General features: G+C 42.2%; 125 protein-coding genes, 1 pseudogene, 2 riboswitches and 1 other annotated feature (1 of these 129 only partly in view). Of the genes and pseudogenes, 96 read left to right on the top strand and 30 right to left on the bottom strand.

Annotation, left to right across the window (positions count from 1 at the left end):
• The 24 genes from ispD to tuf form a co-directional block, all read left to right on the top strand.
• Nucleotides 1-9 carry the 3' end of a 2-C-methyl-D-erythritol 4-phosphate cytidylyltransferase gene (gene ispD, locus ERX40_RS08785; RefSeq protein WP_341777484.1) on the top strand. The gene continues 666 nt to the left of window position 1, outside the view, so 9 of the gene's 675 nt are visible here — the last part of the coding sequence; the start codon falls outside the window, past its left edge; the stop codon is at nt 7-9.
• On the top strand, nt 9-488 hold the full coding sequence (gene ispF, locus ERX40_RS08780; RefSeq protein WP_133418128.1) for a 2-C-methyl-D-erythritol 2,4-cyclodiphosphate synthase: 480 nt from the start codon (nt 9-11) through the stop codon (nt 486-488). The genes ispD and ispF overlap by 1 nt, the downstream gene beginning before the upstream one ends.
• Before the next feature lie 14 nt (nt 489-502).
• Nucleotides 503-1,957, top strand: coding sequence for a glutamate--tRNA ligase (gene gltX, locus ERX40_RS08775; RefSeq protein WP_133418127.1), 1,455 nt, complete (start codon nt 503-505; stop codon nt 1,955-1,957).
• 222 nt (nt 1,958-2,179) lie between these two features.
• Nucleotides 2,180-2,821, top strand: coding sequence for a serine O-acetyltransferase (gene cysE, locus ERX40_RS08770; protein ID WP_133418126.1), 642 nt, complete (start codon nt 2,180-2,182; stop codon nt 2,819-2,821).
• Nucleotides 2,805-4,199: a cysteine--tRNA ligase gene (cysS, locus tag ERX40_RS08765; RefSeq protein ID WP_133418125.1), complete on the top strand. Its 1,395-nt coding sequence runs from the start codon at nt 2,805-2,807 to the stop codon at nt 4,197-4,199. The genes cysE and cysS overlap by 17 nt, the downstream gene beginning before the upstream one ends.
• Nucleotides 4,192-4,593: a Mini-ribonuclease 3 gene (locus ERX40_RS08760; RefSeq protein ID WP_133418124.1), complete on the top strand. Its 402-nt coding sequence runs from the start codon at nt 4,192-4,194 to the stop codon at nt 4,591-4,593. Before cysS ends, ERX40_RS08760 begins: the two co-directional genes overlap by 8 nt.
• Nucleotides 4,590-5,324, top strand: coding sequence for a 23S rRNA (guanosine(2251)-2'-O)-methyltransferase RlmB (gene rlmB / locus ERX40_RS08755; protein ID WP_133418123.1), 735 nt, complete (start codon nt 4,590-4,592; stop codon nt 5,322-5,324). Before ERX40_RS08760 ends, rlmB begins: the two co-directional genes overlap by 4 nt.
• Entirely contained in the window at nt 5,324-5,842 is a 519-nt protein-coding gene (locus ERX40_RS08750) for an NYN domain-containing protein (protein WP_133418122.1), read from the top strand. The genes rlmB and ERX40_RS08750 overlap by 1 nt, the downstream gene beginning before the upstream one ends.
• Before the next feature lie 78 nt (nt 5,843-5,920).
• Nucleotides 5,921-6,535, top strand: a complete 615-nt coding sequence (locus ERX40_RS08745; protein ID WP_133418121.1) for an RNA polymerase sigma factor — start codon at nt 5,921-5,923, stop codon at nt 6,533-6,535.
• A gap of 63 nt (nt 6,536-6,598) precedes the next feature.
• Complete coding sequence (gene rpmG, locus ERX40_RS08740) at nt 6,599-6,724, top strand: 50S ribosomal protein L33 (RefSeq protein WP_341777486.1); 126 nt, start codon at nt 6,599-6,601, stop codon at nt 6,722-6,724.
• 11 nt (nt 6,725-6,735) lie between these two features.
• On the top strand, nt 6,736-6,912 hold the full coding sequence (gene secE / locus ERX40_RS08735; protein ID WP_424960726.1) for a preprotein translocase subunit SecE: 177 nt from the start codon (nt 6,736-6,738) through the stop codon (nt 6,910-6,912).
• Between the two features lie 11 nt (nt 6,913-6,923).
• On the top strand, nt 6,924-7,469 hold the full coding sequence (gene nusG, locus ERX40_RS08730; protein ID WP_133418119.1) for a transcription termination/antitermination protein NusG: 546 nt from the start codon (nt 6,924-6,926) through the stop codon (nt 7,467-7,469).
• A gap of 137 nt (nt 7,470-7,606) precedes the next feature.
• Entirely contained in the window at nt 7,607-8,029 is a 423-nt protein-coding gene (gene rplK, locus ERX40_RS08725) for a 50S ribosomal protein L11 (RefSeq protein ID WP_133418118.1), read from the top strand.
• Between the two features lie 89 nt (nt 8,030-8,118).
• Nucleotides 8,119-8,814, top strand: a complete 696-nt coding sequence (gene rplA, locus ERX40_RS08720; RefSeq protein ID WP_133418117.1) for a 50S ribosomal protein L1 — start codon at nt 8,119-8,121, stop codon at nt 8,812-8,814.
• Nucleotides 8,815-8,849: 35 nt separating this feature from the next.
• Nucleotides 8,850-8,973: a sequence feature (ribosomal protein L10 leader region), on the top strand.
• A gap of 36 nt (nt 8,974-9,009) precedes the next feature.
• Nucleotides 9,010-9,567, top strand: coding sequence for a 50S ribosomal protein L10 (gene rplJ, locus ERX40_RS08715; RefSeq protein ID WP_133418116.1), 558 nt, complete (start codon nt 9,010-9,012; stop codon nt 9,565-9,567).
• Between the two features lie 32 nt (nt 9,568-9,599).
• Nucleotides 9,600-9,962 (top strand): 50S ribosomal protein L7/L12, encoded by a 363-nt coding sequence (gene rplL / locus ERX40_RS08710; RefSeq protein WP_133418115.1) that lies wholly within the window; start codon nt 9,600-9,602, stop codon nt 9,960-9,962.
• A 66-nt stretch (nt 9,963-10,028) separates the two neighbouring features.
• Nucleotides 10,029-10,628: a class I SAM-dependent methyltransferase gene (locus tag ERX40_RS08705; RefSeq protein WP_133418114.1), complete on the top strand. Its 600-nt coding sequence runs from the start codon at nt 10,029-10,031 to the stop codon at nt 10,626-10,628.
• A 186-nt stretch (nt 10,629-10,814) separates the two neighbouring features.
• Complete coding sequence (gene rpoB, locus ERX40_RS08700) at nt 10,815-14,357, top strand: DNA-directed RNA polymerase subunit beta (RefSeq protein ID WP_133418113.1); 3,543 nt, start codon at nt 10,815-10,817, stop codon at nt 14,355-14,357.
• 93 nt (nt 14,358-14,450) lie between these two features.
• Entirely contained in the window at nt 14,451-18,068 is a 3,618-nt protein-coding gene (rpoC, locus tag ERX40_RS08695; RefSeq protein ID WP_133418112.1) for a DNA-directed RNA polymerase subunit beta', read from the top strand.
• Between the two features lie 127 nt (nt 18,069-18,195).
• Nucleotides 18,196-18,450 (top strand): ribosomal L7Ae/L30e/S12e/Gadd45 family protein, encoded by a 255-nt coding sequence (locus ERX40_RS08690; RefSeq protein WP_133418111.1) that lies wholly within the window; start codon nt 18,196-18,198, stop codon nt 18,448-18,450.
• Between the two features lie 87 nt (nt 18,451-18,537).
• Entirely contained in the window at nt 18,538-18,957 is a 420-nt protein-coding gene (gene rpsL / locus ERX40_RS08685) for a 30S ribosomal protein S12 (protein WP_133418110.1), read from the top strand.
• 100 nt (nt 18,958-19,057) lie between these two features.
• The gene (gene rpsG, locus ERX40_RS08680; RefSeq protein WP_133418109.1) at nt 19,058-19,528 is read left to right on the top strand and encodes a 30S ribosomal protein S7; all 471 of its coding nucleotides are present in this window, start codon (nt 19,058-19,060) and stop codon (nt 19,526-19,528) included.
• A 97-nt stretch (nt 19,529-19,625) separates the two neighbouring features.
• Nucleotides 19,626-21,707, top strand: a complete 2,082-nt coding sequence (fusA, locus tag ERX40_RS08675) for an elongation factor G (RefSeq protein ID WP_133418108.1) — start codon at nt 19,626-19,628, stop codon at nt 21,705-21,707.
• Nucleotides 21,708-21,832: 125 nt separating this feature from the next.
• Entirely contained in the window at nt 21,833-23,020 is a 1,188-nt protein-coding gene (gene tuf / locus ERX40_RS08670; protein WP_133418107.1) for an elongation factor Tu, read from the top strand.
• Nucleotides 23,021-23,095: 75 nt separating this feature from the next.
• Here tuf and ERX40_RS08665 read toward each other — a convergent pair whose 3' ends face one another.
• Genes ERX40_RS08665 through ERX40_RS08655 form a run of 3 tightly spaced genes read right to left on the bottom strand, consistent with a single transcriptional unit; the run spans nt 23,096 to nt 26,587 of the window.
• Complete coding sequence (locus ERX40_RS08665; protein ID WP_133418106.1) at nt 23,096-24,262, bottom strand: M20 metallopeptidase family protein; 1,167 nt, start codon at nt 24,260-24,262, stop codon at nt 23,096-23,098.
• Entirely contained in the window at nt 24,262-25,434 is a 1,173-nt protein-coding gene (locus ERX40_RS08660; protein WP_133418105.1) for an amidohydrolase, read from the bottom strand. The genes ERX40_RS08665 and ERX40_RS08660 overlap by 1 nt, the downstream gene beginning before the upstream one ends.
• Complete coding sequence (locus ERX40_RS08655) at nt 25,415-26,587, bottom strand: amidohydrolase (RefSeq protein ID WP_133418104.1); 1,173 nt, start codon at nt 26,585-26,587, stop codon at nt 25,415-25,417. Before ERX40_RS08655 ends, ERX40_RS08660 begins: the two co-directional genes overlap by 20 nt.
• 85 nt (nt 26,588-26,672) lie before the next feature.
• Between ERX40_RS08655 and ERX40_RS08650 the strand changes: the two genes are divergently transcribed.
• The 11 genes and pseudogenes from ERX40_RS08650 to ERX40_RS08600 all read left to right on the top strand — a co-directional run bounded on the left by ERX40_RS08650 (nt 26,673) and on the right by ERX40_RS08600 (nt 36,344).
• Nucleotides 26,673-27,863 carry a glycine C-acetyltransferase gene (locus ERX40_RS08650; RefSeq protein ID WP_133418103.1) on the top strand — a complete coding sequence of 397 codons (1,191 nt, stop codon included), beginning with the start codon at nt 26,673-26,675 and terminating at the stop codon, nt 27,861-27,863.
• Nucleotides 27,864-27,902: 39 nt separating this feature from the next.
• On the top strand, nt 27,903-28,856 hold the full coding sequence (locus ERX40_RS08645) for an L-threonine 3-dehydrogenase (protein ID WP_133418102.1): 954 nt from the start codon (nt 27,903-27,905) through the stop codon (nt 28,854-28,856).
• A 73-nt stretch (nt 28,857-28,929) separates the two neighbouring features.
• Nucleotides 28,930-29,033, top strand: a riboswitch (SAM riboswitch).
• An 81-nt stretch (nt 29,034-29,114) separates the two neighbouring features.
• On the top strand, nt 29,115-30,308 hold the full coding sequence (gene mtnK / locus ERX40_RS08640) for an S-methyl-5-thioribose kinase (protein ID WP_165980723.1): 1,194 nt from the start codon (nt 29,115-29,117) through the stop codon (nt 30,306-30,308).
• Nucleotides 30,305-31,324 carry an S-methyl-5-thioribose-1-phosphate isomerase gene (gene mtnA / locus ERX40_RS08635; RefSeq protein ID WP_133418100.1) on the top strand — a complete coding sequence of 340 codons (1,020 nt, stop codon included), beginning with the start codon at nt 30,305-30,307 and terminating at the stop codon, nt 31,322-31,324. Before mtnK ends, mtnA begins: the two co-directional genes overlap by 4 nt.
• 40 nt (nt 31,325-31,364) lie before the next feature.
• Nucleotides 31,365-31,520, top strand: a complete 156-nt coding sequence (locus ERX40_RS11460; RefSeq protein ID WP_243713030.1) for a hypothetical protein — start codon at nt 31,365-31,367, stop codon at nt 31,518-31,520.
• A 141-nt stretch (nt 31,521-31,661) separates the two neighbouring features.
• Nucleotides 31,662-32,825 carry a 2,3-diketo-5-methylthiopentyl-1-phosphate enolase gene (locus ERX40_RS08625; RefSeq protein WP_133418099.1) on the top strand — a complete coding sequence of 388 codons (1,164 nt, stop codon included), beginning with the start codon at nt 31,662-31,664 and terminating at the stop codon, nt 32,823-32,825.
• Nucleotides 32,813-33,460, top strand: a complete 648-nt coding sequence (locus tag ERX40_RS08620; RefSeq protein ID WP_133418098.1) for an MtnX-like HAD-IB family phosphatase — start codon at nt 32,813-32,815, stop codon at nt 33,458-33,460. The genes ERX40_RS08625 and ERX40_RS08620 overlap by 13 nt, the downstream gene beginning before the upstream one ends.
• Nucleotides 33,457-34,071: a methylthioribulose 1-phosphate dehydratase gene (mtnB, locus tag ERX40_RS08615; protein ID WP_133418097.1), complete on the top strand. Its 615-nt coding sequence runs from the start codon at nt 33,457-33,459 to the stop codon at nt 34,069-34,071. The genes ERX40_RS08620 and mtnB overlap by 4 nt, the downstream gene beginning before the upstream one ends.
• Nucleotide 34,072: 1 nt before the next feature.
• Nucleotides 34,073-34,588, top strand: a complete 516-nt coding sequence (locus ERX40_RS08610; protein ID WP_133418096.1) for a cupin domain-containing protein — start codon at nt 34,073-34,075, stop codon at nt 34,586-34,588.
• A gap of 83 nt (nt 34,589-34,671) precedes the next feature.
• Nucleotides 34,672-35,648 (top strand): annotated as a pseudogene (locus tag ERX40_RS08605) (branched-chain amino acid aminotransferase).
• 3 nt (nt 35,649-35,651) lie between these two features.
• Nucleotides 35,652-36,344 carry an HAD family hydrolase gene (locus ERX40_RS08600; RefSeq protein ID WP_133418095.1) on the top strand — a complete coding sequence of 231 codons (693 nt, stop codon included), beginning with the start codon at nt 35,652-35,654 and terminating at the stop codon, nt 36,342-36,344.
• Between the two features lie 14 nt (nt 36,345-36,358).
• Here ERX40_RS08600 and ERX40_RS08595 read toward each other — a convergent pair whose 3' ends face one another.
• Nucleotides 36,359-37,015 (bottom strand): deoxynucleoside kinase, encoded by a 657-nt coding sequence (locus ERX40_RS08595; protein WP_133418094.1) that lies wholly within the window; start codon nt 37,013-37,015, stop codon nt 36,359-36,361.
• Entirely contained in the window at nt 36,996-37,601 is a 606-nt protein-coding gene (locus ERX40_RS08590) for a deoxynucleoside kinase (RefSeq protein WP_424960725.1), read from the bottom strand. Before ERX40_RS08590 ends, ERX40_RS08595 begins: the two co-directional genes overlap by 20 nt.
• A gap of 63 nt (nt 37,602-37,664) precedes the next feature.
• Between ERX40_RS08590 and tadA the strand changes: the two genes are divergently transcribed.
• Nucleotides 37,665-38,183: a tRNA adenosine(34) deaminase TadA gene (tadA, locus tag ERX40_RS08585; protein WP_133418092.1), complete on the top strand. Its 519-nt coding sequence runs from the start codon at nt 37,665-37,667 to the stop codon at nt 38,181-38,183.
• The gene (locus ERX40_RS08580; RefSeq protein WP_133418091.1) at nt 38,180-39,049 is read left to right on the top strand and encodes a Cof-type HAD-IIB family hydrolase; all 870 of its coding nucleotides are present in this window, start codon (nt 38,180-38,182) and stop codon (nt 39,047-39,049) included. Before tadA ends, ERX40_RS08580 begins: the two co-directional genes overlap by 4 nt.
• Before the next feature lie 86 nt (nt 39,050-39,135).
• Here the strand turns inward: ERX40_RS08580 and ERX40_RS08575 are convergent, their stop codons facing one another.
• The 5 genes from ERX40_RS08575 to thiD all read right to left on the bottom strand — a co-directional run bounded on the left by ERX40_RS08575 (nt 39,136) and on the right by thiD (nt 42,581).
• On the bottom strand, nt 39,136-39,699 hold the full coding sequence (locus tag ERX40_RS08575) for a sugar O-acetyltransferase (RefSeq protein ID WP_208001675.1): 564 nt from the start codon (nt 39,697-39,699) through the stop codon (nt 39,136-39,138).
• Nucleotides 39,700-39,708: 9 nt separating this feature from the next.
• Complete coding sequence (folE2, locus tag ERX40_RS08570) at nt 39,709-40,581, bottom strand: GTP cyclohydrolase FolE2 (protein WP_133418090.1); 873 nt, start codon at nt 40,579-40,581, stop codon at nt 39,709-39,711.
• A 21-nt stretch (nt 40,582-40,602) separates the two neighbouring features.
• Nucleotides 40,603-41,265: a bacillithiol biosynthesis deacetylase BshB2 gene (gene bshB2 / locus ERX40_RS08565; RefSeq protein WP_133418089.1), complete on the bottom strand. Its 663-nt coding sequence runs from the start codon at nt 41,263-41,265 to the stop codon at nt 40,603-40,605.
• 11 nt (nt 41,266-41,276) lie between these two features.
• Nucleotides 41,277-41,633, bottom strand: coding sequence for a YojF family protein (locus ERX40_RS08560; protein ID WP_133418088.1), 357 nt, complete (start codon nt 41,631-41,633; stop codon nt 41,277-41,279).
• Nucleotides 41,634-41,750: 117 nt separating this feature from the next.
• Complete coding sequence (gene thiD / locus ERX40_RS08555; RefSeq protein WP_133418087.1) at nt 41,751-42,581, bottom strand: bifunctional hydroxymethylpyrimidine kinase/phosphomethylpyrimidine kinase; 831 nt, start codon at nt 42,579-42,581, stop codon at nt 41,751-41,753.
• A 111-nt stretch (nt 42,582-42,692) separates the two neighbouring features.
• On the opposite strand from thiD, the gene ERX40_RS08550 reads away from it, so the two are divergent.
• From ERX40_RS08550 to ERX40_RS08540, 3 genes are read left to right on the top strand one after another with little or no spacing between them, the layout of a single operon-like run.
• Nucleotides 42,693-43,370, top strand: coding sequence for a uracil-DNA glycosylase (locus ERX40_RS08550; protein WP_133418086.1), 678 nt, complete (start codon nt 42,693-42,695; stop codon nt 43,368-43,370).
• Nucleotides 43,351-43,623: a DUF5327 family protein gene (locus ERX40_RS08545; protein WP_133418085.1), complete on the top strand. Its 273-nt coding sequence runs from the start codon at nt 43,351-43,353 to the stop codon at nt 43,621-43,623. Before ERX40_RS08550 ends, ERX40_RS08545 begins: the two co-directional genes overlap by 20 nt.
• A 9-nt stretch (nt 43,624-43,632) precedes the next feature.
• Complete coding sequence (locus tag ERX40_RS08540) at nt 43,633-43,995, top strand: DUF423 domain-containing protein (RefSeq protein WP_133418084.1); 363 nt, start codon at nt 43,633-43,635, stop codon at nt 43,993-43,995.
• 183 nt (nt 43,996-44,178) lie between these two features.
• Here the strand turns inward: ERX40_RS08540 and ERX40_RS08535 are convergent, their stop codons facing one another.
• Nucleotides 44,179-45,516, bottom strand: coding sequence for an APC family permease (locus ERX40_RS08535; RefSeq protein WP_133418083.1), 1,338 nt, complete (start codon nt 45,514-45,516; stop codon nt 44,179-44,181).
• A gap of 237 nt (nt 45,517-45,753) precedes the next feature.
• Here ERX40_RS08535 and ERX40_RS08530 point away from each other — a divergent pair, with 237 nt between their 5' ends.
• The 4 genes from ERX40_RS08530 (at nt 45,754) to ERX40_RS08515 (ending at nt 49,568) form a co-directional block, all read left to right on the top strand.
• Complete coding sequence (locus ERX40_RS08530; RefSeq protein ID WP_133418082.1) at nt 45,754-46,716, top strand: ABC transporter permease; 963 nt, start codon at nt 45,754-45,756, stop codon at nt 46,714-46,716.
• Nucleotides 46,700-47,653 carry an iron chelate uptake ABC transporter family permease subunit gene (locus ERX40_RS08525; protein WP_133418081.1) on the top strand — a complete coding sequence of 318 codons (954 nt, stop codon included), beginning with the start codon at nt 46,700-46,702 and terminating at the stop codon, nt 47,651-47,653. Before ERX40_RS08530 ends, ERX40_RS08525 begins: the two co-directional genes overlap by 17 nt.
• Nucleotides 47,646-48,449 carry an iron ABC transporter ATP-binding protein gene (locus ERX40_RS08520; RefSeq protein ID WP_133418080.1) on the top strand — a complete coding sequence of 268 codons (804 nt, stop codon included), beginning with the start codon at nt 47,646-47,648 and terminating at the stop codon, nt 48,447-48,449. Before ERX40_RS08525 ends, ERX40_RS08520 begins: the two co-directional genes overlap by 8 nt.
• Before the next feature lie 93 nt (nt 48,450-48,542).
• The gene (locus ERX40_RS08515) at nt 48,543-49,568 is read left to right on the top strand and encodes a ferrated catecholamine ABC transporter substrate-binding lipoprotein SstD (RefSeq protein WP_133418079.1); all 1,026 of its coding nucleotides are present in this window, start codon (nt 48,543-48,545) and stop codon (nt 49,566-49,568) included.
• Between the two features lie 320 nt (nt 49,569-49,888).
• Here ERX40_RS08515 and hemQ read toward each other — a convergent pair whose 3' ends face one another.
• Nucleotides 49,889-50,638, bottom strand: coding sequence for a hydrogen peroxide-dependent heme synthase (hemQ, locus tag ERX40_RS08510; RefSeq protein WP_133418078.1), 750 nt, complete (start codon nt 50,636-50,638; stop codon nt 49,889-49,891).
• A 153-nt stretch (nt 50,639-50,791) separates the two neighbouring features.
• Here hemQ and pta point away from each other — a divergent pair, with 153 nt between their 5' ends.
• The 13 genes from pta to ERX40_RS08445 all read left to right on the top strand — a co-directional run bounded on the left by pta (nt 50,792) and on the right by ERX40_RS08445 (nt 62,659).
• On the top strand, nt 50,792-51,778 hold the full coding sequence (pta, locus tag ERX40_RS08505; protein WP_133418077.1) for a phosphate acetyltransferase: 987 nt from the start codon (nt 50,792-50,794) through the stop codon (nt 51,776-51,778).
• On the top strand, nt 51,778-52,617 hold the full coding sequence (locus ERX40_RS08500; RefSeq protein WP_208001674.1) for a lipoate--protein ligase family protein: 840 nt from the start codon (nt 51,778-51,780) through the stop codon (nt 52,615-52,617). Before pta ends, ERX40_RS08500 begins: the two co-directional genes overlap by 1 nt.
• Nucleotides 52,607-52,933: a YuzB family protein gene (locus ERX40_RS08495; RefSeq protein WP_133418076.1), complete on the top strand. Its 327-nt coding sequence runs from the start codon at nt 52,607-52,609 to the stop codon at nt 52,931-52,933. The genes ERX40_RS08500 and ERX40_RS08495 overlap by 11 nt, the downstream gene beginning before the upstream one ends.
• A gap of 136 nt (nt 52,934-53,069) precedes the next feature.
• Nucleotides 53,070-54,182 (top strand): ATP-grasp domain-containing protein, encoded by a 1,113-nt coding sequence (locus ERX40_RS08490; RefSeq protein WP_133418075.1) that lies wholly within the window; start codon nt 53,070-53,072, stop codon nt 54,180-54,182.
• A 13-nt stretch (nt 54,183-54,195) separates the two neighbouring features.
• Entirely contained in the window at nt 54,196-55,299 is a 1,104-nt protein-coding gene (locus ERX40_RS08485) for a peptidogalycan biosysnthesis protein (protein WP_133418074.1), read from the top strand.
• A 102-nt stretch (nt 55,300-55,401) separates the two neighbouring features.
• The gene (locus ERX40_RS08480; protein ID WP_133418073.1) at nt 55,402-55,878 is read left to right on the top strand and encodes a GNAT family N-acetyltransferase; all 477 of its coding nucleotides are present in this window, start codon (nt 55,402-55,404) and stop codon (nt 55,876-55,878) included.
• A 74-nt stretch (nt 55,879-55,952) separates the two neighbouring features.
• On the top strand, nt 55,953-57,248 hold the full coding sequence (locus tag ERX40_RS08475) for an HD domain-containing protein (RefSeq protein WP_133418072.1): 1,296 nt from the start codon (nt 55,953-55,955) through the stop codon (nt 57,246-57,248).
• A 10-nt stretch (nt 57,249-57,258) separates the two neighbouring features.
• On the top strand, nt 57,259-57,768 hold the full coding sequence (locus ERX40_RS08470) for a YwhD family protein (protein ID WP_133418071.1): 510 nt from the start codon (nt 57,259-57,261) through the stop codon (nt 57,766-57,768).
• 129 nt (nt 57,769-57,897) lie between these two features.
• Nucleotides 57,898-58,302: a YwiB family protein gene (locus ERX40_RS08465; protein WP_133418070.1), complete on the top strand. Its 405-nt coding sequence runs from the start codon at nt 57,898-57,900 to the stop codon at nt 58,300-58,302.
• 2 nt (nt 58,303-58,304) lie between these two features.
• Nucleotides 58,305-59,963, top strand: coding sequence for an arginine--tRNA ligase (argS, locus tag ERX40_RS08460; RefSeq protein ID WP_133418069.1), 1,659 nt, complete (start codon nt 58,305-58,307; stop codon nt 59,961-59,963).
• A 59-nt stretch (nt 59,964-60,022) separates the two neighbouring features.
• A complete protein-coding gene (locus ERX40_RS08455; protein ID WP_165980722.1) occupies nt 60,023-60,832 on the top strand; it encodes an ABC transporter substrate-binding protein in 810 nt (269 codons plus the stop codon).
• On the top strand, nt 60,756-61,736 hold the full coding sequence (locus tag ERX40_RS08450; protein WP_133418067.1) for a FecCD family ABC transporter permease: 981 nt from the start codon (nt 60,756-60,758) through the stop codon (nt 61,734-61,736). Before ERX40_RS08455 ends, ERX40_RS08450 begins: the two co-directional genes overlap by 77 nt.
• Nucleotides 61,733-62,659 carry a magnesium transporter CorA family protein gene (locus ERX40_RS08445; RefSeq protein ID WP_133418066.1) on the top strand — a complete coding sequence of 309 codons (927 nt, stop codon included), beginning with the start codon at nt 61,733-61,735 and terminating at the stop codon, nt 62,657-62,659. Before ERX40_RS08450 ends, ERX40_RS08445 begins: the two co-directional genes overlap by 4 nt.
• Here ERX40_RS08445 and ERX40_RS08440 read toward each other — a convergent pair.
• Nucleotides 62,656-62,937, bottom strand: a complete 282-nt coding sequence (locus ERX40_RS08440) for an NUDIX hydrolase (RefSeq protein WP_133418065.1) — start codon at nt 62,935-62,937, stop codon at nt 62,656-62,658. The genes ERX40_RS08445 and ERX40_RS08440 overlap by 4 nt on opposite strands.
• A 221-nt stretch (nt 62,938-63,158) precedes the next feature.
• Here ERX40_RS08440 and ERX40_RS08435 point away from each other — a divergent pair, with 221 nt between their 5' ends.
• Complete coding sequence (locus tag ERX40_RS08435; RefSeq protein WP_133418064.1) at nt 63,159-64,016, top strand: hypothetical protein; 858 nt, start codon at nt 63,159-63,161, stop codon at nt 64,014-64,016.
• Between the two features lie 176 nt (nt 64,017-64,192).
• Here ERX40_RS08435 and ERX40_RS08430 read toward each other — a convergent pair whose 3' ends face one another.
• Nucleotides 64,193-65,005, bottom strand: coding sequence for an AAA family ATPase (locus ERX40_RS08430; protein WP_133418063.1), 813 nt, complete (start codon nt 65,003-65,005; stop codon nt 64,193-64,195).
• 80 nt (nt 65,006-65,085) lie between these two features.
• Between ERX40_RS08430 and ERX40_RS08420 the strand changes: the two genes are divergently transcribed.
• The 5 genes from ERX40_RS08420 to ERX40_RS08400 all read left to right on the top strand — a co-directional run bounded on the left by ERX40_RS08420 (nt 65,086) and on the right by ERX40_RS08400 (nt 69,589).
• A complete protein-coding gene (locus tag ERX40_RS08420) occupies nt 65,086-65,739 on the top strand; it encodes a sulfite exporter TauE/SafE family protein (RefSeq protein ID WP_133418146.1) in 654 nt (217 codons plus the stop codon).
• 109 nt (nt 65,740-65,848) lie between these two features.
• Nucleotides 65,849-66,355: a CueP family metal-binding protein gene (locus ERX40_RS08415; protein WP_111746513.1), complete on the top strand. Its 507-nt coding sequence runs from the start codon at nt 65,849-65,851 to the stop codon at nt 66,353-66,355.
• Between the two features lie 256 nt (nt 66,356-66,611).
• The gene (locus ERX40_RS08410; RefSeq protein WP_133418062.1) at nt 66,612-68,660 is read left to right on the top strand and encodes a copper-translocating P-type ATPase; all 2,049 of its coding nucleotides are present in this window, start codon (nt 66,612-66,614) and stop codon (nt 68,658-68,660) included.
• Nucleotides 68,661-68,723: 63 nt separating this feature from the next.
• On the top strand, nt 68,724-69,200 hold the full coding sequence (locus tag ERX40_RS08405) for a CopY/TcrY family copper transport repressor (protein WP_438827767.1): 477 nt from the start codon (nt 68,724-68,726) through the stop codon (nt 69,198-69,200).
• Nucleotides 69,201-69,337: 137 nt separating this feature from the next.
• On the top strand, nt 69,338-69,589 hold the full coding sequence (locus ERX40_RS08400) for a copper ion binding protein (protein WP_051239034.1): 252 nt from the start codon (nt 69,338-69,340) through the stop codon (nt 69,587-69,589).
• A gap of 179 nt (nt 69,590-69,768) precedes the next feature.
• On the opposite strand, the gene ERX40_RS08395 is transcribed toward ERX40_RS08400, so the two are convergent.
• On the bottom strand, nt 69,769-70,386 hold the full coding sequence (locus ERX40_RS08395) for a YdhK family protein (protein WP_133418061.1): 618 nt from the start codon (nt 70,384-70,386) through the stop codon (nt 69,769-69,771).
• 704 nt (nt 70,387-71,090) lie between these two features.
• Here ERX40_RS08395 and ERX40_RS08390 point away from each other — a divergent pair.
• Together ERX40_RS08390 and ERX40_RS08385 are read left to right on the top strand one after the other, a co-directional pair.
• Nucleotides 71,091-72,479: a HAMP domain-containing sensor histidine kinase gene (locus ERX40_RS08390; RefSeq protein ID WP_133418060.1), complete on the top strand. Its 1,389-nt coding sequence runs from the start codon at nt 71,091-71,093 to the stop codon at nt 72,477-72,479.
• The gene (locus tag ERX40_RS08385) at nt 72,472-73,143 is read left to right on the top strand and encodes a response regulator transcription factor (RefSeq protein WP_208001673.1); all 672 of its coding nucleotides are present in this window, start codon (nt 72,472-72,474) and stop codon (nt 73,141-73,143) included. The genes ERX40_RS08390 and ERX40_RS08385 overlap by 8 nt, the downstream gene beginning before the upstream one ends.
• 496 nt (nt 73,144-73,639) lie before the next feature.
• On the opposite strand, the gene ERX40_RS08380 is transcribed toward ERX40_RS08385, so the two are convergent.
• Nucleotides 73,640-73,966, bottom strand: a complete 327-nt coding sequence (locus tag ERX40_RS08380; protein WP_133418059.1) for a four-helix bundle copper-binding protein — start codon at nt 73,964-73,966, stop codon at nt 73,640-73,642.
• Nucleotides 73,967-74,171: 205 nt separating this feature from the next.
• Entirely contained in the window at nt 74,172-75,740 is a 1,569-nt protein-coding gene (locus ERX40_RS08375; protein WP_133418058.1) for a multicopper oxidase family protein, read from the bottom strand.
• A gap of 744 nt (nt 75,741-76,484) precedes the next feature.
• On the opposite strand from ERX40_RS08375, the gene cadC reads away from it, so the two are divergent.
• The 3 genes from cadC to ERX40_RS08360 all read left to right on the top strand — a co-directional run bounded on the left by cadC (nt 76,485) and on the right by ERX40_RS08360 (nt 79,957).
• Entirely contained in the window at nt 76,485-76,853 is a 369-nt protein-coding gene (gene cadC / locus ERX40_RS08370) for a Cd(II)/Pb(II)/Zn(II)-sensing metalloregulatory transcriptional repressor CadC (RefSeq protein WP_111747090.1), read from the top strand.
• Nucleotides 76,846-79,263, top strand: coding sequence for a heavy metal translocating P-type ATPase (locus tag ERX40_RS08365; RefSeq protein ID WP_133418057.1), 2,418 nt, complete (start codon nt 76,846-76,848; stop codon nt 79,261-79,263). The genes cadC and ERX40_RS08365 overlap by 8 nt, the downstream gene beginning before the upstream one ends.
• A gap of 79 nt (nt 79,264-79,342) precedes the next feature.
• Entirely contained in the window at nt 79,343-79,957 is a 615-nt protein-coding gene (locus ERX40_RS08360) for a CadD family cadmium resistance transporter (protein WP_133418056.1), read from the top strand.
• A gap of 899 nt (nt 79,958-80,856) precedes the next feature.
• Here the strand turns inward: ERX40_RS08360 and ERX40_RS08350 are convergent.
• The gene (locus ERX40_RS08350) at nt 80,857-81,417 is read right to left on the bottom strand and encodes a recombinase family protein (RefSeq protein ID WP_133418055.1); all 561 of its coding nucleotides are present in this window, start codon (nt 81,415-81,417) and stop codon (nt 80,857-80,859) included.
• 256 nt (nt 81,418-81,673) lie between these two features.
• Between ERX40_RS08350 and fosY the strand changes: the two genes are divergently transcribed.
• Nucleotides 81,674-82,096, top strand: a complete 423-nt coding sequence (gene fosY / locus ERX40_RS08345; protein ID WP_031783936.1) for a fosfomycin resistance bacillithiol transferase FosY — start codon at nt 81,674-81,676, stop codon at nt 82,094-82,096.
• A gap of 58 nt (nt 82,097-82,154) precedes the next feature.
• Here the strand turns inward: fosY and ERX40_RS08340 are convergent, their stop codons facing one another.
• The gene (locus tag ERX40_RS08340) at nt 82,155-82,382 is read right to left on the bottom strand and encodes an NUDIX hydrolase (RefSeq protein ID WP_133418054.1); all 228 of its coding nucleotides are present in this window, start codon (nt 82,380-82,382) and stop codon (nt 82,155-82,157) included.
• An 84-nt stretch (nt 82,383-82,466) separates the two neighbouring features.
• On the opposite strand from ERX40_RS08340, the gene ERX40_RS08335 reads away from it, so the two are divergent.
• The 7 genes from ERX40_RS08335 to ERX40_RS08305 all read left to right on the top strand — a co-directional run bounded on the left by ERX40_RS08335 (nt 82,467) and on the right by ERX40_RS08305 (nt 87,726).
• Complete coding sequence (locus ERX40_RS08335) at nt 82,467-83,159, top strand: hypothetical protein (RefSeq protein ID WP_133418053.1); 693 nt, start codon at nt 82,467-82,469, stop codon at nt 83,157-83,159.
• Nucleotides 83,160-83,168: 9 nt separating this feature from the next.
• A complete protein-coding gene (locus ERX40_RS08330; protein WP_133418052.1) occupies nt 83,169-83,960 on the top strand; it encodes an alpha/beta fold hydrolase in 792 nt (263 codons plus the stop codon).
• A gap of 91 nt (nt 83,961-84,051) precedes the next feature.
• Nucleotides 84,052-84,831, top strand: a complete 780-nt coding sequence (locus ERX40_RS08325) for an alpha/beta fold hydrolase (RefSeq protein ID WP_133418051.1) — start codon at nt 84,052-84,054, stop codon at nt 84,829-84,831.
• A gap of 61 nt (nt 84,832-84,892) precedes the next feature.
• On the top strand, nt 84,893-85,099 hold the full coding sequence (locus ERX40_RS08320) for a methyltransferase domain-containing protein (RefSeq protein WP_133418050.1): 207 nt from the start codon (nt 84,893-84,895) through the stop codon (nt 85,097-85,099).
• A gap of 371 nt (nt 85,100-85,470) precedes the next feature.
• Nucleotides 85,471-86,514 (top strand): hypothetical protein, encoded by a 1,044-nt coding sequence (locus ERX40_RS08315; RefSeq protein WP_133418049.1) that lies wholly within the window; start codon nt 85,471-85,473, stop codon nt 86,512-86,514.
• A gap of 422 nt (nt 86,515-86,936) precedes the next feature.
• Entirely contained in the window at nt 86,937-87,410 is a 474-nt protein-coding gene (locus tag ERX40_RS08310; protein ID WP_133418048.1) for a glutathione peroxidase, read from the top strand.
• A gap of 61 nt (nt 87,411-87,471) precedes the next feature.
• Nucleotides 87,472-87,726 carry a hypothetical protein gene (locus tag ERX40_RS08305; protein WP_133418047.1) on the top strand — a complete coding sequence of 85 codons (255 nt, stop codon included), beginning with the start codon at nt 87,472-87,474 and terminating at the stop codon, nt 87,724-87,726.
• 56 nt (nt 87,727-87,782) lie between these two features.
• On the opposite strand, the gene ERX40_RS11305 is transcribed toward ERX40_RS08305, so the two are convergent.
• Nucleotides 87,783-87,959, bottom strand: coding sequence for a hypothetical protein (locus tag ERX40_RS11305; protein ID WP_165980721.1), 177 nt, complete (start codon nt 87,957-87,959; stop codon nt 87,783-87,785).
• 249 nt (nt 87,960-88,208) lie between these two features.
• Here ERX40_RS11305 and ERX40_RS08300 point away from each other — a divergent pair, with 249 nt between their 5' ends.
• The 3 genes from ERX40_RS08300 (at nt 88,209) to ERX40_RS08290 (ending at nt 91,224) form a co-directional block, all read left to right on the top strand.
• On the top strand, nt 88,209-89,213 hold the full coding sequence (locus ERX40_RS08300) for an aldose epimerase family protein (protein ID WP_133418046.1): 1,005 nt from the start codon (nt 88,209-88,211) through the stop codon (nt 89,211-89,213).
• A gap of 72 nt (nt 89,214-89,285) precedes the next feature.
• Nucleotides 89,286-90,275, top strand: a complete 990-nt coding sequence (locus ERX40_RS08295) for a hypothetical protein (RefSeq protein WP_133418045.1) — start codon at nt 89,286-89,288, stop codon at nt 90,273-90,275.
• Between the two features lie 13 nt (nt 90,276-90,288).
• Nucleotides 90,289-91,224: a TcaA NTF2-like domain-containing protein gene (locus ERX40_RS08290; protein WP_133418044.1), complete on the top strand. Its 936-nt coding sequence runs from the start codon at nt 90,289-90,291 to the stop codon at nt 91,222-91,224.
• A 36-nt stretch (nt 91,225-91,260) separates the two neighbouring features.
• On the opposite strand, the gene ERX40_RS08285 is transcribed toward ERX40_RS08290, so the two are convergent.
• Genes ERX40_RS08285 through ERX40_RS08275 form a run of 3 tightly spaced genes read right to left on the bottom strand, consistent with a single transcriptional unit; the run spans nt 91,261 to nt 91,843 of the window.
• Nucleotides 91,261-91,461, bottom strand: coding sequence for a hypothetical protein (locus ERX40_RS08285; RefSeq protein ID WP_133418043.1), 201 nt, complete (start codon nt 91,459-91,461; stop codon nt 91,261-91,263).
• Nucleotides 91,461-91,655 carry a hypothetical protein gene (locus tag ERX40_RS08280; RefSeq protein ID WP_133418042.1) on the bottom strand — a complete coding sequence of 65 codons (195 nt, stop codon included), beginning with the start codon at nt 91,653-91,655 and terminating at the stop codon, nt 91,461-91,463. Before ERX40_RS08280 ends, ERX40_RS08285 begins: the two co-directional genes overlap by 1 nt.
• Nucleotides 91,655-91,843: a hypothetical protein gene (locus ERX40_RS08275; protein WP_133418041.1), complete on the bottom strand. Its 189-nt coding sequence runs from the start codon at nt 91,841-91,843 to the stop codon at nt 91,655-91,657. Before ERX40_RS08275 ends, ERX40_RS08280 begins: the two co-directional genes overlap by 1 nt.
• A 186-nt stretch (nt 91,844-92,029) precedes the next feature.
• On the opposite strand from ERX40_RS08275, the gene ERX40_RS08270 reads away from it, so the two are divergent.
• Nucleotides 92,030-93,052: a LysM peptidoglycan-binding domain-containing protein gene (locus ERX40_RS08270; protein ID WP_133418040.1), complete on the top strand. Its 1,023-nt coding sequence runs from the start codon at nt 92,030-92,032 to the stop codon at nt 93,050-93,052.
• 43 nt (nt 93,053-93,095) lie between these two features.
• Here ERX40_RS08270 and ERX40_RS08265 read toward each other — a convergent pair whose 3' ends face one another.
• The gene (locus ERX40_RS08265; protein WP_133418039.1) at nt 93,096-93,707 is read right to left on the bottom strand and encodes a thermonuclease family protein; all 612 of its coding nucleotides are present in this window, start codon (nt 93,705-93,707) and stop codon (nt 93,096-93,098) included.
• A gap of 67 nt (nt 93,708-93,774) precedes the next feature.
• Here ERX40_RS08265 and ERX40_RS08260 point away from each other — a divergent pair, with 67 nt between their 5' ends.
• The 4 genes from ERX40_RS08260 (at nt 93,775) to nhaC (ending at nt 98,450) form a co-directional block, all read left to right on the top strand.
• Nucleotides 93,775-94,719, top strand: a complete 945-nt coding sequence (locus ERX40_RS08260; RefSeq protein ID WP_133418038.1) for a YeiH family protein — start codon at nt 93,775-93,777, stop codon at nt 94,717-94,719.
• Between the two features lie 99 nt (nt 94,720-94,818).
• Nucleotides 94,819-96,201 carry an EVE domain-containing protein gene (locus tag ERX40_RS08255; protein ID WP_133418037.1) on the top strand — a complete coding sequence of 461 codons (1,383 nt, stop codon included), beginning with the start codon at nt 94,819-94,821 and terminating at the stop codon, nt 96,199-96,201.
• 338 nt (nt 96,202-96,539) lie between these two features.
• Nucleotides 96,540-96,902, top strand: a complete 363-nt coding sequence (locus tag ERX40_RS08250; RefSeq protein WP_133418036.1) for a transcriptional regulator, SarA/Rot family — start codon at nt 96,540-96,542, stop codon at nt 96,900-96,902.
• 126 nt (nt 96,903-97,028) lie between these two features.
• Nucleotides 97,029-98,450: a Na+/H+ antiporter NhaC gene (gene nhaC, locus ERX40_RS08245; RefSeq protein WP_133418035.1), complete on the top strand. Its 1,422-nt coding sequence runs from the start codon at nt 97,029-97,031 to the stop codon at nt 98,448-98,450.
• A gap of 22 nt (nt 98,451-98,472) precedes the next feature.
• Here the strand turns inward: nhaC and ERX40_RS11300 are convergent, their stop codons facing one another.
• Nucleotides 98,473-98,631, bottom strand: coding sequence for a hypothetical protein (locus ERX40_RS11300; RefSeq protein ID WP_165980720.1), 159 nt, complete (start codon nt 98,629-98,631; stop codon nt 98,473-98,475).
• 113 nt (nt 98,632-98,744) lie between these two features.
• Between ERX40_RS11300 and ERX40_RS08240 the strand changes: the two genes are divergently transcribed.
• Complete coding sequence (locus tag ERX40_RS08240; protein WP_133418034.1) at nt 98,745-99,677, top strand: LCP family glycopolymer transferase; 933 nt, start codon at nt 98,745-98,747, stop codon at nt 99,675-99,677.
• Between the two features lie 30 nt (nt 99,678-99,707).
• Here the strand turns inward: ERX40_RS08240 and ERX40_RS08235 are convergent, their stop codons facing one another.
• Complete coding sequence (locus tag ERX40_RS08235; protein WP_133418033.1) at nt 99,708-100,388, bottom strand: DUF3169 family protein; 681 nt, start codon at nt 100,386-100,388, stop codon at nt 99,708-99,710.
• Between the two features lie 79 nt (nt 100,389-100,467).
• On the opposite strand from ERX40_RS08235, the gene ERX40_RS08230 reads away from it, so the two are divergent.
• The 5 genes from ERX40_RS08230 (at nt 100,468) to ERX40_RS08210 (ending at nt 104,544) form a co-directional block, all read left to right on the top strand.
• Entirely contained in the window at nt 100,468-100,938 is a 471-nt protein-coding gene (locus tag ERX40_RS08230; protein WP_243713026.1) for a Dps family protein, read from the top strand.
• Nucleotides 100,939-101,039: 101 nt separating this feature from the next.
• Complete coding sequence (deoC, locus tag ERX40_RS08225; protein WP_133418031.1) at nt 101,040-101,702, top strand: deoxyribose-phosphate aldolase; 663 nt, start codon at nt 101,040-101,042, stop codon at nt 101,700-101,702.
• 16 nt (nt 101,703-101,718) lie between these two features.
• Entirely contained in the window at nt 101,719-103,020 is a 1,302-nt protein-coding gene (locus ERX40_RS08220) for a pyrimidine-nucleoside phosphorylase (protein WP_133418030.1), read from the top strand.
• An 11-nt stretch (nt 103,021-103,031) separates the two neighbouring features.
• Nucleotides 103,032-104,204 (top strand): phosphopentomutase, encoded by a 1,173-nt coding sequence (gene deoB / locus ERX40_RS08215; protein ID WP_133418029.1) that lies wholly within the window; start codon nt 103,032-103,034, stop codon nt 104,202-104,204.
• Complete coding sequence (locus ERX40_RS08210) at nt 104,197-104,544, top strand: DoxX family protein (protein WP_133418028.1); 348 nt, start codon at nt 104,197-104,199, stop codon at nt 104,542-104,544. The genes deoB and ERX40_RS08210 overlap by 8 nt, the downstream gene beginning before the upstream one ends.
• Nucleotides 104,545-104,645: 101 nt before the next feature.
• Here ERX40_RS08210 and ERX40_RS08205 read toward each other — a convergent pair whose 3' ends face one another.
• Nucleotides 104,646-104,849, bottom strand: coding sequence for a hypothetical protein (locus tag ERX40_RS08205; RefSeq protein ID WP_133418027.1), 204 nt, complete (start codon nt 104,847-104,849; stop codon nt 104,646-104,648).
• Nucleotides 104,850-104,975: 126 nt separating this feature from the next.
• Between ERX40_RS08205 and ERX40_RS08200 the strand changes: the two genes are divergently transcribed.
• The gene (locus tag ERX40_RS08200; protein WP_133418026.1) at nt 104,976-105,566 is read left to right on the top strand and encodes a hypothetical protein; all 591 of its coding nucleotides are present in this window, start codon (nt 104,976-104,978) and stop codon (nt 105,564-105,566) included.
• A gap of 201 nt (nt 105,567-105,767) precedes the next feature.
• Here ERX40_RS08200 and ERX40_RS08195 read toward each other — a convergent pair whose 3' ends face one another.
• Genes ERX40_RS08195 through ERX40_RS11610 form a run of 3 tightly spaced genes read right to left on the bottom strand, consistent with a single transcriptional unit; the run spans nt 105,768 to nt 108,931 of the window.
• Nucleotides 105,768-106,241, bottom strand: coding sequence for an S-ribosylhomocysteine lyase (locus ERX40_RS08195; RefSeq protein ID WP_133418025.1), 474 nt, complete (start codon nt 106,239-106,241; stop codon nt 105,768-105,770).
• 12 nt (nt 106,242-106,253) lie between these two features.
• On the bottom strand, nt 106,254-107,408 hold the full coding sequence (locus ERX40_RS08190) for a bifunctional cystathionine gamma-lyase/homocysteine desulfhydrase (protein ID WP_133418024.1): 1,155 nt from the start codon (nt 107,406-107,408) through the stop codon (nt 106,254-106,256).
• Entirely contained in the window at nt 107,408-108,931 is a 1,524-nt protein-coding gene (locus ERX40_RS11610) for a pyridoxal-phosphate dependent enzyme (protein WP_133418023.1), read from the bottom strand. The genes ERX40_RS08190 and ERX40_RS11610 overlap by 1 nt, the downstream gene beginning before the upstream one ends.
• 162 nt (nt 108,932-109,093) lie before the next feature.
• On the opposite strand from ERX40_RS11610, the gene ERX40_RS08180 reads away from it, so the two are divergent.
• From ERX40_RS08180 to ldmS, 5 genes are all read left to right on the top strand, one after another.
• Entirely contained in the window at nt 109,094-109,642 is a 549-nt protein-coding gene (locus ERX40_RS08180) for a GrpB family protein (protein WP_133418022.1), read from the top strand.
• Nucleotides 109,643-109,731: 89 nt separating this feature from the next.
• Nucleotides 109,732-110,394: a response regulator transcription factor gene (locus tag ERX40_RS08175; protein WP_133418021.1), complete on the top strand. Its 663-nt coding sequence runs from the start codon at nt 109,732-109,734 to the stop codon at nt 110,392-110,394.
• Complete coding sequence (locus ERX40_RS08170) at nt 110,391-112,043, top strand: HAMP domain-containing sensor histidine kinase (RefSeq protein WP_133418020.1); 1,653 nt, start codon at nt 110,391-110,393, stop codon at nt 112,041-112,043. The genes ERX40_RS08175 and ERX40_RS08170 overlap by 4 nt, the downstream gene beginning before the upstream one ends.
• Nucleotides 112,044-112,094: 51 nt before the next feature.
• Nucleotides 112,095-112,193: riboswitch (SAM riboswitch) on the top strand.
• A gap of 67 nt (nt 112,194-112,260) precedes the next feature.
• The gene (locus tag ERX40_RS08165; protein ID WP_133418019.1) at nt 112,261-113,439 is read left to right on the top strand and encodes a M20 family metallopeptidase; all 1,179 of its coding nucleotides are present in this window, start codon (nt 112,261-112,263) and stop codon (nt 113,437-113,439) included.
• Between the two features lie 3 nt (nt 113,440-113,442).
• On the top strand, nt 113,443-114,621 hold the full coding sequence (ldmS, locus tag ERX40_RS08160) for an L-aspartate--L-methionine ligase LdmS (protein WP_133418018.1): 1,179 nt from the start codon (nt 113,443-113,445) through the stop codon (nt 114,619-114,621).
• The last annotated feature ends 150 nt before the right edge of the window (nt 114,622-114,771 follow it).

The following is a 114,771-nucleotide window of genomic DNA, read 5'->3' as shown; positions in this document are numbered from 1 at the left end:
GGGATATGATGTTCAGAATTGGATTTGGTTATGATGTCCATCAATTAGTTGAAGGGCGAAAGCTTATTATCGGTGGCTTCGAGATTCCTCATCGCACAGGACTGCTCGGCCATAGTGATGCAGACGTACTGCTACATGCGCTGACAGATGCGATGCTCGGTGCAGCAGCGCTCGGTGATATCGGCAAATTATTTCCTGACACGGATATGGCATTTAAAGGTGCAGACTCCAAAGTTCTGCTGACTGAATCCTATCAGTCGGTCAAAGGTAAAGGCTATGTAATTGGTAATGTGGATGCCACTATCATCGCGGAGAAACCGAAATTCCGGCCGCATATTGATACGATGCGACAGATAATCGCCGACCTGCTTGAAGTAGATATTGATCAGATCAATATCAAGGCAACGACGAATGAGAAGATGGGTTACCTGGGCAGAGAAGAGGGAATTGCCGCCCAGGCTGTGGTATTATTGAATCAAACTAATTAATTGGAGTGACAAAAATGGATAAGGTAAGAGTAAGATATGCACCATCTCCAACTGGATTCCTGCATATCGGGAATGCCCGTACGGCATTATTCAACTATTTGTTTGCGAAACACTATCAGGGTGATTTCATCGTTCGTATTGAGGATACAGATACAGCGCGCAACGTTGAAGGTGGAGAGGAGTCTCAGCTGCGTTACTTAAAATGGCTTGGTCTTGAATGGGACGAATCAGTAGATAAAGACGGCGGTTACGGTCCTTACCGTCAATCTGAACGTGCTGATATCTACAATCCGATTGTTGAGCAGTTGCTCGCTGAAGATAAGGCCTACCGCTGCTATATGACATCAGAAGAACTTGAAGCAGAGCGTGAGGAACAGCAGGCGCGCGGTGAGATGCCTCGTTACGGCGGTCAGCATGCGCATTTAACGAAAGAGCAGGAAGAGGCCTTTCTGGCTGAAGGACGCGAACCAAGTATCCGTTTCCGGGTGCCAAAAGGTAAAACCTATTCATTCAATGATATGGTCAAAGGCGAAGTATCATTTGAATCTGATGGCATCGGTGACTGGGTTATCGTTAAAAAAGACGGGATTCCGACTTATAACTTTGCGGTCACGATTGATGACCACTTCATGAAAATCTCTCACGTTATCCGCGGTGATGACCATATTTCAAACACACCGAAGCAGATGATGATCTACGAAGCGCTGGGTTATGAGATTCCGACATTCGGCCATATGACATTAATCGTCAATGAAGACCGCAAGAAACTTTCAAAACGTGATGGTTCAATTATCCAGTTCATCGAGCAGTATCATGACCTGGGTTACTTACCGGAAGCACTTTTCAACTTCATCGGTCTGCTCGGCTGGTCACCCGTCGGCGAAGATGAGATCTTCTCTAAGGAACAGTTCATCGAGATGTTCGACGAAAAACGTCTGAGCAAGTCGCCTGCCTTCTTCGATAAAGTGAAACTGGCATGGATCAACAATCAGTACATGAAAGAAAAAGATTTAGATACTGTCTTTGACATGACATTGCCGCATATGAAGCAAGCGGACCTGGTTTCTGAGAACCCGTCTGATGAAGAACTGCAGTGGGCGAAGAGTCTGGTTGAACTTTACCAGCAGCAGATGAGCTATGCAGGCGAAATTGTTGAACTATCAGAACTATTCTTCAAGGATGAACTGCAGCTGAGTGAAGAAGCGACAGAAGTTGTGAACGGTGAACAGGTGCCCGAACTGATGCGTACCTTAAAAGCTAAACTGAGCGAACTTGAGACCTTTGACGCAGTTTCGATTAAAGCGGCGATCAAAGCAGTACAGAAGGAAACGGGCATCAAGGGTAAAAACTTATTCATGCCGATTCGTGTCGTTGTATCAGGACAGACACATGGACCGGAGCTTCCGAATACAATGGAACTGCTCGGAAAAGATAAAGTACTTGAACGACTTGAGCCCTACACAGTATAATAAGTGACAGGAAGAATTAGTACATTATGAATGTCTGGTAGAGAGCGTCTGGCTGGTGAAAAGACGTGGCATGATTAATCGAATGCGCCTTCTTGAGTAAGAAATGAATAATCAATGAGTGAATGGCTCTGCCATTTGATGAAGAGTGGAACCGTGTTTGAATAGGCACCTCTGACGTATAGACGTCTGAGGTGCTTTTTTATGTAGAGGGGAGGGTTAACCATGTTTAATCGTATCAAAGAGGATATCGCGATGGTGTTCGAACAGGATCCAGCTGCGAGAAGTGGTGTAGAAGTATTTTTAACGTATTCCGGCCTTCATGCTATCTGGTGGCATCTGGTGGCCCACTGGCTTTTCAGACATAACCGATTTTTCCTGGCACGCGTAATCAGTCAGATGTCACGATTTATGACAGGCATTGAGATTCATCCAGGCGCAAAAATAGGTAGACGACTGTTTATTGACCACGGCATGGGAATTGTTATCGGCGAGACATGTACAATTGGTGACAATGTCACCATTTATCAAGGTGTGACACTCGGTGGGACAGGTAAGGAATCAGGAAAGCGCCATCCGGATATCGGGGATAATGTACTGATTGCTGCCGGTGCTAAAGTCCTCGGTAATATACAGGTGGGTAACAATGTCAATATCGGGGCTAATTCAGTGGTGCTGAGAAATGTCCCGGATTACTCTACAGTGGTCGGTATTCCAGGACATATTGTCAAACAGCACGGCAGACGTGTCGGTAAGAGCTTTGATCATACGAAGCTGCCGGATCCGATTTATGAAAAACTAAAAGAGCTTGAGTGTCATATCGATAAAGCGAAGAATGGAGAGATTACAGATGATTACGTTATATAATACACTGACTAGAAAGAAGGAACCGTTCGTACCGCTTGAAGAAGGTAAAGTGAAGATGTATGTCTGCGGACCGACTGTCTATAACTATATCCATATCGGAAATGCGCGTCCTGCCATCAGTTTTGATGTCGTTCGCCGTTACTTTGAATATAAAGGGTATGATGTGAACTATGTATCAAACTTTACAGATGTCGATGATAAACTGATCAAAGCGGCCAATGAATTGGGCTCAACGGTCCCAGAAGTAGCTGACCGTTTTATCGAAGCTTATTTCGAGGACACACAGGCATTGAACTGCAAGCCGGCAACTGCCCATCCTCGTGTGATGGAACATATGGATGATATCATTGAATTCATTAAAGTGCTGATTGAGAAAGACTATGCATATGCAAGCGGTGGAGACGTCTACTTCCGTACCCGTAAATTTGATGGCTACGGCAAACTCAGCCAGCAGTCGATTGATGAGTTAAAGGTGGGAGCCCGTATTCAGCAAGGTGAACTGAAAGATGATGCACTTGATTTTGCGCTCTGGAAAGCAGCAAAACCGGGTGAAATCAAATGGGACAGTCCGTGGGGAGAAGGTCGGCCAGGCTGGCACATAGAGTGTTCCGTAATGGCCCGTAAGCTGCTAGGTGATACGATTGATATCCATGCCGGTGGCAGTGACCTTGCGTTCCCGCATCACGAGAACGAGATCGCTCAGTCAGAAGCACATAATGACCAAACATTTGCGCGCTACTGGATGCATAACGGCTTCATCAATATCGATAACGAGAAAATGAGTAAATCACTCGGTAACTTTATCCTCGTTCATGACATCATCAAGGAAGTGGACCCTGATGTCCTGCGCTTCTTTATGATCAGCGTACATTACCGCAACCCGATCAACTATAACAGGGAACTGGTGGCAAGTGCAAAAGCGGGCCTTGAACGCATCCAGAATGCTTATCACGCACTGAAGGAACGTCGGGAGATGTCGGTAGATATCGCAGATGATAAGGAAGTGATTGATGAAATCAATCAGATTCTCGGTCGTTTTGAAACGGCGATGGATGACGACTTCAACACAGCCAATGCAGTGACAAGCTGGTATGAACTGACGAAACTTGCGAATGTCTATAACCAGCGCACAACGACAAATCAGACAGTCATCAGCCGCTTTATCGAAGTGTTTGACAGCATCAGCGGTGTACTGGGTGTCAGTCTGGACAGGAAAGAGGAATTGCTGGATGAAGAAATCGAAACACTGATAGAAGAACGTCAGCAGGCACGTGAAAATAAAGACTTCACTCGTGCAGATGAAATCCGTGACATGCTGAAAGACAAAAATATCATCCTTGAAGACACTGCACAAGGTGTGAGGTTCCGCCGTGGCTGAGCAGGCGCACTTATATAACCCGCTGACGCTTGCTTATCTCGGTGACGCGCTGCTGGACCTTCATATCAGAATGCATGTCATCAGAAAACTGCAGGCGAAACCGAATGCGCTGCACCGTGCAGCAACATTCTATGTATCAGCAAAGAGTCAGGCCCAGACGTTTGATGCCTTGGTTGCAGAGTCCTATTTCACTGCAGCTGAATACGACGTTCTGATGCGTGGGCGCAATGCGAAGAGTCATACGAAAGCCAAAAATACAGATGTTCTGACGTACAAGAAAAGTACCGGCCTTGAAGCGGTCATCGGCTACCTGAAACTGTCAGGTGAAGACGAGAGACTGCAGGCGCTGCTGGTCAAAATCATTGAACTCTGCGAGGAGAGGGAATCTAAATGAACGAAGATATTATCGTAGGTCGTCACGCAGTCAGAAGTGCTGCAGAGTCGGACCGTGAAATCAACAAGGTCTATATACAGGAAGGGATCAATAAACAGCAGATCAAGCCAATTCTGGATATGCTGCGGGACCGCAAAATCGTAGTGCAGCAGGTTCCGAAAAACAAGCTGGACCAGATGAGTGATGTACCCCATCAAGGTATCGCAGCGCAGATCTCTCCCTATGAATATACGGAAGTGGAAGACTTCCTGGAAACCGTCAAAGACAAACTGTCTACTGTCATGATTCTTGACGGACTGGAAGATCCGCATAACCTGGGTTCCATCATCCGGACAGCTGATGCGATAGGCGTGGATGGTATAATCATACCGAAACGTCGGTCGGTTACCTTGAACTCCACAGTTGTAAAAGCATCAACGGGTGCGATTGAACATGTACCGGTGATGCGTGTGACGAATCTGGCACAAACCATCGACAAGCTGAAGGAAGCAGGTTTCTGGGTATGCGGAACCGATGCAAAGAAATCAGTGGATTACCGCAAGATGGATGCTGGCATGCCGCTCGCGATTGTCATCGGCTCTGAAGGAGAAGGCATGAGTCGCCTTGTCAAAGAGAAATGCGATTTCCTGATCCATCTGCCGATGATCGGTCATGTCAATAGTCTGAATGCTTCTGTTGCAGCTGGTCTGCTGATGTATGAAGTTTATAGAAAGCGCATACCGCTTGACTGATGAAGACACATTATACAATAGTGGATGGCTATAATGTCATCGGTCAGAGCGCTGAACTGAAGAGAATAGCAGAAGAATCTCTTGAGGAAGCGCGTAAGACCCTCCTCCTGACTCTGGTCAATTATAATGCCAGGCAGCAGACGGAACTGATCTGTGTATTTGACGCGTACATGACTGGGAGTAACGAGGCGCGTGAGTACTTTCATGGTATCAATGTCATCTATTCCAAAAAAGATGAGACAGCTGATGCCGTCATTGAACGTCTTGTCTATGAACTGTATGATAAACACATCACGCGCATCATGGTTATCACAAGTGACCTGTCTGAACAGCACACTATCTTCGGTGCAGGCGCCCTTCGATTATCATCCCGCGAGTTTCTGCTGGAGCTTGAAGAAGACAAAGAGCTGCTTGAACGAGATCTTGAAGAAATGAAGCATGACAAACCTAGAATGCGTATTGCGATCGATGACGAAACAAAGAACCGGCTGGAGCAGCTAAGACGAGGACATAAGTAAATAATTTATCTTAATGGCAGCAATTGTATGTGTTTCCTGGACAGGTTAAAATAGAATTAAAAACAGAAGAGGTGTGCATTGAACATTCTGCTGTCTTATATTTTTGAGCTGTCTGCCGACTATTATACGGAAAGTGACGAACTTCTTGTGTCAAAAGTCAAAACGGGGAATGATTCTGCATTTGAGTGTCTGTCAGTTAGAATGAAGCCCTTGATTTATCATTATGGCCTGCGCTATCCCTCGCTCGAAATACAAGAAATTCACCAGGATGCACTCATTCTGCTGTATCATTCTGCCCTGCAGTTCGATGAAGAGAAATGCGGCAAATTTCAGCCATATTACCTGAAGATGCTGCACTACAGGCTCGTTGACTGGGCGAGGAAAGACCGGCAGTATCGCTATACGATGAGTCTGCAGCAGCCCCTTCATCAGGAAGTATCAGATCAGTCACTGGAAGAGATTCTTAGTGACTGTAAGCCGACACCGGAGAATATCAGTATCTACAAGGAGCTGTGGCTGTCTATCAATCCGGTCACTCTTGGACTCAGTCCGTTTGAAAATCAGCTGCTGAAACATTTGATTGCGGGGGACGGACTACTGGAAGTGATGGAGAAAGAGAAGAAGACAGAACGCATGGTCAGAAATGCATATACACGCCTGAAAAATAAGATTCTCTCTCAGTTGATGCGTTGACAATTATTTCTTTAGGTTTTATATTAAATAAGATTAAGGTGAGTTATAGTGAAAAAAGTAGCGATGAGCTGTTCGAAGTGCGGAAGCCGAAATTATACAGTGTCCAAAAATGATTCGGCGAACCGGCTGGAACTGAAAAAGTACTGTAAGACATGTGATGCGCACACTATTCATAGAGAATCAATTTAGGAGGCCACATCATGCAAAAGGAAAATTTCTTCCAAGGCGTTATCTCAGAAATGAAAAAGACCTCTTGGCCGACAGGTAAAGAAGTTGGACGGGATACAGCAATCGTTGTACTCACGGTTTTATTTTTCATTTTATTCTTTTACGCAGTCGATTTAGGTATTACAGAACTGATCAAGTTAATTAATTAAGGAGGCACATCATGTCAGAAGAAAGTAAAAAGCATTGGTATGCGGTTCATACGTATTCCGGGTACGAAAATAAGGTTAAAGATAACTTGGAAAAACGTCTTGAATCCATGAACATGCAGGATCAAATCTTCCGCGTTGTGATTCCTGAAGAAGAAGAAACAACGATTAAAGATGGTAAACGTAAGACATCCCTTAAAAAGACATTCCCAGGTTATGTGCTGGTTGAACTTGTCATGACAGATGAGTCATGGTATGTCGTGCGTAATACACCGGGTGTCACTGGTTTCGTCGGCTCAGCAGGTGCAGGTTCAAAACCGAATCCGTTATTACCGGACGAAGCGCGCTTTATCCTCAAGTCGATGGGTATGGCCGAAAAAACAATTGATGTTGAGCTGGAAGTAGGCGAACAAGTTCGTATCACATCAGGGCCATTCACCAATCAGGTCGGCGAGATCAAAGAGATGGATGCTGAGAAGTACAAGCTGACTGTACTGGTTGAATTGTTCGGTCGTGAGACACCGGTTGAGGTTGAATTCGATCAAGTTGAAAAACTATAACAAAACATTTAAAAATACACTTGCAATAAGTTTTGAAAAATGATATTATTTTAGGGTCGTGCCAAGCACGATTGTTGAGTGGGAGGGTAAATATCATACCCTGTGACCACATCACGATATTATAGGAGGTGCACATCGTGGCTAAAAAAGTAATCAAAGTTGTTAAATTACAAATCCCTGCAGGGAAAGCGAATCCGGCACCACCAGTTGGTCCAGCATTAGGTCAAGCGGGTGTAAACATCATGGGATTCTGTAAAGAATTTAACGCACGTACACAAGAACAAGCAGGTTTAATCATTCCGGTTGAAATTTCTGTATTTGAAGATCGTTCATTTACATTCATCACTAAAACACCACCTGCAGCAGTATTACTGAAAAAAGCAGCTAAAGTTGAAAAAGGTTCAGGCGAACCGAATAAAAACAAAGTTGCAACAGTAACTGAAGACCAAGTACGCCAAATTGCTGAAGAAAAAATGGAAGACTTGAACGCAGCAAGCGTTGAAGCAGCAATGCGTATTATCGCAGGTACTGCTCGCAGCATGGGATTTGAAATCAAATAATAAACAGGTTTATGGCAGACGTCTGACGTCTGCTCTTGCATTAACGTGGGAGGAAATTCCGCTAAAACCACTAAAGGAGGAAATGAACAATGGCTAAAAAAGGTAAAAAATATCAAGAAGCCGTGCAAAAAGTTGATGCTCAGAACTTCTACTCAGTAGAAGAAGCAATCAAACTTGCTAAAGAAACAAGCACAGTTAACTTTGACGCTTCAGTTGAAGTTGCATTCCGTTTAGGAATCGATACTCGTAAAAATGATCAGCAGATCCGTGGTGCAGTTGTACTGCCAAACGGTACTGGTAAAACGCAACGTGTATTAGTATTCGCTAAAGGTGAAAAACTTAAAGAAGCAGAAGCAGCGGGTGCTGACTATGCGGGCGATACTGAATACATCAACAAAATCAACCAAGGCTGGTTCGATTTCGACGTCATCGTTGCAACACCTGACATGATGGGTGAAGTTGGTAAACTTGGACGTGTCTTAGGACCTAAAGGTTTAATGCCAAACCCTAAAACTGGTACAGTAACCATGGACGTAACGAAAGCGGTCAATGAAATTAAAGCCGGTAAAGTTGAATACCGCGCTGAAAAAGCAGGTATCGTTCATGCTGCAATCGGTAAAGTATCATTCGACGAAGCTAAATTAGTTGAAAACTTCAACGTTCTTAAAGACGTTTTAGCAAAAGCTAAACCAGCATCATCTAAAGGTGTTTACTTCAAATCTGTAGCGGTTTCTACAACAATGGGCCCTGGTATCAAAATCGACCCAGCGGAAATCCGTAACTAATTTATAATTGACAAATATCAGATTGCGCGTTATAGTGTAATTTGTATTTACAACCTAAGACAGCAGGGGCTGCGGCTTAATCATCCTGCCGAGGTGAAAATTGACTTGAATCTTCAAGCACTTTTTACCATGGGTGAAAAGTGCTTTTTTAATTCATAATTAGAAAAGCACGAAAATCTTAATGGAGGTGTCAGAATGTCTAAAACAGTTGAAATCAAACAACAAAAAGCTGATTTGATCACTGAACAATTTAAAAATTCAGTATCTACAATCATCGTTGACTATCGTGGTTTAACAGTTGCGCAAGTAACTGAACTACGTAAACAACTTCGCGAAGCAGGCATCGAGTTCCGAGTATACAAAAATACTTTAGTTCGTCGTGCAGCTGAAGCAGCAGGTGTTGAAGGAATTGAAGAATTCTTAACAGGCCCTAACGCAATCGCATTCTCTAATGAAGAAGTTGTAGCGCCAGCAAAAATCATTGCTGAATTCGCTAAAGACAACGATAAATTAGAAATCAAAGCCGGCATCATCGAAGGTAAAGTGACTTCTGTTGAAGAAGTTAAAGCAATCGCATCTTTACCATCAAAAGAAGGTCTTATCTCTATGGTACTTTCAGTATTACAAGCACCAATGAGAAACTTCGCTTATGCTGTTAAAGCGGTAGGCGAACAGAAAGAAACTGGTACAGAAGCAGCAGCACCAGCTGAAGCGCCTGCAGCAGAAGAAGCATCTGAAACAACAGAAGCATAAAAATAAAACCTAAAAAACGGAGGAAATATATCATGACTAAAGAACAAATCATCGATGCAATCAAAGAAATGTCAGTATTAGAATTAAACGACTTAGTTAAAGCTATTGAAGAAGAATTTGGTGTAACAGCAGCAGCTCCTGTAGCAGTAGCTGGTGCAGCTGGTGGCGCTGCTGAAGCAGAGCAAACAGAATTCACAGTAGAATTAGTATCTGCTGGATCTTCAAAAATCAAAGTTGTTAAAGCAGTTAAAGAAGCAACTGGTCTTGGCTTAAAAGAAGCTAAAGAAGTAGTTGATAACGCTCCTAAAGCAGTTAAAGAAGGCATCTCTAAAGACGAAGCTGAAGAATTAAAAGCTAAATTAGAAGAAGCTGGCGCAACTGTAGAAGTTAAATAATTACCACTTCCATTAAAAACCCGTTATGATTATAACGGGTTTTATTTTTGTGTAAAGGGGTGCTATATGAGTCATTATTACAGTGAAGAGCAGGACGTTGCTTCAAATCCTGTTGGGTTCACCTATACATATGAAGATTATCGACTTGATCTGAAGACGGACAGTGGTGTCTTCTCGAAAGGCAGCATCGACTTCGGCTCCAATGTGCTTGTCAATGCCTTTCTTAAAGAAGCCGCTTCTTACTTAGAAATTCTGGATGTTGGCTGTGGTTATGGTCCGATTGGACTCATGATCGCTAAAGTACGTGCGGCGAGTGTCGTGCATATGGTTGATGTCAATGAACGTGCGCTTAGTCTTGCTAAGGCCAATGCACAAGCCAATCATATCCCGAACGTTGAAATCTATAAAAGCGATGCGCTTGATGCGGTCAAGGCAGAGTTCAATGCGATTCTCACTAATCCGCCGATCCGCGCAGGCAAAGAAGTGGTCAATAAAATTCTGGATCAGAGTTATAATAAGCTGCTGCCGGAAGGAGCACTATTCGTTGTCATCCAGAAAAAGCAGGGGATGCCCTCTGCTAAGAAGCGCATGAAAGAACTATTCGGCAATGTGGAAGTTCTGACGAAAGATAAAGGCTATTATATTTTAAAGAGTGTAAAAGGTTGACTGGAAAGTTGCCGTCTGTTATAGTAATAGAATGTTAAATTTTAAATTCAATAAGTATGTACTTTTCTAGCTCATATTAGCAAGGTGAAGACAGTCATATATTACGAAAATGGAGTTAATATGGATTCCGTTTTCTTTTTGTCTTATGAGCAAGTGAGTCACTACAATCTTTGAGGGGTGAATCTGTTGACAGGTCAACTTATCCAGTACGGAAGACATCGTCAGCGTAGAAGTTACGCGCGTATCTCCGAAATTTTAGAATTACCGAACTTAATCGAGATTCAAACGAAATCTTATGAATGGTTCCTTGAAGAAGGCCTTCTTGAAATGTTCCGGGACATTTCTCCGATCGAAGACTTCACAGGCAATCTGTCACTCGAATTCGTGGACTATAGACTTGGCGAACCTAAGTATGACTTAGATGAAGCAAAGAACCGTGATGCGACTTATTCTGCGCCATTACGCGTTAAAGTTCGTCTCATCATTAAAGAAACAGGCGAAGTGAAAGAACAGGAAGTCTTCATGGGGGATTTCCCGTTGATGACTGATACGGGAACGTTTGTCATCAATGGTGCTGAACGTGTTATCGTCTCTCAGCTTGTCCGCTCACCATCTGTTTATTTCAATGATAAAGTAGATAAGAACGGTAAGGTAAGTTTCGGTGCAACTGTCATTCCAAACCGTGGTGCATGGCTTGAATATGAAACAGATGCGAAAGATATTGTATATGTTCGTATAGACCGCACACGTAAATTACCGATCACTGTCCTTTTACGTGCTCTAGGTTTTTCAAGTGATCAGGAAATCATTGATTTATTAGGTGATAATGAGTATTTACGTAACGCACTTGATAAAGATAATACTGATTCAGTTGAGTCCGCATTGCTCGAGATTTATGAACGCCTGCGCCCAGGCGAACCACCAACAGTAGATAATGCGAGAAGCTTACTGTATTCTCGTTTCTTCGACCCAAAACGTTATGACTTAGCGAGTGTCGGTCGTTATAAAATGAATAAAAAACTGCATCTGAAACACCGTCTTTTCAACCAGACGCTTGCAGAGCCGGTCGTCGATGTTGAGACAGGTGAAATCGTTGCAGAAGAAGGTACACTTCTTGATCGCCGTAATTTAGACCAGATCATCGATGTACTTGAAAACAATGCCAACCTTAAAACGTATGAACTTGATAATGGATTACTTGATGAGCCGGTTGAAATTCAGTCAGTTAAAGTCTACATCCCAGGTGATGAAGAAAAACGTACGACGACTATTATCGGTAACGCATTCCCTGACGATGAAGTGAAAAGCATCACACCTGCTGATATCATCTCTTCAATCAGCTACTTCTTCAATTTATTGCATGGTGTTGGCTTCACTGATGATATCGACCACTTAGGTAACCGTCGTCTTCGTTCTGTCGGTGAACTCTTACAGAACCAGTTCCGTATCGGTTTATCACGTATGGAACGTGTCGTCCGTGAACGTATGAGTATTCAAGACACTGAATCTATCACACCGCAGCAATTAATCAATATCCGGCCGGTTATCGCGTCTATCAAGGAATTCTTTGGTAGCTCACAGTTATCACAGTTCATGGACCAGGCCAACCCCTTAGCAGAGCTGACCCACAAACGTCGTTTATCTGCTTTAGGACCCGGTGGTTTAACTCGTGAACGTGCAGGTATGGAAGTACGTGACGTTCACTACTCTCACTATGGTCGTATGTGTCCGATTGAGACGCCTGAAGGACCAAATATCGGGCTGATCAACTCATTATCTTCTTACGCGCGTGTCAATGAATTTGGATTCATTGAAACACCATACCGTAAAGTTGATATTGAAGAAAACCGTGTGACGGATCAGATTGATTACCTGACAGCTGATGAAGAAGATGCGTACGTTGTTGCACAGGCAAACTCTGTATTGGATGAGCAAGGTCATTTCGTCAATGATGAAGTCGTCTGTCGTTTCCGTGGGGACAACACTAAAATGCCTAAAGAACGTATGGATTACATGGATGTATCGCCTAAACAGGTTGTGTCTGCCGCGACAGCATGTATTCCGTTCTTAGAGAACGATGACTCCAACCGTGCACTGATGGGTGCGAACATGCAGCGTCAAGCAGTGCCTCTTATGAATCCGGAAGCTCCGTTTGTCGGAACAGGTATGGAACACGTTGCAGCCCGTGACTCGGGTGCAGCAGTTGTTGCGAAATCTAAAGGACGCGTAGAACACGTTGAAGCTCGTCAGATCAAAGTCCGTCGTATCGTTGAAGAAGGCGGCAAAGAGATCGAGACTGATTTAGATACTTACAGATTATCTAAATTTGCACGTTCTAACTCAGGCACATGTTACAATCAGCGTCCGATTGTTGCTGTAGGTGACGTTGTGACAAAAGGCGAAATTTTAGCAGATGGTCCTTCTATGGAACTCGGTGAGATGGCACTCGGCCGTAACGTTGTTGTCGGTTTCATGACATGGGATGGTTATAACTACGAGGATGCGGTCATCATGAGTGAACGTCTCGTTAAAGATGACGTGTATACGTCTATTCATATTGAAGAATATGAATCAGAAGCTCGTGATACTAAACTTGGACCTGAAGAGATTACGCGTGATATTCCGAATGTATCAGATAACGCCCTGAAAAACTTAGATGACCGCGGTATTATCTACGTCGGTGCAGAAGTTAAAGACGGCGACATCTTAGTAGGTAAAGTCACACCTAAAGGGGTGACTGAACTGACTGCTGAGGAGCGTCTCCTGCATGCGATCTTCGGTGAGAAAGCACGTGAAGTCCGTGATACATCACTTCGTGTTCCTCATGGTGCCGGTGGTATTGTTCTCGACGTCAAAGTCTTCAACCGTGAAGACGGCGATGAATTATCTCCTGGTGTGAATCAATTAGTCCGTGTTTACATCGTTCAGAAACGTAAAATCCATGTCGGTGACAAAATGTGTGGTCGTCACGGTAATAAAGGGGTTATCTCCCGTATCTTACCTGAAGAAGATATGCCATTCATGCCAGACGGCACGCCGATTGATATCATGCTTAACCCGCTCGGGGTTCCTTCACGTATGAACATTGGACAGGTACTTGAGTTACATTTAGGTATGGCTGCTAAAAACTTAGGTCTCCACGTTGCATCCCCAGTATTCGATGGTGCGAACGATGAAGATGTCTGGTCAACGATTGAAGAAGCAGGTATGGCCCGTGACGGTAAAACCGTTCTTTACGATGGTCGTACAGGCGAACCGTTCGATAACCGCGTCTCTGTCGGTGTCATGTATATGCTGAAACTTGCGCATATGGTCGATGACAAACTTCATGCACGTTCTACTGGTCCTTACTCACTCGTTACGCAACAGCCGCTGGGTGGTAAAGCTCAGTTCGGTGGACAGCGTTTCGGTGAGATGGAAGTATGGGCACTTGAAGCGTACGGTGCTGCTTACACCTTACAGGAAATCCTGACTTACAAATCAGATGATACAGTCGGCCGTGTGAAAACTTACGAAGCCATCGTCAAAGGCGAGAACATTCCGAAACCAGGTGTGCCAGAATCATTCCGGGTACTGATGAAAGAGCTTCAAAGTTTAGGACTGGATGTTAAAGTGATGGATAACAAGGATGAAGAAATCGAGATGCGTGATCTTGAAGATGATGATTATAATGATAATAAAATCAACCTAAACATCCTTCAGGAAAATGCTGAAGTGACTGAAAAATAATTCTGACGATGTACTTCTGATCTGAGATATAACGAGGTTATATCTCTTTTCAGGAGTTACGCTTTTAATATAAAAACTTGAGGAGGTAGGGCTTTGATTGATGTAAATAACTTTCATTACATGAAGATAGGTCTCGCTTCACCTGAAAAAATCCGTTCATGGAGTTTTGGTGAAGTTAAAAAGCCAGAAACAATTAACTACCGTACGTTAAAACCTGAAAGAGATGGTTTATTCTGTGAGAAGATTTTCGGTCCGACAAAAGACTGGGAATGTAGCTGTGGTAAATACAAGCGTGTCCGTTATAAAGGAATGGTCTGTGACCGTTGCGGCGTTGAAGTAACGAAATCTAAAGTACGTCGCGAACGTATGGGCCATATCGAACTTGCTGCGCCTGTCTCACACATCTGGTATTTCAAAGGAATTCCGAGCCGTATGGGTCTTTTACTTGATATGTCACCTCGTTCACTTGAAGAAGTCATCTACTTTGCTTCGTATGCAGTGATTGATCCAGGTCCGACCGGTCTTGATAAGAAATCTTTATTGTCTGAACGTGAATACCGTGAATACTATGATAAATTTCCAGGTCAGTTCACAGCGAAAATGGGTGCTGAAGCAATCAAAGATCTGTTGACATCAATCGATCTTGATGGTGAGCTTAAAGCGTTACGTGAGGAACTGGAATCAGCGACAGGACAACGTTTAACTAGAGCGATTAAACGTCTTGAAGTAGTTGAGTCTTTCCGTCATTCAGGTAACGATCCATCATGGATGATTTTAGACGTACTGCCGATTATCCCACCGGAAATCCGTCCGATGGTACAGCTTGACGGCGGACGTTTCGCGACCAGTGACTTAAACGATTTATATCGTCGTGTCATCAACCGTAACAACCGTCTGAAACGTCTGCTTGACTTAGGAGCACCGGGTATCATCGTACAGAATGAAAAACGTATGCTGCAGGAAGCGGTAGATGCGTTGATTGATAATGGTCGTCGTGGCCGTCCAGTAACTGGACCGGGTAATCGTCCATTGAAATCTTTATCACATATGTTAAAAGGGAAACAAGGTCGTTTCCGTCAGAACTTATTAGGTAAACGTGTCGACTATTCTGGTCGTTCAGTTATCGTCGTAGGTCCTAACCTTAAAATGTACCAATGTGGTCTTCCTAAAGAAATGGCACTTGAATTATTTAAGCCATTCGTTATGAAAGAACTCGTTGAACGTGAAATCGCAACAAACATCAAAAATGCCAAAGGGAAAATCGAACGTATGGATGCCGAAGTCTGGGACGTTTTAGAAGACGTGATCCGTGAACATCCTGTTCTGCTGAACCGTGCACCGACGCTTCACAGATTAGGGATCCAGGCCTTCGAACCCACACTTGTTGAAGGACGTGCAATTCGTCTTCATCCGCTTGTAACAACAGCTTACAATGCAGATTTCGATGGTGACCAGATGGCCGTTCACGTACCGTTATCAAAAGAAGCACAGGCTGAAGCACGGATGCTGATGCTTGCTGCACAGAACATCCTGAACCCTAAAGACGGTAAACCCGTTGTTACCCCTTCACAGGATATGGTCTTAGGTAACTACTATCTGACACTTGAACGTAAAGGCTCACTCGGTGAAGGACGTCTCTTCAAAGATACAAACGAAGTCATCAAAGCCTATACAAACGGTTATGTTCATTTACATTCTCGCATCGCCATCAGTGCAAGCTCATTGAATAACCCGACCTTCACTGACAAACAGAACACCCAGTTACTGATCACAAGTGTCGGTAAAGTCATCTTCAATGAAATCATGCCGGAATCATTCCCGTTCATCAATGAACCGTCATTGTCCAACCTTGAAGAGAAGACGCCTGAACAGTATTTTGTTGATGCAGCGGATATTCCTGAAGAAGGATTACTGAAATATCTAGAAGAGACACCGCTTGTTAAACCATTCAACAAGAAGTTCTTAGGACAGGTTATCGCGGAGGTCTTCAATCGTTTTCATATCACGGATACATCCATGATGCTGGATAGAATGAAGGACTTAGGTTTCAGATATTCCTCACGCGCAGGTATCACTGTCGGTGTATCTGATATCGTGGTATTATCTGATAAACAGCACATCATCGGTGAAGCTGAAGAAAAGGTTGATAAAGTAACGAAACAGTTCACGCGTGGTCTGATTACTGAAAGTGAACGTTATGCGGCTGTTATCGATATCTGGACGAAAGCGAAAGACGAAATTCAGTCTCGTCTGATGAACTCACTTGACGATTTAAACCCGATCTTCATGATGAGTGACTCAGGTGCCCGTGGTAACGCATCTAACTTCACGCAGCTTGCAGGTATGCGTGGTCTGATGGCCAACCCGGCAGGTCGTATCATCGAGTTACCGATCAAATCTTCATTCCGTGAAGGTCTGACTGTACTTGAATACTTCATCTCAACGCACGGTGCTCGTAAAGGTCTTGCCGATACAGCACTTAAAACAGCCGATTCAGGTTACTTGACCCGTCGTCTTGTTGACGTTGCGCAGGATGTTATCGTCCGGGAAGCAGATTGCGGAACTGACCGCGGCTTACTTGTATCAGCCATTCGCGAAGGTTCGGAATTGATTGAACCATTCATTGAGCGTCTTGAAGGTCGTTACTCTCGTGAAACATTACGTCATCCAGAGACCCATGAAGTACTTGTAAAAGCGAATGAACTCATCACACCTGAAATCGCGAAAAATATCGTCGATGCAGGAATCGAAGAGATGCATATCCGTTCAGCATTTACTTGTAACACACGTCACGGTGTCTGTGAGAAATGTTACGGTAAAAACCTGGCAACAGGTGAAAAAGTTGAAGTCGGTGAAGCAGTCGGAACAATCGCTGCACAATCAATCGGTGAACCAGGTACACAGCTTACAATGCGTACCTTCCATACAGGTGGGGTAGCCGGAGCCGATATTACACAAGGTTTACCGCGTATTCAGGAGTTATTTGAAGCGCGTAACCCGAAAGGTCAGGCGATTATCTCTGAAATCAATGGTGAAGTCATTGAGATCAATATCGTCAAAGATCGCATGCAGGAAATCAAAGTTAAAGGTGAAAATGAAGTTCGCCCTTACTTAGCACCTGCAACAGCACGTCTTAAAGTTGAGGTCGGCACTAAAGTCAGCCGTGGTGAAGTCATGACTGAAGGTTCTATTGAGCCTAAGGAATTACTGGCTGTGGCAGGTCTTAATGCGACACAAAGCTACCTGCTTAAAGAGGTACAGAAAGTTTATCGTATGCAGGGTGTAGAAATTTCAGATAAGCACGTTGAAGTGATGGTACGTCAAATGTTACGTAAAGTCCGCATCATCGAAGCAGGCGATACAAAATTACTGCCGGGTGCACTTGTCGACATTCACGTCTTCACAGATGCAAACCGCGAAGTATTTAAAAACAGAAAACGTCCGGCAACAGCGAAACCAGTCTTACTGGGTATCACAAAAGCATCACTTGAAACAGAAAGTTTCTTATCTGCCGCATCATTCCAGGAGACAACTCGTGTGTTAACGGATGCTGCCATCAAAGGTAAACGTGATGACTTACTCGGTCTTAAAGAGAACGTTATTATCGGTAAACTGATTCCAGCTGGAACAGGTATGAGACGCTACTCAGGCGTTGAATACGAAAAAGGTGCGCCTGAATTTGAACCGGAAGAAGCGTTTGTAACTGAATAATAATCATCATAAAGATGACGGATCCCTTCAGGATCCGTCTCTATTATTTAGTGATATACTGTTGACACTCATCAGTAAAGATGTTAGAATAATTAAGGTTGATGAAGAAGCACTTTGGAGGATTTCCATGTCTAATGAAAAAGTTCATTCTAATCAATATGTAGTGGGTCTGAAGCAGACGCTGAAGGCACTGAGGGAACATCGTGCAGCATCCATTGTGATCGCACAGGATGTCCATATCCACTTATTAACCGATGTGCTGTTACAGGCGCAAGAGCAACAAGTTCCAATTGCATTCAGCGAATCTCGTCTCGAGCTCGGTGGTCAGTTTGGAATTCAGGTGAAAGCGATGATCGCTACTTACCTGAAAAGTGGTTTGTAAGCCATTATTCTTACAAAATTTTTATTTACTCTAAAAATGAACCACCTGGATGTGTGGAATTAAAGAACAGAGAGGAGGACATACAGAATGCCTACTATTAACCAATTAGTTAAGAAGCCTCGTACTTCTAAAATTAAAAAATCAACTGCACCTGCACTGAACAAAGGTTATAACAGTCATAAGAAAAAAGCTACAGATGTTGCATCTCCACAAAAACGTGGTGTGTGTACTCGTGTAGGTACTATGACACCTAAAAAACCTAACTCAGCGTTACGTAAATATGCACGTGTGCGTTTATCAAATAATATCGAAGTCAATGCTTACATTCCTGGTATCGGCCATAACTTACAAGAACACAGTGTTGTACTTATTCGTGGTGGACGTGTAAAAGATTTACCAGGGGTACGTTACCATATCGTTCGTGGTGCGTTAGATACTTCAGGTGTTGACGGCCGTATGCAAAGCCGTTCATTATACGGTGCTAAAAAACCTAAAGCTAAAAAATAACTGATGGCTACTGATTGAATTATTTCAATTATGTAAATATCGTATGTCTCGCTAGACAATAAAAGAGCGAATAAATATACTTGGAAAGGAGGACATACACATGCCTCGTAAAGGTCCTGTTGCAAAAAGAGACGTATTACCGGATCCAATTCACAACTCTAAACTGGTTACTAAATTAATCAATAAAATCATGCTTGATGGTAAGCGTGGTACTGCTCAAAAAATTCTTTACTCAGCATTCGACTTAGTTCAGGAACGTTCAGGTCGTGACGCTATGGAAGTTTTTGAGGAAGCGATCAACAACATCATGCCTGTATTGGAAGTAAAAGCTCGTCGTGTTGGTGGTTCTAACTACCAAGTACCTGTAGAAGTACGCGCTGAGCGTCGTACAACTTTAGGTTTACGCTGGTTAGTTAACTACTCTCGCCTTCGTGGAGAAAAAACGATGGAAGAGCGTTTAGCTAACGAAATCTTAGATGCTGCTAACAACACTGGTGGTGCTGTTAAAAAGCGTGAAGATACTCATAAAATGGCGGAAGCGAACAAAGCATTTGCTCACTACCGTTGGTAAGATGAAAGTAACCAATCGCAGCTGGGGCTATGGCCCCTGCATGCTTTTGGTCTCTTTCTAAATATAAACCCAATTCCTGGAAGGAGAAAGAATACCCATGGCAAGAGAATTCTCTTTGAAGAACACTCGTAATATCGGTATCATGGCTCACATCGATGCTGGTAAAACGACGACTACTGAACGTATTCTTTATTATACTGGCCGTATCCACAAGATTGGTGAAACGCATGAAGGTGCTTCACAGATGGACTGGATGGAGCAAGAACAAGAACGTGGGATCACAATCACTTCAGCTGCTACAACAGCTCAGTGGAATGGTCATCGTATCAACATTATCGATACACCTGGACACGTAGACTTCACTGTTGAAGTTGAACGTTCACTTCGTGTACTTGATGGTGCTGTTACTGTACTTGATGCACAATCAGGTGTAGAACCACAGACTGAAACTGTATGGCGTCAGGCGACTACATATGGCGTACCTCGTATTGTATTCATCAACAAAATGGATAAAACAGGTGCAAACTTTGACTATTCTGTAGGTACTTTACACGATAGATTACAAGCGAATGCTCACCCGATTCAAATGCCTATCGGTGCTGAAGATGAATTCAACGCAATCGTTGATTTAGTTGAAATGAAGCTTCACACTTATACAAATGACTTAGGAACTGACATCGAAGTAACTGACGTGCCTGAAGAATATTTAGAAGATGCACAGGCGAAACGTGAAGCGTTAATCGAAGCAGTTGCAGACTTCAACGAAGATTTAATGGAAAAATACCTTGGTGGAGAAGAGATTACAGCTGAAGAGCTGAAAGCTGCTATCCGTCAGGCAACTTGTGACGTTGAATTCTTCCCAGTTTTAGCAGGTACTGCCTTCAAAAACAAAGGTGTTCAATTAATGCTTGATGCAGCAATTGACTACTTACCATCACCACTCGATGTTAAACCAATCGTGGGTCATGCAGCGGATGATGAAGAAGAGGCAATCGTAGCTAAACCAGATGATGCAGCGCCATTCGCAGCACTTGCGTTCAAAGTTATGACTGACCCATTCGTTGGTAAATTAACATTCTTCCGTGTGTATTCTGGTACATTGAACGCAGGTTCTTATGTACAGAACGCAACGAAAGGTAAACGTGAACGTGTAGGACGTATCCTGCAGATGCACGCCAACTCTCGTCAGGAAATCTCTACAGTATACGCGGGTGACATCGCCGCTGCTGTTGGTCTTAAGGACACAACAACAGGTGATACACTCTGTGATGAAAAGACGCAGGTTATCCTTGAGTCTATGGAATTCCCAGAGCCAGTTATCCACTTATCTGTAGAACCAAAATCTAAAGCTGACCAAGACAAAATGACAAACGCTTTAGTTAAGTTACAAGAAGAAGATCCAACATTCCATGCGCATACTGATCCTGAAACAGGACAAGTCATCATCGGTGGTATGGGTGAGCTTCACCTTGATATCTTAGTCGACCGTATGAAACGTGAATTTAAAGTTGAATGTACAGTTGGTGCGCCAATGGTATCTTACCGTGAAACGTTCAAAACAGCTGCCGCAGTTCAAGGTAAATTCTCACGTCAATCTGGTGGTCGTGGTCAATACGGTGACGTTCATATCGAATTCATGCCTAACGAAGTCGGTGCTGGATTCGAATTTGAAAATGCTGTAGTCGGTGGGGTTGTTCCTCGTGAATACATTCCATCAGTAGAAGCAGGTCTTAAAGATGCAATGGAAAACGGTGTACTTGCTGGATATCCATTGATCGATGTTAAAGCGAAATTATTCGATGGTTCTTACCATGATGTCGATTCATCTGAGATGGCCTTCAAAGTGGCTGCATCACTTGCACTTAAAGAAGCTGCTAAAAAATGTGATCCAGTTATCCTTGAACCAATGATGAAAGTTGAAATCGTAATGCCTGAAGAATACATGGGAGATATCATGGGTGACGTTACAAGTCGTCGTGGACGTGTAGAAGGTATGGAAGCGCGTGGTAACGCTCAAGTTGTTCGTGCCTTCGTTCCTCTTGCTGAAATGTTCGGTTATGCAACTAACTTACGTTCTAACACTCAAGGACGTGGTACTTACTCAATGGTATTCGACCACTATGAAGAAGTTCCAAAGTCAGTTTCTGAAGAAATCATCAAGAAAAACAAAGGTCAATAAGACTGAAGTAATCTAGTTTGATTTTTACAGTGAAATGCTTTATAACTGAGTTATAGCTTTACCTCATGAGGGTGAGAATCCCTCATGAGATATAAATATACTTATATCTAAGGAGAGATTTCAAAATGGCTAAAGAAAAATTCGACCGTTCGAAAACCCATGCCAATATTGGTACAATTGGACACGTTGACCACGGTAAAACTACATTAACAGCTGCTATCGCAACTGTATTATCAAAAAAATTAGGTGGGGAAGCTCGTTCTTACGATCAAATCGATAACGCACCTGAAGAAAAAGAACGTGGTATCACAATCAACACTTCTCACATCGAGTACGAAACTGAAAAACGTCACTATGCACACGTTGACTGCCCAGGTCACGCTGACTATGTTAAAAACATGATCACTGGTGCTGCACAAATGGACGGTGGTATCTTAGTAGTTTCTGCTGCTGACGGCCCAATGCCACAAACTCGTGAACACATCCTTTTATCTCGTAACGTAGGTGTACCTGCACTTGTTGTATTCTTAAACAAAGTTGACATGGTAGACGACGAAGAGTTATTAGAATTAGTTGAAATGGAAGTTCGTGACTTATTATCTGAATATGACTTCCCAGGCGACGATGTACCTGTAATCGCTGGTTCAGCATTACGTGCATTAGAAGGCGACGAAGCTTACGAAGAAAAAATCATGGAACTGATGAACGCAGTTGATGAGTACATCCCAACTCCAGAACGTGACTCTGAAAAACCATTCATGATGCCAGTTGAGGACGTATTCTCAATCACAGGTCGTGGTACAGTTGCTACAGGTCGTGTTGAGCGTGGACAAGTTAAAGTCGGTGAAGAAATCGAAATCATCGGTTTAACTGAAGAACCATCTAAAACAACAGTAACAGGTGTTGAAATGTTCCGTAAATTATTAGATTACGCTGAAGCTGGTGACAACATCGGTGCATTACTTCGTGGGGTTTCTCGTGAAGACGTACAGCGTGGTCAAGTATTAGCTAAACCAGGTACAATCACACCACATACAAAATTCAAAGCTGAAGTTTACGTATTATCAAAAGAAGAGGGTGGACGTCACACGCCATTCTTCACTAACTACCGCCCACAGTTCTACTTCCGTACAACTGACGTAACTGGCGTAGTTAACTTACCAGAAGGTACTGAAATGGTAATGCCTGGCGATAACGTTGAAATGAGCGTTGAACTTATCTCTCCTATCGCGATTGAAGACGGTACTCGTTTCTCAATCCGTGAAGGTGGACGTACAGTTGGATCAGGTGTTGTATCAGTAATCGAAAAATAATTCATATTAAGTGAATTTTAAAAGCCGAAGAGCATCCTCTTCGGCTTTTTTGTTCTGGAATTTTTAAGTTTTATTCTAAGCTAATTCATCCATATGCTCGACTATGGTCAGGAATGTCTGAATCCCATAGATGAGGCCATCTTCGTCCAGATCGAACTGTGGATGGTGATGCGGATGGATGGCATCTATCTCTTCGTTCCTGACGCCGGTATAGAAATAAGTACCGGGTCTCTCCTGCAGGAAGTAGCTGAAATCTTCCCCACCTAGCGAAGGGGGCTGTATTTTCACCTCTTCAGCATAAGCGGCATTTTCAACTGTATCTTTTAACCATTCAGTCTCTTTTACAGGATTGATAAGGGCTGGATAACCGTCCTGATAATCCAGTGTTACCTTGACGTTGTAACCGACTTCAACAGCTGAGATAAGCTGGTTCATACGCGTCTTGATACGCGCTTTGACTTCCTGCGTATAAGTGCGCACTGTACCTGATAAATAGGCATGTTCAGCGATGACGTTGAAAGCATCACCTGCATTGAATTCTCCGATGGTCACAACACCTGTCGCTATCGGGTCTATCGAACGGGATATAATAGTCTGGAACTGACTGATCAGACTACTTGCTGCAATAATCGCATCATGTGTCTCATGCGGGGCTGCACCATGTCCCCCGCTACCTTGAATATGAATGGTGAAGCTATCTGCGTTGGCATAGGCGGGACCGGGACAGAAAGCGATGGTACCGGTTGGCAGGTAAGTGGCTGTATGCGTGCCGAAGACATAGTCCACACGGTCCAGAGCTCCGGCTTCAATCATGGACTGCGCACCTCCTGGCAGCACTTCCTCAGCATGCTGATGGATGAGCACGATATTCCCTTTGATGTTATGACGATTTGCCGTCAATATCTTCGCAGTGATAAGGAGCATGGCTGTATGTCCATCGTGGCCACAGGCATGCATCACCCCATCAACAGCTGATCTGTAAGGCACTTTTTTAGCATCCTGAATCGGCAGTGCATCAAAGTCTGCACGGAAGGCGACCGTGGGGCCCGGCATATCTCCTTCGATGACACCTAGAATTCCGTTGCCTCCGACATCGCGTCTCACTTTTATGCCCAGCTGTTCCAGGTAGTCCGCTATATAACGCTTAGTATTATCCTCTTTGAAAGACAGCTCGGGATGCATATGCAGATGCCGTCTTATCTTGATCATCTCTTCTTTATAATCTTCTAGTTGCCATTCCATTACTTCACCTCGCTAAAATAATCTTCAGTTGCCTGCAGGAAGACTTTGACCGCATTCATCATACCCTGTTCATCGATATCAAACTTCGGATGGTGATGCGGGAAGTCAGCTTTAAAGTTCTCATTGCGTGTACCAGTGTAGAAAAAAGCACCAGGAACGCGCTGCAGATAATAAGAAAAATCTTCGCCTCCGAGAGAAGGTTCAAGCTCCACAAGTTCTGTGACGCTCTCTACTTTCCTTGCAGCCTCCACAATCATCATCATTTCTTTCTCGGTATTGACGACAGGGGGGTAGCCTTTGAGATATTTGAGGTCATAAGTGATGGCCATCGTAGTCACCAGACCTTCCAGACATTTCTTCAGCTCGCTGACCATCAGGTTCTGAGTCTCTGCATCGAAAGTACGGATAGTACCGCCGATTGTCGCAGTGTCCGGGATGACATTATTCTGTTCGCCGGCATGCAGCATCGTAATAGAGAGTACGGCTGGGGCCGTCGGTTTGGTCTTACGTGAGACGATGTACTGCAGATCATTACATAGACGGATAGCAGCAGCAATCGGATCGATTGTTGTATCCGGATGTGCCGCATGTCCGCCGCGACCCTGTAAAGTGATCCAGAAGTCATCGGGAATGCCTGTTACTGTTCCCACTTTGTAGCCGATCTGTCCGACCGGCAGACTGCTTGAGACGTGCTGACCAATAATAGCGTCTACACCTTGTAAGCAGTCGTCAGCAATCATCTGCATCGCACCACCCGGATCGACTTCTTCTGCGTGCTGATGAATGAAGACGATATTACCCAGGATGTTATCGCGGTGCTGGCTGAGGATTTTTGCAGTGATCAGCAGGACGGCTGTATGGGCATCGTGACCACAGGCATGCATCACACCGGGCACGGTGGATTTATAGGGAACTTCTTTCTCGTCCTGAATCGGCAGGGCATCGAAATCTGCACGAATCGCGAGAGTCGGCAGTGCAGGATCCTTGATCATCCGGCCGACTACACCACGACCGCCGACACCTGTTTCAACTGCTATACCAAGGTCACGTAAGTACTCTGCAATATAAGCGGGTGTCTTTTTCTCCTGGAATGACAGTTCAGGATGCATATGAAAGTGTCTGCGAATTTTGATGAGTTCGTCATTGTATTGATCAGCTAGCTGAGTCAGCATCTAATATACCTTCTTCCATTAAGATTGATAAAAACATTTTGAGACCCGTGGCAAGTGAATCTTCATCTAAATCAAACATCGCATGATGATGAGGCGGTGCATCCGGATGTCCAGCACCCGTTAAAAAGAATGCCCCCGGTTTTTCCTGAAGATAATAAGCGAAATCCTCTCCGATCATCATCGGTTGAGCTTCGACAAACGGGAGACCCAGCCGTTCAGCCGCTCGTCTGACGATTTTATATTCCCGGGTGTGGTTAACCACTGAAGGATAGCCATCAACGTAGTTCAGCTCATAAGTGATGCCCTTTGCCAGAGCCAGACCCTGCAGCTCATTCTCCAGTCCGACTTTGATCAGCTGCTTGACTGCGGGATCGAATGTCCGGACCGTCCCTTCACAGCTTGCTTCGTGGCTGATAATGTTGAACGCATTTCCGGCCTCTACTTTACCGATTGTGACTACAGCTGAATCAACGGGATCAATCGTTCTTGAGACCAGGGTCTGAATGCTATTGATGAACTGAGCCATAGCAACGATTGAATCAATTGATGTATGCGGCTTTGCCCCGTGTCCGCCCTTACCTGTAAGCGTCACAGCAAACATATCGGGACTGGCCATCAATGGACCCGGCTTCACATGAATTTCATGTGTATTGAAGGGGCTCCAGAGATGGTGACCATAGATGACGTCCACATCGTCAAGAGCACCCTCTTCAATCATAGGCTTCGCACCGCCAGGCGCAAGTTCCTCAGCAAACTGAAAAATCATGACAACGTTTCCATTTAGAGAGGAATGGTGTTCACTTAGTATGGACAATAAAGCGAGTAGAATAGAGGTATGGCCATCGTGTCCACAGGCATGCATGACGCCGGGAACTGTTGATTTATATGGAACATCTTTTTGATCCTGTATAGGAAGCGCATCGAAATCCGCCCGAAATGCCACAGTCTTGTTACCAAAACCTTTAATTTCAGCGATGATACCGCTACCACCCACATGTTCTTTTATGTTAATATGAGGTTGCGAACGTAAATGTTTGAGTATGTATTGATACGTTTCTCTTTCCTGGAAGGAGAGTTCCGGGTGTTGGTGAAGGTAACGCCTTTGTTCGACTAACGTGGACAATTGTTGGTTAACGACTTCGTTTATATTCATTTTTCAGCTCCCGTTTTCTTTAAATTCTAGCAGATATATCAGAATATTAATACATTCCATTATGAACCCTATAGGAGGAAGCAAAATGTCTAAAGTTTTAGATCAGTTTTTAACAGAGAATCTCGATTACTTGAAGGACAATGGATTATACAACGTTATTAACGTAGTAGAAGGGGCTAACGGTCCTAAAATTAAGATTGACGGCAAAGAGCTTATCAACTTATCTTCTAATAACTACTTAGGTCTTGCGACGCATGACCGTCTTAAAAAGGCAGCGAAAGAAACAATCGATTCTCATGGCGTAGGGGCAGGTGCTGTCCGTACAATCAATGGCACACTTGATATACATGCGGCGCTTGAGAAAAAAATTGCCGAATTCAAAGGAACAGAAGCAGCTATCGCTTTCCAATCAGGCTTCAACTGTAATATGGGTGCTATCAGTGCAGTGATGAACAAAGAAGATGCGATTCTGTCAGATGAGCTGAACCATGCTTCAATTATTGATGGCTGTCGCCTGTCAAAAGCAAAGATCATCCGTGTTAAACACTCAGATATGGAAGATTTACGTGCGAAAGCGAAAGAAGCGGTTGAATCAGGACAGTACAAAAAAATCATGTATATCACAGATGGCGTCTTTTCAATGGACGGCGATGTCGCTTTATTACCTGAAATCGCTAAGATTGCTGAAGAATTCAATCTGATCACCTATGTGGATGATGCACACGGATCAGGCGTCATGGGCAAAGGTGCCGGTACGGTTAAACATTTTGGTCTGCAGGACAAAATTGATTTCCAGATGGGTACATTATCTAAAGCGATCGGTGTTGTCGGTGGTTATGTAGCAGGAACACAGGAGCTCATCGACTGGTTAAAAGTAGCGGGCCGTCCGTTTTTATTCTCCACTTCATTAACACCTGGCGATTCAGCTGCCATCATTCAAGCAATCGATATCTTAATGGAATCGACTGAATTACATGATCAATTATGGGAAAATGGTGACTACCTGAAAAAAGGTCTGAAAGAACTTGGTTTCAATATCGGACATTCAGAGACACCGATCACACCATGTATCATCGGTGACGAAAAAATAACACAGCAATTCTCAAAACGCTTAATGGAAGAAGGCGTCTATGCTAAATCTATCGTCTTCCCGACAGTACCAAAAGGCACTGGACGTGTCAGAAATATGCCGACAGCTGCTCATACGAAAGAAATGCTCGATGATGCACTTAAGATCTACGAAAAAGTCGGCAAAGAGTTAAATATTATTCAATAATCAATGGAAATATCAACCCCATAAAGGAGCGTTCATATAATGAAAAGAATTATGATCACGGGTGCATGTGGCCAGATCGGTACAGAATTAACAGCAAAATTACGTGAAATCTACGGACAGGACAATGTGCTTGCAACGGATTTACGTCGCCCGGAAGAAGGCAGCCGTGTACTTGAAGGCCCATTTGAAGAACTCGATGTAACAGATGCAGAGAAAATGGATAGAATCGCAGAAGCATTCAAAGCGGATACAATCATGCACATGGCTGCGTTATTATCTGCAACTGCAGAAAAAAATCCGGTGTTCGCCTGGAACTTAAATATGGGTGGATTACTGAATGCACTTGAAGTTGCACGTAAGCACAATATGCAGTTCTTCACACCTTCATCAATTGGTGCGTTCGGTCCAAATACACCAAAAGACGACACGCCACAGACAACTATTCAACGTCCAACAACGATGTACGGCGTTAACAAAGTATCCGGCGAGTTATTATGTGACTACTATTTCCATCGTTTCGGCGTAGATACACGCGGCGTGCGTTTCCCAGGTCTTATTTCACACGTTAAAGAACCAGGTGGCGGTACAACTGACTATGCAGTAGAAATCTACTTCAAAGCGGTCCGTGAAGGTAAATACACTTCATATATCGACAAAGGCACTTTCATGGATATGATGTTCATGGATGACGCAATCGATGCCATCATCAAATTAATGGAAGCACCCGCAGACAAACTTGAAGACAGAAATGCATTCAATGTCACTGCGATGAGTATTGACCCTGAAATGGTTGCAGCAAGCATTCGTAAAGAAATACCGGATTTCGAACTTGACTATGACGTGGATCCGGTGCGTCAGGCAATCGCTGAAAGCTGGCCGAATTCAATCGACGCTTCAGAAGCGAAAAGACAATGGGGCTTCGATCCTAAGTTTGATTTAGATACAATGACAAAAGAAATGCTGTCAGCTATTCGTGAAAAAGAAAATAAATAAATATTTCTGAAAATTTAAATTGACTTTCAATCTTTCTTGATTTAATATTCATACTAACAAAAAAATTAAATAGTTCTTATCAAGAGTGACTGAGGGATTAGGCCCTATGACGTCCAGCAACCTATCCAATGGAAAAGGTGCCAATTCCTACAGTACTGATGTACTGAAAGATAAGTAGAGATACTGATGGCGACGTTTTTCCTTGTACAAGGAAAAACGTCTTTTTTTGTTCTTGATAAGAACTCAAGGGAGAAGAAAATGAAGTTTGATCGTTATTTCTTAATGGATGAAGCAGCAGTTAAAGCATACATACTCGAAAAAACAGACTGCTTTACGGACAAAGAACTGACCGTGTCTGAAATTGGTGACGGCAATCTGAATTATGTCTTCAGGATTTCGGACGGAGAAACGTCAGTTATTGTTAAACACTCCGGTCATACGGCACGTATATCGGACGAGTTCATTCTATCAACTGACCGCACGATAAGAGAAGGGCGTTTATTACAGGCGCACGGCCGTTATGTGCCTGATTTTGTGCCGGCTATTTATTTGATAGATGAGACAATGAAGTGTGTGATTATGGAGGATCTCAGCAATTATGAAATCTTACGTACTGCCCTGCAGCAGAATCAGATCTATCCCCATCTCGGTCAGCTTTTAGGGCATTACTTGGCAGAGACGCTTATCCGTACTTCTGACTTCATTCTGCCACCGAAGGAGAAGAAGATGCTGCAGAAGGAAATGATCAATCCGGAACTTTGCGAGATTACAGAGGGCCTGGTTTATACAGAACCTTTCTATGATAACTTCAGCCGTAATGAACTATCTCCTGAACTAGCGGAATATGTAGAGCAGTATATCTATAATGATGCAGCATTGAAGCGTTCTGCTGCAGAAGCGAAACTGAAATTTCTGAATAAAGCAGAAAGTCTCATTCATGGGGATCTCCATTCTGGCTCAGTATTTGTGAACGCTGAAGGAATTAAAGTGATCGATCCGGAATTCGGCTTCTTCGGTCCTGCCGGCTATGATGTCGGGAATGTTATTGCACATCTTTTATTTGCCTATGCATATGCGGAGACAAAAGGACAGAAAGAGCAGATGGCTTGGCTGGAAAAGACAATTGAAGAAGTCATGAAGACGTTCCGGTCCTCTGCACTGATTATTCTGCAGAATGAGACACGGGATATTGCCTTGAATGATGAATCGATATTTGCTGCCTTTATCTCGGAAATTGAGAAAGATGCTTATATGGTCGCAGGTCTTGAAATCATCCGCCGCATTGTCGGTATGGCAAAAGTGTCGGACATCACGTTACTTGAAGAGACGAGAGTCAGAACGGAAATTCAGCTGCTGTCATTTGCACGCTACCTGATTCAGCATCCTGATAAAATACGAATCTATCCATCTTTATTCGCAATCTATCAGAACAGTAAGGAACAGGTCGCATGAAGGCAGTTGAATATAAAGAGGGTTATCTGACCTTACTCGATCAGACAGAGCTACCTCATCAAACTAGTTACAAGACAGTCAACACAGTTGAAGAGGTAGCACAGGCAATTGAACAGATGGTGGTAAGAGGCGCTCCTGCAATCGGCATTACAGCGGCATATGGTGCAGCAATCGGCGCAAGGGAGTTCAAGGGTGGTCATTTCAGTACTCATATGGAACGTGTTATCAATCGACTGAAGAATACACGACCGACTGCAGTCAATCTGCACTGGGCATTAAAGCGGGTCAGTCATTTAATTACTGATAACCAGTCAGAAACCATTCAGCGTCTGGAAGATGAAGCACATCTGATTGATCAGGAAGACACCACGATCAATCTGGCAATCGGCCAGTCTCTGCAGCACCTTGTGCAGGATGGCACGTCGTTTCTTATTCACTGTAACCCTGGAATGCTGGCAACAAGTGCTTACGGCACAGCAACAGCCCCTTTCTATCTGGCACATGAACAGAATATTTCCTTTAAAGTCTACAGTGATGAGACAAGACCGAGACTGCAGGGCGCACTGACAGCCTATGAACTCGCACAAGCTGGCATAGATGTCACTATTATTACCGATTCGACTGCCGCGACCCTGATGCAGCAAGGTGAAATTACAGCCATATTCGTAGGCTGCGACCGGGTAGCGGCGAATGGAGATGTCGTCAATAAAATCGGCACACTGCCACTGGCCATTGCCGCACATTACTATCACGTGCCATTCTATGTTGCAGCACCCACACCGACCTTTGATCTGGAAGTAGCCAGTGGTGAAGGTATTCCGATAGAAGAGCGGAATCCTTATGAAGTGACGCATATTCATGATAAGGCGATCACAGTAGAAGGCAGTGCGGTCTATAATCCGGCCTTCGATGTCACGCCGCATGAGCTCATTACAGCACTTGCGACAGAACACGGGCTGGTGGATGCAACAGAAGAAGCGATCAAGAAACTATTTGGAGAAGAGGAAGCTAAATGAAAGGAGCGTTAAGTATTTAGCAGGGGGTGGTGCTTGCTGGATGGCTACTCCTAAGTTTATGTCAGTCAACAATATGATTTCTATCTTCAGCGGCATGGCGATCGTGGCCTATCTGCTGCTTCATCAGACTAATCCAGGACGCGTCAATATGATTGGCTCAAAGAAAAATGCAGTCCGGTTCCAGGAACGCTGTTAGGTGCTCTGCTTATAGCGATACTGGAGAATGGACTGGTGATGCTGTCCGTACCTTATTATACATTGAATATTGTCAAAGGAAGTGTGCTGGCCATTGCACTGATGGTGAATTATGCACAGTTAAAAAAAGGAGGTCACCCACATGTCTGAAATCATTGCCACATATCAGATTAGAAAAAAAACAGATAATATTTATCAAATAGCTGAAAATATTGCAGTTGGCCTGACAGTTGGCAGCTGGACGGATCTGACAGAACTGGATCAGAAGCATCTTGAGGCTTACAAGGGCAGAGTGGTTACCGCTGAACAGCTGGCAGATGATCTGTTTGAGTTGAAAATCGGTTACCCCGTTAAAAATATCACTGGTGACTTCTCGTCTATATTGACAACAGTATTCGGCAAGTTATCTCTTGACGGTCAAATCAAGCTGATAGATATAGAATTTGACCGGTTTACCGAACACTTTCCGGGACCTGCATTAGGAATCGAAGGCATTCGCCAGTTGATAGGGGTAGAGAGACGACCGCTGGTAATGAGTATTTTTAAAGGAATTATCGGTCGTGATATTCAGTTCTTCCGTGATCAGTTAAGAGAGCAGGCAAAGGGTGGCGTTGATATTATTAAAGATGATGAAATCTTGTATGACGTTCCTGAACTACCATTTGAAGATCGTATAAGAGCAGGAGCTGAAGTACTGGCGGAAGTGAAGAAGGAAACAGGTAAAGAAGTGCTCTATGCAGTTAATTTATCTGGGCCCGTCTTCCAGCTCAAAGACAAAGCCGTTCGAGCAAAGAAATTGGGTGCGACAGCTTTTCTTTTTAATGTTCATGCCTATGGACTCGATGTACTGAAAGCAATTCGTACCCTGAATCTGGGTCTGCCGATTCTGGCGCATCCTGCATTAGCAGGTGCGCTGGCTGGAAGCCCGGATTACGGTCTCAGTTACAGTCTTCTGCTAGCTAAACTCACCCGTCTGGCAGGAGCTGATTTCATCCTTTTCCCGGCACCTTATGGTTCGGTGCCGATGAATGCTCAGGATGCGCAGCAGATTGTGAAAGCAGCTCGTGATGATATAGGTGTCAGAAGAACGTTTCCGGTCCCTTCAGCAGGGATTCACCCGGGTCTTGTGTCAAGACTTATTGAAGACTACGGTACAGATATCGTCATCAATGCAGGAGGCGGCGTCCATGGACATCCGCAAGGTGCAGCCGCTGGTGGAAGAGCATTTTCTGAAGCGATTGAACTCTATAACGGTGGCCAGACGGGTGAAGCTTATCAGGAGGCGATGCGTCTATGGGCTACATAATTGCGTGTGACTTTGACGGCACTGTCACAGCAGCGGATACGATTGTAGCTATCATGCAAAAGTTTGCGCCGGATAAAAGCGAACCGATTCTTAAGAAAGTGCTTGCGCAGCAGATATCTGTTCAAGAAGGAGTAACTGATCTTTTCCAGCTGTTGGAAAGTGCGAAAAAAGAAGCGATCATTGATTATGTCCTGAATGAAGTAGAGCTCAGGCCTGGCTTTCAGCAGCTGCTCGATACCGCTGAAAGGCTTGATATTCCTTTTTATATCATCAGCGGCGGCATGCACTTCTTTATTGAGCCGATTCTTGGACAATTCAATGGGATCGCTGCAGTCTATGCTAATGAAGTGGATTTTCAAGAACATTATATGAAAGTGGAATGGACGCATCTATGTGATGAACATTGTGAGTCAGGTGGATGTGGTACCTGTAAGCCCTCGATTGTACGTCAGCTGTCTAATGAAAAAGTGATAGCCATCGGGGATAGTGTGACAGATATTAAGCTTTCGCAAATAGCAGACATTCTGTTCACGACGGATAAACTAAGTGATTATGCATATGAACAAGGTATCCAGCATATACCGTTTGAGACATTTGATGAAGTGGCTGAGAAGCTGAAGGAGGTTACAGCATGACCGAAGAACTGAGAAATAATCTGGCCATTGTCAAAGAAAGACTGGCAGCACGCTGTCTCTTTCCCGGGACGAGCGGGAACCTCGGAATCAGAAATGCAGACAATACGTTAATCGTCACAACGAGTGGAGTCGATAAATATATTACCAATGAGCAGAGTTTCGTGCATGTGACAGCAGAAGGGAAACCCCTGGAAAATCTGAAGCCGTCTTTTGAGACACCTCTCCACGTTGAGATTTTCAGGCGGTCAAAGGCGCGGACTTCACTGCATATCCATACAATCAGTAACAACGTGATTTCAGAGATTTATGGTGATATGGGCAAGATTGAATTCAGAAAGCAGGAGCTGATCAAAGCCTTTGATTTGTGGTGTGAGGATGATGTACTGACTGTACCTATTATCGCCAATCCGAATGATATTAATCAATTGGCACAACTACTGATTCCCCATATCCAGAATGATTACGGCATAGTTCTTATTCGAAATCATGGTGTCAATGTTTGGGGACGAACAAGCGCAGAGGCACTTAAACTGTTCGAGGCAGCTGAATTTCTGTTTGAATACCAACTGCAGCTGAATGCAGCTAAATATTATTTAAAGGGAGCGAATTAAAATGGCATATTTAATCTTACAATCAACACAGGAACGCATCGAAAGTCAGGATGAAGTAAGAGCATATCTGGAAAAAAATGAAGTGATCTACGAACAATGGGACACGTCAAGGTTAGGCGATCATTTGAAAGAAAATTACACTTTATCTGACCGTGATAAGGCACAGATCCTTGAAACGTTCAGTGCTGAGATCCAGGACCTCAGCGCTCGCCGTGGCTATAAAGCAAGTGACGTCATCAGCTTGTCAGAGACAACTCCGAATCTTGATGAGCTGCTGACTAACTTCCAGCGTGAACACCATCATACGGATGATGAGGTCAGATTGATAGTAAGTGGAAATGGTGTTTTTGTCATTCAAGGAGAGGAGCAGTTTTTTGAGGTCCATTTAAATCCAGGTGATCTAATATCAGTACCACCAAATGTAAGACATTATTTTACACTTGATACGAGTCGTAAAGTTGTTGCCGTACGTATTTTTGTCGACGAAGCGGGATGGGTGCCTGTTTACGATAAATAGAAGGGTATCCTTTTTTGTTTGACTCATTAAAACTGAAGTATAAAATAAAGGGGGTACAAATAAGCGGTAAGGGATGATTGTAGATGACCGGAAAGATTGAAGTAATCAGACGAAAACAGTTAAAAGAAAAACCACAAGGTGCCAGAGGGTTTGGCCAGCATTTCACTGACTATATGTTCTCGATGGATTATAACGATGAAGAGGGCTGGCACAATGCAGCTATTCAGCCTTATCAGAATATCGAGATTTCTCCTGCTGCACCACGGTCAGGCTGTCTTTGAGGGGATGAAAGCCTATCGCCAAGGTGAGGATGTCATTCTGTTCAGACCGGATGAGAACTTCAGACGGATGAACAAATCGAATGCGCGCCTCAATATTCCGGAAATTGATGGTGAGTTTCTTCTCGAAGCATTGCAGCAGCTTATTAAGCTTGAAGAGGACTGGGTTCCAGCAGGACAAGGAGAATCTCTTTATATCCGTCCTTTCATCATAGCAACTGAACCGTATCTTGGCATACATGCGGCAAGTGAATATAGATTCATGATTATTCTGTCACCTTATTATGGCGATGATCAGCTGATGGCGACGCGCATTTATGTAGAGGATGAATATGTGCGTGCTGTCCGCGGGGGTGTCGGCTTCGCGAAGGTAGCAGGTAACTATGCAGCAAGTCTGGCAGCACAGACTCGCGCGTCTGAACTTGGCTATCATCAGGTTTTATGGCTTGATGGAGTTGAACGACGTTATATCGAGGAAGTTGGCAGTATGAATATTTTCTTTGTTATTGACGGTAAGGTGGTGACACCAGAGCTGAATGGCAGCATTCTGCCGGGTATCACACGTAAATCTATTCTTCAGCTCGCTGAATATCTAGGCTACGAGGTTGAAGAGCGCCGTATTTCGATTGAAGAGATCATGGAATCTGACAATGTGTCTGAAATCTTCGGTACAGGGACAGACAGGACCAGTGACACAACGACTTTATAATGTATACATATCTATTCAGGAAGGAACTGCTGAGGACCCGTTCGACTGGTGTCTGAAAGTTAACAGGAGGTGACCTATGGCTAAGCTGATTGTATTTGATAAGGATGGAACTTTGATGCAGCTGGGCAGCGTTATCGTAAAACTAGCCGATGATCTGATCAATGAATTCTCTTCGCGCTCTGATATTCATGTACCTAAATCTGAAATTAAAGATGCTTTTGGTATCGTGGATGATCAGCTGGATAAATTAATGCAGTCGAACAGTGCGAAGACGATAGTGGAAAAACTCCGATTTCTGCCGAATGGTGATCAGATGGCAGACTGGACACTCGGGCAGATGGAACATCTATCTACTGATAATGAGGTGGATGATATTGAGATTATTGAAGGGGCAGCAGAGACACTCAAACAGTTGAAAGAAGCGGGTTACACACTTGCTATAGTGTCAGCAGATGATACAGAATCAATGGATTTATTTGTGGATAAATTCAATATCAGACAGTACTTCGACTTAATTGTGACGAGTGATAACTCAGAGCACCAGAAACCCCGTAAAGAGCTGATGGATGAGATACTGACAAGAGTTAATATCAGCCGCGAGGATACCGTGATGATCGGTGATACTGAGATGGATGTAATGCTTGGTAGAAACGGCGAAGTTGCGCAGGTCATCGGTGTATTAACGGGCTCAGGCAACAGACAGGATCTTCGTCACGCTGACCTGATTCTGGATAGCGTAGCAGACATTCAAATAGACAAAATAAAATAGACCGCCATGGCGGTCTATCTTTGTTGTGAGGCACGGTGTGCTGCGATGACTTTACCGATTTTCTCAATCACTGGATCCAGTGAATGGCTGTCATCATAGACGTCATACTCATCTATATGAATTCTGACGACCGGACAGGCATTGAAGTCGTCAATCCATTTCTCGTAACGTGCAAATAATGCACGCCAGTAGGCTTCATCGGTCTCAATCTCCATCTGACGACCCCGTTCAGAGATGCGTCTGATGACTGCCTCATAGTCACACTCAAGGTAGATGAGACAGTCTGGACGCGGAAAGTAAGGGGTCATGACCATCGCCTCGTACAGCTGATAATAGGTCGCGAAGTCTTCAGGTGTCATCGTACCCCCTTCTTCATGCATCTTCGCAAAGATATCGACATCCTCATAGATTGAGCGGTCCTGAATGAAGCCGCCGCCATATTCAAACATCCGCTTCTGTTCTTTAAAGCGTTCGGCAAGGAAATAGATCTGTAAGTGGAAACTCCAGCGGTCAAAGTCCTGATAGAACTTTTCAAGATAAGGATTATTATCGACTTTCTCGAATGACGTTCTGAAATTCAGTTTCTCGGCCAGCGCTTGGGTCAGTGAAGATTTGCCGACGCCGACGGTACCGGCAATCGTGATAATAGCATCATTGGGTATGTTGTACATGGTTTTCTCCGATCAATGTTGTGATTTGTGTTAGAACTTTCTTGTAATCATCTGGCTTCTGGACGAAATCAAGCTCGGTTGTATCAATTAAGAGGGCATTGGCTGTTGACTGATAGATGGCATTGTAATCTTCAATCAAGGTGAGCAGATAATCATCTGTGATGGACGTCTCGAAGTCACGGGCACGCTTTCTGATGCGTTTCTTTAATATAGTGAGATCTGCTGTCAGAAAAACAGTGACGTCAGGCATGCGGAGGTCTTCGGTCATCACACTGTAGATTTTTTCGAACATCCCGTATTCTGCATCATTGAGCGTATTTCTGGCGAAGACCTTATTCTTCAGAATATGATAATCACTGACAACAGAACGGTCAGCGAGATCGCTGATCTGCTTGTAGCGATTGCACAGAAAGAACATCTCAGTCTGGAAACTCCATTTGCTGATATCTTCATAGAAGTCGCTTAAGAACGGGTTCTCCTCAACGATTTCATAGAGCGTCTCCATCTGAAGGGACTCTGCTAACAGACGCGTAAGTGAACTTTTGCCGACACCGATCGGGCCTTCAATAGCAATATATAATGACATAATTTTCTCCTACCGATAAAATGTATATGTATTGTAACACAAATAGAATTAAGGTGGTCTAACATGAATCATGAAACTTATATGAAACTCGCACTCGAGGAAGCTCGTAAAGCGGAAGCGATCGGTGAAGTACCAATCGGGGCTGTCATCGTACAGCACGGCGAAGTTATCGGACGGGGTCATAACCTGCGCGAGACTGAACAGAATCCAACTTATCATGCTGAGATGATGGCGATTAACGAAGCAGCTGAATACCTGGGTTCATGGCGTCTTGAGGACTGCGTGATCTATGTGACGCTGGAACCTTGCGTGATGTGTGCAGGCGCTATTGTCATGAGTCGTATACCGGTTGTGGTCTATGGTGCAACTGATCCGAAGGGCGGTTGCAGCGGCAGTCTGATGAATTTACTGACAGAACCCCGCTTCAATCATCGGGCGACAGTGATTAAAGGAATCTGTCAGGAAGAATGCAGTACGGCACTGACAGAATTTTTCCGAAATATACGCAAAAATAAGGTGGCACGTCATAAAGGTGTAGTAAACTTGGAAGTGGAAACAACAGAAGAGGAGCTGGAAGAATGATCAGACTTATCGCAACGGATATGGACGGCACATTGCTCAATTCATCACACGAAATCTCTCAGGAAAATATTGACGCCATTCGCTATGCACAGAGTAAAGGGGTCACGGTCGTCATTGCGACAGGACGTGCCTTTTACGAAGCGAATATGCCGGTCAAACCGACAGGACTTCGAGTCCCTTATATCTGCCTGAACGGAGCAGAAGTACGGGATGAGGAATTCAATATCACGCACACCTCACACCTGAGTCCAAGACAGATTAGAGAAGTGACAAAAATATTACGCAAGTATGATATTTTCTACCAGGTCTATACGAATTTCGGTATTTACACTGAAAATAAAGAAAAGGACCTGGAGATTTATCTTGACATTTCTATCCAGGCAGGCAACGAGCCGGACGTAACAAAAATCCGGGAAGGTATCGAGCGCCGTCTGAAGCAGGGTACCTTGAAAGAAGTAGAAGATTATCAGACCATCTACGAACGTGACGGCGAAATCGTTATGAAATTTCTTGCTTATTCAAGTGATGCTGATAAGCTGGAAGCGGCGAAAGCAGAGCTGAACGATTTTACAAGTATCGCAATCTCTGCCTCAGCGCGCAGCAATATTGAAATCACTCATGCGGATGCACAGAAAGGGATTGCGCTTGATAGCATCGCTGAACAGCTCAATATACCGATGTCTCAGACCATGGCCTTAGGGGATAATCTAAATGATGTCTCCATGTTGGCCCGCGCTGAATTTTCAGTTGCGATGGAAAATGGTGCACCTGAGACCAAGGCGGCAGCGAAATACGTCACGGCAACGAATGAAGAGGGCGGCGTCGGTAAAGCGATTATGAAGTTTCTTGAACAGGAAAATCAATAATAATAAAATCCATCTCTCAATTTGAAAGATGGATTTTTTATTGTCATGGTTCTATGAAGCGACTGCCGTGAACTGTAACTTTTCTGTTATTCTTCTAACTCGATTATCTGAATCACTCGAGCAGGGGCACCTGCGACTACGACATTGTCCTGGACGTCTTTTGTCACTACGCTGCCGCTTGCAATGACTACATTATCACCGACTGTAACGCCCGGATTAATGACAGAGTGTCCGCCGATCCAGCAGTTATGACCGATTTTAACAGGCTTCGCGTATTCAGCACCGCTCTTTCGTTCAACTGGATCGATTGGATGCGTCGCCGTATAGATATGGACACCGGGTGCAATCATACAGTTGTCTCCGATATCAATTCTTGCGACGTCAAGCAGCGTCAAGTCATAATTTGAGTAAAAGTTTTCACCTACATGAATATTGTAACCATAGTCAACTCTAAGATTACTTTCAACATGAACATGTTCACCGGTTGAACCAAAAATTGTTTTAACTTTTTTCTGGCGTTCATCTGCCAAATTCTCGGGTATAGCATTGTAACTGCGCACTGCCAGTCTCGCCTGTATACGGTCATTAGCAAGAACTGGGTCCTGAGGGTCATAAAGTTCGCCGTTCAGCATCTTCTCTTTTTCAGTCATAAGTACGCCTTATTTGCTGTATTTAAGACGAGCAAATGCATCGTGCTGATGAATGGACTCTTCATTACGGCATTCGATTTCAAAGCCTTTGATAAACGGAAGTTCAACTAGATCTGCAGCGATCAGGCGCAGTAAATCTTCAACGAAACGGGGATTTTCATATGCACGTTCTGTCACAGATTTCTCATCTGTACGCTTTAAGATAGGATAAAGCATGCTTGAGGCGTTGATTTCCATGGCTTCAAGCATCTGTTCTTTGAAGTCAGCGGGTAAGTCTTCTGTGAGGTCTGCTTGCACTGTGACGACACCTCGCTGGTTATGTGCAGAGTATTCACTGATTTCTTTTGAGCACGGGCAGAGTGTGGTGACTTCTGCTTTGATAGTCAGTGACTGATTCAAGACTTCTTCATCAGCGACAGTCATCGCAAAAACTGTATCCGCATGACCGACCGCTTTTAAGTTCGTGACCGGGCTGAAGCGATCGAAGAACCAGACGCCTTCCACTTCAACGGATGCCTCTTTCTGCTTCATTGCTGTCTGTAAAGTGATGAGTACTTTCTTGAGTGTGGCGAAATCAAGGACCAGACCGCCATCGTAGTGTGATTCAACCGACTCCAGAATGCGGCTCATGTTGATACCCTTCTCGTCTTTTGCGAGGTGTGTGGACAAGCTGAAGTTCCCGACTGTCTGAAAGTCACCGATCCGAACCGGGTACGTCAGATTTTTGATACCGACGTGATCGATCTCGAATAAAAAGTCTTTCTTGGAACTCTGCAGGTCTGTCATGCGTTCTTTTTCTGTTGGTTTCGTTCCTTTGACCGGGTCCACTGAGCCGAAATGTCTCCAGCGGCCTTCTCTTGTATTTAAATTATATTCTTTCATTTACTGATCTCCTAAATATCTTTATAAAGAGTAGCTGTAGAATCGCTCAGTTTTCAACCACATATCGCGTGCTTCTTCAGCTTGCTGCGAATCTGCAGCGAGGTTTTTCAGCATCGGGCCGGTCTGTGAAGCATGGGCCTCGAGTACTCTCATTTTTCTTTCTTCGTAGCCTGTAATATCTATCACTACATCAGGAGCGCCCAGTTCATCAAATGTATCATGACTGAACGCGACGAGATGTAATTTGGGACGTTCGTTTTCAGGCAGGCGGCGTACGGCTTCTACTACCGCATCTGCTGTTGCTTCGTGGTCAGGGTGGACTGCATAGCCTGGATAGAACGAGATGATGAGAGATGGCTTCAGTTCATCGATCAGCGCGCCCACCATATTTGCCAGGTCCTCTGTCTTTTCGAATTCAAGCGTCTTATCACGGTAACCCATCTTGCGTAAATCTGTGATACCGATTGCTTCGGCTGCGTGTTCTAACTCCTTCTCGCGGATGGACGGCAATGATTCACGTGTTGCAAAAGGGGGATTACCTAAATTACGACCCATCTGGCCAAGTGTCAGACAGGCATATGTCACAGGGACGCCGTCATCTATGAATTTTGCGAGTGTTCCTGAGACACCGAATGCCTCGTCATCAGGATGGGGGAATACAACTAATACTTGTGATTCTGTCATGTGTGCACCTCTTATAAATGAAACGGTGTTCTGCTGATTTCCAAAGCGGCAGCCAGTTGCCCGTCATAGTTATGGCCTGCCATCAGAAAAGCACCGTCTTCTGCGATTTCGTAATGCGTGAGTCCCTGGACGTACACCCAGCCACCTTCAAGCTTAAGGCCGACGCGGTAAGGGTCTTTTTTACCGCCTGTGATCTTACCCTGGATATAAGTGACTTTAATATTGCGCAAAAATGTTCCTGCATTGAAGACACGTTCATCGAAATGAGATGCATAGGCACCGTTTGTCGTTTCGACGTGCAGATAGACAGGTTCATTGGTGAATTCATTCAAATGTTGCTGAACAGCTTGTTCATTGATTAATTCCATCGTTACGACTCCTCATAAATGTCCTGCTATTAGTTTACTAAATTAAATGACTGAATTATATACTTTTTGCTCATAAAGAAGAGTGCACCGTATGGTCCACTCTTCACTGTCATTATTTTATACTTCTTCTGTCTGTACGTCGATTTTCTCGACCTTGTTGTAAGCGCCGTGCTGTACGGGGCCGACAAAGTCATTCATCTTCCAGCCGTTCTTGATAGCTGATGCAACGAAAGCTTTAGCGTCGATGACTGCTTCACGTGGTGTGAGGCCATTTGCCAAGTTAGCTGTTGTCGCTGCTGCAAATGTACAGCCTGCCCCGTGGTTGTAGGATGACTGGAACTTATCAGTTGTCAGTAATGTATAAGTCTTCCCGTCAAAGTAGAGGTCTACTGCTTCAGCCCCCTCAAGTGCTTTGCCGCCTTTAATGACAACATGCTTAGCACCCCGTTTGTGAATGATGCGCGCCGCCTCTTTCATCTCGTCAATTGAAGTCAGCTTGCCGAGTCCGGATAACTGACCTGCTTCAAAGAGGTTCGGTGTGACCACTGTTGCGAGCGGCAGCAGCTCTTTGATCATGGCATCTGTGTTACCTGGATTTAATACTTCATCTTCACCTTTACATACCATCACCGGGTCAACCACAAAAATTTCAGCATCGGACTCTTTGAAGGCCTGTGCTGCACGGCCGATGATTTCTTCTGTACCGAGCATTCCTGTCTTGATAGCATCAGGGCCGATGGAAAGTGCTGTCTTGATCTGTTGATCAAGCAGTTCAATCGGTAATGGTGTTACATCATGACTCCATGTCTCCGGGTCCATGGTGACAATTGCTGTCAGCGCGACCATACCATATGTGTTGAGTTCCTGGAATGTTTTTAAGTCTGCCTGCATACCAGCGCCGGCACTTGTATCTGATCCTGCAATGGTTAAAGTTTTCTTGAGTGACATTACGCATACCCCATTCTTTTTTTCTGATTATTATTATCATAGCACGAATGCGGGTATGACAAAATAAAATGCTTATAAATTGTGATACAATTCAGGTGGAGAGGTGATGTTATGAACTGGGAAACTATTTTCAAGGAAATAAAGGAAAAACATGATTTCAAGGAGATGGATGCCTTTCTGGAGGAAGCCTACCGGACCAAGGAAATCTATCCTGCTCGAGAGAACATCTATAATGCATTTAAATATACACCGTTTGATCAGGTGAAGGTCGTTATACTTGGCCAGGATCCTTATCATGGACCCGAACAGTCACACGGACTGGCATTTTCAGTGAAGAATGGGACGAAACTGCCGCCATCACTTCGCAATATTTACAAGGAACTGGCTGAGGACATAGGATGCGAACGTCACACTGGTGAACTGACAGGATGGGCTGAGGAAGGCGTCCTGCTGCTGAACACGGTTCTGACAGTGGAGAAAGGATTGGCAAACTCGCATCGTGGCATCGGTTGGGAGACGTTTACGAACGAAGTCATTCAGGCCCTGTCTGATCATCGGGAGCATATCGTCTTTATTCTCTGGGGCAAACCTGCACAGTCCAAGATTCCTCTGATTGATACAGCTAAACATCATATCATCAAGAGTGTGCATCCGAGTCCGCTCAGTGCGTTCAGAGGGTTTTTCGGCTCCAGACCTTACAGTCAGACCAATGATTATCTAATGGCTCATGGTCTTGACCCTATTGACTGGTGTAAGGAGGTTATCATGAATGAAAACGCAGATCGTTAATCAGATACAGGCCGAACTTGAAAAAGCACGCACAGCAAGTGATAATGAATTCAGCAAGCACATGTATGCTATTCAGACACTGGCCGTACTGGGTCAGCAGAACTTGAACGACAACGTTGTAAAGTCTTCGATGCAAGAGGAGACAAACAGAATTACGGCCGCTGAACTGAAGATGATGGGTGGAAGCCCTGAACAATCGAAAGCGGTAACTGATGATGGATTTGGTAATGGGGACTCATTATTTGATTTTTAGGAGGATGACATGAAGACATTTTTAATTATAGGAGCGCTTAACGCAATGATGGCAGTAGCACTCGGAGCGTTTGGCGCACATGGCCTTGAAGGCAAACTGCCGCCGAAATATCTGGATATCTGGAATAAGGCTACGACCTACCAGATGTATCATGCGTTAGGTTTAATCATGATAGGAATATTAAATGGCACAACATCGCTTAATCTGAATACAGCAGGTTGGTTGATGTCAGCAGGTATCGTATTCTTCAGTGGTTCGCTTTATATTCTCGCAGTCACCCAGATAAAAGTGCTGGGGGCCATCACACCAATTGGCGGTGCACTCTTCATCGCGAGCTGGCTGCTGCTCATTCTGGCCGCATGGAAAGCATAAAAAATAGACTCCCTCGGGAGTCTATTTTTTATTTATTATAGTTGTTACGTTTGTTTAACTGGCGTTGTAGAATCGGTAAAATGATCGGGCTTAATTTAATCAATAACTGAATTAGTCTTTTCATTATGATGTCCTCTTTTCAAGTATTATGGTTTTCTTAATTATATCCATTCCTGGCATCCATTAAACATGCTTTTTCAGCATCAAATAGAACGGAATACCGATAGCTACAATAATCAATGAATATAGAGCGCCCAGAAAATCACTCTGGAGCGTGCTGACAATGATGAAGAGACCACCGAGTATAGCGACAATCGGTACTATCGGATAAAGTGGCACTGAGTAGGCACGAGGTCCTTTAATGCGTTTTCTAAGTAAGAACAAACCGATGAATGCCATGATATAGAAGACATAGATGACAAAGATACATATTTCAGACAAGTAGTCCGCATTGACAGTTTTAGGGAAGGCGAGCGTCAGTAATACAAGTGAAAGTCCAAGTATATAAACAATGCCGAGCGCACCGACGGGTGTATTCGTCTTAGGACTCACATAACCGATCAATTTTGAGAATGGCAGTAAATGATCATCAGCCATCGCAAAGGGCACACGCGGAAACGTCATAATCTTGCCGTTCAGACAGCCGAAGATGGAGATGATGACACCTATATTGACAATCTTAGCTCCGACTGAACCGAATAGAACAGCAGCGGCCTGTGCGGAACTGGTGTTGCCCATACCAATGAGCTCAGAAGCAGGGATGACATGGAAGACTGCGATATTGATGAAGACATAGGCAAGTGTGACAACCGATAGACCGATGAGCATTGCAAGCGGTAGATTGCGCTTTGCATTTTTCATTTCGCCTGTCAAGTTCGTCAGCATGATCCATCCATCATAAGCAAATAATGTCGCGAGAACGGCACGGCCGAAGTTGATTTCTCCCTGGTCTTTAATCAGGTGTGTGACGTCCTGATTGAAGATATCCGCCTTGCCCCATAATAAACCGAAGATGATGATGGCAAAGACGGGAATCAGTTTGGCGATTGTTGTAATATTCTGCATCGCGCCGCCTAGGCCTGTACCCATGATATTCAGCACGACTAAAAAGGTTAGTGCAGCGATACCGATCCAGACACCGAGACTCTCATCTAAACCAAAAAAGTTGGAAATAAGAATGCCGAAAAATAATGTGAGAGAAGCGATGATGGCAGGACCATAGATGACGGTCTGTACCCAGCCGGTCAGGAAGCCCCAGAAACGACCGTAAATATCTCTGATATAAGCGTATAATCCGCCTGTCTTAGGAATCTGTGCGCCGACTTCAGCAATTGTAAGACCGGCTGCAAGGGTTAGAATACCCCCAACAACCCATGCCCAGATAGCAAGGTTACTGGATCCTGCATGACCGAGGACGACTGAAGGTTTGACGAATACACCGGAACCGATGATTGTACCTACAACAATCGTTACAGCAGTCAGCAGTCCGATGGATTTCTTCAGCGACTCTTGTTGACTCATAAATATTCCCCCTTGGTAAAATAACTCCTCATAAATATAGCATGAAAAAGAGTTGTGAAATACCCTTTTTGGATACCCATACATAAAATATGATGATTAATTTAAATTTTCTGTTAACTAATAAAATGACTTCTTTCAGAAATTAATACTGAAAAATGGGTGAAAACAGTTGAACTATGTCGATTATTTGGTATGATAATAGTTGATAATGATTATCAATTGCAGAGGAGTTTCATCATGAAGTTGCGTTATTTTGTTCTTTTACTCGCTGCACTGTCCATACTCTCTGTTTTTATAGGTGTTGTGGATCTTGCACCGAAACATCTTTTTCATCTGACAGCTAATGAAAAAAATATATTGATCAATAGTCGGCTCCCTAGAACTATCTCCATCATTTTAGCTGGGGTCGCACTGAGTGTTGCCGGTCTCTTGATGCAGCAACTGACCCGTAATAAGTTCGTATCACCCACCACTGCAGGAACGATGGATTTTGCCAAGCTCGGTATACTTGTCGCGATGATTTTCTTTGCGGATACACATATTCTGGTGAAGCTTGTCTTTGCTATCGCAGCCGCAATCATCGGTACGCTGGCGTTTATGTTTATCGTCAACCGGATCAAATACAAGGATGCCATCTTTATTCCACTTGTCGGTCTGATGCTCGGTAATATCGTCTCGAGTTTTGCGACGTTTATGGCACTGCGTTTCAATGCGATGCAGAGCATCGGCAACTTCTTTGTGGGAGACTTCTCAATGATCACCTCAGGCCGCTATGAAATTTTATTCATCATCATCCCGATGGTCATCGTCATCTATGTATTCGCTCACCACTTCACAATTGTAGGCATGGGTGAGTCATTCAGCCGTAACCTTGGTATTCAGTACGAGAAAATTATGAATATCGGGGTGATTATCAGTGCCATCGTCTCTGCGACAGTTGTTGTGACGATCGGTGTACTTCCTTTCCTCGGACTTGTTGTACCGAATATCGTTTATCTGTTTGTAGGTGATCATCTGCAGAAAACTTTACCGTTTACTGCACTGCTCGGCGCCATTCTTGTTATGGTGGCTGATATCTTCAGCCGACTGATTATTTTTCCGTATGAGATTCCTATCGGGCTGACGCTTGGTATTATCGGCAGTGTGCTGTTCATGCTACTGCTCTTGAAAAGGAGAAATGATTATGTCGCTAAAATCTAAGAAAGTCCTGACCCTGCTTACGGTCGCTGTCCTGCTGGCCGGTCTATATATTGTGATTCAGCTCAATATGAACGCACTGGGTTATGTATTACCGGCACGTCTCCGTAAGGTCGCAGCCATCATTCTGGTAGGAGCGGCGATTGGTGTGTCATCACTGATATTTCAGACCCTCACAGAGAACCATCTGCTGACACCATCAGTCATCGGTCTGGATGCCGTCTACTTGTTCCTGCAGACGATCATCATCTTTCTGTTCGGTGCAGTGAGCACGCTATTGATGAATACATACATCAATTTCTTTTTATCAGTCACTCTGATGATCATCTTCACACTGGGATTGTTCAAGCTGGTGTTCAGAAAGAACACATCAGTCTACTTCATTCTGCTCTTCGGACTCGTGATGGGGACATGTTTCCAGAGTCTGTCCAGCTTCATGCATATGGTAATGAACCCGGATGATTTCCTGATGCTGCAGGACAGAATGTTCGCAAGTTTCAATACAGTGAACGAAAAGCTGCTGATTCTCTGTGCTTTACTGATCGGCGCACTGCTCATCTATATTTACCGCAGGAGCGCCGAACTGGATGTCCTCAGCCTCGGCAAGATACATGCACTTAATCTAGGTCTCGATATCGATAAGCTGACACGCAGCATGCTGCTGGTCGTCGCCATACTGGTCAGCATTTCAACGGCGCTGGTCGGACCTATTACATTTCTTGGTATTATCGTCTGTAACATCACTTATCAGTTCATCCGCACATACGAACATAGACTGCTGATCATCAGTACGATTCTGGTATCGGTCATTACATTGATGGTCGGTCAGATGATGACACAGTATATCTTTGACGGTACGACGGAAATCACCATTATGATCAACTTCGTCGGCGGTCTGTACTTCATCTATTTACTCTTTAAGGAGGGTGCACATGATTAAAGTCAGTAACTTAAGCATAGAGATCGGTAAGAAACAGATTCTGAATAACGTGTCCACTGAAATTAAAAAAGGGGCTATCACAGCAATCATCGGTCCGAATGGTGCCGGGAAAAGTACGCTGCTGAACGCTGCGACACGTCTGATTGATGTCACAAGAGGCTCAGTTGAGCTGAACGGTGCAGAAATCACAAAAATGAAAAGTGACCAGGTGGCTCGTGAACTGGCTGTTCTGAAACAGAGCAACCATACGAACCTCAAATTATCGGTCAGAGACCTTGTGAATTTCGGTCGATTCCCTTATTCAAAAGGACGGTTGTCACAGGAAGATGACCGAATTGTCGATGAGTCGCTTGATTACATGGGACTTGGCAGCATGCAGGATGCTTATCTCGACGAACTGTCAGGTGGCCAGCGCCAGCGTGCATTTATCGCCATGACACTGGCACAGGATACGGATTATATCTTCCTGGATGAACCGCTGAACAATCTGGATATGAAACATTCCGTACAGATGATGCAGCTGCTTCGCCGATTGGTGCGCGAGAAACAGAAAACAATCGTCATTGTTATCCATGACATCAACTTCGCCTCGTGCTATGCGGATTACATCGTTGCAATGAAAGAAGGCGAGATTCTGCTTGACGGCCCTAAAGATGATGCTATCACGCCGGAAGCGCTGAAAAAAGTCTACGATATGGATATCAATATCGAATGCATCTTCGGTCAGCAGATCTGTGTCTATTTTGATGACGAGAAAACGGTGGATGACTACGTCAGAGAAGTGCAGCTGGTATAAGATAGGTCATTGAGAGGAGTGGTGCCGGGAGAGCATCAGTGTTTAATTTTGGGCAAAAAATTCGGGGGAAAAACAAATACTAAGGAGATTATGATGAAGAAATACGCACTTTTATTACTAAGTTTTGCATTGATTATGGTTTTAGCAGCATGTGGGGCAGATAAGAAAGAATCAGCAACAAAAGAGAAAACAGCTGACAACAGCACAGTGGAAATCACAAATGAATACAAAATGATGGGTGAAAAAGAAGATGGTAGCGATGCTAAAGACGTTACAGAAAAAGTAGAAGTTCCTAAAAACTCTAAAAAAGTAGCAGTATTTGACTACGGTACCCTTACAACTATGCAGGAACTGGGTCTATCTGATCATGTCATCGGTCTGCCTAAAGGTGAAGGAAACCGTTCAGTCCCTGAATTTCTGTCAGATTTCAAAGACGATAAATATGCGAATCTCGGCTCACTGAAAGAACCTAACTTCGAGAAATTAGCTGAACTGAATCCCGAAGTCATCCTGATCTCAGCACGTCAGGCAAGTGCGAAAGTCATGGATGAGATGAAAAAAGCAGCACCAGACGCGAAAATCGTTTACATGGGTACGAAAGACACTGCTTATATCGACAGCGTTAAAGCGAATACAGACAATATCGGTAAAATGTTCGATAAAGAAGAAGAGACAACAAAGTTAAATAAAGCATTGGATGATAAGATCGCAGAAGTTAAAAAGAAAACTGAAGCATCTGATAAAACCGGCTTATTTGTATTAGCGAACGAAGGCGAGCTATCAGTATTCGGTAAAGGCGGACGCTTCGGCTTCATTCATGACGTTCTCGGCGTGAAAGAAGCGGACAAAAATATCAAAGCAGAAGGACACGGCCAGGTCGTGAACTACGAATACTTCAACAAAACAAACCCTGACATCATCTTCGCGATGGACAGAGGCGTAGCTGTCGGTGGCAAATCATCAAGCAAACAAGCGTTATCAAACAAAGTCATCGAAGATGTGAGTGCAATCAAGAACAAGAAAGTCATCGATGTGGACCCATACCTGTGGTACTTCTCAAGTGGCGGTGTGAAAACAACAATGCAGCAGATTGATGAAATTGAGAAAGCATATAAGTAAGAAGTGAGGCGATCCTGAGCAGGATCGCTTTTTTCATTATTACTGTATATGATGTAAATAAATAGAGATGAGGACATGAATAAAAAGGTAGTAGTGAGTGATAGTGTGATTATTCTATCAGGTATGCTTTATTTGGTGAAGAATAAAGTGACAGAATCTGTTATTACATAAGAAGCGACAACACAAGTAGAGAATCAAGCAGATGAAACGCCAGATAAAGCAGCGAAAAAGTCATGGTTCCGGCGAGACATGCGAAAGAACCGTGACCATCCTATGACAAAACCCGGCAACACGTTATGTGCAGCCGGGTTTCTCTTATTTTATACTTCAAATAATGGGGATAGATCGTCCTGTGTCAGGATATTGCCAACGAAGAATTCACCGAACTCGCCGTAGCGTGCGGATACTTCGTCGAATCTCATTTCATAGACCAGTTTTTTGAACTGAAGAACATCATCAGCAAACAGTGTGACGCCCCATTCGTGATCATCAAAGCCGACTGAACCTGTGATGAACTGTTTGACTTTACCTGCATAGCCACGGCCAATCATGCCGTGTGAGCGCATTAAGCCTTTGCGATGATCCATGTCGAGCATATACCAGTTATCGTTACCTTCGCGGCGTTTGTCCATCGGATAGAAGCAGACATATTCACTGCGAGGGATCTCAGGGTAGAGACGTGAGCGTACATGTGGATTCTGATACGGGTCTTCATCAGAGTCACCTGCTAAGTAATTACTGAGTTCGATGACTGATACGTATGAATATGTCGGAATCAGGTAATCGCTGATTGCAAGTTTATTGAATTCAGTTTCAAGCATCGTCAGCTGTTTCATTTCAGGACGCAGCAGCCAGAGCATCAGGTCTGCTTTCTGGCCTGTGATGTTATAGAACGCATATGAACCTTCTTTTGCTTCATGGTTCGCTTCAAGCTTTGACAGATATTCTTTTAATTCGGTGACCATCTGTTCGCGGTCTTCTGCTTCAACCAGTTTCAGGCTTGAAAAATCGATGGCATAGAACAAGTGTAGGCTGTACCAGCCATCTAATGTTTTTGCTGCTTCAATCATTGATATCTCTCCTCATAGTTTATTCTTCTCCAATATACCATAATAAGCGGAAAATTCTGCATTCAGACATTTACAAATTGATGACGTGAATTCTGTATTCAAATGCTCTATAATAAGAATGTAAATTGTATGAAACAATACTAGGAGGCTATTATGGCTAATTTATTAGACGTACTAAAAGGCAAATTAGAAGGCAAAAATGTTCGTATCGTTTTTCCTGAAGGGAATGACGAGCGTGTGCTCGCAGCGGCGGTTGAGCTCAGCAAAACGGATTATGTGGCACCTGTTGTGTTAGGTAATGCAGATGAACTGAAATCAGTCAGCGAGAAATTAGGTCTATCTTTAGACGGTCTTGAAACGATTGACCCTGCAACCAGCGAGTTACGCTCAGAACTCATCGCTTCTTTCGTTGAACGCCGTAAAGGTAAAGCAACTGAAGAACAGGCTGAACAGATGATGAATGATGGCAACTACTTCGGTACAATGCTTGTGCATACAGGTCAGGCAGCAGGTCTTGTATCAGGTGCCGCTCATTCTACAGCTGATACAGTGCGTCCGGCCCTTCAGATCATCAAAACTAAACCAGGCGTCTCAAAGACTTCTGGCGTCTTCTTCATGTTACGGGAAGATGAGCAGTATGTTTTCGGTGACTGTGCCATCAACCCGACACTGGAAGCTTCTGATTTAGCTGAAATCGCTGTTGAAAGTGCAAAAACAGCGCAGAGCTTCGGTATGGAACCTAAAGTTGCGATGCTCAGCTTCTCAACTAAAGGATCTGCTAAAACGTCTGAAACAGAAAAAATCGTTGAAGCGACTCGTTTAGCGCAGGACAAAAAAGCAGAGGCAGGACTTGATGATGTTATAATTGACGGCGAATTCCAGTTCGATGCAGCTTTTGTTCCTTCTGTAGCGGCTAAAAAAGCACCTGAATCACCTATCCAGGGTGACGCCAATGTATTCGTCTTTCCTAGTCTTGAAGCGGGTAATATCGGTTATAAGATTGCGCAGCGTTTAGGTGGATTCGATGCAATCGGACCTATCTTGCAAGGTTTGAATGCGCCAGTTAACGATTTATCACGCGGCTGCTCGACTGACGATGTCTATGATCTGGCCATCATCACAGCAGCACAGACGCTTTAATGTCTAAGTTTCACGGCAAGTGGCAATATATTGATCACACGACAGGACTGCAGCCTATGCAGTCCTTCAGTTTTGATGACACCTTTTGTCACTTGGTCGGACAGAATAACTGGAATAGTGTCGTGCGGACATGGGTGCATCAGCACGTCATTATTCTGGGCATTCATGACAGCAGACTGCCGCATCTGAAGGACGGGATTGATTACCTGATTGACCATGGTTACGGCGCTATCGTTCGTAATTCGGGCGGTCTTGGCGTCGTGCTGGACAGTGGGGTGCTCAATATATCGCTTATCTTTGACGGCGGACAGACCTTCTCGATTGATGCAGGCTATGAGTTGATGTATGACCTCATCAAAGAGATGTTCAAGGATTACGGTGTTGTGATTGAGGCCAAGGAAATCAAGCATTCTTACTGTCCGGGCAGCTATGACCTGAGTATCGATAATAGGAAATTTGCCGGCATCTCTCAGCGCCGTGTACGCGGCGGTGTTGCTGTACAGATTTATCTCTGTGTTGAAGGAAGCGGCAGCGAGCGAGCGCGTCTTATGCAGGAATTCTACAGACTTGCGTTGCAGGGCGAGGAGACGAAATTCTCTTATCCTGATATTCATCCTGGAGATATGGCAAGCTTAAGTGAGCTGCTCGGCTTTGAACTGACGGTGGAAGATGTTCTCTTCAGATTGCTCGGTTCCATGAAATCACTGGGTTCAGAATTATCGATGGTGAAGATGACAGATGACACGTGGTCATTGTATAATGATTACTTCGATAGAATGATTGAGCGTAACAAAAAGATGATAAAACATATGGAGGATGTGAACAACAATGCGCAATAAGTTTCAAGTCTGTGATGACTGCCAAGGTGTTAACCTGCGGACGCTGTTACCTAAACTCGAAAAACTCGATCCAGATGCTGAAGTGGAAGTCGCATGTCAATCCTACTGTGGTCCCGGACGGAAGAAAACATTCGCATTTGTGAACAACCGTCCTTGTGCAGCCCATACAGAGGAAGAGCTGATGGAGAAAGTCGAGAAACGACTCGCACAGAAACGCGATCCGGAGGAAGAGGCAAGACTTCAGAAACGTAACGAAGAGCGTAAGCGTCGTATGGAAGAACAGGAAGCTAAGATCAAAGCGAAACGTCTGAAATAAAAGTTCTGCTGACAGCTGTCAGTGGAACTTTTTTCTTTACAATTCAAAACACATTCTTTAGCTCAAATTTACTAGGCCTTTACATCTCGTTGCTATAGTGAGAGAGAAGATAATATGAGATGAAGGGTGGATTCAGATGAAACGTATTTTGATGACAGGTGCGCGTGCTCCGATCTCTTACGCAGTGGTTCAGCAGCAAGTGGCATTAGGGAATCAAGTTTATCTGACAGATTCAACGACAAAGGTCAGCATCAAGCATTCGAAATTTATTGAGGCGTTCATCGTGACGACTTCGCCACGTTTTTCAACTCAGGAGTATATTGCTGATATCAATGCAATTATCTGCGAACACGATATAGACTATATTCTACCGCTGAACGAAGAGTCCTTCTATCTTTCTCATTGCAAACATTTACTTACAGCACCGGTCTGGGTGGAAGATATCGATAAGATGCTTTCTGTCCATAACAAATTCAGCTTTACACAGCTGATCGATGATATGGGCTTCAGAGTACCTGATACAGCTTATGTCTCTACTAAGAAAGAACTAACTGCTTTCATTACGCGGTTCCCCGCTGAACATTATATCGTCAAGCAGCCGTTCGGCCGTTTCGGCCAGTCGGTTCGTAAATTATCAAGATATTCTCTTGAGTTCGGGAATGAAGTGGAGTTCCCGTTTATGATCCAGTCATTGATCTACGGGACAGAGTGGTGCTCTTATTCAATGTCTCACGACGGAAAAGCATTGTCGACTTCTCTTTATCTATCGAATACCCATGAAAGCTATAACTGCTCAACACACTTCCGGTCACAGCAGAACCCTGAACTGCAGACTGTCATTGAAGCAGTCATAAAGAAACTGAACTGGTCCTATCAGATTGCCTTTGATGTCATTCAGTGCGATAAGACAGGTGAGTTCTATTTTATCGAATGTAATCCCCGTGCAACGAACGGTGCACTTTTCATGCAGCCTGCAGTATGGAATCTGGAAACATGTGCACCGATATATGAGACCCGGCAGCTGATATTCGTTTCACTTTTCAACTGGATGAAGAAACCGAAGAAAGATACATTCGACAAACTGAAATACGGCAAGGACGTTTTCTGGCATCCAAATGAGAAAGTGATTTTCTTTGAACAGCTGATCAGCGGCGCGCAGTGGTGGTTTTCCGCTAAACGTCAGAAAGTGACGGTGAATGCGATCACAACGTACGATATTGAATGGAATGATGAACTGATCAGCATATGAATTGGGGGATTGGATGATTTACACGAGATTCGAAGCTATTCCGTTTGAGCAGGTCTTCGATTCGCCGGTCGAGAAGGCTTATCTGAAGTACAGAATGAAGGGGGTTGAAGAAGGTATTACCAACGTCCATGCTAAAGTGGAGGTGCTGCTGATTGAAGGTCAGCTGATTCCTTATAGTGTGAAGACGGGTGGCTATAAGGACAGCTGGATTCACTCCTTTACAGGACAGTATATCGAAGAGATGGTCAGTGAAGTAGAACGGATGGAAATGCCGGTCTTTCTGAAAAAAGGGGCAATGTTTCTGCTTGCAGCAGGCAGACTGCTCTTACGAGGTACACGCGAGAAGACGGTGACCCTCTACCCTTCATTTATGTCGACAACACTATATACTGAAGGCCAGCTGAAATATATTGGCAAGATAACAGATGAACTGACACGTCGTTACCGCCGTCATGCACTTGTCTTCCGTACAATCAGTGATGAGCATATGAAGACGACGCTGGAACAGGCAGGCTATGAGCCGCTGATTTCACGTGCAGTCTACATTTTTGATTCGGCTGACAGCCATAATAAGAATGAGCGCAAGGATTTAAAAAAAGATATCAAAAGGCTTGAAAAAAGTGGGCTGACTGTCACGGATCAATTGAATGACACTGAATTCGAACAACTGATTCCTCTTTACAACCAGGTTTATCTGGATAAATATTCTAGACATAACCCGCATTATACGGCTGACTTTTTCCGGTTTATGTATCAGCACATGCCGTTTAAATGGTTTGTTCTTAAAAAAGGAGAAGTTATCGTTTCCTTTATGGCGGTCCAGCAGAAAGGAGATATGCTGTTTCCGGTTTATTTCGGTATGGACCAGTCTTATAAAGGGCTGTACTTTATGACGAGCGGCCTGCTCTATCAGTATGCAAAGGATTATAACCTTAAAATCAACAATAGCGCAGGCGCAAAGGCTTATAAGCTCGCTCGTGGGTCGCGGCCGCATCTTGAGTATCATCTGGTCTATACAAAACATCTGCCTGTTGAGCAGCGGATCTTCTATGATCTTTTTATGAGATGTGCAACGCCTATAGGTGAAATCTTACTGAAAAAATTACAGTTCAAATAAATGTTTAGTTATTATTCTGATAATTTTGATGTATAATTGAACTACAACATTGACGAGTCGGACCTGGGTCCGCCTTTTCTTTTTTGCTGAGAGGTGTAATGCATGGTAAATATTAGACAAGCAACGACAGAAGATATTTCTGCTATCCGCCGTGTCGCGACGATGGCATGGCATGACACGTATCAGAATATCCTGGCGGCGAGTACTATTGTCCAGTTCCTCGCTGCAGCCTATAGTGATGAGCGACTTGAAAAACGTCTTGAGAGCTCACTTTTCTTAGTGGCTGAAGCAGACGGACAGGTCGTCGGCTTTACTAATCTGATCAACGGAACAGAGCTTTATTTATCCGCTATTTATGTAATCCCAGGCTTTCAGCGACAGAATATCGGTGGACGGCTGATTGATGAAGGCTTGAAGATCTGCAGTGATTATAATGAGCTGTTTGTTGAAGTCGCAACCGATAATCAGATAGCGTGTCAGTTCTATCACAAATATGGTTTTGAACTCGTTCGTGAATACGAAGAGAATTTATTCGGTGAAATGGTGACGACAGGTCTGCTGAAGAAAAGTTTGAAATAATCAGAGGAAACGCTATAAGAGAGCGTTTCTTTTTTTTATGGTAAAATTAACATATACTATGTCGGAGGAAACGAATGAGCTATCAATTTCAGAAAATGCCTGAAGAAAAGGTTTTTAAAGATCCTGTGCATCGTTATATTCATGTCAGAGACCAGCTGATATGGGACCTGATTAAAACGAAAGAGTTTCAGCGGCTGAGACGTATTAAGCAGCTTGGTACGCTTTATTTATCGTTCCCATCGGCGGAACATTCAAGGTTCACTCATTCACTCGGTGTCTACGAGATTGTCAGAAGAATGATTGATGAAATTTTTCACAACCGCTCTGCCTGGCATGACGAGGACAGACCGCTCGCATTATGTGCAGCTCTTCTTCACGATTTAGGACATGGTCCGTTCTCTCATTGTTTCGAGAAGATCTTTCATACAGACCATGAGGCCTACACGCGGGCTATTATTACCGGAGATACAGAAGTCAATGCGGTGCTGTCGCGTGTTCATCCGGGATTCCCGCAGGAAGTCGCGGATGTCATCAATAAGACCCACCAGAATAAGCTGGTTATCTCGATGATTTCCTCGCAGATTGATGCGGATCGTATGGATTATCTGCAGCGTGATGCTTATCATACAGGCGTCAGTTACGGCAGTTTCGATATGGAGCGTATTTTAAGACTGATGCGGCCAACTGAGGATGAGGTCGTCATCAAGGAGAGCGGCATGCATGCGGTCGAGGATTATCTCATGAGCCGCTATCAGATGTACTGGCAGATTTATTTTCATCCGGTCAGCCGCGGTGGAGAAGTATTACTTAACCGCTGTTTCAAACGGGTAAAAGTCCTGTACGAGGCAGGCTATCAATTTAAGTCGGAACCGGCTTATCTATTGCCTTTCTTCAAAGGTGAAGTCTCTGTCAAGGATTACCTGAAGCTGGATGAAACGATTCTGTTCTTTTATCTGCAGGAATGGATGGAGGAAGAAGATGCGATATTAAGTGATCTGTCAAGTCGTTTTGTCAACCGGGACCTGTTCAAGTATCTGCCGTTCGATGGTTCTGTTATTACGATTGGCGAATTGACTGAACTGTTCATCCAGGCGGGGATTGATCCTGAGTATTATTTCGTTTCTGATGCCTTCAGCGATCTGCCTTACGACTACGACAGGCCAGGTTCTAAAAATAACCGTCAGCCGATTCATCTGCTGACAAGACAGGATACAATCAAGGAGATCAGTACCCAGTCAGTGATTATCAATAGTATCACAGGTGTCAATCGCATGGATTATAAGCTCTATTATCCGAAAGAGATGATCATCAATATAGAGAACCCTGAAATCAAGGGTGCTATCATCAACTTACTCAACGAACTTAATTAGAGGTGAAAAAATGACACAGTTCCAGTTCAATATTATTAAGAACGATCCACTTGATGGTCATAAAGGAACCAATGCAGGTTCCATCAGTCTCGAGAACATTGCACCTGTCTTCATTGACGTGCTTGAAAAACGTGCATTTATCGATATCGGTGCGATGCATGCGAGAAGTGAAGTCGAAAAGCGTGTGAAATGGATTGATAATGAGGCCGAAGTAGAGGGGGAGAACGCGAAACCCTACTGGCTTGTCTGGGTCACGACAGAACGAGGTCCGGCAGGTCCGTATTACGCGGGCGTCACTGCCTGTTACATGCTTGTCAACAAGACGAAAAAGCGAGCGTTCAAACGGATGCATGAACATGTCAATATGATGGATAAATCGATGAAACATCACTTTATTATCGATCAGATCGGGGATGACAATAAGCAGATACTTGCTGAGTTTCTGCAGCAGCATAATGCCGTAATGTGGCAGAATGCTCCCGCTGAACTGAAGGCACAGCTAAATGTGTCAGAACAGTGAAGCAGCTTGAATTATTAAGCGTACAGCAGTAAGATAAATATAGCTATAAAAATAGCTAGGACACTAAAGAAAGCAGGTCTTTGTACCTGCTTTCTTTATTTTTTGCTATACTGTTAGCAGGTGAATAAAATGAAAATTTGGGTGTCAACTGAGCAGAAAATCAAACAGAATAACCAGCTGCAGAAGTTCAGGCAGGAAAGTGCAGGGGAACTGACTGAGAAACGTGTGCCTTATCTCTTCTACACTGAAGAAGTAGGTGAGGAGACGATTGCGGTCAGAGTCAAACTGGATTCTGCCGGCGTCAGGATCTCGCGCAAAGGAACGATCAATATGGACTTTCTTTTTGTCGAGGGCAGGACGACGCAGAACACGTATCAGACACCGGCCGGACGTACCGTTATGGATGTCTATACGACAAAGCTGGAATTTAAAAATCTATCGGTCGGTGGCCGTCTCATCATCGAGTATGAGCTCAGTGAACAGGGCGAGAGTCATGGACATTTTAAATATCAACTGGATTATAAGGAGAGATAACGATGAATATTGTCAATCAGCTTAAGAGCACCTTGATCGATGAGATCAAGATAGCCATTCAGAAAGCAGAGTTAGTGGAGGAAGTACCTGAAATCAAGATTGAAACACCGAAAGACACTACGAACGGTGACTATGCATCCAATATTGCAATGGTACTGACGAAACTGGCGAAGCGTAACCCGCGTGAGATTGCGCAGCTTATCGTTGATCACCTTGATGCTTCTAAAGCACATGTTGATAAAGTGGAGATTGCGGGTCCGGGGTTCATCAACTTCTATATGGATAACAGTTATTTAACCGCAGTGATTTCTCAGGCCTTGACGCAGCAGGATCAGTTCGGTCATCAGATCGAGAAGAAAGAGGAGAAGATTCTTCTTGAGTACGTTTCCGCCAACCCGACAGGCGATTTGCATATCGGGCATGCGCGTAATGCGGCAGTCGGTGATACGCTGGCGAATGTGCTGGATGCTGCAGGATACCGTGTTGAACGTGAATACTATATTAATGACGCCGGTAAACAAATCGAAAACTTAGCTTATTCAATCGAAGCCCGTTATCTGCAGGCGCTTGGCGAGGAAGCAGAGCTGCCTGCTGATGGCTATCACGGCAAAGATATCATCGGTATCGCTGAAGAGCTGGCAAAGAAAGATGAACATTACAAAGACATGCCGAGCGATGAGCGTATTAAGACATTCCGTAAACTAGGTCTTGAATATGAAATGAAAAAGCTGAAGCAGGATTTGGCGGACTTCAATGTTCATTTCGATAACTGGTTCAGCGAATCGTCTCTTTATGAAAATGGAAAGATTGATGCGGCACTCTCTAAAATGAAGGATAATGGCTATACATTTGAGCAGGATGATGCAATGTGGCTGCGCACAACTGATTTCAAAGATGATAAAGACCGTGTGCTGATCAAGAGCGACGGCACTTATACTTATTTCCTGCCGGATATCGCGTATCACTTCGATAAGGTCGAACGCGGCAACGATATACTCATCAACTTATTCGGTGCCGATCACCATGGCTATATCCCGCGTCTGAAAGCCTCTCTTGAGACACTCGGCGTTGATTCCAGCCGGCTTGAGATACAGATTATGCAGATGGTCCGCCTGATGAAGGATGGTCAGGAGATGAAGATGAGTAAACGTACAGGCAATGCGATCACATTGCGCGATATCATGGATGAAGTCGGTATCGATGCAGCACGCTACTTCCTGACAATGCGTAGCCCTGATACACACTTCGACTTCGATATGGAACTCGCAACGAGTGAATCAAGCGATAACCCTGTCTATTATGCACAGTATGCACATGCACGTATCTGTTCCATCATCCGTGCAGCGAAAGAGCAGGGAATTGAAGTGGATTCACAGGCGAACTTCCGCCTGATCACCCACGACAAGGCATTTGAACTGTTAAAACGTGTGGCTGATTTTGAGAGCACGATTGAATCAGCGGCTGAAAACCGGGCACCGCATCGCATCACGAACTATATCCAGGATCTGGCGAGCCACTTCCATAAGTTCTATAATGCAGAGAAAGTGCTGACGGATGATCTTGAGAAATCTAGGGCACATGTAGCGATGATTGAAGCGGTCAGAATCACTTTAAAGAACGCTCTGACGCTTATCGGTGTATCAGCACCGGAAAAAATGTAGGAAATAGCGGGACTGCTGCTCAGTTCCGCTTTTTTTCTATAATGAAAGAGGAGAAGAAGATGAAGAAAGTATTCCTGCTCATTTTGCTGACAGCCCTATCCGGGTGTCAGAATGAAAATCATGAGGAAAGAATCATCAGTCTGATGCCTAGCAATACAGAGATTTTATATGCCATGGGACTGGGGGATGAAGTCATCGGCGTAACAACGAACGATGACTACCCTGAAGACGTGGCGTCGAAAGAGAAATTCGACAGCTTCAATCTGAATAAAGAGCAGCTGCTGCGAATGAAGCCATCAATCATTGTTACACATGAGTCGGCGCAGATGAGTCAGCAGAAAGTATTAGAGTCCCTTGAAGATAAAGGGATTAAAGTGGTCTATATCAAAGAGGCGAAGAAACTTGACGAAATTGATGAGACAGTGATGCAGCTGGCTGAAGCAGTCGGTCATCAGAAAGAGGGAAAAAAAGTTGCTGACAAGCTGAATCAGGAGATAGAAGATGTTATCCATAAATATCAGTATCTGCCGAACCGGGACGTATTTGTAGAGGTGTCGTCAGAACCTGACTTATACACTGCCGGACAGGGTACGCTTTTTGATGATATGCTGACACGTCTCGGATCGACGAACGTGTTCCATGATCTTAGCGGCTGGCAACCGGTCGCACTCGAAACTATGCTCAGACGTAAACCTGACGTCATGGTATCGATGACTGGAATGCCGACTGAAGACTATACAAAACTTGTTCACAGTAGACCAGGTTCCAGCAAAGTGGAGGCAGTATCGCTGAATGACGACTGGATTACGCGTCCTGGCCCAAGAATTGCGAAAGGACTGGAACAGCTTGCAGAAGCACTTGACCAGTAAGCTGTCTTTCCTGCTGATTATCGCTGTCTTCTGTCATCTGTTTATTGTCAGAGGACAGGGGCTGCCTGCTGATGCATTCGACTGGATGATTGTGACGGAAGTCAGACTACCTCGGACATTGCTCGGCTTACTGACTGGATTTGTTCTGGCGCTGACAGGAGCTGTCTTTCAGACAATCTTCAGCAATAAGCTAGCCGATTCTTTTACGCTGGGTATTGCCGGCGGTGCCAGTCTCGGTAGTGCAATAGGTGTGGTACTCGGCGTTTCTGCTGCTGGACTAAGTATTACGGGCAGTCTAATGACATTGGTTATTGTCATCGTGCTCACTCAGCTCTGCTTTCGTTCAAATCAGCGCATCGGAATGGTGCTTTTCGGAATGTTTATCAACTTTTTCTGTTCCAGTGCTCTGTATGGACTTGTGATATTTTGGCCGGGAAGAACGAGACAGCTGCTTAATTACTTGTTCGGCAGCATCGGTACGGCTGGATGGCAGGATATAGCAATACTGCTGCCTGTGACAGTTTTCGGAACGATAGGTCTTCTTATGCTGTCGAGAGCTGTCTCAATTGTGGCAAATGGTGAGACCATTGCAAGAGGTGTCGGTGTAAATGACAGACAGACGACTTACATAGCGCTGACTATAGCTTCTGTGATGACAGCTGTACTGATCAGTATGACGGGTATTATCGGCTTTGTCGGTCTTATTATTCCGCAGTTGTTCAATGGTATAAAAAAATTACTGACAATCGGGCTGATGGGCGGGCTCTCGGTCATAATGGCCGATTTCCTGGGTAATAATATGATAACGCCCATTCAGCTGCCGGTCAGTGTACCTCTGTCGCTTGCAGGATTACCGTTATTATTGATGATTATACTGAAAAAAGGATATGGAGGAGAACGATGAGAACAATCTATCATTATCACGATGGCAGCTGGAGCAAAAAATCAGAACGGATAGAAGACATACCAGTCGTGGATCAGACGTGGACCGAAAGAGTAAATGAAATCATCAGTATGACCGGCAATCTTCTGCACATTGAGACAAGGGAGAACCACAAAGCATTATGGGGCTCTCATATCTATGAACAGAGCCTTGAAGCTGAAGATGACTATACTGATTTTCAGTTCTATCTGGATGAGAAAGATCTTATCCTCATGAATATTGATGTGCCAGCCATGCTCTGCTATACAGAAGAAGAGCTGCTGAGCGATAACAGTAAGCGTTCTGCCTTAGAGACGTTTTATATCATCCTCAAGAATACAACTAATTCTTACATGGAACAGATTGATGAGTTTGAATATAAGCTCCACGATATATTATGGGAAGTCAAGGACCGTAACAACATCAAGATTCTGGATGAGGTGGCTGAGGCAGATCATCAGCTGCTGCTCTGCAAATCACAGGTCGTGACTGTCAAAGAACTCTTTATGATGACAGAAGAAGCATTCGGGAAAGAGATCACAGAGAGCAAATACTACCATCAGATGGAATCACGGGTTGAGCGCGCCCGCTTCCTGATCAACGCTTATGAAGAGGAAATCGATGCACTCCTTGATTTTGAAAACCTGGTATCGTCCTACCGGGGGAACGAAATTACAAAGACATTGACGATATTTACTGCACTCTTCGCACCTGCTACATTGCTCGGCGCGATATGGGGAATGAATTTCAAACATATGCCGGAACTCGACTGGAAGTTCGGTTACTTGATGGCTTTATTGTCGATGCTTGCAGTGACATATGGTATTTATATCTACTTGAAGAGTAAGGGCTGGATAGGAGACCTTCTGAATACAAAAGCAGACCGGAGAAATAAGTTTTTCTAAAGTTGCAGCTCGTACTGATAGAGTGAAGTGATATGAAGTGCATTCTGCATTTCGCCGCACCGAATAGCATGCTTCACTTCTTCTGAAGACAGCAGAATAGTCTCAATCTCTTCAAAATCATCTGGTGAATCCTGACCCGTATTAACAGTCTCTTCTATCAATACGGTATAGCAGCGATTAGTCTGGATGGCAGGATTCGGCATCATGGTGCCGATGAGTCTGCCTTGCCCTGTGTAACCCGTTTCCTCCAGCAGCTCTCTTTCAGCGGCCAGTACGATATCCTCACCCTTGTGATTTTATTTGATAAATGAGAATATATTTACATAATAAATGAGAGCTAGAATATACACTAGCTCTCATCTGTTTAATTAATTCCTATTACAAGACTATCTCTTGCAGCTTCAACCATTCCAACACTTATTTTATCCAGATTATTAATTTCTATAATATCAATGTATTAGCTAATATTATATTATAAATAACTCAGAGGAGAAGTTTCATGATAAAACAAATTATAGAATATATTATAGATAAAAATGGTGATAAAAATATGATAGGACGTAATTTTTTAAGTACACAAGACGAAGATATGCTATCTAAAGTTTACAAGACTTTTAGTAAGATCAATAATACGAAGATTGTTTATTCTATGGTAAAAGAAAATGCAAAAGAACTCTTAGAATATATTGGAAAGTTGAATGACCAAGAACAATCAGAAGTTAATTATCAATCTAATCGTTACCTTTTAAATTATTTAGCAATGGCAAGGCTATTTATAGATAGGGTAGAGGAAAATATTGCAGAAAATTACACTAAAAATTCTGTTGAATATATAAACTTTAAAAAGTTAACATCTAATGAATATGACTCTAGTTTTACATATAGACTTTTGTGGGATTTACGGAATTATACACAGCATTATGCTTTACCTATACACAAATATAAACAATTTATAGATGAAGAAGAAAAACATCATTCAAAAATATATATATGTCCAGACATTTTAATTAATGGTTCATTTAAATGGAAACTTGTAGTTTTGAAAGATTTAAAGCAGCAAACTAAAGATTTAGATGTTTTAAACTTAATAGAAGAACATATGATTTCATTAAGTAAAATATATAAGTATTTTTTATTATGTTATATAGACCAATTTAAAGAAGCTATAAATAAATATGAAATATTTAGAAATGAATATGGATATACAGGAATTTTATATTTAGTAGAGTTCAAAGATTATAAAACATATAAAAAAGCTGATATTAGAAATTATAAAAATGCGAAATTATTAGGACATGAAAAATTAATAGATGATTATATATCTGAATTAGATAACCATGGCTTGTTTAATTTCTAAATATTGTATTATCAGATAGGTTTATTAAAGTATAATAAACGACCGTTTTACACACAAAATAGTGCATACGGTAAAAGGATGTCACTTAAGACGCTATTTTACGCCTGTTTTTAAGCGCTATTTTGCACTATAAATTATTAAAAGCTATCTCCTTTTAAAAGATAGCTTTTTAATGCTTACTTGATTCCGATTACTAAACTGTCTCGTGCAGCTTCAACAACCTCTGTTGTTATGGTTTCAAGATTATTAATTTCAAGTATCCTTTCAATTTGAGTGAACAATCTTTGTATAAGTCTAAAATTTCCTCCAGTAATCTTTATGATGCTAGTTATTGCCTCATAATCGGAAAAGTCCTCAAGTTTTATAGAAAGTTCTAGTTCTTCCCATTTAAACTCCAAGATATGATGGGTTTCATCTTTACTGAGTTTATCAAATTCATGAGCAAATCCAATTCTAGAATAGAGTTGGGGATATCGAGCCAATCTCTTTTCAATTCCAGGCATTCCGATTAATATCATTGCTATATCATTTCGATCATATATATCCCTTAGTTGCTCTAAGTTTTGCACTTTTAGTCGATCTATCTCATCAACAATAATCAGGTCAATTTCTTCAAACGAACTAGTAGAATACTCTTCTTCTTCACCTCTGTTAAGTACTTTATACATAGTTCTAACCATACCCATTCTAGTTCCAATACTATGAATTTCATCTGTCATTTTAGTAGCCCGTACTGCTGGGGCTGTATAAAAAATCGTTCTAGCATCAAGAATCTTTTCATCTGCATTCGCACCGATTTCCTTTGCGTTTTTATAGGCTATTTGTTTTTGGATAGAGTCCCAATTTGAATAATACCTTGAGGATAATGTTTTTCCTACACCTGGCAGACCATAACAAATACCTATATATTTATATTTGATACACGCATCACAAAACTCTGCAAATCTTTTATATTCTTTTGTTTCAATAAACTTCTTTGATTTATTCATTGAAATACCTCTTGAGTTTTGACTTTTTAGAATCAGATTTATTCGACTGGTTCTCGAAATCTTTTTGCTTTGATAAAGCTATTTCTTCTGCAACAGTTCTTCCAGTATTTCCTGCTTTTATCTCTTACATAACAGGAATGAGTTATAATGAAGTAGAAAATCAAAAATTCAATGCACGCGCAATATTCCACACACTTTTCTTTCTTGTGGGATTCAGCTTATTCTATATAGCCCTGGGGTTTGGCACGTCCTTTTTAGGCGGAATATTGATTGAACATGCGACTCTAATCAGACAACTGGGTTCAATCTTGATTATTTTCTTCGGGCTTATCATTACCGGCGTGCTTAATTTTAATTTCTTGATGAAAGAGAGGAAATTAAAATTTAAAAACAGACCGTCAGGATTTTTAGGTTCAACTTTAATAGGTATGGCTTTTGGTGCCGGATGGACGCCGTGCAATGGACCGATTATCGGAGCTATTTTCGCAATGAGTGCCAGTGCACCAAACGATGCTTTAATGTTAATGGTTATTTACTGTCTGGGCTTTGCAATTCCATTCTTTATATTGAGCTTTTTGGTATCTCGTACACACTGGATGCTGAAATACTCGAATACGATTATGAAAGTAGGTGGGGTCATCATGATATTAATGGGTGTACTTCTGTATTTGGATGGATTGACTCAGATTATCATTTGGCTGCAGCCGTACTTTGGAGATTTTCAAGGATTCTAATTATGAATACATTAAATGACTTGTTTATATAACTTTCATAGAAATGACATATTATTATAAAATTTGTTTAAAAATTATTGTTAAAATTAAAAATCAAGGAGGAATCTGGATGAAAAAATATTTAATGCCAGTTTTGATGGGCGTAATCTTTATTTTAACAGGTTGTAGTGATGACTCAGCATCGAACGAATCAAATATTAAAGAAATGGTTTCGGAATTAAGCGCTAGTAATATTGTAGAATCAGCATCTATAAATGATAAAACACTTATTGTTAAAGATAGTGGAGATGAGAATGTCTATACTTTGCCAGACGATGAATTTTTTGTATCTATTGCACCATACATCTCAGATACACATCCTTGTGAATTTCATAGCTTAACAGGTTGTCAGGGAGAGCTGATGAATGAAGAGATGGATGTAAAAATTACAGATGAAGATGGAGAAGTTCACGTTGATGAGAAGTTGACTACCCTTAAGAATGGTTTTTTGGATTTTTGGCTGCCAAGAGATAAAAATTACTCTTTAGAAATTAATTATGATGGAAAAAAAGTTGAATCTAATTTTTCAACTTTTGAGAATGACAGCACCTGTCTGACAGATTTACAGCTTAAATAATATTATTGAATGCAGATTACCCAATGCTATTAAGTGTTGTGGAATCTGCATTTTTAATTCAATGTTAAATCACAGAGTAGCAGTTAATTTATTTTTATTTAGTTTTTAAATACACGTAGTGGATAGTTTCTGCACATATATTTTTTATAATAAACTTAGTAAATTAACAGCTTGACAAATAACGATTACAAATGTAAACTCAAGTTAATAAATCGATTACAGTTGTAATCTTATTATAATATAGGAGGGGAAAGAAATGAATAAAGAAGATAATCATAATCATGCTGAGCACGAAGAAAGTCATCATAACCATGAGGAGAGCCACGAATCCCATAATCATAGCGGACACGATCATCATGCGCATATGGTAACAGATTTTCGAAATAAATTCTTCATTATCCTGATATTCACAATTCCAATTGTACTTCTATCTCCGATGATTCAAAATTTCATAGGTGTGGATTGGCAATTTACTGGAGATATTTATATTGTGGCAGCGTTGGCCACGTTCGTTTATTTCTACGGGGGTTGGCCATTCATTAAGGGCGCTTACGATGAATTGAAAAACAAAGAACCAGGCATGATGACATTAATAGCAATGGCGATTTCTGTCGCTTACCTCTATAGTATGGCAGTTGTTTTTGGATTCAATGGGGAAGAAATGTTCTGGGAGCTGGCAACTCTTGTATTAATCATGCTTCTGGGACATTGGATTGAAATGCGAGCTATTAACAATGCTTCCAAGGCTCTGGAATCCCTCGCATCATTAATGCCTGATACGGCAAACCGTATCACTGAAAATGGTGAAACAGAAGAAGTTCAGATTGATGATATTAAAGCGGGTGATTTACTATTAGTAAAACCCGGAGAAAAAATGCCGCTGGATGGTAAAATCGTTAAAGGAAAGTCGCAAGTTGATGAATCAATGTTAACGGGTGAATCTGTTCCAGTTGAAAAATCCGTTGATGACGAGGTCATTGGAGGTTCAATAAACAGAGAAGGTTCTCTCACTATTGAAGTAGAGAAACTGATGAATGAATCTTATCTGACACAAGTTATAGATATGGTTAGAGAATCACAACGTACTAAATCGAAAACTCAGGATGTAACTAATAAAGCAGCTAAATGGTTATTCTATATCGCTTTAGCTGCCGGTATTATCACATTTATCGCTTGGATAAGTATTGGAGCAACTATAGATACTGCTATCATAAGATTGGTAACAGTTTTGGTTATTGCTTGTCCTCATGCTTTAGGTCTGGCAGCGCCGTTGGTTATTTCAGTATCTACATCACTTGCTGCAAAGCACGGTTTGTTAATTCGAAAACGTCCACAGTTTGAAAAGGCTCGTAAAATTAACGCTGTGATCTTCGATAAGACGGGTACTTTGACTGAGGGTAAATTTGGTGTTACAGATATACAGACTTTCAATAATATTGACGAAAATATCCTTTTAAGTTATGCAGCAACAATAGAAAATGACTCGGAACACCCTATTGCGAGAGGTATACTCAATGAAGCCAAGTTAAAAGAACTTGAATTGTTTGAAATGTCAAATTTCAATTCAATTACTGGTGTAGGAATTGAAGGGACGATTGATGATAAACAAGTCAAAGTAGTGAGTCCGGGATATGTACGTAAACAAAAAATAGATTTTGACGATAAGAACTTTAATAAATGGTCAGAACAAGGTAAGACGGTAGTTTTTCTTTTGGTAAACGAAGAATTAGCAGGTGCCATTGCACTGGCAGATAAGATTAAGGAAAGTTCTAAGCAGACAATAGAACAGCTGCATAAGAGAAATATTAAAGCTATAATGTTGACCGGAGATAACCAAAAAGTCGCAAATTATGTCGCAGAACAAATTGGAATTGATGAAGTCTATGCTGAAGTAATGCCCGATGAGAAAGCAGATAAAGTGACAGAAATCCAAGAACGTGGTTTGGTTGTTGCAATGACAGGTGACGGAATCAATGACGCACCGGCATTGACTAAAGCAGATGTTGGTATCGCAGTGGGTGCAGGCACAGATATCGCGATGGATAGTGCAGACATCGTTCTCGTTGATAGTAATCCGAAAGATATTCTTGCAATATTCAGCCTGTCCAAAAGAACATATAATAAATTGGTACAGAATCTGATCTGGGCAACCGGATATAACGTGATTGCCCTCCCATTGGCAGCAGGGGTGCTGGCGCCTTGGGGGATAATACTCAGTCCGGCTGTAGGTGCGATTTTGATGAGTCTCAGTACAATCATCGTTGCAATCAATGCGCAGTTACTTCATAGATTTGAAGTAGAATAAAATAAATGCCGACAAATCCTTACTTAAGGATAGTCGGTATTTTAATTCTTTACTGTATGAAATATGAAAGACATCTTAAAAATACTTGAAAAATTTAGAGGTGAAAATATGACCAAAGCAATTGATTCAAATATCACAGACTCCGAGTGGGAAGTCATGCGGGTCGTTTGGGCACAAAACAAAACTACGAGTAAAGACATTAGAGATATTATAGAAAATAAAAAGAATTGGAAACCGGCCACGACCAAAACACTTATTGGCAGACTTGTTGATAAAGGTGTATTAAACACAGAAAAGGACGGCAATAAATACATTTATTCAACTGATTTAAAGGAAAGTGATTTTCTTAAAAGTACGCTTGAACAAACTTTCAATAATATATGTAGTAAAGACGTTGGAAAAATAATTGCAGATTTAATTTCAAAATCAACATTAAGTTTTAGAGACATAGAAGAATTAGAAGAAGTATTAGAAATGAAAAAAAAGAATGCAGTTGACGAAGTGCAATGTAATTGTGTTCCAGGTCAATGTAACTGTTAATCAGCAGTAGATACAATGAATTAAGTAAGATAATTGATTGGTTAAATAAAAAAATAGAGAAAATATAAAATACCTGCCTGGGGTATGATGAAATTATTGTATAGCGTAATCTAATTAAATTTTAAGGAGGAATTTATATGTCAAAAGTAACACTTAATGTAGAAGGAATGTCATGTGGGGCTTGCGTTAATAAAGTTGAGGGAAGTGTCAGTCAATTAAATGGCGTTGAATCAGTCAAAGCTCAAATTCCTGAAGGTAAAGTAGATGTAACATTTAATGACAGTACAATTAATTTGGCAGACATCAAAGGTGCTATTCAAAATACCGGCTACGAGATTAAAGAGGATATTGATAAAGAAGATGGTTCTGCGTGTTCATGCTGCAGCTAGTTAATGACAAAAGATTTTAAGAATTTAGAGTATCATCTTTTTATGTCATATTGATTCTATATAATAATTGTAGAAAGAGACCAAGATAAAAAATCCGGCAAATCTTAATTCAAGATTTGCCGGATTTTTTCTTTGTAATCAGGAATCCATGCTTTTATCCTATATTACTATTCACTAATTTATTCCACAGGTGCCAGTTCACTTTCTGTAACCCACTTATGATTCTGCACTTCTTCTTCAGTATCTGTTGTAACAAAATCTATCATATAGACAGTCGTTTCTTCAGCTGAGTCAATCGTGGCTGTTGCACCATCCATGCCTTTCATGTGATCCGCATCCAAGGTCACTTCAGTGCCGGGCTCCAGTGGTGCTTCTCCTGGACCTTCCAATTCTTCATGGATGACCCATTTATGATCTTCGACAGGATCTCCACCATTCGTAGGTGTGTATGAGACAGTATAGACAGTCGTGTCAAAAGCACCGGAAATTGTTGCTTCAGCACCATCCATACCTTGCATGTGCTCTGCTTCAATAATTGTCCGACTTCCGACTTCATAAGTTGGATTTTCTGCTTCTTTCAAACCTTCAGGCACTTCACCCGAACTGGACATCTCATCGGCTGAATGTTCCATATGACCTCCGGAATCTGATTCCATGTCCATTTCCTCCTCAGAGTTGGACTCTGTTTCAGTGCTTTGGCTTTCTTCATTAGGCTGAGTTTCCCCATTACCACAGGCAGCCATTAAAAATACAGCGAATATGGAAAGAAGCCCTAATAATATTTTGTTTTTTACCATGTATATACCCTCCATTTTATTAGTTATACTGAGAACTTTACCCATAAATTTTGCAGTTTACGTGCAGATTCAATGAAAAATAAATGTATTTAATCAAGAATAATATTACTGACTCGACATATTGGATTTCAATTTAAAGGTTTATTAACCGTGGATGATATCTCAGCGCTTCCTTCAAATCTGCACGAAAAATCGATATTTAAATAATAAAATCTATAAAGAGAGTAGCGAATATAATCATGATACCAAGAAAATTAATAATATAATATTATCATCTATATTTTTAGCGGGATGTGGTAAAATCACTCATGTAACTTCGAGTTACCCTTTAAATTTAAAAAGTCTTGACGGTCAGGTGTTATACTTAGTCATACATTTTTCAGACTAAAACTTCGTTGCAGCTGCTACCTCTGCTAGATTATTTTATCGAAAGATAGCGGAGATGAAAGATGATGGTATTTTGTATGTTGCAATCAATCTACAGAATGAAGATGAGTTAGCAATCTAGACTATAAACAGAAATAGTTATGTGTCTAATGACGGCTCATAAGAATAGTGGAAGAAAATTTTAGTTGTGGGCAAAGTAAAATAAGCTGAATTATTCATAATAAAAATACTACTTTTCTATATAATATGACTAATGAACAAAATGATAAGATGATCTATTACGATTTATACTGTTGCAGAAAACTGAGGAGGCTTTTATGTTCAATAAATTAGCTTTAAAAATCGGACTTTTGTTTTTTCTGGTGATTCTTATTATTGAAATCATATTATTCTATATCCTATATACAAATCTGGTCGCTGATCGTGTGGAGGAAGTGATGGGGGATTTATTGGCTCGGGGGAATACACACAGAGACGTATTAGAAGAAAACTATACAACCACGACACTGGAGCATGTTGCTATTATGGAGTCAGAATCAGATTTTATTGCGGTGATAACAGATGAGAATGGAAAAGTAATCATCAGTTCTGATCCAGTTGAACCAGAAATGAAAACTGTCATTGAACATACTGATTATGATGAAATACCACAAGAAGGAGCCATTCTGAAATCAAATTGGTCGGAAGAAAAATATGTATCGACAGACAGCCCACTTACTTTTAACGAAACACATAGCGGGCATGTTTTCATGTTCGCTGAAAGTGATAGCATCGAAGGGATTATTGATCATCTCAGCCATAAGTTTTGGCTTGTCGGCCTATTGACTTTGCTTCTGACTGTTATAACGGTGTTTATTCTTTCCAAAGTTATTACCCAACCGGTATTGAGGATGAAAAAAGCGACAGAACAATTAAGTAGAGGCAATCATAACGTGGAATTGTATACACATCGAAAAGATGAGCTTGGAGATTTGGCGACTTCGATTACTTTGCTGTCGCAAGATCTGGAACGTTTAAAAAACGAGAGAAATGAATTTTTAGGGAGTATATCGCATGAGCTACGAACACCTTTAACCTATATGAAAGGGTATACGGATATTATTAGCAGAAATGAAATATCCACGACGGACAGGAATAGATACATTAAAATCATTCAGGAAGAAACAGAGCATTTAGCAGACCTGATAAAAAATCTGTTTGAATTAGCTAAAATCGATCATAATGAATTTGCCATTATAAAAGAGAGGGTAGTATTTAGCGCTTTGATTGAGACGGTTTTAGCACGAATCCGTCCAGCGCTCAATGAAAAAAAGATAGAGCTTTTCTTTCATTGTCCGGACAACTTGGTTGTTCTGGCAGATCCCGAAAGAATTCAACAAGTTATATTGAATATATTAGATAATGCAATAAAGTATACTCCCGAGAAAGGCCATATCACAATGGAAGTTATTCAAAATAAAAATGAAATTTTAACAACTATTTCAGATACAGGAGAAGGAATCCCAGAAGAAGATATACCCTTTATATTCGATCGACTGTATCGTTCTGAAAAGTCTAGATCCCGGGTAAGCGGAGGGTCTGGTCTCGGGCTGACAATCGCTAAAGAAATTGTGGAGTTGCATGGTGGCGAGATTGGAGTAGAAAGTACACTCGGCAAGGGGACTGTTTTCGTCATATCTTTAAAGAAGGAGAATGTAAATGAATAAAGTGCTGTTAATCGATGATGAAGAGAGAATGCTCGAACTGTTGACATTATACTTGAAACCTTACCCTTATTTTTGTCGAAAAGCAGTAGGTGCAAAAGCAGGGCTTAAGTTTGTTAAAGAAGAGAAGTTTGATCTTATTCTACTGGATATCATGATGCCTGAAATGAATGGATGGGAAGTATGCAGAGAAATACGGCAATACTCAGATGTACCTATTATCATGGTAACTGCACGTGAGCAGAAAGAAGATATTGTAAAAGGACTCAAGCTGGGTGCAGATGACTATATAACAAAACCTTTTAATGAAGAAGAATTGGTTGCAAGAATGGATGCATTACTAAGAAGAACAAGACCTGTCAACCGGATTGAAGTCGAAAGACTGTTATGGGACGAAGATCAATTTGAACTATCCTATAAAAAACAGCTTGTAAAATTAACACCAAAAGAATTTGCAATCATTGGATTACTCATGAAAAATCCAGGAAGGGTATTTTCTAGAAATCAATTGATTGATTTAGTGTGGGGTATTCATTCAGAAACTGAAGGCCGGACTGTGGATTCACATGTTAGAAACATGCGGGAAAAAATCAGGAAAGTGGGTTTTCCCATCGATGATTATTTTCACACAGTATGGGGCGTGGGCTACAAGTGGATTAGAAAGTAGCTTTCTCATATTATCGATTGCTTAAAAATGTAGATTTTGAGCACATTGCTAAAATTAATTTGAAACATTTTAAAAACTGCACAAACCATGGGCATATGTTTTAGAGACTATTATTTCTGAGGTGATGCTAATGAGCGAATATAAAAAAGACAGCTTATCTTTACTGGATTATCTATCTCAAATGGATAATCTGCATGGATAAGCTCTTTTTATTATATGAATTAACAGATACATTAATGACTGTTTTGAAGGGAATTCGGTTTACTCCTCCTTGCAACGATGGTTCTAAGCGAACTCAACTGTTTTTTTATAACCTTGTCTAAACTAAGGCGTCTCTTATAAGTATTGTCAAAATCAAGGGCGCTCTTAATTAATAATGCAAATACACTTTAATGTATATTTTCGTTAAAATGCTGGGTACAATCTTAACCGGAAATAAAAGAAGTGGTATGTCCAGAATAAGTTTCGACATACCACTTCTTTCTAAGTGTTGTGCTTAGGCGATTTCTTTACAAGCCTCTGCACATTTGAAGCACGCATCTGCACATTTCTGGCAGTGATCGTGGTCATGTTTTTGACACTCGTTGCCGCAAGCTTCGCAAATCTTGGCGCATACCACTGCTAAATCAGAAGCAAATGGTGTACCTCTCATTAATGCTTGTTCCAGAAATGCACAGATATCTGCACATTCACGGTCCAGACGGATGCAATCCGCCATCATACTTACGTCCTCTTCTCTCAAACACGCATCGTAGCAGTGGTTACAGGCTTCCATACATTCATGTAACGTCTGAATCAGTTGTTGATGTTGTTCATGAACCATTATAAATCCCTCCTATAGAATTGAATGCACTTACATTAATTGAATTCCCATCTATTTCGCATATAAACCGATATGGTAAAACTCCATAGAAACTGCACATAATTTTAATGATGATTGCCCTTCTCCAACTTACTCAATATTGTAATTCGTCTAGAAAAAATCAAGAAATAGTTCCTTTTTTGTTATTAGATTGAAGCTTTGGAGCTTACTCTACTTTAACCTGTCCCATCATCCCATTGTCCTCATGTTCAAGTATGTGACAGTGGAACATATATATGCCCTTATTTTTAAACTGAATGGCAATTTTTACAGTCTCATCCGGGGCAACGGAAAAACTATCTTTCCAGCCTCTTTCGTTCTCAGGTGGTGCTTCTCCATTCCTGGAAAGGATCTTAAACTGAGCACCATGGATGTGGAACGGATGAATCATGCCGCCCATCATGTCAGGTTTATTATAGATTTCCCATACTTCTGTAACACCTTGTTCCTGCGTAAAATCAATTCTTTCAGGATCAAATTTTTTTCCGTTTATCGTTACATGATCCATCATGCCGAAAAGTTCAATTTCTTTTGTCACTGGCAGGTTCTTTTCTTCTTCCGTAACTGAAAAGTCATTCATTTCATCAGGTATATCCATGTTCTTACCTGTTTGACCTGTGATTTCAAAAGGTAAGAGCGTGGTACCATCTTCGTTTACTAGAGCAATCTCTTCATTAGTTTTAACTTGTGAGAAGTCAATAATTATTTCGGCCCGTTCTGAAGGCGTGAGTGTGATTTCTTCCATTGAGACCGGTTCATTTAAAAACCCGCCGTCCGTTGCGACTTGTACAAAAGAATCCCCTGTATTTAGTTTAAAGGTGTAATTTCTTGCATTTGATCCATTTAAAAGTCGAAGTCTTACTTTTTCTTTATCTACAGTTAATTTTGGATTCAATGTGCCGTTAATTAATGATGTATCCCCGACTGTGCCATCTTCATTTGCTGTTGCTTTATAATTCAACTGTTTTTCGTCATCAAAGACTCTGTCCTGAAAAATGAGAGGAATATCATTTTCTCCATATTCGCTTGGCAATTCGAGTTTTTTTGAATTTTGGTCCTTGATATAAATTAACCCAGCAAGTCCGTTGTACACTTGTTCAGAGGTTTTTCCTTCCGGGTGGGGATGAAACCATAATGTGGCAGCTTCCTGTGTCACTTCAAATTCAATAGTACTCTCTTTGCCTGGCTCTAATACATTATGTGGACCGCCATCGTCATTCCCCGGCACTTCCAATCCATGCCAGTGAAAAGTGGTGTTTTCATCGAGTTCATTGATTAAGTTTATCTTCACAGTATCTCCTTTTTCAAATTGAAGCATGGGACCTAGAAACGAGCCATTATAACCATATGTTTTTGTTTGAACGCCATCAAATATTTCTGTTTCTCCTTTTTGCGCGCGTATTGTATATTCAATACCTTTGTTGCTGTCGCTTTTGAGTACAGGGGGGATATTCAGTTCATTCTCTCCTGTCGAATCAATTAGACTTACCACATCATCATGATCCATATGACCATTACCCATGGAACCATTATTCATTTCTCCTTCACTGGAGGAGCCATTCATATTTTCTTCCATAGAACCTTCATTGTCCTCATTCATATTCATCTCTTCATTTAAATGCTTTCCATGGTTAGTATCTTCTACAGATGCTTCTTCGTCATTGCTTGTACAAGCTGATAAAACAATGACCATCATTAGAGAAAACAAGCTTATCAATAGTTTCTTTTTTCTCATACTTTACAATCCCTTCTTTCTACTTTTAATAAAGAACTTGTCATTCCTTTATGTATTAGACTAGATTATAATTTTCGAGAATCCGTGCATAAAATGAGTATTTAATATGACAAAAACTACATGTAAAATTAAGTTTAAAAAACGACCGTTTTACACACAAAATAGTGCATACGGTAAAAGAATGTCTGTCACTTTAGGAGTTATTTTGCACCTGTTTTATGTGCTATTTTGCACTATAACACATTTGAAAAAAGGTAGAACACAGCCTTTTATGTTCCAACTGTCACTTTCGATGTTATTTTGCACTGATTTAGGCGATAATTTGTACTATAGTTAAGAAACCCAGCTAATCTTTTCACAAAGACAGCTAGGCTTTAAAGTTGGTTATGCAAAATAACACTTAAAATATATGCAATTTATCGTCAAAAATGACATGCAATATATTAGCAATATAATTATGTCTATTTAGGGTCTGCTTATAATATACAGTTAAAGTTGTTACTATATATCATAAATGTAGGGATATGATACATAGATTTTGAGCAATCTTTAAAGACTGAATTCTCTATAATTATAAGCCGTTTAATCGTGAAAGAAATAAGTCTCAAAAATATTCGTTTTTGAGACTAGAATTTTATGCCCTACTTACTTCTTTTATTTTCATTCAAATATTTGCTTGCATGATGAGTCGAAAATGGTTATAATATATTCAAATAAATATTTGAATGAAGAAGGGATGATAATATGAACAAGAAAGATACTTGTGAAATTTTTTGTTATGACGAAGAAAAGGTTAATCGAATACAAGGGGATTTACAAACAGTTGATATTTCTGGTGTTAGCCAAATGTTAAAGGCTATTGCCGATGAAAATAGAGCAAAAATTACTTACGCTCTGTGTCAGGATGAAGAGTTGTGTGTTTGTGATATAGCAAATATCTTAGGTGTTACGATAGCAAATGCATCTCATCATTTACGTACGCTTTATAAGCAAGGGGTGGTCAACTTTAGAAAAGAAGGAAAACTAGCTTTCTATTCTTTAGATGATGAACATATCAGGCAGATAATGATGATCGCCCTAGCACATAAGAAAGAAGTGAAGGTCAATGTCTAAACAAAAGATTAAACTAATGGAAGAAGAAATGAACGTCTATCGGGTCCAAGGATTTTCATGTGCAAATTGTGCAGGAAAGTTTGAGAAAAATGTTAAAAAGATTCCAGGCGTTCAGGACGCAAAAGTAAATTTTGGAGCTTCAAAAATTGATGTCTTCGGCAGTGCAACTGTTGAAGAACTAGAAAAGGCTGGTGCTTTTGAAAATCTTAAAGTGGCACCAGAGAAACCTAAAAGACGGGTAGAACCTGTGGTAATTAAAGATAAAAACGTTTACCGTGTGGAAGGATTTTCCTGCGCAAATTGTGCGGGGAAGTTTGAAAAAAATGTAAAACAAATAGCTGGAGTTGAGGATGCAAAAGTAAACTTTGGCGCTTCTAAAATTGATGTATATGGAAATGCATCGGTTGAAGAACTTGAAAAAGCAGGTGCTTTTGAGAATCTAAAAGTATCTCCTGAAAAACTAGCGAATCAAACGATACAAAGGGTTAAAGATGACACTAAGGCTCATAAAGAAGAGAAAACACCATTTTATAAAAAACATAGTACATTGCTGTTTGCCACACTACTAATTGCTTTTGGTTACCTTTCTCACTTTGTAAATGGAGAAGATAACCTCGTAACTTCCATGTTATTTGTAGGTGCTATTGTAATTGGCGGATATTCATTATTTAAAGTCGGTTTTCAAAATTTGATACGCTTTGATTTCGACATGAAAACCCTGATGACCGTTGCCGTTATTGGAGCTGCCATTATTGGTGAATGGGCAGAGGCATCTATTGTTGTTATTCTCTTTGCAATCAGTGAAGCACTTGAACGCTTCTCGATGGACAGAGCAAGACAGTCCATTCGTTCATTAATGGATATTGCTCCAAAAGAAGCACTTGTCAGACGGAATGGTCAGGAAATAATGATCCATGTGGACGATATCGCTGTCGGTGATATTATGATTGTTAAACCAGGAGAAAAGATTGCCATGGATGGAATCATTGTGAATGGCTTGTCGGCTGTCAATCAGGCAGCCATAACAGGAGAATCTGTCCCTGTTGCCAAAACGGTAGATGACGAAGTATTTGCAGGTACGCTTAACGAAGAGGGACTACTTGAAGTAAAAATCACCAAATATGTAGAAGATACAACGATTGCTAAGATTATTCATCTTGTTGAAGAAGCACAAGGAGAGCGTGCTCCAGCCCAAGCATTCGTAGATAAATTTGCTAAATATTACACTCCGATCATTATGGTTATTGCAGCCCTGGTTGCGGTCGTTCCACCTTTATTCTTTGGTGGAAGTTGGGATACATGGGTTTATCAAGGATTAGCAGTTCTTGTAGTTGGATGTCCTTGTGCATTAGTTATTTCTACTCCAATCTCGATTGTCTCGGCAATTGGGAATGCGGCTAAAAAAGGTGTGTTGATTAAAGGCGGTGTCTATCTAGAGGAATTAGGAGCCATTAAGGCAATCGCATTTGATAAAACAGGAACACTGACAAAAGGTGTACCAGTGGTAACAGATTTTAAAGTGTTAAATGATCAAGTGGAAGAAAAAGAGCTGTTTTCCATTATTACAGCTTTAGAATATCGATCACAACATCCACTTGCTTCAGCAATAATGAAGAAAGCAGAGCAAGATAATATTACTTATTCCGATGTTAGAGTGGAGGACTTCACTTCTATTACAGGTCGGGGCATTCAAGGGAATATAGATGGAACAACCTATTACATTGGCAGTCCAAGGCTTTTTAAAGAATTAAATGTTTCCGATTTTAGCCTTGAGTTTGAAAATAAAGTGAAAGTTTTACAAAACCAAGGGAAAACGGCCATGATTATTGGAACGGACCAAACAATCCTCGGCGTGATTGCTGTAGCAGATGAGGTCCGCGAAACAAGTAAAAATGTGATTCAAAAACTTCATCAGTTAGGAATCAAGCAAACAATTATGCTGACAGGTGATAATCAAGGTACCGCAGAAGCAATCGGTGCTCATGTAGGCGTTTCTGATATTCAGTCCGAATTGATGCCACAGGATAAGTTGGACTATATTAAAAAAATGAAAGCCGAGCATGGTAATGTAGCTATGATTGGCGATGGCGTCAATGATGCTCCTGCACTTGCTGCATCCACTGTTGGCATTGCAATGGGCGGTGCTGGAACAGATACTGCCATCGAGACAGCTGATATTGCATTAATGGGAGATGATTTAAGTAAGCTTCCATTTGCAGTAAGACTTAGCAGGAAAACGCTAAATATCATCAAAGCGAACATCACGTTTGCCATCGGAATTAAGATAATTGCCTTACTATTGGTTATTCCAGGCTGGCTAACCCTTTGGATTGCGATTCTTTCCGATATGGGAGCCACTATTTTGGTAGCATTAAATAGTTTGCGACTGATGAGAGTGAAGGATAAATAGGTACTATATGTGTGCAATTTACGGAAGGACTTTTCATTTTGAAGAAAAGTCCTATCCCTAAAATATTGGAGATGATAAAATGATCGCGACCATACTGACGGCTACTGCGGTATATGTAGCAACAGGAATTGATTATCTCGTCATATTAATTCTTTTGTTTTCGCAAGTAAAAAAAGGTCAGGTAAAACATATTTGGATAGGACAATATATAGGGACTGCAATTGTGATAGGAGCAAGTCTTTTAGTTGCACAGGGGGTTGTAAATTTAATTCCTCAGCAATGGGTTATCGGACTACTTGGGCTTTTACCACTTTACCTAGGCGTGAAAATATGGATTAAAGGAGAAGAGGATGAAGATGAAAGTAGCATTTTATCCTTATTCTCCTCTGGAAAATTTAATCAGTTATTTTTGACGATGACTTTCATCGTATTGGCTTCCAGTGCGGATGACTTTTCCATTTATATACCGTACTTCACGACCTTAAATATGTCTGAAATCTTTATTGTCACTATTGTCTTTCTAATTATGGTTGGAGTTTTGTGCTATGTCAGTTACCGTCTAGCTTCCTTCGATTTTATATCGGAAACAATTGAGAAATATGAACGTTGGATTGTACCTATTGTATTCATTGGGTTAGGTATTTATATATTGTTTGAAAATGGTACATTTAACGCTTTATTCTCATTTTTTTAACAATCGGAACGCTTTCTCTAATAAGAATCAGCGCTCGTTTGACATATAAGACCGCCTTTTGGGAGTCACGATAGAAGTCCAATTTCTTAATTTTAGAACTGAGAAATTGGACTTCTATATACCTCCTGACTCTAACCTTATTAACTTGTAATGCAAAATAACGATTAAAATAGGTGCAAAATAACTCCTAAAGTGACAAGCTAAGCATATCAATACATATATAATGTCTATTTAGGGTCTGCTCAAAACATACATTATTAAAAATATATTTATAGATTTTTTTGCATACCACATTAACTGAGAATTTGATTATTATAATCAAATTCTCAGTTAATGTGGTATTGTGTATTGCTATACATCCTAGCATAGGTGAAAGATTACTAATAACATTGAATGACATAAGACTGATGCGAGTTAAAGACTAATATTGTTTTATTTGAAGAGTAAAGAGAACTTCTTATAACTGCTAATTTTATTAGTCTAATTCTCGAGTTCCAATAAAATCTCTTAATGATATGAAATGTCACATTAAATACTTAAGAAACTGCACAGTTTCTTTAAAAGTTTAGCTTAAGCTAAATAATTAGGAGTGAATTTTTCTTAACAGTTAAAGTTTGTACTTAGATTGGTGTGAGAATGAACTTTTATTTTTAACAAAAATTATCTTTCAAAGCCAACCAAAAATGCATGTTTAGGTTCAACTTTAATAGGTATGGCTTTTGGTGCCGGATGGACGCCGTGCAATGGACCGATTATCGGAGCTATTTTCGCAATGAGTGCCAGTGCACCAAACGACTGTTAATTATACAAATATTTTATATGTGTAATTATTAAATGAATTAGATACAATATGAACATTAAATGAGAACTAGAAACTTCTAGCTCTCATTTTTAATATCTTAATTTTCTATTTTATCTAAGTATCGATAAACAGTTGTCCTAGAAACATTCCATTTTTCAGCAATGGTTTTGATAGGGGTACCATTTTCAACTAATGTTTTAAGTAATTTTATATCGCTGTCATTTAATTTTTCAGGACGTCCACCTAATCTTCCTCTTGCTCTTGCAGCCACTCTTCCTGCAGCAGATCGTTCTAAGATTAAATTACGTTCAAATTCAGCAAATGCTGCGAAAAGGTGAAATAAAAGTTGGCCAGTTGAACTTGACTTATCCATCGTAATATTTTCTTGAATGCTATGGAAGCTAATCCCTCTATTATTTAAAGCATTAACAATTGAAATTAGATCTTCCATATTCCTTCCAAGGCGATCTAACCTCCAAACGACCACAACATCTCCTGATCGAGCAAACTCAATTGTACTTTCTAATCCAGGGCGATTACTCTTCGCACCACTAACTTTATCTGTAAATATTTTTTCACATCCATAGCTTTCAAGACTGTCTTTTTGTAAATCTAAATTTTGTAATCCTGTTGAAACTCTCGCATAACCAATTTTCATTTTTATAACCCTCCATACAAATAACATTGTACCATATCTTAAAATTAATATTGTTGTTGAACATAGATTTTAATATGAGTTTATGAACACATTAGAGATACTTAATTCAATAAAAATAGCATTAGTTTAAGAGTGTTCATAAATAGAGGAGTTTATGAACAATATAATAATTCGATTAGAATTTTGTTAAACTTAGTATAAGTATTTGTAATACTATTTTTGGTTAGAACAATTTAAAGTTAGGAGACTCAACACCATGCTAAAATCAATTAATCATATTTGCTTTTCAGTGAGTAACTTAAATGATTCAATACATTTCTATAAAAATATACTACGTGGAGAATTATTAGTAAGTGGAAAAACAACTGCTTATTTAATTGTGGGTGGCTTATGGATAGCTTTAAATGAAGAAACAGATATTCCTAGAGATGAAATTCAGTTTTCATATACACATATTGCATTTAGTATTGAAGAAGATGAATTTTACGAATGGTATCAAAGATTAAAAGAAAATAACGTAAACATTTTAGAGGGGCGTAATAGAGATGTAAGAGATAAAATGTCTATTTACTTTACTGATCCTGATGGACATAAATTAGAATTGCATACTGGAACACTTAAAGATAGATTAAATTATTATAAAGAAACAAAACCACATATGACCTTTTATGATGAATGAGAACTGCATATGTAATTCTCATTCATCATATAAAAAGTTTCTTATTTAACAAGTAAAATCACACCTCACCCTTGTCGATGACACCACCAGGCAGTTCAAGGATACTTTCCTCCACTCCGATACGGAACTGTCTCTCCATAATCAGTCTGCCCTTATAGAAGGCGATGATATTCACCCAGTCCGGAGGGACAATCTGGTAGAAGCAGCCTGCCTTCTGATTGAGTGTCATCTGGATAGTATTCACTGTAAATATTTTATAGTCATGCTGAGCGATTAATTTTTTCATTGGATGCCTCCGTACAGTTCAGTCGTTACAATTGTAGCAGAAAGGGTATAACATAAAAAACAAATTTTATAGGGAGCGGTGACTGTGGATATGACCACCCGGCAAGGCGGTATTTTCGAAGTGATTGATATAGACAAAGCAACAATTTACACCTCAAGTATAGAAGCGAATGAATTCAATGTCAGCGAGGAAAGTGCTGTCATAGAAGGCCGACTGAATGCGCCTTATGTGACGAATTCAGGTTCTCTTGAAGTGACTTCAACGCTGGAAACACATACGCTTAAAAATAAAAGGGATGCGATTCTTAGGATCTCTGACCATGTTGTCGGTCAATCCATCGACAATGCCGGCATGCTTGAACTGGGTGGTCACTTAAAAGCTGAGCACCTCAAATCGACAGGCCGACTGATAAGCGAGGGCGTCATTGAAGGAGAGACCGTTATTCTGGAAGGACCGGTCAAGGTGCGGGAAATCCGTGCGGAGCACATTGAATTGACGTTAACCGCTGACTGTGTGGCTGATTATCTAACGGCCAATCAGATTACAATCAATGCCAAGCGGGAGAACCTGCTGTTTAAAGATAAAGATCATTCACTTAAAGTAAATGAAATTGACGGAGGAAGGGTCTATATTGAGAATGTTATTGCTGAGCTTGTCCGGGGAGATGAAGTGGTGATCGGTCCGAACTGTACGGTAAAAGTAGTGGAATATACGGAAAATTATACGCTGGACGATCAATCAGATGTCCTTGAGCTTGGAAAAATTACGAGAGACTAGGAGAATAATATGAATATTATAGTGACTGACAATGATATTGCCATCCATTATGAAGTATCAGGGAGAGGTTATCCACTGATTATGCTGCATGGTCAGTATATGAATACGACGATGTTTGATGATTTTGAGACGACACTTAAAGAGGACTATCAGCTGGTTAAAATTGATCTTCGCGGCCATGGCTATTCTGATAAGCCATTTAAGATTACGATCGAAGACTATATGCAGGATGTGCTGTCAGTCATGGATGAACTGATGATTAAACAGGCCCATTTTCTAGGATACGGGCTTGGGGGTATTGTTGCAGAACTCATTGCAGCAAATTATCCTGAGATGATACAGCGGCTCGTACTCATCTGTGTGGGAAGTGAACCTTTCAACGTTTCGCAGGAAAAGTTTTATGGTCAGTATTCCAATATACTCCGCACAATGAAACCGGATAAACGTGATAAGATGATGGAGCAGTATATGTACTGCGACGTCAAAAAGGTGAAGAAATGGAAGAAAGCGCTGAGAGATACTGAAAAGGGTACCACTAAGCTTGAACGACATGCCATTGATCATTCCGCTGATGATATTGATCTGATGATCACTGCCCATCAGGTGACGGCCCCCACTTTAATTATTAACGGTGCACACGATGAACTGATCAAACCGGATAACGGTTATCAATTAAGTCAGAAAATCCCTAATGGTTATCATCTCGTATATGAGAATAGCGGGCATGCCCCTATGATAGAAGAGAAGGAACGCTTTCTTGAGGATGTTCAGAAATTCCTGTCAACAGAGACCCAATTTTAAAGAATCGCTATGAAGCGTTTCTTTTTTTATTTAGCTTAATACCGTTAGAACATTGAAAATCGGGTAAAAGATTAAAAAGGAGGAGCTTGCGATGAGTGTATTTAAATCTACAGATGGCACCACAATCAATTATGAAGTATCAGGCTCCGGCGAACCACTCATCATGATTCACGGTATAAACGGTAATATGAGAATGTTCGATATAGTAAAAGAACAACTTGCTGATAAGTATCAGATTATTACATATGATGTCAGAGGACACGGCCAATCTGATCGACCCCTCAACTTTACAATCGATGATCATATTGATGATTGTCTTGATCTTATTTCATATCTTGAACTTGATAAGGCTCATTTACTTGGGTATTCGATGGGCGCCTATATCGCTCTTGGTCTCGCCGTAAGATACCCAAGAAAAGTCGACAGATTAATATTAGTCGGCGGAAAGGCTCATACGACTGTAAGTTCCTTTGCACGTCTCATGATGCAGCATCGTGATGAAGTTAAAGATAAGCCGAAAAAAGAAGTGACCCAATTATTAAGCCGATATATTTTTTATAATAAGGAAAAAGTCGATGGCTGGCAGAAGACTATTGATGACTATAGTGAAATGGATGCGAATGAAGAAGCGGTTGCAGCAAGAGGAATCATAGGGTTTGATTACCGGAATTCTTTGACTAAGCTGCCTCATCAGACCTTGCTTATCGCAGGACGACATGATCAGTTGAATCCACCGATCGAGAGTCAGTATATGGCGGAACTGATACCGAACAGCAAGTTTATTGAGTTTGAGTACTCAGGACATGCACCGCTTGCTGAGGAGCCGAAACGTTTTGCTGAGGAGATTCAACTATTTCTAGACCGTCAGTAGCAGGCGGCGATATTTCGCAGAAGATGCTTGAACGAGCTCGCATGCAGAGCAGGTAATATTTATGCAAGGCTCTATTGAGGATCTGGAACCTCTCAACTTTAAGCATCATGAATTTGATGTGCTCATGAGTTCATTCGCCTTTCATTATCTGCCGGACTCTGAAGGTATAGGGGAAGAAGTGAAAGAGATTCTGACCATTAGCGGCACCTTTATCTTCAGTATCGAACATCCTGTTTATACGGCATATGGTTCACAGGACTGGATATAGACTGAGAACGGTGATATTGCGCACTGGCCGATAGATACCTATCACCGTGAAGGAGAAAGACAGGTCGATTTTCTTGAGACACCGATCATCAAATATCATCGGACGTTAAGTCATGATTTAAGCGTGCTGATAGAACAGCGCCTTGTGATTAAAGGGGTAGCTGAACCAGTGCCGTCAGATAAGATGATGGATGAGAATCCTCATATGAAGAATGGACTGAGATGCCAGGTGATGCTGATCATCTCAGCCGGAAGGAAATAAAGCCTCGCTTAAGGCGAGGTTTTTTATATGGTTAAAAAGATAGGTCCTATACAAAAGTGATCATCTTTCGTTATAATAAGGGATGTGAAAAAAGATGATTGAGGTGTACTATGGCAGGTAAGTTAAATGTTATGACAATGACAGAGGATGAAATCAGAAAGTTTAAACAACCTCTTTCATACTATCTGCGGCAGAAGAAAATAGATACACTGAAAGACATCTGCCGTTTCTATCAGATTAAAGGTTATTCAGGTAAGAAGAAGGAGGACTTGATTGATTTAATCACATCCCATATATTCGCTGACTTCACGGCGGCAGATCAGATGTTTGAAGTGATGTCTGTTGAAGATTACAATATTTTAAATCACCTGCTGATTGCTGATACATACGCCACTGAATGTAAGGGTACGATTCCTGTACAGAATTTCTTATTTGTATATGGCGATCACGTCTTTATTCCGGAAGATATTAAAGACTATCTGAGACGCTATGTCATTGAGAAAAGTCAGTCGCAGGAGCAGAGTGATGAAGTGAAACTCCTGGTGAGCGCGGTCAATCTCTATGGCTACTTCTCGCTGGCACAGTACAGGCTCATTGCTGAAAGATTCCTGAACAGTAGGAAGACTGAACAACAGCTGGAAGAAGAACTGCAGGGGATCGCAACGGTCAAAGATGGCTTTGTGCTGAACCCGCTGATTGATGCGGCACAGTTTCACGGAGCAGGCATTGAATCCAAGCGGCAGTACTATGTGCCGACCTCATGGGAAGTGTTTCAGCGGTACTTTGCTTTTGAATATCAAGAGGAATCCGCAGAAATTGAAGCGCTTATACGTTTCCTGCAGCCCTATATAGTGAACAGCAGTCAAAGACAGGATATAAAAGATACCCTTATCGTGATGATGAAGATGATGGATAATCCTGATAACCTGATGTCCATCCTTACGGACATGGTCAATGAAAATGTGCTGACGCCGATGAATGAACAGGAAGCAGGCCGCTATATGCTGGGTGCCTACAGAACAGTTCGCAGCTGGCTTCTCGGCGGCCATAAAATGGCTGAACTGATGGAACCTGAACCACGCATTGTCAATAAGCGTGTTGAAAAGAAAAGCAAGAAACGTAAAAAGAAAAATATCAGCCGCATTAAAAAATAAGCTGCCCGGGAGGGCAGCTTATTTATGTTTCATTGATGACAACAAAAGTGGCAGCTTCCTGTGAATAATTGTACCAGTAATGAGGTCTGGTCGCATCATACATCAGGTTCGAGATGATAGTTCTCATCTCCGATGACGACTGTCAGTGTGCCGTTCAGACAGAAGACGAACTCTGAACCGTTATGTGCGACTGATTTTGAGACTTGTTCGTTGTTACTTCATTATAATTAAAGAATGCACTGGGATGAACGGCGAGAACCTCAGTAATCTTACGGAGAGAACCCATGGTGGCACTGCATTGTGAGAGGAAAGGGATGGATAAATCAGTTAAATTCCATATTTTTTCAATCTTAAGCAACCCAATAGAGGCTATGCACGATTATTGATATAATGACATTAGACAAATTAAAGGAGTGTTTTAAGTGACAGTCTATAATTACGAAGTTAAAACAAGTGGTGGCGAATCATACAAACTCGATAAATATAAGGGTGAGGTTATACTGATTGTCAATACAGCAAGCAAATGTGGTTTCACTAAACAATTTGACGGCCTGGAAAAAATCTATCAGCAGTACCAAGATCAGGGCTTTGTCGTACTTGGCTTCCCTTGTAATCAGTTCGGTAACCAGGAACCGGGTACAGCGGAGGAAGCAACGAATGAGTGCCGTCTGAACTACGGGGTTACATTTCCGATGCATGAGAAAGTAGATGTCAACGGCAACGATACGCATCCTTTATTCGGCTATCTGAAAAAAGAGACTTCAGGTCTTTTAGGTAGTGCAGTAAAATGGAATTTCACTAAATTTCTTGTCGACAGAGAAGGTAACGTTGTGGAACGTTTTGGTCCACAGAAAGAACCGGAAAAAATGACAAAGGCTATTGAGAAATATCTGTAGACAGTAGAAGTGTCATTCCTGGATGCAGGCTCTCACAATCAAAGGAATGAAGGAGTATTGAATGGAAAACAGAAAAAAAGCAGAGTTTAAATGGAATACACTTTACCGGGTGATGAACTATTTCGTCATTATATTGATAATCGCTCAGTTTGTGACGAGTTACCATTTATCTCTCTATATTATTTTATCACTTGCAGCGCTTCTCATCTTAGGGTTGCTGGATAGTATTGACCATCACCGCTTTAAGGAGAATAAAGGACGTCATCTTTTTGATGCCGTCATACTCGTGTTTTATACAGTACTGACCTATATCTAAAAAAACTTTGTCCAATTATTATGGGCAAAGTTTTTTTAGCTAAGGGAGATGTTTTGCTAATCAGCATTAATATTCATCACATAATCGGCTTTAATATAATACTGATTCTTTTCATCAGTTGTCGCCGTATGATTGAAAAATGTAATGAAATGGAGTACTTTCAGCAATGTTCCCTGATTATTCGCGCTGTCTAAGATTTTATCGAATTTGACCGCCCGGCAGCGAATCCTCATAAATGAAGGTGCTTCTCTGTACTGACCATTCTTGAAAATGGAACACGTCCATCTTTGGCCAAGGTAATCATAGATTTCATATTTCCGTTCGATATTATTGATAAAATCACCTCCGCACGTTGTTGTTAAGAGCGTACCATGAAAGCTGTAGTTTTCATATATAAATTTACGTGTAACAATTGTGAGCGCTCTAGTGAGTCTAAAATAATATAAGAAGGGTAAAGAATATTAAACTAAGATGAGGTGATAATGGTGAAAATAGAAACGTTACCGTTCGGCGAAGTGAATGAAGAAACAGTACAGAGATACAAGATATCGACTGATGAGATGTCTTTCACGTTTATTAATTACGGGGCAGCACTGCAGAGTATTCAGATGCCGGACAGAGACGGAGAGCAGGAAAATGTGGTCATCGGTTTTGAGACAATTGATGACTATATATTGAACCCGAACTATTTCGGGATGTGTGTCGGCCGCGTAGGGGGGCGCATAGCTGAAGCGAAGTTTGAACTGAATAATGAAGTCTTTCAACTGGAAGCAAATATGCCTCCTCATCATATACACGGTGGATCAAACGGTCTCAGTTACAAAGTATTTGAGACAGAGGTTATTGAAAATCCTAATGGCCAGGAAATTGCTGTTAAGATGACAGCATCTTTGCTGGCAAGTGAGGATCACTATCCTGGGAACTTGAAAGTTCAGATTACGCATACCATCAGGGCGGATAACAGCTGGACGGTTCACTACTTCGCCGCGCCAGATCAGGATACAATCTTCAATCCGACTAATCATACGTACTTCAATTTAAATGGAGGACAAAACGATGTCACTGATCACCTGCTGACCATTCTGAGTGATGAGCGGGTGGAGACAGACAAAGAACAGATACCGACAGGTGAACTGATTGATGTCACAGGTGAGATGGATTATAGACAAGAGAAACCAGTCAAAATCGGTCTGGACGATTCCTATCATCTGACTGGTGACCCGTGTGGTAGTCGCATCGAACTGAAGCATACAGCATCAGGAAGAAAAGTCGCTATAAAAACGGACGCACCGTATGTGATTGCCTATTCAGCGGGCGGACTGGATTATACAGCGCAGAACGGACGGCATTACAGCGCAGGTGCTGGCATTGCGCTTGAAACCCAGAATATACCGGATGCAGTTCATCATCCCGAGCTGGGTGATATCCGTCTGATGAAGACGGAGACATTCCAGTCTGCAACAACTTATTATTTTTCTGTAGAATAGAGAGCTGCAATTCTTCTTTGTATTCTGTCCTTGCTCACTTTATAATAAAGAAAAAGACTTAGGGTGATGAATATGGATTACAGAGAAGCACTGCTTAATTTAAATGAAGTAGATTTAAGATATATTTATGAACAACTGTTCCATGAGAGTGCTGTTGAGCTGCATTCCATTGAATTAATAGAGTCAATCCGTCAGGAAGTCTTTGACCATCGATATCTCGAGCGAACGTTGCAGGCTATGCCCGCAGGTGAATACGAGCTCCTGATGCAGGCGATTGAGGCAGAACATGAGTTTATGCCAGTGCCGGGTGAACGCGTTTTATTCGCTCTGCAATCATTGCTGATGTTTGAAACAAAGAAAGGCATGATTATCCCTTTTGACCTGGCACGAGAGATCAAAGAACTGAATATCAGGGAAATCGAAGCGGCGCGCACTCAGCTTGAACAAGATCTGAACTTTATTACAGGCGTCCTTTTCCTTTATGGTTACGCGCATAGAGAGCACATTGAGAAATTATACCGTCTGTATTTCAATGAAGAACTGAGCAGCGAAAAACTGGAAAATATGCTGATGCCTCTGGGGATCGAACCAGTGGGGGATATGATTATGCTGCCCGTTATCCGTGAGGGATTCACCGGACAGAGACTGCCTGCATACGATGAGAAGCACTACTACGTGCCAGCAACATTTGATGAACTCAAGCAATACGCAGGGGCCGAGCACCATCGAAATGAGCAGGCTTTGAATGCTTTACTTGCGTTTGTCGAGGAGCAAGAGTCTGAAGAGCTGGCGGATACTGTTCGCTTTCTGATTATCGCAAGCAATGATGCTAACTTGACGATGAAGGAACTTATCAATCTGTTCGCTAAAAATCTGTCGGAGCCGGATTTTGAAATATTTGAACATTTATTTATCGCGGCGCTTGAAGAAACGCGTCTCTGGATTTACGGCGGGAAAAAACTTGATGAAATCAGGGGCGAGATTGAAGAACAGGAACAGGTTGAAGAAGAGGAAAGGGAAAAAAAGGTTATTAATCTGGATGTCTTTCGTAAAGAGATGTAAAGGATGGACTCTTATGAAAAAAATAATCAGTTTAGGTTTAGCAGCATTAATTCTGACAGCCTGTTCCTCTGCAGAGCCAAGCAGCAGTCAAAGGCAAGTAGATAAGGAAAAAGTAACATCAGAACAAGCTGCGACATATAATGAAAAAAAGAAAACAGAAGCATCGGCTGAGACACCGACTACTGAAACGCCTGAAAATGAAAGGGCTGAAACAGAGATGCCTACTACCGAAGCAACTGTAACTGAAGATGCAGATAAAGTAAGAAAGCATAAAGATCAATCAGAAGAATCCGCTACTGAAAAAGAATCTTCAAGTGAGACTGTTGAACCTGCCAGCCTGGAAGCTGATAATAGCAAGGTGCAGTCCTCTCGGTATGCGGAAATATCAAAAAAACAGTTGTCAGCTTATTTTAGCACTATGCCTACTGCCTTTAATCATCGTGATTTAAATCCTTTAAGACCTTATGTCCAAACTGACTCCGAAGCAGAACAGTATTTAAGGAACAAATTGCCGGCAGGTCAGTTTGATAACTATGAAATTGAAAGCTTTTCAATTGATCAAGTAAAAATTGATAAGTCTAAGAGCCATGTTACAGCAACACGAATCATGACTTCTGCTGCGACAGATGGTCAGTGGAAGAAAGTTGTTACCGTTTATGATATGGTTTATAGTCCGACAAAAAATACCATGCTTATTTATGACTTTAACGATAAGGTCATTTATGATTTTGATAAAGCCCTGGAAAATGCACTTAGAGCAGTTAAGGAGAAATATGCAGTTCATGATGAGAAAGAAGCGGGAAGTAAAGTAAGCTTTGTGAAGGCAGATCCTGCAGTTGAAGAAGATGCAGGTGGTGTCTATTATCGTTTTAAATCTACAGATTCAGCTCAAAATGTAATTCATTCCTACAAGTACTATCAGAAAAACGGACAAATAGTAGTTGAGTAAGCAAAAAAGAGACATTTATAAAATGTCTCTTTTTTACTATTCTCCGCGGCCATCTGCTTCTTCTGCTTGAGCAGGCTGATCGATGCGTTCTTCCTGCGGTTGTGATAATGAGTCATCTTTCTTATCAATACCATCGATGCTTGAATCATAGTTTTTGGCAGCAATGTTTGTATCTTGCTGCGATTCATTTTTATCGATGCCATCTATACTTGAATCATATTGTTTATTGGCAGTCATTAGACATTCCTCCTGTTAACTTGATGTTTGATTGTCAGACGGATCAGTTCCTGCTGCTGTTGTATCATCAGTTTCTGCTGCCGCAGCAGCTGATTAAGTTGTAAAGCGATGGCCATAAGGAGCATCACGATCACTATAAAAGGTGATATCAGCAGAAATAACGTAAATTCGCTGATATGCAGCCAGTCAGACATTACTCGTCGTCTTCTTCGATCATCTTTTTATCCATAGGTGGGTTAGGGTCAAGTTCTTCTACACCGGCATCAGGTGCTACCCCTAAATCGTCATTGACAAGAGCCGCTTCCTTGTGGTCTTCTTTAGAGGAATCTTGGTTTAGATATTCTTTTTCAGTATCCAATAATTCATAATGTTCATCAGTCATTATATTTCTCCTCTCTAAAAGTAAATGATAATCTTTTTTACCCTTAAAACTATCTACAAAACCTCTTTTATTACATTTTTTTGACAATATCTCTCCAATCTTATAGAACTTGAAAGGAAACTGTAACACGAATTGTAAATTGTATAGGTATAATAAGAGTATTAATAGACCTTGGAGGATTATGATATGAGAAAGAAGGTTTACGCGTTAACGGCAACAGCAGGTGCATGTGCACTCTATTCATACACAGCAGATGCCAGTGAATACACAGTTAAGCCTAATGATTCATTATGGGCGATTGCGAATCAATACAATACAACAATTTCAGAACTGAAGAGCTTGAATGGCCTGTCTTCAAATTTGATTTTCCCTTATCAGAAGCTGCAGATACCAGACGGTTCGGCTGGCACTTCTGCTGGAACGACCGCGTCTGCTGCACGCACAACATCAATTTCAACAGGCAGTTACTATACAGTGCAGGCAGGTGATAGCTTATCACTGATCGCTGCTAAATATGGAACAACATACACCAGAATTATGAGCCTTAATAATCTGAATTCATATCTGATCTTCCCGGGACAGAGGTTGAAAGTCAGCGGTACGACAACGACACCTGCTTCACCTGCACCAGTTGTTGCTTCAGCACCAGCCGGTAAATATACTGTCAAAGCGGGTGACAGTCTGTCACTCATTGCAGATATGTTCAATGTCACGATTGCTGACTTACAGCGCTGGAACGGTCTGAACTCTTACCTGATTTTCCCGGACCAGCAATTGATCGTCTCCGGCAGCACCAGTGCAACTGCTACTGTACCGGTCACTTCAGCGCCTTATAATCCACCTGTTCAACGCACACCAATGACAACTCCTGTTTTTAATCATCAGAACTTATACGATTATGGCCAATGTACGTGGCACGTTTTCAACCGCCGGGCTACTATCGGTAAAGGTATTTCAACTTACTGGTGGCATGCAAATAACTGGGCAAATGGTGCTCGTAATGATGGTTATGTGGTCAATGATACACCGGCAGTCGGAGCCATCGCTCAGACAACGATGGGGCCTTTAGGACATGTGGCGTTTGTAGAGCGTGTCAACCCGGATGGAACCATTCTGGTTTCTGAAATGAACTATCTTACAGTCCCTACAGTTGTCGGCTATAGAACGCTTAACAAATATCAGATGAGCCAGTACAGTTTTATCCATTAGAACCATTTAACAAGGCGCTGTTTCAAATTGAAACAGCGCCTTTTTATAGACCCATTTTTTTGAGCACACTATCCAGCAGTTCATCTACTAAATCATACAGAATCTGACGCAGCTGTTCGATGATATCTACTTCTTTCTTACGCTCTTCTTCGGTGGAGTTGAAGCCCTCACCGTCTTCATTGACAAATCCATCCATTGACCAGATGCGTAATTTCTTGCTCTTTGCCTGACGCTCAGCTTCCTGCAGCTCGGTCAGATAATCTTTCTGCTGGTACACATAGCCGACACGTGCATACCCTTCACGGACAAGCGTCTCGTTAACCATTTTATCATCGCAGTAAAGATAGACCAGTTCTCGTTTGTAACGGTCATAACGACCCTTTGAATCATGTTCTATACTAAGATTGCAGTTTGAGACAAGCGACTTAGTGAAATCCGCTGCTTCAAGGCTATAAGGCTGTACCGGCGTATTCGGTTTCTTGGATTCAGGTGTATCAACCAGTAGCAGACGAATTGTTTTCTTGTGACCGTGCTGTTTGACGGACATTGTATCCCCGTCTATTACGCGGTCAAGTGTCACTGGAATACGTTCAGCTGCATGGGCTGGCTGTGAACAGATGATCATCAGCAGACTGAAAGTCAATAAATGTTTCACGGTTTCCTCCTTAAAATAGATATTTCATTATTATATCATTATGATAGAATTACAGCGAGGTGACGTTATGAAACGGCGAGGAATAAGTCTCTGTGTGCTCATTGCGCTGGCTGCAACAGTAGCAGGACATTTTGTGCCGCTGATAGGTGCGGCGGTATTCAGTATCATCATAGGAATGTGCGTGAGACCCTTCGTTGATAGACAGTCTGTAGATTCAGGCGCTAAATTCTGTTCGAAAAAAGTGCTGCAAGCCTCCATCGTAATGATGGGGTTGACACTGAACTTCAGAGCAGTGGCAGAACTGGGGTGGTCATCCCTGCCGCTTACGCTTACAACTATTGCGGTTGCACTAATAGCGGGGGTTGTACTCGGGCGTACGCTCAAAGTGTCAGGTAAAATCAGAACATTGATATCAGTAGGTACAGCAATATGCGGCGGTTCAGCGATAGCAGCAGTCAGCCCGATCATAGAAGCGGATGAGGAAGAAGTAGCTTATGCGATTTCGACTATCTTTCTGTTCAATGTTATTGCCGTATTTCTATTTCCGGTGATGGGGCATGCGCTGCACATGTCAGAAGTGACGTTCGGTTACTTGGCGGGTTCTGCAATCAATGACACGAGCAGTGTCGTAGCAGCAGGGTATACATATGGTAACGAGGCGGGAAACACAGCGACAATCGTCAAACTGCTGCGTGCGCTGATGATTGTGCCGCTCTGCCTGATGATCGTCTGGATGAACCGGAAGCAGGTCTCCGTTAAACGGATCTTCCCGTGGTTCATTCTCTATTTCTGTCTGGCAAGTATTGCTGCGACAATTATTCCGATACCAGAAGCAGTGAATATCGTCATTAAGCAGCTTTCTGTCTTGATGATCGCAGTAGCGATGAGTGGCATCGGGCTATCCGTCAATATCCGTCAGTTCAGACGACTCGGCTATCAACCGGTTCTGCTGGGCGCACTGCTCTGGTTTACTGTGACGGCCATGAGTTTAATCATGCTGCATATCAAGTAGGTGAAAAAACAATGAAAAAAACAATATTAGCAGTCCTGCTGGCAGTGATTGCAATATTTCTGCAGAAAAATGAAGCGAAATAAATAAGGAGGTTAAAAAATGAATTATTTCTGGTTGAACTGTGGCTATAATCGCTTTAACCATTTTGAGGACCTGACAGGGCAGATCTCAATCTTTGATTCATCTGTTCATTTCAACCCGTCAGAGGGCTATGCAGCATTCAAACGGGCGCAGATTGGAGATAAAGTGATTTTCTATCAAGTTCAGAATAAACTTGGACTACTGGGCGCCGGAACGGTGATCAAATTTGAAGAACCAAGGCGGGGGCAGATCAAAATCCATTTTAAATACGAAGAGAAATTGCTGCCGCTGACGAAAGATTACCTGGAACGGAATGATCAGCTGAAGATCTCACTCTTCAGGATGAAAGAACAGCTGCTGAATCAGATTAACAAAGAAGACTATGAACTCATCATGGCACTCGGGCGTGGCGAAGAGAAAATCGACCGTTATTTCCTCATAAAAGAAATGGAGAACTTCCAGCCGGATGAGAAATACACCATTTTCACAAAGACAGTGAACGGTATTGAAAGAAACGGCTTCAGACATTATAAAGAAATGCAGCGTGGAGACAAAGTCATCATCTACCGCACAGCACCGGAACGCGGCATCTACGGTACCGCAATCGTCGAAGAATCCATACACAAAAAACCAGTGATGATGGGGCGTACAGATACGACAGCCATCACGATTAAGTATACAGGCGATATAGAAGAACCGCGTACTATCTATGACCTTGACCGTGAGCCGATGCTCCGGGCTCAGTACTTTGTAGAAGAGAACTGGAACGAATCAGTGACAGAGCTCACCAAGATTCAGTATGAAGCAATGCTGCACCCGTCAGAAGAGGAAGAAGCAGCCCCTATCACCTCATACGCGGAACAGCTGGCAAAAGCAGCACCGAAGAAAAGCAGCATACTGAAATATACTGCCGGAGAAAAGAAGACGAAAGAAGTGCAGCACATAGAACTGAAGAAATCAGGAAAACTGATTCATATCTTCATCAACAGCCACTTTACGCCTAAAGTGCTGGAGGTACTGAAATTAGATGAAAGCACACCTCACGCAGTCGCAGACAAGCACTGGACGCAAGGCATGCTGTACGGGCAATATGTCAAAGAGGGTGAAGATACAGTCATCAAAAACGGACTGATCACAGATGCACTTAACAATCAGACATCATTGATCATCGAAGATATCGAGCATGTAGAGAGCCGCTATCTGAAACCACTGATTTACGCGGCAGCCGGAAAGACGATTGAACTCGGGTATGATCAGGCAACAATCGGTGGAGAGAATGCAACATACAAAGTGACAGAGGATTTCAAACTCGTAGGCATCACCTCAATGCCGCTTGAGAAATTGAAACAGCACTTTGCACAGGACATACATCCTTATATCAAGGTCTATCAGCTGAAATAGAAAACAGGCGTAAACGAGTTAACACCTAATCTAATAAGAAGTAAAAAAGACGTTCAATTATGAATGTCTTTTTTAGTTGGGAAGAAAGGAGATGAGGAATACACAAAGTAATGGTTTCCTCCATTTTAGTTTTGCCTTTAACACTTTTAAGAAAGGTTAATTAAAATAATTGAACATCTGTCGTAATAACTCTACTTCAGAAGATAGTAATTAAATATAAAGGTATTAATTATGAAACTTTAAAATATTAGTTCGCACTCTCTGCATTTTAGTTTAAAATATATGAGTAAAACGTATAAATGTCTATACGAAATAGTTTTAGAAAGTAGGGAAGTGCTTTGTCAACTAAACAGTCAGCTCAGCTTGCGCTTGATTTCTTTGCAGCAATTAATAGTACAAGAGCAATCTTGGACGAATTCTCCGAGAAATATCGTCTTAATCTGTTTGATTTAGAATTATTGCTCATTATCTATAAGCATCGTGAAATTCAGCTCAGAACTATTATTCAGGAGGAAATGATTAAGGCGAATCAGATTAACAAATCTGTTAAAAATCTTTACGATCTCAAATTAATCAATAAAGAGCGTCTGCCGATGGATGAACGGACGGTGCAGCTTTCTATCAGAGAATCCAGTCGTGATAAGGTAGAGCATTTAATTGAGAGATTCAGTGATAAGGTGAGAACGATTAATCTGAAATAGTTTTTTGATATCTAGTCGTTAACAGAGAGTGATGAATTCAGCATTTCACATATAAAAGTATAGTAATTCCATATACACTCCTTTAAAATGAATTTGAAAGCGATTTCATTAAGGGGTGTTTTCTAGATGGAGAGTAGTAAAAAGAGAGAAATCAATATCTGGTGGGCGTTACTTCCGCTAGTATTTATGATTGTCAGTATGTTCGGAGCAGTATACTTCTTGGAACTCGCACCACATATTCCGCTGATGATCGGTACAGCGATTGCCGCGCTAGTTGCATATTATCATGGTTTCAGCTGGGAAGAGATTGAGGAGATGATGTATAAGGGGATCAAACTTGCACTTCCTGCGATTATCATCATTATTTTGGTAGGACTTGTCATTGGTGCCTGGATCGGTGGCGGTGTAGTGGCGACAATGATTTATTATGGTCTTAAGATTATAACGCCTTCTATGTTTCTGGTGACTATCTGTATTATCTGCGGCATTGTGTCGCTTGCAATTGGTTCGTCCTGGTCTACGATGGCGACGGTTGGTGTAGCAGGTATGGGGATCGGACTGAGCATGGATATTCCTGCCGGCATGATTGCTGGTGCTGTTATTTCAGGTTCATATTTTGGCGATAAGATGAGTCCGTTATCAGATACTACCAATCTGGCTGCGGGACTTACTGGTACTAATTTATTTGATCATATCAAGCATATGTTCTATACAACGATTCCAGGTCTGATCATTGCATTGATTGCTTATTTCTTTATCGGTCATCGTTTCAGTGGGGCTCACCTTGATATGGATAAAATCAATGCAATCAATGCAGGAATGGAGCAGAATTTCATTCTGTCTCCTTGGCTGCTCATGATTCCTGCTGCGGTTATCCTGCTGGTTGCCTTTAAAGTGCCAGCTGTGCCGGCTCTTGTTGCAGGCATTCTGCTGGGATTCGGTGCTCAGATCTGGGTGCAGGGAGATTCTATTTTGAATGCAGCAACAACACTTCAGTCAGGTTATGTCATGGAATCTAAAAATGAATTATTATCGGAACTCTTCAATAAAGGCGGGTTAGAGTCCATGTTTTTTACGATTTCAATGACGATTGTTGCCATGACTTTCGGTGGTATTTTAGAATACAGCGGGATGCTTACAGCGATTATCACTATCATTCTGAAGTTCGCAAGGAATACCGGCAGTCTGATTGCTGCAACGATTGCGAGCTGCTTTGCTACTAACGCGACTTGTTCTGAGCAGTACATCAGTATCGTAGTACCAAGCCGTATGTATATTAAGGCTTATCTTGATAAAGGGCTGCATCCGAAGAATTTATCACGCGCCCTTGAAGACGGGGGCACGCTGACAAGTGTGTTCATTCCTTGGAATACATGCGGGGTCTTCATTTTTGCGACGCTTGGTGTACATGCGTACGAGTATGGTCCATTCGCCATCCTGAACTATGTAATCCCGTTTATCTCTATTCTTTACGGCTACATCGGTTTTAAGATTGTGAAAATGACGGATGAGGAAAAAGATTATTATACACAGAAAGCAGCAGGATAAGATGCGGGTCTCCGCATCTTTTTTATTTGAAGTCTTTTAGGTGTCTTGACGCCATACCGCAGTCGAGACAGATATAGATACCTTGCTGATCAACGACATGCTTATGAGAACAGTAATCTTTCTCTTTTATAGACATGTCTTGCGTCATATGTGCGATTTCATCTGAGGTCAAGTGTTCCATTATCAGCCCTCCTTTTTTATTCTATACCCCTATAATAAATTTTCATTTTATTTTCATGCTATTATGATAAAGTATAATTAAATAGTTTGATTGAAATTAGAAGAGGTGGAAAAATGAAGAAAAAAGGGTGTTTCAGCTGGTTAGTGATGATAGCATTGATTGTTCTACTCGTAGCTGGTGGATTGGTAGGCTATGCCTATTTCAAAGTAAAGGGCACGGCAGATTCTATACATTCACCAATTTCAGGGCGCGACAAGTCGGAGTTAAGAGAAAAAGCGGTCGACGTTGAGAATAAGGATGCTATATCAGTAGCACTTTTCGGCGTAGACGCTAACTCAAAACGTCTATCTGAAGGTGATCAGGGACGAACTGATACCATCATCCTGCTCAGTATCAATCCTGATAATAAGAAGACGGTCATGGTATCCATCCCCCGCGATACTTACAGCGATATGGTTGGACACGGCACTAAAGAGAAGATTGCCCATGCTTATGCATACGGCGGCGCCAAAATGGCTGTCGATTCTGTGGAGAAACTCATGAATGTACCGGTTGACTATTATGCGGCAATCAATATGGATGGAATGCAGGAACTTATTGATACGGTTGGTGGTGTCGATGTCGTGAGCAATGCGACTTTCAGTGCACAAGGAGAAAGCTTTGTTAAGGGGCGGGAGGTTCATCTTGACGGCAAAAAAGCACTTGTCTTCATTAGAAGCCGTAAGGAAGACGGCGCGGGGAATGACTTCGGTCGACAGGAGCGTCAGCAGATTGTCATCCAAGGGTTAGCTCATAAGTTATTGTCAGCAGAATCTGTCACTAAATTCGACGGCATTCTAAAGGCTGCAAAGAACAATGTAGTGACGGATATGACATTCTCAGATCTGACTTCACTGCAGTCAGCTTATTCTGAAACACTGAACAATGTTGAGAAATATCAACTTGAAGGAACAGGACAGATTATGGATGATGGACTCTGGTACTTCCTCGCTGACGAAACGAAGAAACAGAACATATCTGAGCTTTATAAGGAAAACCTGAAATAGAAAACGAGACTCATGACGAGTCCCGTTTTTTCATATCATTTTTCGTACAGTCAGCTGATAGATGATATTGATGGCTACCGCGCAGCAGACGATGACAATCAGCGCAAAGTGCTGAGGTTGACCTGTCTCAAGACCATATAAGGTGATAAGCAGCATAGCAGCGGGTAATAGAATATTAGTTAGTTTGAAGGCGTTATAAAGACCCGTAAAAATAACAAGCATTTCATTTTTGCTGAGTGTATCAATGAGCTTGTCATCAAAATCACTCTCAAAGCTTTGCGGAAGCTCTCGTTCCGGATAGAGCTTATTGATCATACCGTAACCATAGTAACGCAGCAGAATGGCGATGATAAAGACAATAACACTGACGATACCGAGCCAGAGAGGAACCTGATTAAGCGTTACCATTAAGAATGAAGCGAGTGCGACATAAAACGAAATGATAAGAGCGATATTCATCAAGGAGAATCTCTTGAATGACTGGCGATCCTGTTCATAGTGTTCAAGAGTTGGATCGTTATCTACTTTATAAGCTGCAGCACTATAGAGATAGCCGATTATACCTGCAATAAGAGCAAGGCCAATCAGAATAAGAACAAATGAATCAGAATGCAGTATATCATTAGCAGGAATTTTCCAGAAACGCATGGTAAAGATCAGAATTGAAGCAAGAATAACACATATAACAGGTAGCACATATTTTTTCGACATAAATTTCTCCTTTTAAATGTAGTATACCCGATAAAAATGGGTAAAGTCATATTAATAACCATAACGGAGGATGATTAAATTGGCAAAAACTACAAAAACACAAGCTCAGACTCAAGATGATAAGGTGGTTGCAGCATTAAATCAGCACGTAGCCGATTTTACTGTGCTTTATACGAAGCTTCATAATTTTCACTGGTACGTCAAAGGGCCTACATTCTTTGCCCTTCACACTAAATTTGAAGAGCTTTATACTCAAGCAGGTGCCTATGTAGACGAACTTGCAGAACGTATCCTTGCGATAGGAGGCAATCCGGTCGCAACACTGAAAGAATCGCTTGATTTATCGGTGGTCAAGGAAGCGAAGAAAAATTTATCAGCAGAAGAGATGGTCGCAGACTTATCAGCTGACTTTGATAAAGAGATTGCTCAACTGAAGGAAAGCCAGGAAACAGCTGAAAAAGCCGGCGATGAAATGACTGCTGATATGTTGCTTGGCATGATCACTGAACTTGAGAAACACAACTGGATGCTTAAATCTTATTTAGGATAATAAAGTGATAAATGATTGCACACGGCTAAGCCGTGTGCTTTCTTTGTTTATAGGTGATGTGGTGCTATAATGAAAGTAACCAAAACATAGGAGGATTTAACATGAAACTCTCAAAATACATCGATCACACTTTACTGAAGGCAGATGCAACGGTCACACAGATTGATAAGATTGTCGCAGAAGCGAAGGAATACCGCTTTATGAGTGTTTGTGTCAACCCCACTCATGTTAAACACTGTGCGGAGCAATTACAAGGGACAGACGTACTGGTATGTACAGTTATTGGTTTCCCGCTTGGTGCGACAACGTCAGCGGTGAAAGCCTTTGAAACGAAGGATGCTATAGAGAATGGTGCAGGTGAAATCGATATGGTCATTAATATCGGCGCATTAAAAGGGGGTAATGATGATTTAGTCTATGAAGATATCAAGGCAGTTGTAGATGCAGCGGCAGGCGTGACGACTAAAGTTATTATCGAGACAAGTCTGCTGAACGACGAGGAGAAACGCCGTGCTTCTGAACTTGCTAAGAAAGCGGGGGCTACGTTCGTGAAGACCTCAACTGGCTTCTCAACAGGTGGTGCGACTTATGAAGATGTAAAATTAATGCGCGAGACGGTTGGTCCTGATATGGGCGTTAAAGCTTCAGGCGGTGTACGCTCTCTTGAAGATGTGAACAAGATGATTGAAGCAGGCGCTACTCGAATCGGTGCCAGCGCAGGTGTCGAGATTCTGAACGGACAGGAATCAGAACAAGACTACTAATAAGGAGGATTTCATCATGAGAATGGTAGATATTATCGCGAAGAAACGCGACGGCGGTCAATTGACAACCGAAGAGATCAATTTCTTTATTCAAGGTTACACCAGTGGAGAAATACCTGACTATCAGGCTTCAAGTTTAGCGATGGCCATTTATTTCCAGGATATGGACGACCAGGAACGCGCTGACTTGACGATGGCCATGGTTGAGAGCGGTGATCAGATTGATTTAAGCGAAATCGAGGGTATTAAAGTCGATAAGCATTCAACAGGCGGTGTCGGGGATACGACGACACTTGTTCTTGCCCCGCTGGTAGCAGCTCTGGATATCCCTGTTGCGAAGATGAGTGGACGTGGACTCGGTCATACAGGCGGGACAATCGATAAACTGGAATCGGTGGAAGGTTTCCACGTTGAGATCTCTGACGAGGAATTCGTGCGTCTTGTTAATGAAGATAAAGTGGCCGTGATCGGTCAGACAGGGAACTTGACACCTGCTGATAAGAAGTTATATGCACTGCGTGATGTGACCGGGACAGTGAACAGCATTCCATTGATTGCCTCAAGTATTATGAGCAAGAAGATCGCAGCAGGCTCAGACGCCATCGTACTCGATGTCAAAACAGGTGCGGGTGCCTTCATGAAGACTGATGAAGATGCTGAGAAGCTTGCACATGCTATGGTGAAAATCGGTAATAATGTCGGGCGCCGTACGATGGCGATTATCTCTGACATGAGCCAGCCGCTTGGCTATGCTATCGGTAATGCGCTTGAAGTGCAGGAAGCGATTGAAACACTGCGCGGCGAAGGACCGGAGGACTTGACCGAACTCGTACTGACGCTCGGCAGTCAGATGGTGGTACTTGGCGGCGGTGCTGAGACATTAGATGAAGCGCGCGGGAAACTGCAGGAAGTCATTCAGAATGGTCAGGCACTCGAGAAGTTCCGTACGTTCCTTGAGAACCAGGGAGGCAATGGTGACGTTATAGATGATGTCTCATTGCTGCCACAGGCGAGTTATAAGATTGAAGTCCCTGCTAAATACGCCGGCGTGGTCAGCAGAATAGTGGCTGACGAAATCGGTATCGCTTCCATGCTTCTTGGTGCGGGCCGTGCGACGAAGGATGACCAGATTGACCTTGCAGTCGGACTGATGTTACGTAAAAAAGTCGGCGATAGAGTAGAAGAAGGCGAATCCCTCGTTACCATCTATGCGAACCGTGAAGAGGTAGAGGAAGTCAAAGAAAAGATCTACAGCAATATCGAAATCGCTGATAAAGCTGAAGCACCGAAACTGATTCATACAATCATCACAGAATAGGAGGGGATTATATGTTTAAACGTATTCATCTCATCGTCATGGACTCTGTCGGTATTGGGGAAGCCCCTGACGCAGAGAAATTCGGAGATATAGGCAGCCATACATTAGCACACACATTAGAAGGGTTTAACGGTGAACTGCCGAACCTGGAAAAACTGGGTCTCGGTAACATTGCGGAACTGCCAGTCGTTAAAGCAGTCGATCATCCTCAAGCCTTCTATACGAAACTGAGTGAGGCGTCTGTCGGTAAAGATACGATGACAGGACACTGGGAGATTATGGGTCTTAATATTGACCAGCCATTTAAAGTCTATCCTGACGGTTTCCCTGATGAATTGGTAGAAGAAATCGAAAAGCTATCAGGGCGTAAAGTAGTCGCGAATAAACCCGCATCAGGGACAGCTGTCATTGATGAATACGGTGAACATCAGATGAAGACGGGTGATCTGATTGTCTATACCTCAGCCGACCCGGTGCTGCAGATTGCGGCACACGAAGAGGTTATTCCGCTTGAAGAGTTATACGATATCTGTGAAAAAGTCCGCGAACTGACAAAGGATCCCAAATATCTGATTGGTCGCATCATTGCACGTCCTTATGTCGGAGAACCGGGAAATTTCACCCGTACATCAAACCGGCACGATTATGCGCTGAAACCATTTGACCGTACAGTGATGAATGAACTGAAAGATGCCGGAAAAGAAGTCATCGCTATCGGTAAAATCAACGATATCTATGATGGTGAAGGTGTGACTGAAACAATCCGCACGAAAGATAACATGGACGGCATGGACCAGCTGATGAAAGTCGTGAAAAAGGATTTCGAAGGTTTAAGCTTCCTGAATTTAGTTGATTTTGATGCATTATTCGGTCACCGTCGTAACAAAGAGGGTTATGCGGATGCAATCAAGGCGTTCGATGAGCGATTAGGTGAGCTGCTGCCCGCTTTACACAAGGATGATCTGCTCATCATTACAGCAGACCATGGTAATGATCCGACGGCGCCTGGTACAGACCATACACGTGAATATGTGCCGCTGCTGTTATTCAGCCCGCAGTTCAAAGAAGGGCATCAGCTCGAGAGCCACACTACTTTCGCATCAATCGGTGCGACCGTTGCTGAGAACTTCGGCGTGACGATGCCGAAATTCGGAGAAAGCTACTTAAGTGACTTACATGATTAGACGATTATTTTACGGGGTTATCTATATGACGGCCGGTGTCTTGCATTTCTTGCGAGAGCCTTCATTTACGAATATTGTGCCACCGATGTTTCCTTTCAAGAAAGCTCTGGTGTATATCACAGGCGTCATGGAAGTAGGTTTTGGGCTTTTAATGATTTTCAAAAAGCCGGGCTCTTTATTTAAATTAATGATTAAACTTTTTCTTGTCGCTGTTTTCCCGGCGAATGTCTATATGGCCGTAAAGAAAATCAGCTTGAGAGACAAACAGCTCCCCCCTGCAGTCTTATGGGGCAGACTGCCGCTGCAGTGGTTTTTGATCAAAGAAATGGATAAACTGTAGAATAGAGCCTTGGACCTGGTCCAGGGTTCTACTGTTTTTCAAGCTGTCTCTCAATAGCTTTTAAAGTACAGAGCCAGTCAGCAATGACTTCATAATTACTCTTATGATACGTGTAGCAGTAATCCAGGGGAAATAAGAGCATCATTAATAGGACCAGGGTCAGACGATAAGTCATTTTTAAGGGTCAGTCTGTATTCAGCAAGTGAGGATTGACTGATCAGCTGTTGATATTTATGATGCAGTTCCATTGCTTCCTCTTTGCCGCACTTCTTCATTAATATGATGCGCTCATTTTGATTGAACATATCCTTAACGCCACTTGGACATATCATAGCAGGAGATTTAATGTCGCATGAATGTTATGTAACTAATTGATGAGTGGAAGCAGACGAACGGGGTATATAAAAAAGAAAACGAAAAGAGGTATCTATATGGGTTGTCCTTATCATTTTGAAGAACCACAGAAGAGAAAGAAAAAATCGAATCTCCCTTTGCTTGCAGGACTGGCAATCGGCGCATTATCCATCGGCTATACGGTGATGAAAAATAATCCTCTCCCGCAAACTGCGGGAGAACAAGAGGGAACAGATGATATGAATATCTTTAATAAGCAGATGGGTCATGAATTTTATATGCCGCATTTTATGATTAAAAATGTTCGTACAGAAGCGGCTGATAATGCGCTGACCATTCATGTTGATTATCGTATCAATAAAGTGCTGAATGACTACTTGATCAACAACCGTCCTACTTATTTCTTCAAGCTGATATTGCCCGAAAAATATCAGTCTCTCTTTGAAGAACCTGTGAGAGTAATCAAAGGGGAAGAGATACCTGCTGGTAGCACACGTCCGGATTATACAGCGACGTTCCAGTTCGAAGCTAAACCATCAACAACAGCTGCAGACATTAAAGCAATCAAAGTATCGGATAAAATCCAGATGACGATTCTGGATGAGAAGGACAACGTTCTGAATGATTTTCCGGATGTTTATAATGCGGCAAATATTATCAGATATTAAGTCAGAAAGCAGCTGATTGGTCTGCAGGTCTTTAAGGAGCGCAGCTCAACGCAGTAGAAGGCCGGCTCACTTGCCGTCATTATCCTGTTCTTCTCGTTCCCGGGCTACTTCATTGAAGGATCCAGCATCACCGGTCAGACATCCGCAGATAAATAGACAGACAAAAACGACGCTGAAAAATTTTCAGCGTCGTTTTATTGATTATTTTTTGTCATCCTGATAGATGACTTTCCACCCGTCTTTCTTCGCCAGCATTTCCTCTGCCAACTGCTGTGCGCCTTGTAATGAATGGCTTGCTGCCCAGCCACACTGAACTTCGTTGCAGGCAGGTACTTCAGATGCATTTTTCACGTCATTCAATGTCTTCTCTAAAATAACGAGAACATCATCATAGTTATCGTGGTTGATCAGGCTCAAGTAGAAGCCGGTCTGACAGCCCATCGGTGAGACGTCGACGACTTTGTCTGTATGATTACGAATATTTTCAGCCATCAAGTGTTCAAGTGAATGAAGCGATGGCATTTCCATATGTTCTTTGTTGGGTTGCTTGAAGCGGATATCATATTTATGGATGACATCGCCGTTCTGTCCTTCTTTAATGCCGGCAAGTCGGACGAAAGGGGCCACGACTTTTGTATGGTCTAAGTTGAAGCTTTCAACATTCATTTTTTCCATAGTTCTCTCTCCTTAGTTAATGGTTTTGATTGCGTTGAAGCCATTTTTCAGGTCTTCAAGTAAATCCTCACTATCTTCAATACCCACAGAGATACGGACTAATCCATCAGTGATACCGAGTTCCAGACGACGTTCGCGTGGAATAGAGGCATGGGTCATCTGACTCGGAACAGAGATCAGACTTTCCACCGCACCGAGTGATTCAGCAAGCGTGAAATATTGAAGAGATTTCACCAGTCCCTCCGCACGTTCTTTAGAACCGACGTCGAATGAAATCATGCCCCCGAAGCCGCTTGCCTGACGTTTCTGTGCTTCGAGCGGTTTGCCTTCCAGCAGGCTTGGATGGAAGACTTTCGTGACGGCTTCATTGTTTACTAAGTAATCAACAATCTGCATCGTTGTTTTTTCGGTCTGTTCCATACGGAGCGCAAGTGTTTTAATGCCGCGCACGAGCAGGAAACTGTCCTGCGGCCCTAAAATACCGCCGACTGAGTTCTGGATAAAACCCAGATTTTCAGCGATCTCTTCATCTTTCGTGACGAGTAGGCCGGCGACAACATCACTATGGCCACCGATGTATTTAGTGGCTGAATGAAGGACGATATCTGCGCCTAAATCTAGTGGATTCTGGTAATAAGGGGTCATAAATGTGTTATCAACCACTGCGAGCAGATGATGTTCTTTGGCGATGGCAGCCATTTGCTTAATATCAGTCACGTTGAGAAGCGGATTAGTCGGGGTTTCAATATAGAGCATCTTCGTTTTGTCGGTGATGGCTGCTTTAACTGCCTCTTCGTCCGTCGTATCTACAAAAGAGGATTCGATACCGATACGGTCAAAGACTTTAGTGAAGACACGGTAAGTACCACCGTAGACATCTGAACCGACCACAATATGATCACCTGCATTCAGCAGCATAATGACTGATGACACAGCAGCCATACCTGAACCGAACGCAAATCCGTGCGTCCCATGTTCGATATCAGCAATCAATGTTTCGAGTGCTGAACGTGTCGGGTTCTTTGTCCGGGAATACTCATAACCTTGGCGCAGGTTTCCGATGCCATCCTGTTTATAAGTGCTTGTCTGGTAGATCGGGGCATTGACTGAACCTGTAAATTCATCGACTGTTTTTCCGCCGTGAATCATCATTGTTTTTTTATGCATCATAATTCTCCTTTAGATTTAAAGATTTTCTGTGAGATATAACGATCACTTGCATCAGGGAAAATAACGACGATATTGCCCTGCACGTTTTCAGCCTGCTTTAATGCGGCGACCATAGCGGCGCCTGATGAACTGCCGACAAGGAGACCTTCCTTCTGTGCAAGTTCCTGTACCATTCTGAATGCATCGTCATCAGAAATGGTTTCGACAGCATCAATTAAATCACGTTTCAGAAAGGTAGGCCATACTTCAACACCGATACCTTCTGTACGATGGGAGCCACTTGGTCCGCCGTTCAGGATGGAGCCTTCCGGTTCAACAATCACTGCACGGGCACCATCAGGTTTCATCCGTTCAGCAAGGCCTGTAAAGGTACCGGCACTTCCTGCACCAGCTACCATCATATCGATAGTACCGAGTTCTTCTTTCAGTTCCTGATAGAGCCCCTCATAGCTGGCTGGGTTGTCTTCTGTTTCAAACTGGTTGGCATAGTAAGCACCTGTCTCATCGGCGTAAGCTTTCGCCTGCCGTCTTGCCTCCACCATACCAAGCGAAGCATCAGTATGGACGATTGCAGCACCCAGTGCCTGCATGATCGCCTGTTTTTCGATGCTGAACTTCTCAGGGAGGAAGACTTTTAAGGCCAGGTTGTGCTGCTGGCAGGCGAGGGCAAGTCCGATGCCAGTGTTACCGGCCGTCGCTTCTACTACTTCGTTTCTGATTTCACCACGCTTTATAGCAGATTCAATCAGATTGATACCCAATCTGTCTTTCACAGAGCCACCTAGATTGTACATTTCTAGTTTGGCGAATAACCGGACATCTGCCGGCAAATCGAAGTGTGTCAGTTCAACAAGCGGCGTATGGCCGATTAAATCTGTCGGCTGCTTGAACTTTTTCTTTTTCAGAATCTGCAGATGAGCAAATTTGTTGAGCTGAACAGATTCATAAGTAAAACCTTGACGTTTCGCAATCTTCGACATGACTTCTTTCAGAGGATAATATTCCCGGTTCAAATCGGCAACCAGATTGTGAGATCCTGCTTCTGTGTAATCATGAATCATTTCTTTTTTTTCTTTCTCACTATTGAACATGGTATCAAGTATAATGACCTGACCATCAGCAGTCAGTATGTCGGCATACTGTTTAAGAGCCTGTTCTTTCTCTTCATCTGTCAGATGATGAAAAGCGAAGGAACTAATAATGGTATCGGCTGTCTCTGCATCAAAATTCAGGAAATCGCCCTGTTCAAACTCAATACCTGTTTTGGCTTCACCGATCGCAGCCATATCCGGACTAGGCTCTACAGCAATTACCTCAATACTCCGTGCCAGGAGCAGCAATGTCAGATTACCTGTTCCGGGACCAAATTCAATAGTTTTTCCTGTCGCTCGTTTCGCGGCTTCATTCAACATAAAAGGGTAATTCACAAATACATCTTTATATTCCAGGTCATTCCCATTTACCGCAAAATCATAGCGGTCTGCCCATTCCTTGAATATATCCATAAAAGCTGGTGTCATTCCGTTCACTCCTAAAGTATATTAAACATACCTTTTAACTCGGAATTTATATTAACACGAATGACACTTTATTACAATAAAATGCTTTGTGAATATTCAAACAAAGTATTATAATGTGTGCAAGTTTATCATTAACCGGAAGATACGAGAGGAGGGAGTCCTATGCGCCGAGTCAATGTCATACCTTATGATAGCATCTGGCAGCACCTCTATTTAGGAGAGGTGCAGCTGCTGAAAGGTCTTTTTGAAGATGAGTTAATCGAAATTCATCATATAGGATCCACTGCCGTCCCTGGCCTTGCAGCAAAACCCATTATAGATATACTGCTTGTCGTTAAGAAGATTGATCATGTAGATATTCTTAACGGGCAGCTTGAAGCTATAGGTTATAAGACAAAAGGTGAGAATGGCATTAAGGGACGACGCTATTTTGAAAAAGGGGGAATGAATAGAACACATCATCTTCATGTCTATCAGGAAAATAATGATCATATCAGACGTCATCTGGCCTTCCGGGATTATCTCCGGAATTTCAGTGGTGAAGCGGAGCGTTATGGCCAGCTGAAGATGGAACTTGCGAAACTTTATCCATTCGATATTGATTCTTATATTGCTGGTAAAGATATCTTCGTTCGGGTGGTGGAAGTAAAAGCTATCAACTGGTATGACAGAAAGAGCGGGGAAAAAACAGAAAAAAAACAGAGAAGCTGAGCGGCTAACCTTAAAGTTTCCTTAAATTTAGCGGTCAGCTATTGTAGGAGCAGACTTATCGTGCTATAAAAACGTAAAGAGGTGATTTGATGGTAAGCGTGCTGATTGTTGAAGATGAAGTGGAGATTGCGGAAATGATAAAATTCATCCTGGAAAGAGATGGCTATGCACCGATTGATATAGCCCATACTTTTCAGCAGGGCTGTGACATGGCTCATGATTATGATGCCTATATTCTGGACATCAATCTGCCGGACGGTAATGGCTATACCATTGCTGAGAAGATTCGAAGAAAATCCGATGCACCGATTCTCTACGTATCGGCTAACGTGACGGATGAGGATAAATTGGCTGGATTTGCGACAGGAGCAGATGATTATATCACGAAGCCGTTCAATCCTCTTATTCTGGCAGCACGTGTGAAAGCGAATACCGACCGCTATATAAGGTCCAAGCAGCCACTTGACTTCTTTTTCAATGAACGGACTGCGGAACTGACCGTCAACGACCGGATTCATCATCTGTCCGGCAAACAGTACCTTCTGATGCAGTACTTGTTTGAGAATCAGAACAAAGTACTGACGAAAGAAGAGATCTACGAGGCAGTCTGGGATAACCAGTTCATCGATGAAAATACAGTGATGGTCCATATCCGTAAGCTCCGCGAAAAAATAGAAGAAGTACCGAGCGATCCTGTCAGACTTCTGACTGTGAGAAGTGTCGGTTACATCCTGAAAGTGGACCGGAATTGAAGACGACGGCACGTAAATTCACATGGAAGTTCATCGGTTACTTCTCATTGTTCTATGCACTTATCAATCTGCTCCTCCTGATGCTGTTCGCTTATTCGATGATGCGTTATTCAGATAGACTGACAAGTGGCAATCTGTCAGCGCAGAGCACAGAGACCATCCAGACACTTATTGACTTCAGTGATGAAGAAAATATGAGTATCACACCGGAACTGGAGAAAGCACTGAAAGAGCAGGAGGGCATGCTGCTGATCCGTGATAACAAGGGTCAGATCATCAAAGTCTTCAATAATGAAGAGACCCTTCACACGCTCAGCTGGTATTATCTTCCCGGTGTCACAACGTGGACGTTAAGTGAGCGCTATCAGGCGATTTTTATCGATAGACAGCCCCTCGTCAAAGCGGCAGAGCTCTTTGACCTCCGGCAGAATACTGAACTGCAGCATTATATGGATGAACATAATCTGTCACTTTTTAAGCAGGATATGAAGAATGATAAGCTTGAGAAAGTATATGGTAATTTCAGAACAGCAGATGTTGAAAAATACTGGTTCATGGATCTGAACAACGATAACTTCAATAAGTATGTACTCAGAGAAACGATGCGCGATGATGAATATTTCCTCTTCGTGGCTGAAAATCAGCATGCCAGGGACAAACGGATCATTGTGGACGAAAACGGCCTATTCATGGATAAGGATTTTGTTAAGGATATTTTAAGTTTTCTGATGTGGTATTTCATTTTCTCACTTACTATTTTCTTTATCATTCTTGCTCTTGCCTACTTTGTCAGCCGCAATTTCGCACGACCGCTTATTCATTTTGTTAACTGGTTGAATCAGCTTCGCCAGGGAATTTATAAAGTTCCTGACAATCAGGCGATCTATCGACGTGGACGGATGCGCAGAAAATATCGTATGTATACAACGGTTGATGAATCCATCCGTGAACTGACAGAGAAGCTGGAGAGCGATAAAACTTACCAGAAGAGGATCACAGCATTACGCGAGGAATGGATTGCGGGTATTACACATGACCTCAAGACACCACTCAGTTCAATATACGGTTATAGCAAGCTGTTGAACAGTCCGATTGATATCAGTTGCGAGGACCGTAAACGTTTCGCTGAAATCATTGAAGACAAGGCCATGTATATTGATTCATTGCTGAAAGACCTTAATATGACTTATCAGATGAAAAATGATGTTTTTGAATTCAATAAGCAGATGATCAATGTAGGGGATTACGTGCAGACCTTTATTGAATCATTCAATCATCCTAATCTGCACGGAGTGAATCAGCTGAACGAGTCTATTAAGCTTGATAAAGAGCGGATGAACCGTGTTCTCATGAATATCGTATCGAATGCATTTATCTATAATGACGATATAGAAGTCTGGATCAATGCGTTTATGGAAGACGGATATATCGTCATCGAAATAGCTGATAATGGCAAAGGGATTCCTGAAAGCGAAATCCCCTACATATTCGACCGATATTATCGTGGCACCAATACTTCCTCCAATCATGAAGGATCTGGACTGGGTCTTGCAGTAGCAAAACAGATTGTCGAGAATCATGACGGTAAGATCGAGGTAAACAGTTCGATTGCAGGTACAAAGTTTCTGATTCGATTACCGAAAGATTAAACTGTTGACGAAACGGTCAGGAAATTATATAGTTAGTTTTAAATAATTCCATACTTATCAAGAAGGATCGAGGGATAGGCCCGATGACATCCAGCAACCTACCGTTTTGGCAAGGTGCTAAGTCCTACAGCATGCGCTGGAAGATAAGACTGTACAGACATTCCTTATCTTGGAATGTCTTTTTTGTTAAGTGTAAGGAAGTGAAGGAGCAAATTTGATGGATCATATTGAAAATAGAGTTTTAGCATATATTAATACACATGAACAAGGTATAATTGCACTGAGTCATGCGATACATGCAAGACCAGAACTCGGCAATGAGGAATTCTTTGCTTCAGCAGAACTATCATCACTGCTTGAGAAGAACGACTTTCATGTTGAACGTGACATTGCAGGACATGCAACAGGTTTTATAGCAACTTATCAAAGCAAGAAGGAAGGTCCGGTCATCGCCTTTCTTGCAGAATATGACGCACTGCCAGGTCTTGGTCATGCCTGTGGGCATAATATCATCGGCACCAGCAGCATTCTAGCTGCACTGAGTCTGAAGACTGTGCTGGATGATATTGGGGGCACCATTAAAGTATTCGGTTCGCCGGCGGAAGAAGGCGGTGTCAACGGCAGTGCTAAAGCGAGTTATGTTAAGGCAGGCCTATTTGATGACAGCGATATCGCACTGATGATTCACCCCGGACATGAATCCTACCGCACAGTGCCGACACTGGCAGTAGATGTCTTTGAAGTTGAGTTCTTCGGCAAGAGTGCACATGCTTCTGAAAGTGCCTATAACGGTATCAATGCACTGGATATGATGATCAGCTTCTTCAATGGTATCGCTCAGCTCAGACAGCACATCAAACCGAAAGATAAAGTTCATGGCGTCATCCTGGATGGTGGAGCAAGTGCCAATATCATTCCTGACTATACGAAAGCCCGTCTTTATACGCGGTCGCTCAGCCGTTCTTCACTGAATCAGCTGACAACCAGAGTAGAGGAAATTGCGCACGGTGCTGCACAGATGGCCGGTGGAACAGCTAAACTGACGCATATCCAGAACGGGGTAGATGAGTTTATTCTGAATGACCGACTTGATGATTTATTTGAACGACACGCGAAGAAGCATAATGAGCCGATCGAACATGACGATTTTGGCTTCGGTTCCACGGATACTGGCAATGTCAGTCATGTTATTCCGACTATCCATCCTCATCTGAAGATGGGGCCATCCACGCTTGTAGGACATACGCCTGAATTCAGAGAAGCAGCGGCCAGTCCGGGCGGCGACCGAGCTTTGATTCAGGGTGCACGCATAATGGCAACAATGGCAGTTGAGCTGATTACTCAGCCGGACCAGTTAAACAGCATTCAGCAATTACATATACATTTGAAGGAGTAACAAATGAATAATTTCTTATCTAGACGCCCACTGACTATGCATCAGCTGTACGGCGATCATGTTATATTTACGTCACGTCCATCATTCGAAAAAAATCCATGGCTGACAACAGAAGAGCATCAGGCCAATATGCTGACAGCAAGAGAACTGCTCATTGCTGATATGCCGGTCATCATCCACGAGGCAACTGTTGGCGAGAAATCCAGAGCGCTGATGCAGGCGGCAGGAATGGAATTTCCGTCTTCTTATCGTACTTTCAAAGATGCAGAGAGCTATGCGGAACGCCTTCGGGAAGCAGAGGCAGCGGGTGAAAAGATTTTCTTCCAGTATACACATGGTGAAGAGTTTGTTGAGCCCTCGACCTATTATATTGACAAAGAATTATTTGTAGCACTCAATAATAAAATGAAACTTGCTAAATGGACAAAAGGCAAGTTTCTGCCGAAGCGCAAAGTTGTGCCAGTGCGTCAACTATCAGAGGAGCTGCAGAAATGGGACTATCCATACGTCATCAAACCAGGTGATGATCATCCTACTGCTGGCGGATACGGCGTCATGATCTGTTATAATAGTCAGGACCGGGATAAAGCGCTCAGCCGTATACAGGAAGCGGAGACAGATGCAGATTTTGTCATCGAGGATTACATCAGAACTGAGCAGAATTACTGTGTACAGTATGCCTATAGTGAGGCAACTGGCCTGCAGTACATCGGTGCTTCTATTCAGAACACCAATGAATATGGTAAGTATCACGGCAACATCACAGCTCATCATGTACCTGAGCAGGTCATTGCAGCTGGCCGGGAGATTATGGAGAATGGTGTAGCAGCAGGATACCGCGGTATTGCTGGATTCGATCTGCTGGTCGACGATCAAGGAGAAGTTTATGCGATAGATCTTAACTTCAGACAGAATGGTTCAACGTCCATGCTGATTATGGATGAACTGCTGGCAGGCGATTATGAGAAATTCTTCGGTACTTTCGCTAAGGTGAGCAATGACGCTTTCTATAATCGCCTGATGGAAGAAGTCCGGGCCGGTCGGCTGTTTCCACTTGCTTATTATGACGGAGACTACTTTACAGAAGAAGGGATTCCGTCAAGATTTGTAGGCATCTGGCATGGTGAAAAAGAAGATGTTGAAGCACATGACCAGGCATTCGCACAATTTAATCAAGATTAATCGAAATTAAAAGAGAGGCAGCGTGTACTGCACCCCAAAAGTTAGACCTAAAATCTAACGTTTGGGGTGCTTTTATTTGGCTAAATATGATCTGGAATTCAAGATGAAAGTAGTAAATGAATATATCAATGGTCCGGGAGGATATAAGAC

It is taken from the genome of Macrococcus carouselicus (assembly GCF_004359515.1).
Taxonomy (GTDB): Bacteria; Bacillota; Bacilli; order Staphylococcales; family Staphylococcaceae; genus Macrococcus; species Macrococcus carouselicus.
Note: the sequence above shows the minus strand (reverse complement) of the source record. Positions and strands in the feature narration are given on the sequence as shown.

Excerpts from the sequence above, each read along its gene's own strand:
- ERX40_RS08620 (WP_133418098.1), top strand. The coding sequence starts at position 32,813 with ATGGGCTACATAATTGCGTGTGACTTTGACGGCACTGTCACAGCAGCG.
- ERX40_RS11460 (WP_243713030.1), top strand. The coding sequence starts at position 31,365 with ATGGCTACTCCTAAGTTTATGTCAGTCAACAATATGATTTCTATCTTC.
- ERX40_RS08650 (WP_133418103.1), top strand. The coding sequence starts at position 26,673 with ATGTCTAAAGTTTTAGATCAGTTTTTAACAGAGAATCTCGATTACTTG.
- ERX40_RS08580 (WP_133418091.1), top strand. The coding sequence starts at position 38,180 with ATGATCAGACTTATCGCAACGGATATGGACGGCACATTGCTCAATTCA.
- ERX40_RS08285 (WP_133418043.1), bottom strand. The coding sequence starts at position 91,461 with ATGACTGCCAATAAACAATATGATTCAAGTATAGATGGCATCGATAAA.
- fosY (WP_031783936.1), top strand. The coding sequence starts at position 81,674 with ATGCTAAAATCAATTAATCATATTTGCTTTTCAGTGAGTAACTTAAAT.
- rplL (WP_133418115.1), top strand. The coding sequence starts at position 9,600 with ATGACTAAAGAACAAATCATCGATGCAATCAAAGAAATGTCAGTATTA.
- nhaC (WP_133418035.1), top strand. The coding sequence starts at position 97,029 with ATGGAGAGTAGTAAAAAGAGAGAAATCAATATCTGGTGGGCGTTACTT.
- rpsL (WP_133418110.1), top strand. The coding sequence starts at position 18,538 with ATGCCTACTATTAACCAATTAGTTAAGAAGCCTCGTACTTCTAAAATT.
- ERX40_RS08295 (WP_133418045.1), top strand. The coding sequence starts at position 89,286 with ATGGATTACAGAGAAGCACTGCTTAATTTAAATGAAGTAGATTTAAGA.
- ERX40_RS08290 (WP_133418044.1), top strand. The coding sequence starts at position 90,289 with ATGAAAAAAATAATCAGTTTAGGTTTAGCAGCATTAATTCTGACAGCC.
- ERX40_RS08240 (WP_133418034.1), top strand. The coding sequence starts at position 98,745 with ATGAAGAAAAAAGGGTGTTTCAGCTGGTTAGTGATGATAGCATTGATT.
- ERX40_RS08175 (WP_133418021.1), top strand. The coding sequence starts at position 109,732 with ATGGTAAGCGTGCTGATTGTTGAAGATGAAGTGGAGATTGCGGAAATG.
- ERX40_RS08380 (WP_133418059.1), bottom strand. The coding sequence starts at position 73,966 with ATGGTTCATGAACAACATCAACAACTGATTCAGACGTTACATGAATGT.
- ERX40_RS08385 (WP_208001673.1), top strand. The coding sequence starts at position 72,472 with ATGAATAAAGTGCTGTTAATCGATGATGAAGAGAGAATGCTCGAACTG.
- ERX40_RS08375 (WP_133418058.1), bottom strand. The coding sequence starts at position 75,740 with ATGAGAAAAAAGAAACTATTGATAAGCTTGTTTTCTCTAATGATGGTC.
- ERX40_RS08485 (WP_133418074.1), top strand. The coding sequence starts at position 54,196 with ATGATTTACACGAGATTCGAAGCTATTCCGTTTGAGCAGGTCTTCGAT.
- secE (WP_424960726.1), top strand. The coding sequence starts at position 6,736 with ATGCAAAAGGAAAATTTCTTCCAAGGCGTTATCTCAGAAATGAAAAAG.
- ERX40_RS08445 (WP_133418066.1), top strand. The coding sequence starts at position 61,733 with ATGAGAACAATCTATCATTATCACGATGGCAGCTGGAGCAAAAAATCA.
- ERX40_RS08360 (WP_133418056.1), top strand. The coding sequence starts at position 79,343 with ATGATCGCGACCATACTGACGGCTACTGCGGTATATGTAGCAACAGGA.
- ERX40_RS08280 (WP_133418042.1), bottom strand. The coding sequence starts at position 91,655 with ATGTCTGACTGGCTGCATATCAGCGAATTTACGTTATTTCTGCTGATA.
- ERX40_RS08400 (WP_051239034.1), top strand. The coding sequence starts at position 69,338 with ATGTCAAAAGTAACACTTAATGTAGAAGGAATGTCATGTGGGGCTTGC.
- cysE (WP_133418126.1), top strand. The coding sequence starts at position 2,180 with ATGTTTAATCGTATCAAAGAGGATATCGCGATGGTGTTCGAACAGGAT.
- rplJ (WP_133418116.1), top strand. The coding sequence starts at position 9,010 with ATGTCTAAAACAGTTGAAATCAAACAACAAAAAGCTGATTTGATCACT.
- ERX40_RS08260 (WP_133418038.1), top strand. The coding sequence starts at position 93,775 with ATGAAACGGCGAGGAATAAGTCTCTGTGTGCTCATTGCGCTGGCTGCA.
- ERX40_RS08365 (WP_133418057.1), top strand. The coding sequence starts at position 76,846 with ATGTCTAAACAAAAGATTAAACTAATGGAAGAAGAAATGAACGTCTAT.
- ERX40_RS08495 (WP_133418076.1), top strand. The coding sequence starts at position 52,607 with ATGCGCAATAAGTTTCAAGTCTGTGATGACTGCCAAGGTGTTAACCTG.
- tadA (WP_133418092.1), top strand. The coding sequence starts at position 37,665 with ATGAATCATGAAACTTATATGAAACTCGCACTCGAGGAAGCTCGTAAA.
- ERX40_RS08660 (WP_133418105.1), bottom strand. The coding sequence starts at position 25,434 with ATGCTGACTCAGCTAGCTGATCAATACAATGACGAACTCATCAAAATT.
- rpsG (WP_133418109.1), top strand. The coding sequence starts at position 19,058 with ATGCCTCGTAAAGGTCCTGTTGCAAAAAGAGACGTATTACCGGATCCA.
- ERX40_RS11305 (WP_165980721.1), bottom strand. The coding sequence starts at position 87,959 with ATGAGGATTCGCTGCCGGGCGGTCAAATTCGATAAAATCTTAGACAGC.
- ERX40_RS08195 (WP_133418025.1), bottom strand. The coding sequence starts at position 106,241 with ATGGAAAAAATGAATGTTGAAAGCTTCAACTTAGACCATACAAAAGTC.
- ERX40_RS08325 (WP_133418051.1), top strand. The coding sequence starts at position 84,052 with ATGAGTGTATTTAAATCTACAGATGGCACCACAATCAATTATGAAGTA.
- ERX40_RS08255 (WP_133418037.1), top strand. The coding sequence starts at position 94,819 with ATGAATTATTTCTGGTTGAACTGTGGCTATAATCGCTTTAACCATTTT.
- ERX40_RS08475 (WP_133418072.1), top strand. The coding sequence starts at position 55,953 with ATGAGCTATCAATTTCAGAAAATGCCTGAAGAAAAGGTTTTTAAAGAT.
- gltX (WP_133418127.1), top strand. The coding sequence starts at position 503 with ATGGATAAGGTAAGAGTAAGATATGCACCATCTCCAACTGGATTCCTG.
- ERX40_RS08205 (WP_133418027.1), bottom strand. The coding sequence starts at position 104,849 with ATGTTCAATCAAAATGAGCGCATCATATTAATGAAGAAGTGCGGCAAA.
- ERX40_RS08575 (WP_208001675.1), bottom strand. The coding sequence starts at position 39,699 with ATGACTGAAAAAGAGAAGATGCTGAACGGCGAACTTTATGACCCTCAG.
- thiD (WP_133418087.1), bottom strand. The coding sequence starts at position 42,581 with ATGTCACTCAAGAAAACTTTAACCATTGCAGGATCAGATACAAGTGCC.
- ERX40_RS08465 (WP_133418070.1), top strand. The coding sequence starts at position 57,898 with ATGAAAATTTGGGTGTCAACTGAGCAGAAAATCAAACAGAATAACCAG.
- ERX40_RS08530 (WP_133418082.1), top strand. The coding sequence starts at position 45,754 with ATGAAGTTGCGTTATTTTGTTCTTTTACTCGCTGCACTGTCCATACTC.
- ERX40_RS08350 (WP_133418055.1), bottom strand. The coding sequence starts at position 81,417 with ATGAAAATTGGTTATGCGAGAGTTTCAACAGGATTACAAAATTTAGAT.
- ERX40_RS08410 (WP_133418062.1), top strand. The coding sequence starts at position 66,612 with ATGAATAAAGAAGATAATCATAATCATGCTGAGCACGAAGAAAGTCAT.
- ERX40_RS08340 (WP_133418054.1), bottom strand. The coding sequence starts at position 82,382 with ATGAAAAAATTAATCGCTCAGCATGACTATAAAATATTTACAGTGAAT.
- ERX40_RS08625 (WP_133418099.1), top strand. The coding sequence starts at position 31,662 with ATGTCTGAAATCATTGCCACATATCAGATTAGAAAAAAAACAGATAAT.
- ERX40_RS08550 (WP_133418086.1), top strand. The coding sequence starts at position 42,693 with ATGAACTGGGAAACTATTTTCAAGGAAATAAAGGAAAAACATGATTTC.
- ERX40_RS08610 (WP_133418096.1), top strand. The coding sequence starts at position 34,073 with ATGGCATATTTAATCTTACAATCAACACAGGAACGCATCGAAAGTCAG.
- ldmS (WP_133418018.1), top strand. The coding sequence starts at position 113,443 with ATGAATAATTTCTTATCTAGACGCCCACTGACTATGCATCAGCTGTAC.
- ERX40_RS08190 (WP_133418024.1), bottom strand. The coding sequence starts at position 107,408 with ATGCATAAAAAAACAATGATGATTCACGGCGGAAAAACAGTCGATGAA.
- ERX40_RS08665 (WP_133418106.1), bottom strand. The coding sequence starts at position 24,262 with ATGGAATGGCAACTAGAAGATTATAAAGAAGAGATGATCAAGATAAGA.
- ERX40_RS08595 (WP_133418094.1), bottom strand. The coding sequence starts at position 37,015 with ATGTACAACATACCCAATGATGCTATTATCACGATTGCCGGTACCGTC.
- ERX40_RS08705 (WP_133418114.1), top strand. The coding sequence starts at position 10,029 with ATGAGTCATTATTACAGTGAAGAGCAGGACGTTGCTTCAAATCCTGTT.
- cysS (WP_133418125.1), top strand. The coding sequence starts at position 2,805 with ATGATTACGTTATATAATACACTGACTAGAAAGAAGGAACCGTTCGTA.
- ERX40_RS08515 (WP_133418079.1), top strand. The coding sequence starts at position 48,543 with ATGAAGAAATACGCACTTTTATTACTAAGTTTTGCATTGATTATGGTT.
- rlmB (WP_133418123.1), top strand. The coding sequence starts at position 4,590 with ATGAACGAAGATATTATCGTAGGTCGTCACGCAGTCAGAAGTGCTGCA.
- hemQ (WP_133418078.1), bottom strand. The coding sequence starts at position 50,638 with ATGATTGAAGCAGCAAAAACATTAGATGGCTGGTACAGCCTACACTTG.
- ERX40_RS08275 (WP_133418041.1), bottom strand. The coding sequence starts at position 91,843 with ATGACTGATGAACATTATGAATTATTGGATACTGAAAAAGAATATCTA.
- ERX40_RS08690 (WP_133418111.1), top strand. The coding sequence starts at position 18,196 with ATGTCTAATGAAAAAGTTCATTCTAATCAATATGTAGTGGGTCTGAAG.
- rplA (WP_133418117.1), top strand. The coding sequence starts at position 8,119 with ATGGCTAAAAAAGGTAAAAAATATCAAGAAGCCGTGCAAAAAGTTGAT.
- folE2 (WP_133418090.1), bottom strand. The coding sequence starts at position 40,581 with ATGAAAGAATATAATTTAAATACAAGAGAAGGCCGCTGGAGACATTTC.
- ERX40_RS08435 (WP_133418064.1), top strand. The coding sequence starts at position 63,159 with ATGATAAAACAAATTATAGAATATATTATAGATAAAAATGGTGATAAA.
- ERX40_RS11610 (WP_133418023.1), bottom strand. The coding sequence starts at position 108,931 with ATGACACCAGCTTTTATGGATATATTCAAGGAATGGGCAGACCGCTAT.
- ERX40_RS08165 (WP_133418019.1), top strand. The coding sequence starts at position 112,261 with ATGGATCATATTGAAAATAGAGTTTTAGCATATATTAATACACATGAA.
- ERX40_RS08470 (WP_133418071.1), top strand. The coding sequence starts at position 57,259 with ATGACACAGTTCCAGTTCAATATTATTAAGAACGATCCACTTGATGGT.
- ERX40_RS08405 (WP_438827767.1), top strand. The coding sequence starts at position 68,724 with ATGAAAGACATCTTAAAAATACTTGAAAAATTTAGAGGTGAAAATATG.
- ERX40_RS08300 (WP_133418046.1), top strand. The coding sequence starts at position 88,209 with ATGGTGAAAATAGAAACGTTACCGTTCGGCGAAGTGAATGAAGAAACA.
- ERX40_RS08415 (WP_111746513.1), top strand. The coding sequence starts at position 65,849 with ATGAAAAAATATTTAATGCCAGTTTTGATGGGCGTAATCTTTATTTTA.
- ERX40_RS08545 (WP_133418085.1), top strand. The coding sequence starts at position 43,351 with ATGAAAACGCAGATCGTTAATCAGATACAGGCCGAACTTGAAAAAGCA.
- ERX40_RS08520 (WP_133418080.1), top strand. The coding sequence starts at position 47,646 with ATGATTAAAGTCAGTAACTTAAGCATAGAGATCGGTAAGAAACAGATT.
- ispF (WP_133418128.1), top strand. The coding sequence starts at position 9 with ATGTTCAGAATTGGATTTGGTTATGATGTCCATCAATTAGTTGAAGGG.
- cadC (WP_111747090.1), top strand. The coding sequence starts at position 76,485 with ATGAACAAGAAAGATACTTGTGAAATTTTTTGTTATGACGAAGAAAAG.
- ERX40_RS08450 (WP_133418067.1), top strand. The coding sequence starts at position 60,756 with ATGACGACTGGATTACGCGTCCTGGCCCAAGAATTGCGAAAGGACTGG.
- ERX40_RS08220 (WP_133418030.1), top strand. The coding sequence starts at position 101,719 with ATGAGAATGGTAGATATTATCGCGAAGAAACGCGACGGCGGTCAATTG.
- ERX40_RS08180 (WP_133418022.1), top strand. The coding sequence starts at position 109,094 with ATGCGCCGAGTCAATGTCATACCTTATGATAGCATCTGGCAGCACCTC.
- rpmG (WP_341777486.1), top strand. The coding sequence starts at position 6,599 with ATGAGCTGTTCGAAGTGCGGAAGCCGAAATTATACAGTGTCCAAAAAT.
- ERX40_RS08270 (WP_133418040.1), top strand. The coding sequence starts at position 92,030 with ATGAGAAAGAAGGTTTACGCGTTAACGGCAACAGCAGGTGCATGTGCA.
- ERX40_RS08320 (WP_133418050.1), top strand. The coding sequence starts at position 84,893 with ATGCAAGGCTCTATTGAGGATCTGGAACCTCTCAACTTTAAGCATCAT.
- ERX40_RS08210 (WP_133418028.1), top strand. The coding sequence starts at position 104,197 with ATGATTAGACGATTATTTTACGGGGTTATCTATATGACGGCCGGTGTC.
- tuf (WP_133418107.1), top strand. The coding sequence starts at position 21,833 with ATGGCTAAAGAAAAATTCGACCGTTCGAAAACCCATGCCAATATTGGT.
- mtnA (WP_133418100.1), top strand. The coding sequence starts at position 30,305 with ATGAAGGCAGTTGAATATAAAGAGGGTTATCTGACCTTACTCGATCAG.
- ERX40_RS08560 (WP_133418088.1), bottom strand. The coding sequence starts at position 41,633 with ATGGAATTAATCAATGAACAAGCTGTTCAGCAACATTTGAATGAATTC.
- ERX40_RS08540 (WP_133418084.1), top strand. The coding sequence starts at position 43,633 with ATGAAGACATTTTTAATTATAGGAGCGCTTAACGCAATGATGGCAGTA.
- mtnK (WP_165980723.1), top strand. The coding sequence starts at position 29,115 with ATGAAGTTTGATCGTTATTTCTTAATGGATGAAGCAGCAGTTAAAGCA.
- deoB (WP_133418029.1), top strand. The coding sequence starts at position 103,032 with ATGTTTAAACGTATTCATCTCATCGTCATGGACTCTGTCGGTATTGGG.
- fusA (WP_133418108.1), top strand. The coding sequence starts at position 19,626 with ATGGCAAGAGAATTCTCTTTGAAGAACACTCGTAATATCGGTATCATG.
- ERX40_RS08655 (WP_133418104.1), bottom strand. The coding sequence starts at position 26,587 with ATGAATATAAACGAAGTCGTTAACCAACAATTGTCCACGTTAGTCGAA.
- pta (WP_133418077.1), top strand. The coding sequence starts at position 50,792 with ATGGCTAATTTATTAGACGTACTAAAAGGCAAATTAGAAGGCAAAAAT.
- ERX40_RS08500 (WP_208001674.1), top strand. The coding sequence starts at position 51,778 with ATGTCTAAGTTTCACGGCAAGTGGCAATATATTGATCACACGACAGGA.
- ERX40_RS08330 (WP_133418052.1), top strand. The coding sequence starts at position 83,169 with ATGAATATTATAGTGACTGACAATGATATTGCCATCCATTATGAAGTA.
- nusG (WP_133418119.1), top strand. The coding sequence starts at position 6,924 with ATGTCAGAAGAAAGTAAAAAGCATTGGTATGCGGTTCATACGTATTCC.
- mtnB (WP_133418097.1), top strand. The coding sequence starts at position 33,457 with ATGACCGAAGAACTGAGAAATAATCTGGCCATTGTCAAAGAAAGACTG.
- ERX40_RS08390 (WP_133418060.1), top strand. The coding sequence starts at position 71,091 with ATGTTCAATAAATTAGCTTTAAAAATCGGACTTTTGTTTTTTCTGGTG.
- ERX40_RS08200 (WP_133418026.1), top strand. The coding sequence starts at position 104,976 with ATGGGTTGTCCTTATCATTTTGAAGAACCACAGAAGAGAAAGAAAAAA.
- ERX40_RS08600 (WP_133418095.1), top strand. The coding sequence starts at position 35,652 with ATGGCTAAGCTGATTGTATTTGATAAGGATGGAACTTTGATGCAGCTG.
- ERX40_RS08305 (WP_133418047.1), top strand. The coding sequence starts at position 87,472 with ATGGAAAACAGAAAAAAAGCAGAGTTTAAATGGAATACACTTTACCGG.
- ERX40_RS08645 (WP_133418102.1), top strand. The coding sequence starts at position 27,903 with ATGAAAAGAATTATGATCACGGGTGCATGTGGCCAGATCGGTACAGAA.
- ERX40_RS08455 (WP_165980722.1), top strand. The coding sequence starts at position 60,023 with ATGAAGAAAGTATTCCTGCTCATTTTGCTGACAGCCCTATCCGGGTGT.
- argS (WP_133418069.1), top strand. The coding sequence starts at position 58,305 with ATGAATATTGTCAATCAGCTTAAGAGCACCTTGATCGATGAGATCAAG.
- ERX40_RS08395 (WP_133418061.1), bottom strand. The coding sequence starts at position 70,386 with ATGGTAAAAAACAAAATATTATTAGGGCTTCTTTCCATATTCGCTGTA.
- ERX40_RS08590 (WP_424960725.1), bottom strand. The coding sequence starts at position 37,601 with ATGTCATTATATATTGCTATTGAAGGCCCGATCGGTGTCGGCAAAAGT.
- ERX40_RS11300 (WP_165980720.1), bottom strand. The coding sequence starts at position 98,631 with ATGGAACACTTGACCTCAGATGAAATCGCACATATGACGCAAGACATG.
- ERX40_RS08750 (WP_133418122.1), top strand. The coding sequence starts at position 5,324 with ATGAAGACACATTATACAATAGTGGATGGCTATAATGTCATCGGTCAG.
- deoC (WP_133418031.1), top strand. The coding sequence starts at position 101,040 with ATGAAACTCTCAAAATACATCGATCACACTTTACTGAAGGCAGATGCA.
- ERX40_RS08525 (WP_133418081.1), top strand. The coding sequence starts at position 46,700 with ATGTCGCTAAAATCTAAGAAAGTCCTGACCCTGCTTACGGTCGCTGTC.
- ERX40_RS08235 (WP_133418033.1), bottom strand. The coding sequence starts at position 100,388 with ATGTCGAAAAAATATGTGCTACCTGTTATATGTGTTATTCTTGCTTCA.
- bshB2 (WP_133418089.1), bottom strand. The coding sequence starts at position 41,265 with ATGACAGAATCACAAGTATTAGTTGTATTCCCCCATCCTGATGACGAG.
- ERX40_RS08490 (WP_133418075.1), top strand. The coding sequence starts at position 53,070 with ATGAAACGTATTTTGATGACAGGTGCGCGTGCTCCGATCTCTTACGCA.
- ERX40_RS08315 (WP_133418049.1), top strand. The coding sequence starts at position 85,471 with ATGGCAGGTAAGTTAAATGTTATGACAATGACAGAGGATGAAATCAGA.
- ERX40_RS08535 (WP_133418083.1), bottom strand. The coding sequence starts at position 45,516 with ATGAGTCAACAAGAGTCGCTGAAGAAATCCATCGGACTGCTGACTGCT.
- ERX40_RS08430 (WP_133418063.1), bottom strand. The coding sequence starts at position 65,005 with ATGAATAAATCAAAGAAGTTTATTGAAACAAAAGAATATAAAAGATTT.
- ERX40_RS08480 (WP_133418073.1), top strand. The coding sequence starts at position 55,402 with ATGGTAAATATTAGACAAGCAACGACAGAAGATATTTCTGCTATCCGC.